96 protein-coding genes, 1 tRNA gene and 1 pseudogene (2 of these 98 only partly in view) are annotated in these 115,343 nt (G+C 61.1%); 61 read left to right on the top strand and 37 right to left on the bottom strand.

Going from position 1 to position 115,343, the window contains the following annotated elements:
• The 20 genes from AC0IYN_RS09690 to AC0IYN_RS09595 all read left to right on the top strand — a co-directional run.
• Window positions 1-1,290, top strand: partial view of a glycosyltransferase family 39 protein gene (locus tag AC0IYN_RS09690; protein ID WP_457266875.1) — the 3' portion only. The gene continues 315 nt to the left of window position 1, outside the view; only the last 1,290 of its 1,605 coding nucleotides appear in the window; the start codon falls outside the window, past its left edge; it ends in the stop codon at window positions 1,288-1,290.
• Between the two features lie 35 nt (window positions 1,291-1,325).
• Window positions 1,326-1,571: a DUF2789 domain-containing protein gene (locus tag AC0IYN_RS09685; RefSeq protein WP_457238399.1), complete on the top strand. Its 246-nt coding sequence runs from the start codon at window positions 1,326-1,328 to the stop codon at window positions 1,569-1,571.
• Between the two features lie 101 nt (window positions 1,572-1,672).
• Window positions 1,673-3,145 carry a Fic family protein gene (locus tag AC0IYN_RS09680; protein ID WP_471841217.1) on the top strand — a complete coding sequence of 491 codons (1,473 nt, stop codon included), beginning with the start codon at window positions 1,673-1,675 and terminating at the stop codon, window positions 3,143-3,145.
• Window positions 3,146-3,482: 337 nt separating this feature from the next.
• Window positions 3,483-3,893 carry a MarR family winged helix-turn-helix transcriptional regulator gene (locus tag AC0IYN_RS09675; RefSeq protein ID WP_028615224.1) on the top strand — a complete coding sequence of 137 codons (411 nt, stop codon included), beginning with the start codon at window positions 3,483-3,485 and terminating at the stop codon, window positions 3,891-3,893.
• Window positions 3,890-5,968 (top strand): FUSC family protein, encoded by a 2,079-nt coding sequence (locus AC0IYN_RS09670; protein ID WP_406597240.1) that lies wholly within the window; start codon window positions 3,890-3,892, stop codon window positions 5,966-5,968. Before AC0IYN_RS09675 ends, AC0IYN_RS09670 begins: the two co-directional genes overlap by 4 nt.
• Window positions 5,965-6,174 carry a DUF1656 domain-containing protein gene (locus tag AC0IYN_RS09665; protein ID WP_010214247.1) on the top strand — a complete coding sequence of 70 codons (210 nt, stop codon included), beginning with the start codon at window positions 5,965-5,967 and terminating at the stop codon, window positions 6,172-6,174. Before AC0IYN_RS09670 ends, AC0IYN_RS09665 begins: the two co-directional genes overlap by 4 nt.
• Window positions 6,171-7,061 (top strand): efflux RND transporter periplasmic adaptor subunit, encoded by an 891-nt coding sequence (locus AC0IYN_RS09660; RefSeq protein ID WP_099491531.1) that lies wholly within the window; start codon window positions 6,171-6,173, stop codon window positions 7,059-7,061. The genes AC0IYN_RS09665 and AC0IYN_RS09660 overlap by 4 nt, the downstream gene beginning before the upstream one ends.
• Window positions 7,058-8,500 (top strand): efflux transporter outer membrane subunit, encoded by a 1,443-nt coding sequence (locus AC0IYN_RS09655; RefSeq protein WP_457238400.1) that lies wholly within the window; start codon window positions 7,058-7,060, stop codon window positions 8,498-8,500. Before AC0IYN_RS09660 ends, AC0IYN_RS09655 begins: the two co-directional genes overlap by 4 nt.
• A gap of 81 nt (window positions 8,501-8,581) precedes the next feature.
• On the top strand, window positions 8,582-9,214 hold the full coding sequence (locus AC0IYN_RS09650) for an NADH:ubiquinone oxidoreductase subunit N (protein WP_078046299.1): 633 nt from the start codon (window positions 8,582-8,584) through the stop codon (window positions 9,212-9,214).
• Between the two features lie 146 nt (window positions 9,215-9,360).
• Entirely contained in the window at window positions 9,361-10,857 is a 1,497-nt protein-coding gene (locus AC0IYN_RS09645) for a YdgA family protein (protein ID WP_099491529.1), read from the top strand.
• 300 nt (window positions 10,858-11,157) lie between these two features.
• Window positions 11,158-13,638, top strand: a complete 2,481-nt coding sequence (gene pgaA, locus AC0IYN_RS09640; protein ID WP_457238401.1) for a poly-beta-1,6 N-acetyl-D-glucosamine export porin PgaA — start codon at window positions 11,158-11,160, stop codon at window positions 13,636-13,638.
• Between the two features lie 12 nt (window positions 13,639-13,650).
• Window positions 13,651-15,648, top strand: a complete 1,998-nt coding sequence (gene pgaB, locus AC0IYN_RS09635; protein WP_457238402.1) for a poly-beta-1,6-N-acetyl-D-glucosamine N-deacetylase PgaB — start codon at window positions 13,651-13,653, stop codon at window positions 15,646-15,648.
• A gap of 2 nt (window positions 15,649-15,650) precedes the next feature.
• Entirely contained in the window at window positions 15,651-16,991 is a 1,341-nt protein-coding gene (pgaC, locus tag AC0IYN_RS09630; RefSeq protein WP_471841210.1) for a poly-beta-1,6-N-acetyl-D-glucosamine synthase, read from the top strand.
• A 2-nt stretch (window positions 16,992-16,993) separates the two neighbouring features.
• Window positions 16,994-17,476, top strand: coding sequence for a poly-beta-1,6-N-acetyl-D-glucosamine biosynthesis protein PgaD (gene pgaD / locus AC0IYN_RS09625; protein ID WP_078046304.1), 483 nt, complete (start codon window positions 16,994-16,996; stop codon window positions 17,474-17,476).
• Between the two features lie 366 nt (window positions 17,477-17,842).
• Complete coding sequence (locus AC0IYN_RS09620; RefSeq protein WP_471841209.1) at window positions 17,843-19,567, top strand: ShlB/FhaC/HecB family hemolysin secretion/activation protein; 1,725 nt, start codon at window positions 17,843-17,845, stop codon at window positions 19,565-19,567.
• 30 nt (window positions 19,568-19,597) lie between these two features.
• Entirely contained in the window at window positions 19,598-28,153 is an 8,556-nt protein-coding gene (locus tag AC0IYN_RS09615; RefSeq protein ID WP_471841208.1) for a hemagglutinin repeat-containing protein, read from the top strand.
• On the top strand, window positions 28,143-28,592 hold the full coding sequence (locus tag AC0IYN_RS09610; RefSeq protein WP_406597247.1) for an Imm6 family immunity protein: 450 nt from the start codon (window positions 28,143-28,145) through the stop codon (window positions 28,590-28,592). The genes AC0IYN_RS09615 and AC0IYN_RS09610 overlap by 11 nt, the downstream gene beginning before the upstream one ends.
• 511 nt (window positions 28,593-29,103) lie before the next feature.
• On the top strand, window positions 29,104-29,922 hold the full coding sequence (locus AC0IYN_RS09605) for a hypothetical protein (protein ID WP_406597248.1): 819 nt from the start codon (window positions 29,104-29,106) through the stop codon (window positions 29,920-29,922).
• Between the two features lie 88 nt (window positions 29,923-30,010).
• Window positions 30,011-30,799 (top strand): signal peptidase I, encoded by a 789-nt coding sequence (gene lepB / locus AC0IYN_RS09600; RefSeq protein ID WP_457238405.1) that lies wholly within the window; start codon window positions 30,011-30,013, stop codon window positions 30,797-30,799.
• A 107-nt stretch (window positions 30,800-30,906) separates the two neighbouring features.
• A complete protein-coding gene (locus AC0IYN_RS09595; RefSeq protein ID WP_406597250.1) occupies window positions 30,907-31,539 on the top strand; it encodes a hypothetical protein in 633 nt (210 codons plus the stop codon).
• A 63-nt stretch (window positions 31,540-31,602) separates the two neighbouring features.
• On the opposite strand, the gene AC0IYN_RS09590 is transcribed toward AC0IYN_RS09595, so the two are convergent.
• Both AC0IYN_RS09590 and AC0IYN_RS09585 read right to left on the bottom strand, forming a co-directional pair.
• Window positions 31,603-32,190 carry a hypothetical protein gene (locus tag AC0IYN_RS09590; RefSeq protein ID WP_406597251.1) on the bottom strand — a complete coding sequence of 196 codons (588 nt, stop codon included), beginning with the start codon at window positions 32,188-32,190 and terminating at the stop codon, window positions 31,603-31,605.
• Window positions 32,191-32,206: 16 nt separating this feature from the next.
• On the bottom strand, window positions 32,207-32,818 hold the full coding sequence (locus AC0IYN_RS09585; protein WP_406597252.1) for a hypothetical protein: 612 nt from the start codon (window positions 32,816-32,818) through the stop codon (window positions 32,207-32,209).
• A 270-nt stretch (window positions 32,819-33,088) separates the two neighbouring features.
• Here AC0IYN_RS09585 and AC0IYN_RS09580 point away from each other — a divergent pair, with 270 nt between their 5' ends.
• From AC0IYN_RS09580 to AC0IYN_RS09550, 7 genes are all read left to right on the top strand, one after another.
• A complete protein-coding gene (locus tag AC0IYN_RS09580) occupies window positions 33,089-33,670 on the top strand; it encodes a hypothetical protein (RefSeq protein WP_406597253.1) in 582 nt (193 codons plus the stop codon).
• A gap of 38 nt (window positions 33,671-33,708) precedes the next feature.
• Entirely contained in the window at window positions 33,709-34,389 is a 681-nt protein-coding gene (locus AC0IYN_RS09575) for a CsgG/HfaB family protein (protein WP_078046324.1), read from the top strand.
• A 29-nt stretch (window positions 34,390-34,418) separates the two neighbouring features.
• Window positions 34,419-34,781 (top strand): DUF4810 domain-containing protein, encoded by a 363-nt coding sequence (locus tag AC0IYN_RS09570; protein ID WP_078046325.1) that lies wholly within the window; start codon window positions 34,419-34,421, stop codon window positions 34,779-34,781.
• The gene (locus AC0IYN_RS09565) at window positions 34,778-35,428 is read left to right on the top strand and encodes a DUF799 domain-containing protein (RefSeq protein ID WP_078046326.1); all 651 of its coding nucleotides are present in this window, start codon (window positions 34,778-34,780) and stop codon (window positions 35,426-35,428) included. The genes AC0IYN_RS09570 and AC0IYN_RS09565 overlap by 4 nt, the downstream gene beginning before the upstream one ends.
• A gap of 112 nt (window positions 35,429-35,540) precedes the next feature.
• Complete coding sequence (locus AC0IYN_RS09560; RefSeq protein ID WP_457238406.1) at window positions 35,541-37,181, top strand: vWA domain-containing protein; 1,641 nt, start codon at window positions 35,541-35,543, stop codon at window positions 37,179-37,181.
• 151 nt (window positions 37,182-37,332) lie between these two features.
• Window positions 37,333-37,905, top strand: a complete 573-nt coding sequence (locus AC0IYN_RS09555) for an RNA polymerase sigma factor (protein ID WP_406597300.1) — start codon at window positions 37,333-37,335, stop codon at window positions 37,903-37,905.
• On the top strand, window positions 37,902-38,495 hold the full coding sequence (locus tag AC0IYN_RS09550; protein WP_406597255.1) for a hypothetical protein: 594 nt from the start codon (window positions 37,902-37,904) through the stop codon (window positions 38,493-38,495). The genes AC0IYN_RS09555 and AC0IYN_RS09550 overlap by 4 nt, the downstream gene beginning before the upstream one ends.
• Window positions 38,496-38,578: 83 nt before the next feature.
• Here the strand turns inward: AC0IYN_RS09550 and AC0IYN_RS09545 are convergent, their stop codons facing one another.
• Together AC0IYN_RS09545 and AC0IYN_RS09540 are read right to left on the bottom strand one after the other, a co-directional pair.
• Window positions 38,579-39,646 (bottom strand): terpene synthase family protein, encoded by a 1,068-nt coding sequence (locus AC0IYN_RS09545; protein ID WP_406597256.1) that lies wholly within the window; start codon window positions 39,644-39,646, stop codon window positions 38,579-38,581.
• Window positions 39,647-39,813: 167 nt separating this feature from the next.
• Window positions 39,814-39,890: transfer RNA gene (locus AC0IYN_RS09540), tRNA-Arg, on the bottom strand.
• A gap of 371 nt (window positions 39,891-40,261) precedes the next feature.
• On the opposite strand from AC0IYN_RS09540, the gene gabD reads away from it, so the two are divergent.
• From gabD to AC0IYN_RS09525, 3 genes are all read left to right on the top strand, one after another.
• On the top strand, window positions 40,262-41,704 hold the full coding sequence (gene gabD / locus AC0IYN_RS09535) for an NADP-dependent succinate-semialdehyde dehydrogenase (protein ID WP_092248696.1): 1,443 nt from the start codon (window positions 40,262-40,264) through the stop codon (window positions 41,702-41,704).
• 181 nt (window positions 41,705-41,885) lie between these two features.
• Entirely contained in the window at window positions 41,886-43,163 is a 1,278-nt protein-coding gene (gene gabT, locus AC0IYN_RS09530; RefSeq protein ID WP_025855478.1) for a 4-aminobutyrate--2-oxoglutarate transaminase, read from the top strand.
• 139 nt (window positions 43,164-43,302) lie between these two features.
• Entirely contained in the window at window positions 43,303-44,511 is a 1,209-nt protein-coding gene (locus AC0IYN_RS09525) for an HDOD domain-containing protein (RefSeq protein WP_457247883.1), read from the top strand.
• Window positions 44,512-44,612: 101 nt separating this feature from the next.
• On the opposite strand, the gene AC0IYN_RS09520 is transcribed toward AC0IYN_RS09525, so the two are convergent.
• Together AC0IYN_RS09520 and desA are read right to left on the bottom strand one after the other, a co-directional pair.
• The gene (locus AC0IYN_RS09520) at window positions 44,613-45,614 is read right to left on the bottom strand and encodes a sensor domain-containing diguanylate cyclase (protein ID WP_457238420.1); all 1,002 of its coding nucleotides are present in this window, start codon (window positions 45,612-45,614) and stop codon (window positions 44,613-44,615) included.
• 188 nt (window positions 45,615-45,802) lie between these two features.
• Window positions 45,803-46,987, bottom strand: coding sequence for a delta-9 fatty acid desaturase DesA (gene desA, locus AC0IYN_RS09515; protein WP_078046342.1), 1,185 nt, complete (start codon window positions 46,985-46,987; stop codon window positions 45,803-45,805).
• Between the two features lie 165 nt (window positions 46,988-47,152).
• On the opposite strand from desA, the gene dibA reads away from it, so the two are divergent.
• The 6 genes from dibA (at window position 47,153) to AC0IYN_RS09485 (ending at window position 53,469) form a co-directional block, all read left to right on the top strand.
• Window positions 47,153-49,063, top strand: coding sequence for a phosphodiesterase DibA (gene dibA / locus AC0IYN_RS09510; RefSeq protein WP_406597259.1), 1,911 nt, complete (start codon window positions 47,153-47,155; stop codon window positions 49,061-49,063).
• 295 nt (window positions 49,064-49,358) lie between these two features.
• Window positions 49,359-49,541 (top strand): sulfur starvation response protein OscA, encoded by a 183-nt coding sequence (oscA, locus tag AC0IYN_RS09505; RefSeq protein WP_003170956.1) that lies wholly within the window; start codon window positions 49,359-49,361, stop codon window positions 49,539-49,541.
• A gap of 74 nt (window positions 49,542-49,615) precedes the next feature.
• The gene (locus AC0IYN_RS09500; protein ID WP_028615255.1) at window positions 49,616-50,626 is read left to right on the top strand and encodes a sulfate ABC transporter substrate-binding protein; all 1,011 of its coding nucleotides are present in this window, start codon (window positions 49,616-49,618) and stop codon (window positions 50,624-50,626) included.
• A gap of 154 nt (window positions 50,627-50,780) precedes the next feature.
• Entirely contained in the window at window positions 50,781-51,599 is an 819-nt protein-coding gene (gene cysT, locus AC0IYN_RS09495) for a sulfate ABC transporter permease subunit CysT (protein ID WP_012721625.1), read from the top strand.
• 13 nt (window positions 51,600-51,612) lie between these two features.
• Window positions 51,613-52,485, top strand: a complete 873-nt coding sequence (gene cysW / locus AC0IYN_RS09490) for a sulfate ABC transporter permease subunit CysW (protein WP_010214166.1) — start codon at window positions 51,613-51,615, stop codon at window positions 52,483-52,485.
• 3 nt (window positions 52,486-52,488) lie between these two features.
• Complete coding sequence (locus tag AC0IYN_RS09485; protein ID WP_028615256.1) at window positions 52,489-53,469, top strand: sulfate/molybdate ABC transporter ATP-binding protein; 981 nt, start codon at window positions 52,489-52,491, stop codon at window positions 53,467-53,469.
• 132 nt (window positions 53,470-53,601) lie between these two features.
• Here AC0IYN_RS09485 and AC0IYN_RS09480 read toward each other — a convergent pair whose 3' ends face one another.
• Entirely contained in the window at window positions 53,602-54,126 is a 525-nt protein-coding gene (locus AC0IYN_RS09480; protein WP_457249091.1) for an Mpo1 family 2-hydroxy fatty acid dioxygenase, read from the bottom strand.
• Window positions 54,127-54,209: 83 nt separating this feature from the next.
• On the opposite strand from AC0IYN_RS09480, the gene AC0IYN_RS09475 reads away from it, so the two are divergent.
• Window positions 54,210-54,899, top strand: a complete 690-nt coding sequence (locus AC0IYN_RS09475) for a Crp/Fnr family transcriptional regulator (RefSeq protein ID WP_071489768.1) — start codon at window positions 54,210-54,212, stop codon at window positions 54,897-54,899.
• On the opposite strand, the gene uraH is transcribed toward AC0IYN_RS09475, so the two are convergent.
• Both uraH and AC0IYN_RS09465 read right to left on the bottom strand, forming a co-directional pair.
• Entirely contained in the window at window positions 54,896-55,306 is a 411-nt protein-coding gene (uraH, locus tag AC0IYN_RS09470; RefSeq protein WP_028615259.1) for a hydroxyisourate hydrolase, read from the bottom strand. The two genes, AC0IYN_RS09475 and uraH, sit on opposite strands and share 4 nt — an antisense overlap.
• 10 nt (window positions 55,307-55,316) lie before the next feature.
• Window positions 55,317-55,790 carry a GlcG/HbpS family heme-binding protein gene (locus AC0IYN_RS09465; protein ID WP_058424845.1) on the bottom strand — a complete coding sequence of 158 codons (474 nt, stop codon included), beginning with the start codon at window positions 55,788-55,790 and terminating at the stop codon, window positions 55,317-55,319.
• A 98-nt stretch (window positions 55,791-55,888) separates the two neighbouring features.
• Here AC0IYN_RS09465 and AC0IYN_RS09460 point away from each other — a divergent pair, with 98 nt between their 5' ends.
• Window positions 55,889-56,254: a response regulator gene (locus AC0IYN_RS09460; protein ID WP_177111780.1), complete on the top strand. Its 366-nt coding sequence runs from the start codon at window positions 55,889-55,891 to the stop codon at window positions 56,252-56,254.
• 127 nt (window positions 56,255-56,381) lie between these two features.
• Here AC0IYN_RS09460 and AC0IYN_RS09455 read toward each other — a convergent pair whose 3' ends face one another.
• Window positions 56,382-57,386: an AraC family transcriptional regulator gene (locus AC0IYN_RS09455; protein WP_471841185.1), complete on the bottom strand. Its 1,005-nt coding sequence runs from the start codon at window positions 57,384-57,386 to the stop codon at window positions 56,382-56,384.
• Window positions 57,387-57,487: 101 nt separating this feature from the next.
• Between AC0IYN_RS09455 and AC0IYN_RS09450 the strand changes: the two genes are divergently transcribed.
• On the top strand, window positions 57,488-58,582 hold the full coding sequence (locus tag AC0IYN_RS09450; protein WP_457238425.1) for a fatty acid desaturase: 1,095 nt from the start codon (window positions 57,488-57,490) through the stop codon (window positions 58,580-58,582).
• Here the strand turns inward: AC0IYN_RS09450 and AC0IYN_RS09445 are convergent.
• The 3 genes from AC0IYN_RS09445 to AC0IYN_RS09435 all read right to left on the bottom strand — a co-directional run bounded on the left by AC0IYN_RS09445 (window position 58,473) and on the right by AC0IYN_RS09435 (window position 61,123).
• A complete protein-coding gene (locus AC0IYN_RS09445; RefSeq protein WP_457238426.1) occupies window positions 58,473-59,408 on the bottom strand; it encodes a LysR family transcriptional regulator in 936 nt (311 codons plus the stop codon). The two genes, AC0IYN_RS09450 and AC0IYN_RS09445, sit on opposite strands and share 110 nt — an antisense overlap.
• Before the next feature lie 97 nt (window positions 59,409-59,505).
• A complete protein-coding gene (locus AC0IYN_RS09440; protein WP_471841181.1) occupies window positions 59,506-60,675 on the bottom strand; it encodes a CynX/NimT family MFS transporter in 1,170 nt (389 codons plus the stop codon).
• Window positions 60,662-61,123 (bottom strand): nucleoside deaminase, encoded by a 462-nt coding sequence (locus AC0IYN_RS09435; RefSeq protein WP_406597266.1) that lies wholly within the window; start codon window positions 61,121-61,123, stop codon window positions 60,662-60,664. The genes AC0IYN_RS09440 and AC0IYN_RS09435 overlap by 14 nt, the downstream gene beginning before the upstream one ends.
• Window positions 61,124-61,229: 106 nt before the next feature.
• Here AC0IYN_RS09435 and AC0IYN_RS09430 point away from each other — a divergent pair, with 106 nt between their 5' ends.
• The 11 genes from AC0IYN_RS09430 to AC0IYN_RS09380 all read left to right on the top strand — a co-directional run bounded on the left by AC0IYN_RS09430 (window position 61,230) and on the right by AC0IYN_RS09380 (window position 70,489).
• The gene (locus AC0IYN_RS09430; RefSeq protein WP_457238427.1) at window positions 61,230-62,081 is read left to right on the top strand and encodes a LysR family transcriptional regulator; all 852 of its coding nucleotides are present in this window, start codon (window positions 61,230-61,232) and stop codon (window positions 62,079-62,081) included.
• A gap of 240 nt (window positions 62,082-62,321) precedes the next feature.
• Window positions 62,322-63,140: an energy transducer TonB gene (locus AC0IYN_RS09425; RefSeq protein WP_406597268.1), complete on the top strand. Its 819-nt coding sequence runs from the start codon at window positions 62,322-62,324 to the stop codon at window positions 63,138-63,140.
• A 51-nt stretch (window positions 63,141-63,191) separates the two neighbouring features.
• Window positions 63,192-63,914, top strand: coding sequence for a MotA/TolQ/ExbB proton channel family protein (locus AC0IYN_RS09420; RefSeq protein ID WP_406597301.1), 723 nt, complete (start codon window positions 63,192-63,194; stop codon window positions 63,912-63,914).
• 1 nt (window position 63,915) lies between these two features.
• A complete protein-coding gene (locus AC0IYN_RS09415) occupies window positions 63,916-64,317 on the top strand; it encodes an ExbD/TolR family protein (RefSeq protein ID WP_010565408.1) in 402 nt (133 codons plus the stop codon).
• A 287-nt stretch (window positions 64,318-64,604) separates the two neighbouring features.
• Window positions 64,605-65,186, top strand: coding sequence for an alpha/beta hydrolase (locus AC0IYN_RS09410; protein ID WP_406597269.1), 582 nt, complete (start codon window positions 64,605-64,607; stop codon window positions 65,184-65,186).
• 49 nt (window positions 65,187-65,235) lie between these two features.
• The gene (locus AC0IYN_RS09405; protein WP_406597270.1) at window positions 65,236-66,162 is read left to right on the top strand and encodes a sigma 54-interacting transcriptional regulator; all 927 of its coding nucleotides are present in this window, start codon (window positions 65,236-65,238) and stop codon (window positions 66,160-66,162) included.
• Between the two features lie 127 nt (window positions 66,163-66,289).
• The gene (locus tag AC0IYN_RS09400) at window positions 66,290-67,072 is read left to right on the top strand and encodes a MetQ/NlpA family ABC transporter substrate-binding protein (RefSeq protein ID WP_028615272.1); all 783 of its coding nucleotides are present in this window, start codon (window positions 66,290-66,292) and stop codon (window positions 67,070-67,072) included.
• A 493-nt stretch (window positions 67,073-67,565) separates the two neighbouring features.
• Window positions 67,566-68,231 (top strand): amino acid ABC transporter permease, encoded by a 666-nt coding sequence (locus AC0IYN_RS09395; protein WP_003187615.1) that lies wholly within the window; start codon window positions 67,566-67,568, stop codon window positions 68,229-68,231.
• The gene (locus AC0IYN_RS09390) at window positions 68,212-68,871 is read left to right on the top strand and encodes an amino acid ABC transporter permease (protein WP_016975004.1); all 660 of its coding nucleotides are present in this window, start codon (window positions 68,212-68,214) and stop codon (window positions 68,869-68,871) included. The genes AC0IYN_RS09395 and AC0IYN_RS09390 overlap by 20 nt, the downstream gene beginning before the upstream one ends.
• On the top strand, window positions 68,868-69,644 hold the full coding sequence (locus tag AC0IYN_RS09385) for an amino acid ABC transporter ATP-binding protein (RefSeq protein ID WP_471841175.1): 777 nt from the start codon (window positions 68,868-68,870) through the stop codon (window positions 69,642-69,644). Before AC0IYN_RS09390 ends, AC0IYN_RS09385 begins: the two co-directional genes overlap by 4 nt.
• Window positions 69,641-70,489, top strand: coding sequence for a transporter substrate-binding domain-containing protein (locus AC0IYN_RS09380; RefSeq protein WP_071493188.1), 849 nt, complete (start codon window positions 69,641-69,643; stop codon window positions 70,487-70,489). Before AC0IYN_RS09385 ends, AC0IYN_RS09380 begins: the two co-directional genes overlap by 4 nt.
• A gap of 90 nt (window positions 70,490-70,579) precedes the next feature.
• Here AC0IYN_RS09380 and AC0IYN_RS09375 read toward each other — a convergent pair whose 3' ends face one another.
• Window positions 70,580-71,740, bottom strand: a complete 1,161-nt coding sequence (locus AC0IYN_RS09375) for an AAA family ATPase (RefSeq protein WP_471841173.1) — start codon at window positions 71,738-71,740, stop codon at window positions 70,580-70,582.
• Between the two features lie 121 nt (window positions 71,741-71,861).
• On the opposite strand from AC0IYN_RS09375, the gene AC0IYN_RS09370 reads away from it, so the two are divergent.
• The 4 genes from AC0IYN_RS09370 to AC0IYN_RS09355 all read left to right on the top strand — a co-directional run bounded on the left by AC0IYN_RS09370 (window position 71,862) and on the right by AC0IYN_RS09355 (window position 79,426).
• Window positions 71,862-72,944, top strand: a complete 1,083-nt coding sequence (locus AC0IYN_RS09370; RefSeq protein WP_471841171.1) for an efflux RND transporter periplasmic adaptor subunit — start codon at window positions 71,862-71,864, stop codon at window positions 72,942-72,944.
• Window positions 72,941-74,011, top strand: coding sequence for an efflux RND transporter periplasmic adaptor subunit (locus tag AC0IYN_RS09365; protein WP_471841170.1), 1,071 nt, complete (start codon window positions 72,941-72,943; stop codon window positions 74,009-74,011). Before AC0IYN_RS09370 ends, AC0IYN_RS09365 begins: the two co-directional genes overlap by 4 nt.
• Window positions 74,008-77,073 (top strand): efflux RND transporter permease subunit, encoded by a 3,066-nt coding sequence (locus tag AC0IYN_RS09360; RefSeq protein ID WP_457248926.1) that lies wholly within the window; start codon window positions 74,008-74,010, stop codon window positions 77,071-77,073. The genes AC0IYN_RS09365 and AC0IYN_RS09360 overlap by 4 nt, the downstream gene beginning before the upstream one ends.
• 175 nt (window positions 77,074-77,248) lie before the next feature.
• Window positions 77,249-79,426, top strand: a complete 2,178-nt coding sequence (locus AC0IYN_RS09355) for a glycoside hydrolase (RefSeq protein WP_471841168.1) — start codon at window positions 77,249-77,251, stop codon at window positions 79,424-79,426.
• A 164-nt stretch (window positions 79,427-79,590) separates the two neighbouring features.
• Here the strand turns inward: AC0IYN_RS09355 and AC0IYN_RS09350 are convergent, their stop codons facing one another.
• The 12 genes from AC0IYN_RS09350 to AC0IYN_RS09295 all read right to left on the bottom strand — a co-directional run bounded on the left by AC0IYN_RS09350 (window position 79,591) and on the right by AC0IYN_RS09295 (window position 91,561).
• Window positions 79,591-80,217: a class I SAM-dependent methyltransferase gene (locus AC0IYN_RS09350; protein ID WP_406597279.1), complete on the bottom strand. Its 627-nt coding sequence runs from the start codon at window positions 80,215-80,217 to the stop codon at window positions 79,591-79,593.
• Window positions 80,218-80,257: 40 nt separating this feature from the next.
• On the bottom strand, window positions 80,258-80,902 hold the full coding sequence (locus AC0IYN_RS09345; protein WP_016974994.1) for a methionine ABC transporter permease: 645 nt from the start codon (window positions 80,900-80,902) through the stop codon (window positions 80,258-80,260).
• Window positions 80,892-82,007 (bottom strand): methionine ABC transporter ATP-binding protein, encoded by a 1,116-nt coding sequence (locus tag AC0IYN_RS09340; RefSeq protein ID WP_457238288.1) that lies wholly within the window; start codon window positions 82,005-82,007, stop codon window positions 80,892-80,894. Before AC0IYN_RS09340 ends, AC0IYN_RS09345 begins: the two co-directional genes overlap by 11 nt.
• Window positions 82,004-82,819 carry a MetQ/NlpA family ABC transporter substrate-binding protein gene (locus AC0IYN_RS09335; RefSeq protein WP_471841164.1) on the bottom strand — a complete coding sequence of 272 codons (816 nt, stop codon included), beginning with the start codon at window positions 82,817-82,819 and terminating at the stop codon, window positions 82,004-82,006. The genes AC0IYN_RS09340 and AC0IYN_RS09335 overlap by 4 nt, the downstream gene beginning before the upstream one ends.
• Before the next feature lie 121 nt (window positions 82,820-82,940).
• Complete coding sequence (locus AC0IYN_RS09330) at window positions 82,941-84,293, bottom strand: LLM class flavin-dependent oxidoreductase (protein ID WP_457238289.1); 1,353 nt, start codon at window positions 84,291-84,293, stop codon at window positions 82,941-82,943.
• Window positions 84,293-85,486, bottom strand: coding sequence for an SfnB family sulfur acquisition oxidoreductase (locus tag AC0IYN_RS09325; RefSeq protein WP_406597283.1), 1,194 nt, complete (start codon window positions 85,484-85,486; stop codon window positions 84,293-84,295). Before AC0IYN_RS09325 ends, AC0IYN_RS09330 begins: the two co-directional genes overlap by 1 nt.
• A gap of 24 nt (window positions 85,487-85,510) precedes the next feature.
• Window positions 85,511-86,752 (bottom strand): SfnB family sulfur acquisition oxidoreductase, encoded by a 1,242-nt coding sequence (locus AC0IYN_RS09320; protein WP_406597284.1) that lies wholly within the window; start codon window positions 86,750-86,752, stop codon window positions 85,511-85,513.
• 187 nt (window positions 86,753-86,939) lie between these two features.
• Complete coding sequence (locus AC0IYN_RS09315) at window positions 86,940-87,704, bottom strand: hypothetical protein (RefSeq protein ID WP_406597285.1); 765 nt, start codon at window positions 87,702-87,704, stop codon at window positions 86,940-86,942.
• A gap of 370 nt (window positions 87,705-88,074) precedes the next feature.
• Window positions 88,075-88,821: an L-cystine ABC transporter ATP-binding protein TcyN gene (tcyN, locus tag AC0IYN_RS09310; RefSeq protein ID WP_406597286.1), complete on the bottom strand. Its 747-nt coding sequence runs from the start codon at window positions 88,819-88,821 to the stop codon at window positions 88,075-88,077.
• A 3-nt stretch (window positions 88,822-88,824) separates the two neighbouring features.
• Window positions 88,825-89,490: a cystine ABC transporter permease gene (gene tcyL / locus AC0IYN_RS09305; protein WP_010214112.1), complete on the bottom strand. Its 666-nt coding sequence runs from the start codon at window positions 89,488-89,490 to the stop codon at window positions 88,825-88,827.
• Entirely contained in the window at window positions 89,490-90,284 is a 795-nt protein-coding gene (tcyJ, locus tag AC0IYN_RS09300; RefSeq protein WP_406597287.1) for a cystine ABC transporter substrate-binding protein, read from the bottom strand. Before tcyJ ends, tcyL begins: the two co-directional genes overlap by 1 nt.
• Window positions 90,285-90,565: 281 nt before the next feature.
• Entirely contained in the window at window positions 90,566-91,561 is a 996-nt protein-coding gene (locus AC0IYN_RS09295) for a D-cysteine desulfhydrase (RefSeq protein WP_406597288.1), read from the bottom strand.
• A 166-nt stretch (window positions 91,562-91,727) separates the two neighbouring features.
• On the opposite strand from AC0IYN_RS09295, the gene epsC reads away from it, so the two are divergent.
• Entirely contained in the window at window positions 91,728-92,654 is a 927-nt protein-coding gene (gene epsC, locus AC0IYN_RS09290) for a serine O-acetyltransferase EpsC (RefSeq protein WP_078046371.1), read from the top strand.
• A gap of 10 nt (window positions 92,655-92,664) precedes the next feature.
• Here epsC and AC0IYN_RS09285 read toward each other — a convergent pair whose 3' ends face one another.
• Window positions 92,665-97,785 carry a dermonecrotic toxin domain-containing protein gene (locus AC0IYN_RS09285; RefSeq protein WP_471841162.1) on the bottom strand — a complete coding sequence of 1,707 codons (5,121 nt, stop codon included), beginning with the start codon at window positions 97,783-97,785 and terminating at the stop codon, window positions 92,665-92,667.
• A gap of 365 nt (window positions 97,786-98,150) precedes the next feature.
• On the opposite strand from AC0IYN_RS09285, the gene betT reads away from it, so the two are divergent.
• The 4 genes and pseudogenes from betT (at window position 98,151) to mgrA (ending at window position 102,876) form a co-directional block, all read left to right on the top strand.
• Window positions 98,151-100,112 carry a choline transporter BetT gene (gene betT, locus AC0IYN_RS09280; protein WP_406597302.1) on the top strand — a complete coding sequence of 654 codons (1,962 nt, stop codon included), beginning with the start codon at window positions 98,151-98,153 and terminating at the stop codon, window positions 100,110-100,112.
• Window positions 100,113-100,147: 35 nt separating this feature from the next.
• Window positions 100,148-100,240, top strand: a pseudogene (locus tag AC0IYN_RS09275) (LysR family transcriptional regulator); the annotation flags it as partial.
• A gap of 161 nt (window positions 100,241-100,401) precedes the next feature.
• Complete coding sequence (locus tag AC0IYN_RS09270) at window positions 100,402-101,730, top strand: OprD family outer membrane porin (RefSeq protein ID WP_457238329.1); 1,329 nt, start codon at window positions 100,402-100,404, stop codon at window positions 101,728-101,730.
• A 108-nt stretch (window positions 101,731-101,838) separates the two neighbouring features.
• On the top strand, window positions 101,839-102,876 hold the full coding sequence (gene mgrA / locus AC0IYN_RS09265; protein WP_457238294.1) for an L-glyceraldehyde 3-phosphate reductase: 1,038 nt from the start codon (window positions 101,839-101,841) through the stop codon (window positions 102,874-102,876).
• A gap of 132 nt (window positions 102,877-103,008) precedes the next feature.
• Here mgrA and tauD read toward each other — a convergent pair whose 3' ends face one another.
• The 7 genes from tauD to AC0IYN_RS09230 form a co-directional block, all read right to left on the bottom strand.
• Window positions 103,009-103,845, bottom strand: a complete 837-nt coding sequence (gene tauD, locus AC0IYN_RS09260) for a taurine dioxygenase (protein ID WP_457238295.1) — start codon at window positions 103,843-103,845, stop codon at window positions 103,009-103,011.
• Between the two features lie 11 nt (window positions 103,846-103,856).
• Window positions 103,857-104,693: a taurine ABC transporter permease TauC gene (gene tauC, locus AC0IYN_RS09255; RefSeq protein ID WP_471841159.1), complete on the bottom strand. Its 837-nt coding sequence runs from the start codon at window positions 104,691-104,693 to the stop codon at window positions 103,857-103,859.
• Window positions 104,690-105,469 carry a taurine ABC transporter ATP-binding subunit gene (tauB, locus tag AC0IYN_RS09250; RefSeq protein WP_078046377.1) on the bottom strand — a complete coding sequence of 260 codons (780 nt, stop codon included), beginning with the start codon at window positions 105,467-105,469 and terminating at the stop codon, window positions 104,690-104,692. Before tauB ends, tauC begins: the two co-directional genes overlap by 4 nt.
• A gap of 16 nt (window positions 105,470-105,485) precedes the next feature.
• Window positions 105,486-106,463 carry a taurine ABC transporter substrate-binding protein gene (gene tauA / locus AC0IYN_RS09245; protein WP_471841158.1) on the bottom strand — a complete coding sequence of 326 codons (978 nt, stop codon included), beginning with the start codon at window positions 106,461-106,463 and terminating at the stop codon, window positions 105,486-105,488.
• 243 nt (window positions 106,464-106,706) lie between these two features.
• The gene (gene gshA / locus AC0IYN_RS09240; RefSeq protein ID WP_406597293.1) at window positions 106,707-108,290 is read right to left on the bottom strand and encodes a glutamate--cysteine ligase; all 1,584 of its coding nucleotides are present in this window, start codon (window positions 108,288-108,290) and stop codon (window positions 106,707-106,709) included.
• 214 nt (window positions 108,291-108,504) lie between these two features.
• A complete protein-coding gene (locus AC0IYN_RS09235; protein WP_406597294.1) occupies window positions 108,505-108,888 on the bottom strand; it encodes a PaaI family thioesterase in 384 nt (127 codons plus the stop codon).
• Window positions 108,888-111,212, bottom strand: coding sequence for a Tex family protein (locus AC0IYN_RS09230; RefSeq protein WP_457248514.1), 2,325 nt, complete (start codon window positions 111,210-111,212; stop codon window positions 108,888-108,890). Before AC0IYN_RS09230 ends, AC0IYN_RS09235 begins: the two co-directional genes overlap by 1 nt.
• A gap of 357 nt (window positions 111,213-111,569) precedes the next feature.
• On the opposite strand from AC0IYN_RS09230, the gene ompR reads away from it, so the two are divergent.
• Both ompR and AC0IYN_RS09220 read left to right on the top strand, forming a co-directional pair.
• Entirely contained in the window at window positions 111,570-112,310 is a 741-nt protein-coding gene (gene ompR / locus AC0IYN_RS09225) for an osmolarity response regulator transcription factor OmpR (protein WP_016979041.1), read from the top strand.
• 117 nt (window positions 112,311-112,427) lie between these two features.
• Window positions 112,428-113,741 carry an ATP-binding protein gene (locus AC0IYN_RS09220; protein ID WP_021491614.1) on the top strand — a complete coding sequence of 438 codons (1,314 nt, stop codon included), beginning with the start codon at window positions 112,428-112,430 and terminating at the stop codon, window positions 113,739-113,741.
• Window positions 113,742-113,917: 176 nt separating this feature from the next.
• On the opposite strand, the gene rimK is transcribed toward AC0IYN_RS09220, so the two are convergent.
• The 3 genes in view from rimK to rimA are tightly spaced (at most 13 nt apart) and all read right to left on the bottom strand, a layout consistent with a single transcriptional unit that may run on beyond the window.
• The gene (gene rimK, locus AC0IYN_RS09215; protein ID WP_025855543.1) at window positions 113,918-114,823 is read right to left on the bottom strand and encodes a 30S ribosomal protein S6--L-glutamate ligase; all 906 of its coding nucleotides are present in this window, start codon (window positions 114,821-114,823) and stop codon (window positions 113,918-113,920) included.
• The gene (rimB, locus tag AC0IYN_RS09210; RefSeq protein WP_078046383.1) at window positions 114,820-115,302 is read right to left on the bottom strand and encodes a retropepsin-like aspartic endopeptidase RimB; all 483 of its coding nucleotides are present in this window, start codon (window positions 115,300-115,302) and stop codon (window positions 114,820-114,822) included. The genes rimK and rimB overlap by 4 nt, the downstream gene beginning before the upstream one ends.
• A 13-nt stretch (window positions 115,303-115,315) precedes the next feature.
• Window positions 115,316-115,343 carry the final stretch of a S6 modification regulatory phosphodiesterase RimA gene (rimA, locus tag AC0IYN_RS09205; protein WP_406597296.1) on the bottom strand. The gene runs 752 nt beyond the window's last position, so the window shows 28 of its 780 coding nt (coding positions 753-780); its start codon lies off the right edge, out of view; the stop codon is at window positions 115,316-115,318.

The raw sequence follows: 115,343 nt of genomic DNA, 5'->3' as shown, positions 1-115,343 counted from the left end.
ATGAGCGCCATTCCCGGTGTGGTCGCCGTGGGCCTGGGCATCTGGCTGACCCGGCAGCTCTCCACTCGAAGGGCGGCGGTGCTGGCGGGAATTCTGCTGGCTTTGTTGCCGACGGCGGTGCGCTACAGCCAGGAAGTGCGGATGTATTCGCTGCTCGGCGTATGGCTGCTGGGCGCCACGCTGGCGCTGGTGTACTGGGTGCGCCAACCCGAGCGCACGCGCTATCTGGCGGCGTATGTTGTGTTGATGACGGCCGGTTTCTACACCCATTACTTCACTGCACTGTGCGTGTTGGTGCATTGGGCTTACCTGGGTGTGCTGTGTGGCACGGCGCCGCGAGGCCAGCGCCTGATCACGCGCCCGGCCTGGTGGGTGGCCAACGCTGCGATTGTGCTGGTGTACCTGCCGTGGCTACCGAACCTGCTGGACCTGGTGCAGCATGTCGAACAGCTCAAGGTTGGGGGCGACATCGGTTGGGAGGACCCGGTCAGCCTGTTCTCCCTGCCGTCGATGATCTGGCAGTTCGTGCTGCAGGATGAAGGCGTCGGCTTCTGGGCGCCGCTGTTCTGGCTGTTTCCACTGCTGCTGGTGGCGGTGGTTGTCATTACTGCCTGGCATGACCGCGAGCGCCACCGACCGGCCAGCCTGATGGTGCTGTTCTTTCTGCTGCCATTGCTGCTGGTCTACGGCGTGTCGTTTGTTTCCCCGGTGTTTATCGAGCGTTACCTGACGGTGTACGCCCTGGGCTTGCCGATTCTGCTGGCGATGGCCGTTGATCGTCTGCCGTCGCGGTTTGCACTGCTGGGAGCGGCATTGTTTGTGCTGTTCGTCGGCGTCGAGCTGGTGGGGTTGAAGAACAATTTCACCGTGGATGAGCACGACCAATTCAACGTGCCGGTGGAGTTCGTCAACCGCAACTATCAGGAAGACGACCGCATCGTCCTCAGCGACATGATGTGGTACCTCAGCTACGTGTATTACGACCAGACCGACGCCCAACTGCAGCTCTACACCCCGCCCAAACCCGATGGCACGCCCACGCGGCCGAATGCCTACGGCTTCGGCACCCTGGTGGACCAGGACGGCGGACGCATCTACCTCGACCGCCTGTCGGCACTGCCCGCCGAAACCCGTCGCGTGTGGCTGATCAGCAGCAACGAGGCACCGGACGATTTCGCCCCGCTCCCCGAAGGCTGGCGCGAACTCAGTCGCCAGGATGGCGGCGGCGCGCGGGCGCGGTTGTTCGTGCTGTGCAACGTGCCGTCGGCACAACCCGAGGGCTGCCGCTAGACTGGGTGAATGCTTTTTTCTATCAGGAGCCCATCATGGAATCGCCCGTGCATAGCTTGCCGTCACTGTTCAAACAGCTGGGTCTGCCGGATGACCCGGTGGGTATCGAAAAGTTTGTGGCGGTTCATTCGCCGCTCAAGCCGGAGCTGAAACTGGCGGATGCGTTTTTCTGGACGGATAGCCAGAGGGCGTTTTTGCGCGAGGAGATTCTGGAGGATGCGGATTGGGCTGAGGTGGTGGATGAGCTGAATTTGATGTTGCGGGGTGGGCGAGGGGTGTAAAAAAAACTTTGCTGAAACACGATAATGTAAAAAAAAATGGTGAGAGGTAAAAAAAACTGGGCTTTAATCGCTCAAGTGAATTTTTTCTGGGGAAGCTCACCTTGGCGACAGTCGGATATGCCCATCTCTGCGAATCGCTGGATTTAAAGGTCATCCCGCCTCACCGCGTCGCGATGATTAAACCCGTGACCAGAATCACTTTGATCGGCAACTGCCTGGCGGTTCCGCATGCCGTCGCACCTGCGCAAGATGCCCTGTTTGAGCACGTGCTGTTCGCACTCAAGCATGAGGGTGTGAATCTCGCCATACTTGCCCAGGTTTTTGAACGTCTTGGTCCGGAGCCATTTTTGGCGGGTTTGGCGGAATCCCCCCATGGCGCCTTTATCCGTAAAGCTTGTTATTTGTGGGAAGGATTTACCGGGCGCGCGCTTGATTACGCACTACCTGTTCGGGGGCGTGTAGTTGCCTTGTTTGATCCCGAGCGCTATGTGACTGGCCCAAGCATCCGCAACAGTCGTTGGCGAATTGATTTTAATGGCCTGGGCTCTCTGCATTACTGCGCGACTGTGGAGAGAACGCCTGAGTTAGAGACGTTGTTGGCGCTTGATGTGTTGGGTCGCGCCAGATCTTTCATGGCAACCCTGCCTCCAGAAATGATGGACCGCGCGATCCAGTGGGCCTATCTCCACGAAACCCGCGATTCATTTGCTATCGAAAAAGAACAGCCCAGTGAAGAAAAATCCCGACGCTTTGTCCAGCTTTTACGCCAAGCCCACGAAGGGCGACTGCTGACAGAGGACTACTTGGTCGATCTGCAAAACAGCACCGTCTCCAACCCGTTCGACAAAGCCGTCGCATTCCGTCATGAACAGAACCACCTGCACAACGGCCTGCGTGGTGCAGCGGGTGTCAGCTATGTACCACCTGCTGCGGCGCTCTGTCAGGACCTGATGGAAGAATTAATGGCGTTCGCGAACCAGCCTGTGAGAGCGGTTGATCCATTGGTGGCGGCTGCCGTCACTGCTTTCGGCTTTGTGTTCCTGCATCCGTTCATGGACGGTAATGGGCGCCTGTCTCGCTTCCTGATCCACCAAACACTCTGCCACTACGGCGCGCTGGAGAACGGACTGCTGCTGCCTGTTTCCGTCGCGATGAAGCACGAAGAGGCGGCCTATCTGGAGGCGCTCAAGGCGTTCTCCCAACCCACGCGGGAATTCTGGAGCGTGACTTGGCTGGATGGCGATGAAATGGCCTTCGAGTTCATCGGCCACCCGTCGATTTACCGCTACTGGGACGCCACCCGCTGTGTCGAATTCACCCTGCAAATGGCTCGACGCGCATTGGAAGTGGAACTGCGTGAAGAAACCGAATTCCTCGACCGCTACGACCGCGTGATCAAGGCCGTGAACCAGCGTTATGACGTGCGCGGCAGTGATCTGTCGAAGCTGGTGATGATGTGCCTGGATAACGAGGGCAAGGTTTCGAAGCATCGGCGCAAGCAGTTTCAGTACAGCGTGGCTGAGGAGGTGTTCGAGTTTATCGAGGAGGAGACCCTGAGGTTAATCGGGGAGTAATAGGGCGCTTGGACATGTTGGGCGAAATCCAACACCGCCTGGACGGCCAGGCGAACAGCAGTCCTGAAACCTGAATTGATCGAACTATGGGAGCTGGCTGCTTGCGATTGCGAAGTGCCAGTCGGCCTCTATCTCGACTGGACGACAACCTCGCAGGCATTTTGCAGCGTCAGAAAATGCTGCATTCGCCCCCAAACCCGCTTTACTTACCCCTACCACCACCCATCCGCTAAATTGTTTCAAAACTTGACGCATTTGGATCCATCCACCATATTGATAGTTAGCAAACTAACTGTATGCGAACTATCCAGTGCCTCAATCCCTCGAACAACTCCAGATGAACCTCAGCAGCAGCATGGTGGTGGGCGCCCGTAACTGGCGCAAAATCTGCCAGACCACGCTGGTGAGCTACGGCATCTCCGAAGCCTGCGCCGTGCCGTTGTTGATGATCGGCCGCTTGGGCGACGGCGTGCATCAGGTCAAGGTGGCCCAGGCGTCGGGGATGGAAAGCCCGTCGCTGGTGCGCTTGCTCGACCGGCTCTGTACCGACGGCTATGTGTGCCGCACCGAGGACGTTCACGACCGCCGCGCCAAGGCCCTGAGCCTCACCGAGCGTGGCCGCGAGCTGGTGCAAGCGGTGGAGGTGCAATTGGTGCGCTTGCGCAAGGAAGTGCTGGCAGACATGACCCCAGGTGATATGGAAGCCGCGCTGCGGGTGCTGCGCGCTTTCGAGGCGGCGTCGCTTTGAACGGATTTTTTACCGGTTTCCCGCCTGCCCGTGATTGGTTCTATGGGGTCCGTACCTTCGCAGCGTCGATGATCGCGTTGTATATCGCCATGCTCATGCAAATGCCGCGTCCGTATTGGGCGATGGCGACGGTGTATATCGTCTCCAGCCCGTTTGTCGGCCCTACCAGTTCCAAAGCGCTGTACCGAGCCATCGGCACCTTCATGGGGGCGGCGGCGGCCGTTCTTTTTGTGCCGATGTTTGTGCAGTCGCCTTATATGCTGGTGGTGGTGATTGCCTTGTGGACGGGCACCCTGCTGTTCCTCTCCATGCACCTGCGCACGGCCAACAACTACGCCCTGATGCTCGCCGGCTACACCTTGCCGTTGATCGCCCTGCCGGTGGTGGATAACCCCCTGGCGGTGTGGGATGTGGCAGAGGCGCGTACCGAAGAAATCTTTCTCGGTATCGCCGTGGCAGCAGTGGTGGGCGCAATGTTCTGGCCGCGCCGCCTGATGCCGGTGTTTGATGGTTCGGTGGCCAAGTGGTTTGCCGACGCTCAGGTCTACAGCCAGCGTTTCCTCACGCGCAATGTAGAGCCCGACGAAATCAGCACGCTGCGCGGCGGTATGGTCGCCACCTTCAACACCCTCGAATTGATGATCGGCCAGTTGCCCCACGAAGGCGCGCGGCCGCAGACGGTGCGCAACACCAAGGAATTGCGCGGGCGCATGATCCACCTGCTGCCGGTGATCGATGCCCTGGATGATGCGGTGTACGCCATCGAACACCGCGCCCCGGAATTTGCAGATCAGCTCAAGCCGTTGCTGGAGGCCGCCAACGCCTGGCTGGAAAGCACCACCGAAACAGCCCCACTTGAACGCTGGCGCGTGCTGCGTGACCAGGTTGACGCGGCTCAGCCCCAGGGCGAAGCGCTGGATGACCGTCACACGTTGCTGTTCTCCAATGCGCTCTATCGTCTCGCAGAGTGGATCGACCTGTGGCAAGACTGCCGCAGCCTGCAAGCCGCCATCCAGTGCGAGAGCCAGGACACCTGGCGCGCCGTGTATCGCCACTGGCGCCTGGGCCGGCTGACGCCGTTCCTCGACCGTGGGCTGATGTTCTACTCGGCGTTCTCCACCGTCACTGCGATCATCGTCGCCTCGGTGCTGTGGATCCTGCTCGGCTGGACCGACGGCGGCAGCGCGGTGATCCTGGCCGCCGTCGCCTGCAGCTTTTTCGCCTCGATGGATGACCCGGCGCCACAGATCTATCGGTTCTTTTTCTGGACCGCCATGTCGGTGCTGTTCGCCAGTCTTTACCTGTTTTTGGTGCTGCCCAACCTGCATGACTTCCCGATGCTGGTGCTGGCGTTCGCCGTGCCGTTTATCTGCATCGGCACGCTCACCGTGCAGCCGCGTTTCTACCTGGGCATGTTGCTGACGCTGGTGAACACCTCGTCGTTCATCAGCATCCAGGGCGCCTATGACGCTGACTTCCTCAACTTCGCCAACGTCAACCTGGCGGGGCCGGTGGGCTTGCTGTTTGCCTTTGTGTGGACGCTGATCGCGCGGCCCTTCGGCGCCGAATTGGCGGCCAAGCGCCTGACCCGTTTCAGCTGGCGCGACATCGTCAGCCTCACCGAGCCCGCGACCCTGGCCGAACACCGGCACATGGCCGCGCAAATGCTCGACCGCCTGATGCAGCACCTGCCGCGCCTGGCCCTGATCAACCAGGACACCGGCACCGCCCTGCGCGATTTGCGCGTGGCGCTGAACCTGCTCGACCTGCTGGCGTACTCGCCGCGCATCCTCGGGGTACCACGGGTGTTGCTCAACCAGGTGGTGGAAGGCGTGGGCGGCTATTTCAAGGCGTGCCTCAAGGCCGGTGAACGCTTGCCTGCACCGAGCGGTCTGCTGATGACCCTGGACCGCGCGCGCCGCGCCCTTAACGGCCAGGGCCTGCAAGACGAAGACGACACCCGCCTGCATCTTTTGCATGCGCTGGCGGGCTTGCGCCTGTCACTGCTGCCGGGCGTGGAATTTATTGGCGGCACCGAGATGGAAGCGCCGCTGCCTGATGGAGCGCCTTTATGATCGGTGATCTGGATATCAGCGGGGTGTTCCTGCCCACGCTGCTGGTGCTGATGGGCATTACGTACGTGTTGTTCCTGGTGGTGCACGGGTTGTTGACCCGGCTCCACTTCTATCGCCTGGTCTGGCACCGGGCATTGTTCAATGTGGGGCTCTACGCGCTGTTGCTGGGCGCGGTGGACTCACTCAGTCGATACCTGATGACATGAAAAAACCTTTTTTGACCATCGGCCGTGTAGTCCTCACGCTGTTGATCGTGACGTTTGCGGTCGTCGTGGTGTGGCGCATGGTCATGTACTACATGTTTGCCCCCTGGACCCGTGACGGCCACATCCGTGCCGACATCGTGCAGATCGCCCCGGACGTGTCCGGTCTGATCCAGCGCGTTGACGTGCGCGACAACCAGTTGGTGACCAAGGGCCAAGTGCTCTTCGCCGTCGACCAGGACCGTTTCAAACTGGCCCTGCGCCAAGCCCAGGCCGCCGTGGCCGACCGCCAGGAAACCCTGGCCCAGGCCCAGCGCGAGTACAAGCGTAACCGTGGTCTCGGCAACCTGGTGCCCAGCGAGCAACTGGAAGAAAGCCAGTCCCGCGTCGCCCGTGCCCAGTCGGCCCTGGCCGAAGCCCAGGTGACGGTGGATTCCGCCCAACTGAACCTCGACCGCTCGGTGATCCGCAGCCCCGTGGACGGTTACGTCAACGACCGCGCGCCGCGCACCCAGGAATTCGTCACCGCCGGTCGCCCGGTGCTGTCGGTGGTGGACAGCAATTCCTTCCATATCGATGGTTATTTCGAAGAGACCAAGCTCGACGGCATCCACGTCGGTATGGGCGTGGACATCCGCGTGATTGGTGATAACGCCCGCCTGCGTGGCCATGTGCAGAGCATCGTCGCCGGTATCGAAGACCGCGACCGCAGCAGCGGCTCCAACCTGCTGCCCAACGTCAACCCGGCATTCAGCTGGGTGCGCCTGGCCCAGCGGATTCCGGTGCGTATTGCCTTTGATGATGTGCCGGCGGACTTCCGTATGATCGCCGGGCGCACTGCCACGGTGTCGATCATCGGCGACAAGGCCAAAGACGGAGACCAGCCATGAAGCCACTGCTGGCAACCGCTGCGCTGGGGTTGTTGCTGTCGGCCTGCCAGGTGGTGGGGCCGGATTACAAGTTGCCGGAAACGTCGGCCGTCAACCGTGGCGACGTGCAAGGGCCGCTCGCGGGCGAAGGCAATAACGTGGTGTCGGCGCCGGTGCCGGCGGACTGGTGGAAGCTCTATAAAGACCCGCGCCTGGACGAGCTGGTACGCCAGGCCATGGCCTCCAACACCGACTTGCGTGTGGCGGCCGCCAACCTGCAACGCGCGCGTTTCCAGACCCAGGAAGCGGAGTCCGCAGGCGGCTGGAGCGCCGGCGCCAAGGCAGAGGCCCAGCGCCTGCAAGAGTCGGGCGAAGCCTTTTTGCTGACAGAAAAAGTCCCAGTGGCCAATATTGGCAGCGCCAGCATCAGCACGTCCTACCAGTTCGACTTGTTCGGCACCCTGCAGCGCGGCATCGAAAGCGCCCAGGCCAGTGCCGACGCGGCCCAGGCGGCTGCCGACATCGCGCGCATCACCCTGGTGGCAGATGTGGTGCGCTCCTACACCCAGGTGTGCGCGGCCAACGAAGAACTGGCGATTGCCAACGAGTCCCTCGACCTGCAAGCCCAGAGCACCCAGCTCACCCAGCGCCTGCGCGACGCCGGGCGGGGTGACGAAACCCAGGTGACCCGTTCGCAGACCCAATACAAATCCTTGCGCGCCGACATGCCGCGCTACGAAGCGGCACGCCAGGCCGGGTTGTTCCGCTTGTCGATGCTGCTGGCCAAGCCGCTGGACCAACTGCCAGTGGGCACCGCCAGCTGCGCCGAGCTGCCACACATCGCCCAGTTGCTGCCGGTGGGCGACGGCGCGACCCTGCTCAAGCGTCGCCCGGATGTACGCCAGGCCGAACGCCAACTCGCCGCCGCGACTGCACGTATCGGCGTGGCCACCGGCGCGTTGTACCCGGACATCAGCATCGGCGCCACGGTGGGCACTGTCGGGATTCTCGAAGACCTGGGCACACCGGCGACCAACCGTTGGGGCTTTGGCCCGCTGATCAGTTGGTCGGTGCCGACCAACGGCGCCCGCGCCCGTATCCACGAAGCCGAGGCCGCGACCCAGGGCGCCCTGGCGCATTTCGACGGTGTGGTGCTCAACGCCATCCGCGAAACCCAGACCGGCCTCGCGCAATACACCGCGCAATTGCAACGCCGCGACGCCCTGGCCGAAGCGGGCGAGTCTGCCCGGGAAGCTGCAGACCAGACCCACCGCTTCTTCCAGGCGGGCCGAGCGTCGTTCCTGGCCGACCTGCAAGCCACCCGCACCTACACCGATGTGCGCGCGCAACTGGCAGCCGCCAACACCCAGGTTGCCATGAGCCAGATCGATCTGTTCCTGGCCCTGGGCGGTGGCTGGGAAAGCGGACGAACGCAAGCGTCACAGCCCGGCAAACCCTGAGCGAATAGCTATGCTTTGACAGGCGGATCGCCGTGACGATTCGCCTGACACTGCTCGCGTTTGCTCATGGGGATTCCAATAATGAAAAACCCTTATGCTCCCGCTTTCTGGTGCGTGTGTTTCGCACTGGTGTTGTTATCGGCTGCCTATTTCTACGGCGTCATGCTGGCTCACCAACTCGACAAGGCCATGGTGTTTCTCGACAGCGCCTGCCTGGTGATCGGCACCCTGTCCATCGGCGTTGTGGCCTGGGCCTCCTACCAGAATCAACGAGTGAAAAAAAAGCTCCTCGAACAAGGCAAGACCCGCGTGGCGATCTGGGACACCAAGGTCGCCTTGCGCCGGGTCGAGACCGTGTTCGACCGCTATTTCTGGGGCAGCTATTGGCAGCCGGGGCGTACGTTCCAGGAAGTCATGGGTGACCTCACCGGCACGCCCCTGGAAAAAAGCCTCGAAGTCCTGAAAAAGCAGTGCGTAGCCCTTGACCAGCAGGTCGCGGATGGTAGGCACTGGCTGAATAACGCGCGGGAATTGTCCGATGTGGCAACCCAGATGGCCCGCGAGCGCTACCAGTTGGATTTTTGTGACCCCAAGGCCGACACCCCCGGCAATGCCGTGATACACCGCGAGTTTGAGGTGTTGGTGTACACCTGGACGGCGCGGCTGAAGAGTTTTGACCACCAGTTGGATGAAATTGAGCTGGAGTATTCCTGAACTACTACTGAACTGATCCCTCTGAAAAGCTGGGCCGTTCGCGGCCGCCAGTGCTAATCTTCCCCCGTTTTCGGCGGGCTTGAGCCAATCCCCTCGGGGTTCAAGGAAGACAGCCCACTTCTCACAGGATTTGATCAGGTCACTTCATGAATAAGCCAGCAGTCGTTCTTTTGGGTTTTGTTGTCGCCGTCGGCGTCGTCAGTGCAGGCGGCGCCTGGTACACCGGCAAGCAGCTGGAGCCGGTGCTGCAGACGGCTGTGCAGGACGCCAACAAGGAACTGCAACGTTCCATGGCCGGTGTCGACGGCACCGTTGCCCTGGAGCTGGTGTCCCTGGACCGTGGCCTGTTCAGCAGTACCGCGCATTACCGCCTCAAGGGCCAGGGCTCGTTCTTCGGTGAACAGAACCCGAACCCCGAGCTGCTGATTGTCGACCATATCGAACACGGCCCGCTGCCGTTCTCGCGCCTGGTGTCGCTGAAGTGGCTGCCGGTCATGGCCACCAGTCACTATGCGCTGGAAAAGAACGCCACCACCGAAAAATGGTTTGCCGCCGCCAAAGACGTGTCGCCGCTCAAAGGCGTGGCCAATATCGGCTACAGCCGTTCGGTCACCGGCAACCTTGAATTGCTGCCGCTGGAATTCAAGGACGAGACCTCCTCGGTGAGCTTCTCGGGCCTGAACCTGGATTTTGACAGCACCGCCGAGGGCAAGAAGGTCAAGGTGGATGGCTATATGAACAGCCTGAAGCTGGACGTAGTCGACGCCAATGGCGCGCCGTTCAACGCCGAGTTCGCCGGCCTGACCGTCGCCAGCAACCTGGAGAAATCCACCTTCGGTTTCTACACCGGCCAGAACACCGTAGAGCTGAGTGACACCAAGCTCACCTTTGGTCCGCAGAAAGCCGTGCTGACCCTCAAGGGCTTCGAGCAGAAAGACTCCAGTGAGATCAACGACAACAACATGGCCGGCCGTGTCGACTACAAGATCGACGAGATCGGCTACCAGGGCAAACCCGTCGGCTCTGCTGCCATGGCCCTGAGCTTGAAAAACATCGATGTGCCGTCGGGCCTGGTCCTGACCAAGCTCTATCAGGACAAGATGCAGCCGGTGCAAGCCGCTGCCGCCGCTGGCCAACCGGTGCCGGAGCTGCAACTGACCGAAGCCGAGCAAACCCTGGCCGAAGCCAACGTCAACCAGTTGCTGGCCGCCAAGCCGCACCTGGCGCTGGAAAACCTGTCGCTGAAAACCACTCATGGTGAAAGCAAGTTCAACCTGGTGCTGGACCTGGCCAAGCCGACCTCCATGGAACTGCCGCCGGTTGAACTGGGCAAGCAAATGGTCTCGCTGCTGGACGCCAACCTGACCCTGTCCAAGCCGATGATCGCCGACGTTGCCGCCCTGCAAGCGCAGGTCGGTGGTGTGACCGACCCTAAAGCCATCGAGCAGCAATCCCAGATGGCCAGTGAAATGGTCAGCGGCATGGCCGTCGGCACGCAGTTGGCAACCCTGGTAGGCAGCGACGTGGTCTCCAAGCTGCACTACGCCAATAATGAAGTGACCTTCAACGGCCAGAAGATGACCGTCGAGCAGTTCATTGGCTTCGTGATGTCCAAAGTCGGTGCGGTAGGCGGCGCGCAGTAACTATTTAGCCATCACCCTGAAATAAAAAATGGGGGAGCGGGGTTGCCCGCGATAAGGGTCAAACAGTCGGCGCTCATGCCGGCTGGCAACCTGTTATCGCAGGCAAGTTCGCTCCCCCATTCGTTTTTCAGATTTGCCGGGCAATTCTGAACAATTGTTCTGACTTGTCCTTTTTCATACAGTCGTCGGGGATAGTTCCTACAGGAAAGCTAGGTCGGGTCACGAGACGCCGACGCCCTGATGCAAATCGCTCAGGACCACCTATCGTTACAGCTTTCCGTGTGTAAGGAAGCTCACGATATGCTGCGAAACATTCCACTCAGTGCCTCAGGCCGGTTACGGCTGCTCATCGGGGTAACCTTGTGCAGCCAGTTGCTGATGCCCACCTTTGCCATGGCCGACCCGGCCTATGACGCCCTGATCATCCAGGCGCGCAACGGCAACTTCACACCCGCCCTTACTCAATTGCGCCAGTTACCTGCCGAGCGCCAGACGCCAGGCCAGATCAGCGATCACCTGGTGATTGCCGGTTGGGCTGGCCAGGATGCCGAAGTGCTGAAGGTGTACGAGGCCCAGGGTCAGAACCGCAACCTGAGCGCCCAGGCGCTGGCCACGGTCGCGAAGACCTATCGCAACCAGAAGCAGTGGGCGCAGGCCGAGGCGGTCTATCGCAAGGCGCTGCTGCGTGAGCCGAACAATGTCGACCTGCAACTGGGTCTGGCCCTCACCCAGGCAGACGGCGGTAAAGCCAGCGAAGCGGTGCAACGCGCCCGCGCGCTGGTTGCCGCCAAGCCTGACGACCCCAACCGGCGCATGGCCCTCGGCTACGCGCTGACCCGCGCCGGATTGCAGTTCGACGCGCTGAATGAATTCGACCAGGCGTTTATCCGCGCCGGCGACAAACCGGAAGTGGCCCGCGAATACATCGTCGCCCTGCAAAAAGCCCGCTTGCCTGAGCCTGCGCTGCGCCTGTCGGCCCAGCGGCCAGGGCTTGTAGACCCTGTGACCCAACGTCGCCTGGAAGGCGACCTGGCTGCCGAGCGCGTGCGCATGGCCGAGTTCGCCACGCGTTCCGAGAAGGAACGCTATGTCATCGCTGACCGCGCGTTGCAGGGTTACGACCAACTCCTTGCCCGTTGGACCCCGGACCCTACCGCCCATGACGACGTGCTGACCTGGCGCATCGACCGCCTGGGCGCGCTCAAGGCCCGGGCGCGCACAGCGGACGTGATCCGCGAGTACGAAACCCTCAAGGCCGAAGGTGTGCAATTGCCCACCTACGCCGTGCGTTGGGTGGCGGCGTCCTATCTTGACCAGCGCCAGCCGGAAAAAGCCGAACCGTTATACCGCCAGGCGCTGAGTGCGCCCGACGCCGAACCCGATGACCGGGTCGAAGACACCACGGCGTTGTTCTACGCATTGCAGGAAAGCGACAAAGCCGACGATGCGCGCGAGGTCGCCAACACCCTGGCCAAAAGCCAAAACCCACGGGTTGAACTCAAGGGCTTGCCCGTTGGCAACCCCAGCGACGCATGGATGGACGCGCAGCAACTGTCTGCCCAGGCTGGCGTCTTTGGCGGCGACCTGCCAGGCAGCGAGGCCGGCCTGGAAGCGCTGGTGGCCAAGGCCCCAGGCAATGTCGGCTTGCGCCTGGCCCAGGCCGATATGTACCGCGCCCGCGACTTGCCACGGCGCGCCGAAGGCATTCTCAAGGAAACCGAAGCCCAGGCCCCGCGCGACATTGGCCTGGAAGTGAGCCAGGCCTACACCGCGATGGACTTGCAGGAGTGGCGCCAGCTCGACGTGCTGACCGATGACGTGGTCGCACGCAACCCGGATAACCGCCAGGTGCAGCGCCTCAGCCGCCTGCGCGATGTGCATGACATGGCCGAGCTACGGGTCGAGGCCTACACCGGCAAAAGCTTCGGCGGCGGCAACAATGGCGATGCAGGGGCAGTGTCGGGGAGCCGTGACTGGGGCATAGAAAGCCGTCTCTACACGCCACCCATCGACGAAGACTGGCGTCTGTTCGCCGGTGCCGGCTATGCCCGCGCCGATTTTGAAGAAGGTACCGGCCAGCACCGATGGCAGGTTGTCGGCGTCGAGCGGCGTACCCGCGACATGACCATTGAAGCCGAGGTCTCCAACCACTCCTACGGCGATGGCTCCAAACAAGGTGCCGCCGTGTCGATTGCCCGCGACATCAATGACAACTGGCAATACGGCGGCAGCCTGGGCTACCTCCTGTCCACCACGCCCCTGCGGGCGTTGAATGACGGTGTCACAGCCAACGGCGGTAGCGGTTTTATCCGCTGGCGCGCCAACGAAAGCCGTGAATGGAAGCTGACCCTCAGCCCCTCCCATTTCAGTGATGGCAACGACCGGTTCGAAGCCTTGCTCAGCGGCCGCGAAGGCCTCTACAGCTCGTCCAAAGTGCAAGTGGACCTGGGCCTCGAAGTGGGTGCCAGCCGCAACAGCAAGGAAGACACGGTCTACTTCAACCCGAAGTCGGACTTCACCGTGTTGCCTGTCCTCAATATCAACCATGTGCTCTATCACCGCTACGAGACCCAGTGGAGTCAGCAGTTCCAGGTCGGTGCGGGTACGTATAGCCAGCGGGATTATTCCACCGGTGGCATCGGTCTGGTGGGCTACGGCCAACGCTTTCGCTGGAACGATGTACTGGACGCCGGCGCCAACCTGAGCCTGATCAGCCGACCTTACGACGGTGATCGCGAACGCGATCTGCGCCTGCTCGTCGACCTCACTTACCGTTTCTAGAAGAGCCTGACCATGACCGTCCTCAGCCGATGCTTGTTGATTCTGGGCGTAATGCTGGCCAGTGCCTGTGCCCAGCAACCCGCGCCTTTCACTCCACCCGCCGAGCGGCCGACACCGGCCAACGAAGCGCCGTGGCCGAAAAACCATTTCCTGGGCATTGCCTACCACGACGTCGAGGATCGCGACCCCGATCAGGCGGTGGTGGCGGTGCGCACCGAACGTTTGATCGAGCAGTTGGCCTGGCTGCGCGAGAACGGCTACCAGGCGGTCAGCGTCGACCAGATCCTGGCCGCCCGCAACGGTGGGCCGGCGTTACCGCCCAAAGCCATCATGCTCAGCTTCGATGATGGTTATTCCAGTTTCTACACACGGGTGATGCCGATCCTGCGCGCCTACCACTGGCCAGCGTTGTTGGCGCCCGTGGGCTATTGGATCGATACGCCACTGAACAAACCGGTGGATTTCGCTGGCCAGCCACGGCCGCGTGGCGAATTCCTCACCTGGCAGCAGATCCGCGAAGTGTCCCAGTCAGGCCTGGTGGAAATCGCGGCGCACACCGATGCCAGCCACACCGGCATCCTCGCCAACCCCCAAGGCAACCTGGAGCCGGCGGCGACCTCGCTGCGCTTTGACCCGGCCACGGGGCGCTATGAAAGCCAGGCGCAGTTCGATGCACGGATGCGTGCCGATGTGGTGGCGATCTCCAACAAGATCCAAAAGGTCACCGGCAAGAAACCGCGTGTGTGGGTATGGCCGTACGGTGCAGCCAAGGGCACTTCACTGGCGATCGTCAGCGAGCAGGGCTATCAGATGGCCCTGACCCTGGAAGATGGCCTCGACAGCTCGAATGACTTGATGAACAGCCCACGCTTCCTGGTGGCCTCTGACCCGGACGGCGAGCACTTCGCCAACAGCATCGTCGCGGCGCAAGCCAAGGCACCGCTGCGCGTGTTGCACGTGGACCTGGATAACGTCTACGACCCGGACCCGGCCCAGCAGGCCCGCAACCTCGACCAGCTGGTGCAGAGGGTGGTCGACATGGGCGCAGGCACCGTGTTCCTGCAAGCGTTCGCCGATCCCAAGGGCGACGGCCTGGTGCATGAGCTGTACTTCCCCAACCGCCACTTGCCGGTACGTGCCGACTTGTTCAACCGCGTCTCCTGGCAATTGCACACCCGTGCCCATGCGGCGGTGTATGCCTGGATGCCGGTGCTCAGTTTCGCCCTCGACCCCAAGCTGCCACGCGTGACGCGCTGGGACCCGGAAACCGGCAAGGTCGGCCTCGACCCGGACCAATATAAGCGCCTGTCGCCGTTTGACCCGCAGGTGCGCAAGATCATCGGTGAGATCTACGAGGACCTGGCACGCAACAACGCCATCGACGGTGTGCTGTACCACGACGACGCCGTGTTCAACGACTTCGAAGATGCCAGCCCGGCCGCGCTCAAGGCGTATGCCGCCAACGGCCTGCCAAACACCATCGAGGCCCTGCGCGCCGACCCGGCCGTGATGCAACGCTGGACGCGCTTCAAGAGCCGCTACTTGATCGACTTCACCAACGAGCTGACCGCCAAGGTTCGCGCCATCGGTGGGCCGCAGGTGCAGACCGCGCGCAATATCTTCGCCGAGCCGATGCTCAATCCGGGCAGCGAAACCTGGTTTGCGCAGAACCTCGATGATTTCCTCCAGACCTATGACTGGACCGCACCCATGGCTATGCCGCTGATGGAAGGCCAGGAATACAAGACCTCCAACGCCTGGTTGGAGAAGCTGGTGGCAACGGTGAAATCGCGGCCTGGCGCGTTGGAACGCACGGTATTTGAACTGCAAGCCAAAGACTGGCGCACCAAAGAAGCGCCGGATATCAACGCCAAGCAAATGGCTGAATGGATGGGTGTGCTCAAGCGCCAGGGTGTCACGAGTTTTGGTTACTACCCGGACAACTTCCTGGAAAACTCCCCGGACCTGAAGACTGTGCGTCCGGCCCTTTCCAACCAATGGAACCCTTGACCATGTTCGACAGAATCCTGGCTTTATTCGTGCTGGCATTGGTATTGGGCGTGCCCCTGGGCCTGATCTTCCTGGTCACCGGGCAGTTCCTGATGGACTTCGTGTTCTTCTACCCGCTGTTCATGTCGGCGTTGTGGATCGCAGGCGGCCTGTATTTCTGGCTGCACTGGGAGCGCCATTGGCCATGGGAAGAAGACACTCCGGCCCCCACCTTGGCCGGCAACCCGCTGATCTCGATCATCATCCCTTGCTACAACGAAGGCGATAACGCTGCCGATACCATCCACGCGGCGCTGGGTCAGATGTACCCGAACATAGAAGTGATTGCGGTGAACGACGGCTCCAAGGACAACACCGCCGCCGTACTCGACGCCCTGGCACTGGAGAACCCGCGCCTGCGCGTACTGCACCTGGCGCAGAACCAAGGCAAGGCCGTGGCCTTGCGCATGGGCGCAGTTGCCGCGCGCAGCGAGTACCTGGTGTGCATCGACGGCGACGCGTTGCTGGATAAAAACGCGGCGGCCTACATGGTCGCGCCGATGCTCGATAACCCGCGCCTGGGCGCCGTGACCGGCAACCCGCGCATTCGTACACGCTCGACTTTGATCGGCCGCGTGCAGGTGGGTGAGTTCTCGTCGATCATCGGTTTGATCAAGCGCACGCAGCGGGTGTTCGGCCGGATCTTCACGGTGTCGGGTGTGGTGGTAGCGTTCCGTAAAAAGGCGCTCGACCGCATCGACTACTGGAGCACCGACATGATCACCGAGGACATCGATGTCAGTTGGAAGCTGCAGCTCGATCACTGGAGCATCTTTTACGAGCCACGCGCCCTGTGCTGGATCCTGATGCCCGAGACTGTCGGCGGCCTGTGGAAACAGCGCCTGCGTTGGGCCCAGGGCGGTGCTGAAGTGCTGTTCAAAAATATCCGTGGCATCTGGCAATGGCGCCATCGCTACCTGTGGCCGCTGTTGTTCGAATACTGCCTGTCCACCGGTTGGGCGTTTACCTTCCTGTTGTCGGTGATCTTCTACGTGCTTGGCAAGTTCATGGTGTTGCCACCGGCGATCGCGGTGGACTCCCTGGTCCCGCCAGCGTTTACCGGCCTGGTGCTGGCGATGGTGTGCCTGTTGCAGTTTGCGGTGAGCATCATCATCGACCGCCGCTACGAGAAAGACCTGTGGAAGACCCTGTTCTGGACCGTGTGGTACCCGATGGTGTTCTGGCTGGTCAGCCTGTTCACCACCCTGGTCAGTTTTCCCAAGGTGCTGTTCAACCAGCATCAGAAGCGTGCGCGCTGGGTCAGCCCTGATCGCGGCATCAAACCTACTGAAGAGGAGGCGTGATCATGAAACTGGTCAGAACTCGCCAACGTACGGTGATGTGGATCATCGATGTGCTGTTGACCCTGATGGCCTGGGCCGGGTTGATCTGGCTGCTGGCGCGCGGGATAAGCTCGATGCTGGAAACCCACGGTGGACCGCGGATCGAGGCGCCGATTTTTGCAGCCCTCAACACCCTGCAGATCTACCTGTGGATCGCCCTGTTCAACGCCGTGATCCTGATCAGCTGGGCGCGCTACCAGCAGCGCCGAGGCCGCAAGTTTGCCCAGCGCCGGGCCGAGGCCAAGGCCCTGACCGACCAGAACCTGAATGAAAGTTTCAGCCTGGGCGAAGGGGACTTGGAGCAGCTGCGTCGTCCGGGTGTGCTGGTGATCCATAACGACGAGGACGGCGGTGTTGCCGAAGTGAAATCCCACGTATCCCGTGATGTGGAGAAGCCTGGGCTGACCCTGGTGCCGGGCAAGGACCAGAATAAAGACGCCAGCTAGGTAAAGGCTGGAAGGGTCGTTCCCATGCAAGGTGGGAACGATCTCGTTTAATCCCGACAAATGGGATCCAATTCACAAAACCGCCGCGAACTTTTCTGCACTTTCCGGTACTAACTTATCTCGGCAAGAACTTGATGGCCAACTAATGGCAATTTATAAGTTCTCCGACGAATCGCGATCAATAGTGCTGCCGCTTGTCGGAATAATAGATCCGATTACAAGTTGCATGACCTTTTGATTATATTAAGTCGTTATCAATCAATGGCTTGTGGTGAAAACTAGTACGAGCGTCTAACTAACTCGGCTTTTTGAGTGGGTACAAGTTCGATGTTAGTTTGCCCGCCGTTGATTTTCGATGGATCGAACATGTCTTTGTTATTGCCACGGACCCGGTACCTGCTGTGCACTTTCCTGCTCGCTTATTTGAGCCTGAACAGCGCCATGGCCGCCCCTACGCCTGGGGATCAGGACCTGATCCGCGACCGGCAGAACCGCCTTCTCGAAGAGCAGCGCCGGCGCCTGGAAGAGCTTCAGGACCTGCCCGGCAAAGACACCAAGCCCCAGGCCCCGGCGCTGCCGGCGGATACCCGTTGCTTTCCCATCCAGGACATCGAACTCAAGGGCGCCGACAGCCTGTCCGCCGCCGACCGCATGCAGCTGCTCAAACCCTATATCGGCCAATGCCTTGGCGTCGCGCAGCTCAATCAGTTGCTCAAGGTCATCACCGACTACTACATCACCAAGGGCCGCGTCACCAGCCGTGCCTATCTGCCGCAACAGGACCTCTCCAGCGGCCACCTGCAGGTGCTGGTGGTGGAAGGCAAGCTCGAAGGCTTGAAGGGCGCGCAGGGCAGCAGCGTGACGGATCGCGAGCTGGCGATGGCGTTTCCCGGCAAGGTGGGGGAGGCGCTGAACCTGCGGGAAGTCGAGCAACTGGTCGACCAGCTCAGCCGTTTGCCGTCCAAGCAGGCGCAGATAGAACTCACGCCGGGCAGCCAGATTGGCGGCAGCGAAGTACTGGTCAAGAACACCCCGCAAAAACCCTGGCGTGCGAGTCTGTCGCGCAACAACGATGGCCAGAAAAGCACCGGCGAACAGCAATGGGGCGCGGGCCTGGAATGGGACAGCCCTTTGGGCCTGGCCGATCAACTGATAGTGCGCGGCGGCCACGACGCCATCAGCGACCATCAGAAAACCTCGAAAAACAGCATGCTCTACTACAACCTGCCGTGGGGTTGGTGGAACTTCAGTTACACCTACAGCGAGAGCGACTACCGCACCCCGGGCGAAGTCGATGACTTCAAGTACAAGCAATGGGGCGACAGCCAGAACCACCAATTGCGTGCCGAACGCGTGGTGCACCGTGATGACGTGAGCAAAACGTCGGTCAACGTCGGGCTGTCCCACCTGCGTACCAATAACTACATCAACGACACTCGCCTGGACGTCAGCAGCAACCGCCTCAGTGAGTTCCAAGTGGGCATCAGCCACGGGCGGCGTATCGCCAGTGCCTTCGTCAACCTGGATGTGGGTATGCAGAACGGCATTGGCGCCTTTGATGCCCAGAGCAATAGCCAGTTTCGTGATGGCTTCGGCAACCTGACGGCCACCACGAACTACCGCAAATACACCGCCACCGCCAGCTACCTGCAGCCGTTCACGCTGTGGGGCGAATCGTTCAGTTTCACCAGCCTGGCCACCGGGCAGCGCAGTGAAGACGTGCTGTATGCGCCGCAACGCATGAGCCTGGGCGGGTCGTACTCGGTGCGTGGTTTCAAGGACCAGCAATTGACCGGCGACAGCGGTGGCTACTGGCGCAACGACCTGCGCTGGACCCGCCCCGTGAACATCGGCTGGCTGCGCCCGGCCTTCCTGGAGTATGGCGCCAGCGTCGGTTACGACCAGGGCGTGATCCGCAATGACCGTTACAACGACACCCAGCACGGCCGGGTGTCGAGCAACTCCGTGGAGTTGTTCGCCCGTGGCAAATACGTCAGCTCCAGCGTGACCTTTGCCCACTCCCTGGAGCGACCTGGCGTGGTGACCGAGCGCGAAGCGCCGATCTATTTCCGCCTGGATTTCTACCTGTAATTCAACGCCCGCTGCCTTGAGATTTTGAATATGGATGTTCGTCCTGCTTCTGCCCTGAAAAGCCTGTCCCAGCGTGGGCTGGCATTGATCCTGGCCAACGCGCTGTTCTGGCAGCCATTGCTGGCGAGCGCCGAAGGCATCGTGGTCAGCGGCCCGGGCACCACGGTGGGCCAGGCAGGCAACGGCGTGCCGGTGGTGAACATCGCCACGCCCAATGGCAGCGGCTTGTCCCACAACCAATTCAAGGACTACAACGTCGGCCCCAATGGCGTGATCCTCAACAACGCCACGGGGATGGTGCAGAACACCCAACTGGGCGGGATCATCGTTGGCAACCCGAACCTCAAGGGCGGCGCGGCGAATGTCATCCTCAACGAAGTCAACGGCGGCAGCCCCAGCCAGTTGCGTGGCTACACCGAAGTGGCGGGGCAGTCGGCCAAAGTTATCGTGGCCAACCCCTACGGCATCAGCTGCAACGGCTGTGGGTTTATCAACACGCCCAACGTCACCCTGACCACCGGCAAACCCGTGATCGACAAAGTCGGCCGCCTGGACCATTACCAGGTCGACGGCGGTGCAGTCACCATCGACGGCAAGGGGCTGAACGCCAGCAACGTCGACCGCTTCGAGATCATCACCCGTTCGGCCAAGATCAACGCACAGATCAACGCGCGCGAACTCACCGTGATTGCCGGGCGCAATGACGTCGATGCACAAAGCCTGAAAACCACCGTACGCGCCGATGACGGCAGCGCCAAGCCGGAGCTGGCGATCGACTCGTCGGCGCTTGGCGGCATGTACGCCGGCGCCATCAAGCTGGTGGGCACCGAAGCCGGCGTGGGCGTGAAGCTCGACGGTACGCTGGCCGCCAGTGGCGGCGATATCCAACTCGATGCCAACGGCCACCTGAGCATGGCGCAGGCGGCTGCCAGCGGCGCGGTGGACATCAAGGCCGCCAGCCTCGACGCCCAAGGGCCGGTCTATGCCGGCACCACGCTCAAAGCCAACACCAAGGGCGAGTTGAAGAACCGCAAGAGCCTGGCTGCGCGCGACAGCATCACCCTGGCCAGCAACGGCCAGCTGACCAACAGCGGCATCATCGAAGCCGGGGTCAACGCCGACAACACCCGCAACGCTGGAGGTGACGTCACGCTCGACAGCCAGCACATCACTAACACCGGCCGGGTGATTGCCAACCGCGCCCTCACCGCCAATGTTGCGCAAAGCCTGGATAACCAGGGCGGCACCGTCAGTGCCAAGCAGGCGTTGAACATCACCGCCACTGGCATCGACAACCGCAACAAAGGCCAACTGCTCAGCGACGGTGTGCAAACCCTCAATGTCAGCGGCCTGCTGGACAACAGCCAGGGCGGCATCATTGACAGCACGGGCGCCTTCACCCTGCACGGCAACCGCCTGGACAACAGCGCCGGTAATCTCACCGGGGCCAGCGCCATCACCCTGGATTTGCTCGGCGACCTGATCAACCGCAATGGCAAGCTGGCGAGTGTCGGCCCGTTGCTGATCCAACGTGCCGCCCACGTGGACAACCAGGGCGGCAAGCTCGCCAGCCAGGGGCTGTTGACCCTGTTCGCCAGTAGTGTTGATAACCAGAATAACGGCACCCTGGCCGCCAACGACGGCTTGAGCCTGACCGCCACGGGCCGGGTGCAAAACGGCGGCAATGGCTTGATCCACAGTGAGAAGGCCGGCCTGACGATCACTGCCGGCACCCTGGATAACAGCGGTGGACGCATCGCCGCCAAAGCCGGTGATGCGCTGATCGACGCCACTGACTTCAACAACGGCAGCGGCAACCTGTTCGCCCGTGATCGAATCGGCCTCAGCGGCTTGAATGTGGATAACGGTGGGGAGATCGCGGCCAACCAGGTTGATTTGAAACTGCTCGGCACCCTGACCAACCGTGGCTTGATCGAAAGCGCCACGACCCTCAACGTGGACACCGCCAACCTGGCCAACAGCGGCCAGATGCGCGCCTTGGGCACCGCCGGGAAAACCCGCTACGCCATTGGTGGCTTGCTCAATAACAGCGGCAGCCTGGACACCGCCAACGACCAGTTGAGCCTCGCCGCCGGCACCTTCCAGAACACGGGCGGCAAGGTACTGCACGTGGGCACGGGCGTCCTCGACCTCCGCGGCATCAGCCTCGACGACGTCGGCGGTAGCCTGATCACCAACGGCGACCTGACCCTCGACAAAGCCAACTGGACCAACAGCACCGCGATCCAGGCCGGGCGCCTGACCGTCAATGTCGACACCCTGCAACAGACCGCCACCGGCAAGCTGCTCGGCACCCGTGCGCTGGTCGGTAAAGGCCAGGACTGGACGTTAGGCGGCACTGTCGCCAGCCAGGGCAGCCTGGACCTGTCGGTGGGCAACCTGCTCAATGATCACGGCTTGATCTTCAGCGGCGGCGACATGAACCTGCGCGTTGATCGCCTCAAGAACCTCGCCGCCAATATCTACGCCATGGGCAACCTGCGGGTTGATCGCGATGGCCAGGGCGGGCTGGCCACCAGCATCATCAACAGCTCGGGGACGATCGAAAGTGAGCGCAACCTGACGCTGGCGGCCAGTACGATCCAGAATATTCGCACCGTGCTCAGTACCGAGTCAGGCATCTACAGCGCCGCTATCACACCCGTAGCCTGTATCGAGGGCGTGACCGGCGGTGACTGTGACGGCGGCAAGCAAAACCGCCCCTTCCAGATTACCCAGCGCGAACACTTCATCGTCAAGGACGCCTCAGCCGCTTCCAGCATTAACGCCGGCGGCAATATGTTGCTGACAGGTGGGGAGTTGCTCAACAGCAGCAGTAGCATCGCGGCTGGCGGTAACATGAGCGTGCGCGTCAACCAACTGACCAACGTCGGCCTGGTGACTCATGACACCCAGTACGACCGCGTGTTCATGTCTGACCGCGAGCGCAAGCCGGAGGGCTGGTACCTCTATGCCGTGAACTTCACCGATCAGTATTCTGTCGACGGAACAAAGTACAACGCCAACAACCTTGGTGGTCTGGAAGGAGGCATGGCCACGTTCATCGGCGCTATGCAGAAAGAGCTGAAGGACCTGCGCAAGACCACCGAGCTGGCGCCCACCGACCAAAGCTACGCCGCCGTCATCCAGGCCGGTGGCGCTGTGGAGGTAGTGGCCCAAGCGGGCATCGATAACAGCGTGGTACGCGGCGGCTACACCTACGTGGGCAGCGGCGCCAACACCCAGGCGCCGGGCTACTCGACCCAGGTCAGCCTCAACCCGCAACTGCCGCCGGACATCGCCCAGCAGCAGGTCAACCCACTCGGCCTGCCGGGCTTCGACCTGCCCACCGGCGAGAACGGGCTGTTCCACCTCAACGACGGCAAGGGCGTGAACGGCCTGCCCACCAGCCAGTTCGCGGCTAACCCGCATAAGTACCTGATCGAAACCAACCCACTGCTCACCGACATGCGCCAGTTCATGAGCTCGGACTACATGCTGAGCAAGCTCGGCTACGACCCCGACACGGCACAGCGTCGCCTTGGCGATGGGTTCTATGAGCAGCGCCTGATCCAGCAAGCCGTGCTCGCCCGTACCGGCCAGCGTTTCATCGACGGCCAGACCAGCGACGCCGACCTGTTCAAGCACCTGATGGACAACGCCATCGGCAGCAAAAGCGCGCTGAACCTGTCGGTGGGCGTGAGCCTCACCGCCGAACAAGTTGCGGCCCTGACCCATGACATTGTGTGGCTGGAAAACGCCACCGTCGCCGGACAACAAGTGCTGGTGCCGGTGCTGTACCTCGCCCAGGCCGGCAACCGCCTGGCGCCCGATGGCGCATTGATTTCCGGCAGCGACGTCAACCTGATCACCGGCAGCAACCTCAATAACGCCGGCACCCTGCGCGCCACCGGCAGCCTTCTGGCCAACGTCGGCGGCAACCTCACCAACAGTGGCTTGATGCAAGCAGGCGGGCGTCTGGACTTGCTCAGCGGCAACAACCTGAGCAACCGCGCTGGCGGCGTGATTAACGGGGGCGACGTCAACCTCGTAGCCGGTGCCGAGTTGCTCAATGAGCGCAGTGTGACCACTCACGAAAGCGCGAGCGCCTACCGCACCGAACGCAGCGATTTCGCCGACAGCGCGGCGCGTATCGAGTCCGCTAACGCACTGGCACTGAAAGCCGGCGGCAATATCAACAACGTCGGGGGCGCGCTCAAAAGTGGCGCCGATACCACCGCTCAAGCAGGCGGTGACGTCAATATCACGGCTGCGCAAACCCTCGACAGCGGCGCCATCGGCACTCGCTCAAACTACAAAACCATCGCCCAACAAGGCTCTGTGGTCGATGCCGGTCGCGACCTTCATGTGGTTGCTGGTCGCGACATCAGCGCCATCGCCAGCCAGGTTGAAGCCAGGCGCGATATCAACCTGGTCGCCACCCGTGACTTCAACGCCATCGCGGCGGCCAACGAGCAGCATTCGTCGTTCAATTCGAAAAAAGTCAAACGCATCGAGGACCACGTCCAGCAAGTATCCAGTGTGATCAAGGCGGGCGGCGACGCCAGCGTGAGCGCCGGGCAAGACCTGCAACTGGTGGCCAGCCAGGTCAATGCCGGCAACGAAGCGTACCTGGTGTCCGGTAAAAACCTGAGCTTGCGCGCCGCTGAGGATCAGGACTACAGCTTCTACAGCAAGACCAAGAAGACTTCCCAGGGCAAGAAATTCCGCCTGGACGAAACCGACGCCGTGAACAACGTCGGCAGCCTGGTCAGTGCGGGGACGAACAGCACCGTCGTAGCCGGCGCAGACCTGTTGCTGGCTGGCAGCGCCGTCACCGCCGAAAAAGGCGCGACGCAATTGGTCGCGGGTCAGGACGTGAACATCCTGGCGGTGAGCAATTCTGACAGCGCCCGCCATGAGCGCAAGGAGAGCAAAAGCAGTTGGGGCGGGCTCAAGGCGAGCAAAGTCCAGGACAAGGTCGACGAAAAACGCACCACCGCCGTGGGCAGCATGGTCTCCGGCGAAACCGTCACCGTCGTGGCCAAACGCGATGCCACAGTCACCGGTTCGTCCCTGGTCAGCACTGGCGACCTTGCCGTGCAAGCCGGGCGTGACCTGACCATCGACGCGGCGCAAAACACCTTCGCCCGCACCGACATGCACAAGGAAAAAAACCGCGACCTCACCGGGGTGTTGACCGGCAACAAGCTCGGTCTGGATGACATGACCGGCAACCAGAAGCTGTACATCAACAGCTCGAAGCACAACGGCACGGCCAATGAGATGACCTTGACCGGCAGCACTATCGGCTCGAGTGCGGGGAACGTGTCGTTGACGGCGGGGCGTGAGCTGGCGGTCGTTGCCAGTGATCTGGTGAGTACCAAGAACATGGAGCTGAGTGGCGCCAATGTCACCGTTACCTCCGGTATGGAAACCGCCAGCCAGACCAGCAAGGACAGTTCCAAGAGCCTGGCGGTAGGGCGGGTGATCGCGGGCTCGGTGGTGGACACCGCCGCCAGCATGCGCGACGCCGTCAAAGCGGCCCGTAGTGCTGATGACCCACGACTCAAGGCAGTCAAAATCGCCCAGGCGGCCCTCGCCGCGTACAACCTGAACGGCCAGGCCTCGGATGCCAATGCGCAAAGCTCCGGCTTTAAAAACAAAACCGGCGGCACGCCCGGCAACGGTTCGCTGATCAAGATCGGTACTGAACTGGCTAATAATCGCAGCAAGAACAGCAGCGAATACAACAGCGTCACCGCCAAGCAGAGCACGCTCAACGCAGGGCAAGACTTGTCGATCGTTGCCACGGGCGCTGCGACGGGAACTCAGGGTGATATCCAGATCACTGGCAGCAGCTTGAGAGCCGCCAACACCTTGTTGTTAGCCAAAAACGATGTGTTGATGCAAAGCGCACAAAACACCACCGACCGCAAAAACGAAGGGTCGAAAAATAAAACCGCTATTGGTGCCAGCTTCAATATTGGCGAGCAAAACGGCTTCACCCTCGACCTCGGTGCGCAGGGTGCCAGGAACAATGGCAACGGTAGCTCCGTCACTCAGGTCAACAGCACCCTGGATACAGGCAGCCTGTTGTTGCAAAGCGGTGGCGATACCACCCTGAAAGGCGCCCAGGTTCGTGCGGACCGCATCAAGGCAGATATTGGCGGCAACCTCAATATCATCTCCCTCCAGGACACCGAGTCGTCGCGCAGCAAGCAGAGCAGCGCAGGCTTCGGCGCGAGTATCTGCATCCCGCCGTTCTGCTATGGCTCTACCGTAGCGGGCTCGGCGAACCTTGCCGCCGCCAATATGAACAGCGACTACAAGGGCGTGACCGACCAGAGCGGTTTGTATGCGGGCACGGGCGGCTACGACATCAATGTCGGCAAGAGCACCACCCTGCAAGGCGCGGTGATTGCCAGTGAAGCGTCAGCTGATGAGAACCGGCTCAGCACTGACCGCCTGATCTTCAGCGACATCAAGAATGTCAGCGAAATCAAAAGTCAGTCTGCCGGTATTTCGGTGTCGTCCAGCAGCACCAGCGGTGCCTCGATGGGCGGCAGCATCCCGATAGCGCTCAAGGAAAAAGACCATAGCTACACCCGTAGCGCGGTCAGCAAAGGCACGATTGTGGTTCGCAATGCCGATGGCGCCAATGACCTGGTGGGGTTGAATCGCGACACCGCCAATGCCAATCAGAAACTTGACCGGCCAGATGAGAAGGCCATGCAGGAACGTATCGACCTGATCCAAAGCTCGGCGCAGTTGGCCAGTGGGGTGATCAGTGCGGTAGGCAGGGCGAAGGCCGATGAGGCCAAGAAGCTTGGGCAGGCGGCGAAGGAACAAGCAGACGCAGGCGCGCCTAGTGCTGCTGATACCGCCCGTGCCGCTGATCTGGCTTATTCGGAAGCCAAGCGGTGGCAGTTCGGCGGCGACAAGAAAATGATGGCCGATATCGCGACGGGACTGATCGCCGCGGGCCTTGGTGGCGCGCCCGTCGGTACGACAGTCGGTATCGTTGCCAATACAGCTTCCAGCGAGATCTTCAAGCGCGTGGGTGATTACGCCGAGGCGCAGTCCCTCAACCCGAAATCGGACGCGGCCACTCGAGCCGCATGGGCTGAAGGTGGAGCAGCACGTGTCATGTTGCACGCGTTGGCAGGGGCGGCCATTGGGTTGTCCAGCGGCAACGTACAGAGTGGCGCGTTGGGGGCCGGTGCTTCTGCTGCGTTGATGCCCTCGATTGCAAAGGCGCTTGAGAACAGCAAATTATCTGAGGCCAGTCAGGACAACATAGCAGCGTTGGTTGCCACCGGGATCGGCGCTGGAGCAGGCGCCGGGAATGGCACCGGCGGCGCTGCTGTCGGTAGCGGGACCGGTTACGGCGTCGAAGTATTCAATCGACAGCTTCACCTGACCCAGGAGGTGCCGCTACTCAAGAAGAAAGCTGAAGAGTTAGAGAAAACCAGGCTCAAGCCGAAATCGGATGCCTCGTGGGAAGACTTGCTGCGTATGGCAGCAGGATCAAAGGTCGATGCCGTCGAAAACGCCCGTTTAGACGCACTGGAAAAGAACTGGGGCAACGACCCGACGCGGGATTGGCTGGATCGTGATTTGGTGATTGCCAGAGGCGCGATTCAAGAATTGGCTGATCAGAAGATTCCATTAACGTGGAAAGACGGTACCCCAATTATTGCCAATGGCTCTGCGGTGTATGCGTTCAATTCGACCAAAGAGCAGTTTGTAGACACAAGCCTGTTTAATGGTCTGGGCAAAGGCCTTTATGGCGAATTGCCCTTGGCTGACAAATGGGCTCAGTACGGTCGGGAGCAGGCAGATGCTCATGCGACGGAAATCATTAACGTCTCGACCAACGACTTGGCTTCAAAAGACGCGATGTCGAGGCTGTTGGTACTCGCCAGGAAATCGGCTGAACCGGTCACGGTGGTGGACGATACATTGCTCTCCCTCACCGGTTTACGTGTGGGAGCGAAGGTCTCGGAGATCGTTGCCGTTGCCTTGGCGAAACGGAGATTGGCGAAGGAGGAGTCGGGCGAGTTTTTCGCCCTCGCGACAAAAGATGATCTGGATATCGCCAGGGCCAAATACAACTTGCCAGATGGGAATACCATTGGCGTCGCACGTACTGATATTCCTGGACTTGAAACGCAAGTGATCGAAGGCCTTTCACCGGTACTGCGTAAAAATGCCGGTTTGCCAAGTCTTGACGAGTTGTATGGCGAGTCTAGGCTGATTAAATCACCGTATAACAACCCACTGTTCACGCGTCACGCGGAGGAAGACCTGTTCAATAATGTGGCGGGCAAGATCGATAAAAGTGGGCTGACGTCTGCCCAGTTGGACGGACGTGTACTGGATGTAAAAATTTCCAATGCCAGTGGTATTTGTAATAAGTGCAGTGCCGGGCTGGTGAATAATACGAATTTGAACGGCGTTGTTAAACAGTTCAGCGAGCGTTATCCTACTGTGCTCTTGAGGGTGACGGCGCAAGACGGACTGGCGATGCCGAATCGTCTTACTGTACTGGTTAAAGGTGGGAAGATCGTCAATGGACAATAAGCAAGTATTGGCTCTCGTCAATGATCTGCCATGGACTCAGAAGGCGACTATTTTTCTTCGGGTTATTGATCACGTATTGAATAGCTTTTCTACGCAGGTGGCGACGCAAGAGAAATGCCGTGAGGCTGTAAAGTTGTGTTGGTCATGGCTGCAAGACCACAGTGTAGAGCCTGATCGGCTGGCCTACTACTTGGACTCGGAAGAGATGCAAGACGGCCCCTTGGCCGAGCATCTTTTTGTCGAGGGCAGCTTAGAACAGGACAGTTTGATTTTGGTGTTATTGGTAGTTGGTTTTTTCGCACACGAGGCTTATAAGCAAGCAGGACGTTCGAAAGAAATGTCCGCGGCTATAACTGAAGCGGACGAAGGTGCTGCCGAGTACATTGTTGATTATATTGCCAGGGTCGGGTTGGTCGATAAGCTAAGTACTTATTTGTGAGGAGGGGTAGAGACCCGTCCGGCTTGTCTATTTGAGAAAAATGGAGAAAAAGGGAAAGATTTTTTAATACTTACCGGTCAGGGCCAAGCCTAAATAAATCCGTCCCTTTTTTTAGGGAGTTTATAACCATTTCAACAATGACCGTGGCGGTTACAACCCGGTCAAAGAAATATTCAATGAGATTCCTTGCGGGTATGGGCCAGCGGCCAGAACCCCAGTCAGCAAATACTCGAAGATGCGTTCAGCGCGGTGAACAGTCGCTTTGTTAAGTCTGCCCGTGAGGCAGGTCAGGAAATTGCCCAAGTTCACCATTGGAACTTCGGCAAGACAGATTTCCCAACGCAGATCGTTGACCCTCGCCATCTTGTGCCCGTACCTTCGCGCGAGGCTCATCAACTGATACACCAACAAACGAGCGCGACCTCTAACATCTGGGTGGGGCCTATTTCTCCGTTGCACCGAATAGAGATCCCCGAATGGTCGACGCCCCTGGCGCCAAAACGGTGAAGGCATGAACGTTAAAACAGCATTGGAAGCGCTGGGGTTACCCCACGCGCTGGTGGCCTGCGCCGATGGAAGCATCGACCCGCCCATTTGCACGCTGCAGGCCCCTGCCGAGTGGTATGGGTTTCCACCTGCGCTGATCCCGATATGGAGTGACGGATCTCGGCCTACCTATATTGGGTACTGGAAGCACTGGTTTGTTGATCGTGAACCCACCTTCGTAAAAATGTACGTTGGCAGCGACCGAATGACCGTCGAGATCGCCCGCACGCCTGAGCAACTGATGGCCGTGCTCGCCATGATGTCGATGAGTCTTGAGGAGGGTGTCACGCCCGAACTTGAGCAGTTCGCCAACGCGGTGGGGCTTGATTGCCTGGACGCATTGGATGCGCAGTCGTTGAAAAGTGGCGACGACCCCAAAGGCTTTGCCAACGTCGAACCGTTCAAGACGTTGACGCCACTGGCCAGTATTGCTGACGGCGCAACACGTTACACCGGAAACTTCCCGAACCCGTCCGACCCAACCCCTGATTGGTGGAAAAGCAGCTGCTATTTTGAAGTTGTCGACCAGCACATGCCGGTGCCCAAAGGCGTGGAACTGCCCGCGTGGTTTGATCCTGAACGCGAGAAAAAGCCGTTGTTCGAGGCTTATATGCAAGCGGGGCGCCTTGACTGCGCATGGCTGACCTTGAATTCCACTGGCTGGTCCATCGCCGATGCACGCCAGGCACTGGTGGCGTTGCAGGCTCGGGCCGGTGATGAACGCTTTGATAACGTTGTCGACTATTGGTTGTCCATTGCGGATCTGGATGCCGGAGGCTATTGAACTTGGCTGATTCGTAGCGGTTAAAGGTTACGTGCAATGGCGAGCCACGCAGTAACATGCGCGCCCGATGGCCTTATCAAGGATGATCATGAAACCTGTAAAACTCTCCCTCCAAGCCTTCCTCATGTCCTGCCTGGTAGCCGGCTGGGGCCTGGTGTACGTCGATCGCATCAAGTGGGGCATCCGCGTCGCGGCACTCTTGTACACCGGTATCATCCTGATGGGCCTCTGCGGGGTGATCGCAACACCGGTCGGGTTGTATGTGCTGTTGGGCTTTATCATCGCGGTGAAGCTGGCGTCGGCGGTTGCGTCCGCCGTTTTGGCACGCCGCTACACAGGCGCGCTGGATGTACCGCGTAAACGGTTCCACGCGCTCTACGTTGGCGTGCTGATCGTGATCACCTTGATTCTGCTGACCGTGCTTCGGGCGCCGTTGCTGGGCTTCAATACGTACTTCGTGCCGACAGGCTCGATGGCTCCCACAGTGTCGGTTGGCGATTACATCGTGTCCGACCTCAAGGCCGGTGCGCCCAAGGTCGGCTACATCGTGGTGTACCGCTGGAATGGCACCGAGGCGATCAAGCGCGTGGCGGGCATCGGCGGCGATACCTTGGCCATCGTGAACGGCGAGTTGATCCGCAACGGCGAAAACCTCGGCTTCTTCCACGCACCGGCAGACCGGGTCAAAGGCGCTGAGTCATTGACGCTGGCACCGGTAAAGGTCGAACCGGGTCACGTTTACCTGCTGGGTGACAATCGCTACAACAGCAACGACAGCCGCTTCATGGGCCAAGTCCCGGTTGCAGAGGTGGTGGGCAAGGTCACCGGGATCTGGTTCTCGAATGATCGCGCACGTATCGGGACGTTATTCCCGTGAGCCTTCAGACGCTCGGTCAAGTACACGGGCACGATTGAGAAAGAGTGTGAGCCCATCGGCGCCCGCTCAAGACAGACACAAACACCTTGAACCAGGAACAACACCGCATGGACGTCAACAACACCGCTAAACGCCCGACGATTCTGGCCAGTATCGGCCGACGCCGGGCCGCGCTCATCCTCCTTTGCCTGGCGACACTCGCAGGTTGCCAGGGTGTTCCCTACCGAGGCGCCGAAGATCAGGCGCGGATCAACACCGACTTGAAACTGGGGGCGACACCTTCCCAGTTCATTCCCTTGCGTTGGGCTTACTCGGACTATGGCATTCAATCCGGTACCCAGACAAAGGATGCGGTTGCCGTGGTGCAGCCGGGCCGGGTCACGCTGGTGGGGTATGAGGGCGGGCACTATGTGAGCCAGGCCAGCTTCCCGGTGGCGTCGGTGGACTGTGCCTACATCTTCGAAAGCGAGGGCAGTGACAGGCCGGTGTGGCTGCTGCAAAAAGAGCGCTTCGTGTTCCTTTCGCCGAGCGACCATCGTGGCAATGGCGACATGGCCAGGCGCGTGCAACTGGTCAAGGAACTGGGCAATAGCGGTTTCAAATTGCAGCGCGATGCCCAGGGCCCGGCCTACCGCCCGACCGGGAAGTCGGAGCGCAAGTTGGTGCTCAATACCGTCGTTGGTCATCACATGGAAGAGGTCGCCGAGAACCAGGCTTACAACGTGTGCCGGCCTCAGTGACCCTTTGAATAGCCTGTGTGGCAAAATCGTTTGCCACACAGAACGGCGTGCGCCCGTGCCGGTTTACAGCAACTTGCGTTGTACTGCTTCGTCCAGTGTGCTGCGCGTCAACGTCTCGACCACTTCCCGCGTATCGGTCTGGAACGGCAGGCCCACGATCAGCACCAGATGCACCCAGGTGCGCACCGACTCACTCTTTTTGACCCGGCCCAGCTCCTTGCCGTCCTTGTCCTTGAACACGGTTTCAAGGGTAAAAATGTTTTTCGCGGTAGTGGGGATCACGAAGAATGTGAAGCCGGTAATGAACGCCGAAACCGGGCTGTATTCTTCATTGTTGTGCAGTGTGGCCTCCACATAGAGGTCCGAGTCGGCCTTGTCGGTGCTGACCCGCGAAAAGCGGTTGGACTGTTGGAAGGTGTCGGCCACAGCCTTTTCCCACAGCACTACCGGGGCGCCGACTGCCGCGTTGCCCGGGCCGCCGTTGACATGGTTTTGCGCCGTGGTGCGCACGTACGCCGTAGGTTTTTGCGCCGGGGCGTTAGCGGTCGGTGGCCAGGTCTGTACCGCTGGCAGTTCGTGTTGCGAGTAGGACACGCAGCCGGTCAGCAGGACCGCCGCGAGTACCAGGCTGTGTTTGATCAATCCTTTCATGTGTTGCTCCTTGAAACTAAGGTTTCGCCAGTTTGGCGGTGGCGGTGTCGAGCAATTGCGCGATCAGTTTGGTCAGTTGCTGGCCGCCCATCGAAGGCGCCCAATACTGGCCGCTGTAAAGCCCGACGTTGTGTTCGAACGTGATCGACTCCTTTGCCGACGCCAGTTCCTTGCCGTCGCGATCGACGATGACCAAGTCGCCAGCCACGTCAAAACTGTCCACGTAGATCGGGCCGTTGACCCAGATCCAAATGGTCAGCGTCAGCAACGCGCCGGGGACGTAGGCCGGGTGCGGGGCGCGATGGCCCTTGAGGGAAGTCATGTTGAATTTGAGCGTGACGTCGTGCTCACCCAGGCGTACCGGGTACTCGGTGACCTGCTTGAAATAACCCGCCGTGCGCACGTATTGGTTGATCTGGGCCGTCAATGAGCGGCTGATAGCCGTCTTGTTGGCTTCGTTGACGTCGGCGGCATTCACCGTCACATCGGCGACTTGTGCACTGCGCGCGCTGCTGGTGGAAACCGGATGGAGCGGGGCGCCGATGGGGCCGGTGACGGTGTAGGAGACACAGCCGGTCATCGACAGCGCGGCAAGGAGCACCGTCGCCCGTAGGAGGGTTTTCGACACGTAATATCCCTATAAAAGAACGAACTAAGCCACTGTCTCGTCCTTTACGGGCATAACTTGAGCACGCAATTTTATTTATCAGGATGAGGCAAAGCGCCATCATTGTTTTTGTTTGGCACACAACGTCTTAGAGACTGACGCCACGGGCTTATGCGCCCGCGCCAGTAAAACGGCGCCATCCGTGCGCCAAAACAACTTGAGAACGGCTTTCAACTCCGTAAAATGCCGCGATTGTTTAAAGCACGATACTTTTCAGGGACGAATTCAGACATGCGTGTGTTTGTCGTATTTCTCACGGCCTGCCTCATGGCGGGCTGTGCCTCCAAGCCGGATTACTACATCTCCCCGGTGCCGGTGACCATTCCCAAGACGGCTACCTATTGGCTCGACAACTTCGATGTTGAGGTCAGGGGTAAAAACGAGCGCTTCTTGCCGGATGACAAAGTCCGCCAGCAACTGGGCGTCGACCTGATCGATCGCCTGCTCAAGGCCAAGCGTTACGCTACCAGCAAGGCATCCGCTGACTACATCCTGGATATGGACGTGATCTACGCCCGGCGTATTCAGGACACCCAGGGCGGTTTGGTCAGCCCGCTTATCGAAGACAACAAGTACCTGGTCGGTGTGGACTTCAACTACAAAGTCACCGTCAGGAAAGGCGATGCCGAAGTCCTGCACTTCGCCCAGGCGCGCGAAGGTTTGATGCCTGCCGGTGCGGTTGGTCATTGGCAGAACCTCAAGACGGTCGGCGGGATTCTCACCCGCAGTGGCAACGCCAACGTAGAGCCGTTCTACACCGGTCTGTTGAGCCGCTTTATCGTCGATGATTTACGCAACATTCCGTCCCGCTAGTTCATTTGCAGAACAAACTTTCACTCCAGGAGCACCCCGTGAAAACACTGTCCAAAATCCTGCTGTCCGGCCTCACCGCCGCAGCGCTGCTGACCGTGGCCGGTTGCGCCACGGAGAGCAACCGCGCAATGCCGGTGGAACAAGTCGCCAGCGCCCACGTCGCCTACTCCGGCGTGCGTGTGCCGATTGCCGTGGGCAAGTTCGACAACCGCTCCAGCTACATGCGCGGCATTTTCTCCGACGGCGTTGACCGCCTCGGTGGCCAGGCCAAGACCATCCTGATCACGCACCTGCAGCAGACCAACCGCTTCAGCGTGCTGGACCGCGACAACATGGGCGAAATCTCCCAGGAAGCCGCGATCAAAGGCACCGTGCAGAAACTCAAGGGTGCTGACTACGTCGTGACCGGCGATGTGACCGAGTTCGGCCGCAAGGAAACCGGCGACCGCCAGCTGTTTGGCATTCTCGGCCGTGGCAAGACCCAGGTGGCCTACGCCAAAGTCGCGCTGAACATCGTCAACATCAGCACGTCCGAAGTGGTGTATTCCACCCAGGGCGCCGGTGAATACGCGCTGTCCAACCGTGAAGTGGTCGGCTTCGGCGGCACCGCCAGCTACGACTCCACCCTCAATGGCAAGGTCCTGGACCTGGCCATGCGCGAAGCCATCAACCGCCTCGTCGACGGCATCAACGCCGGCGCCTGGAACCCGCGCAACTGATCAGCAGCACCTCAAGGAGCAGTACAAGGATGAGCAAGGCAGTCAAGTTGGCGCTGATGCTGACAGCAGTCGCAGCGGTCGCCGGGTGCCATACGGCGCCTCAACCCCTGTATCAGTGGGAAAGCTACCAGCCGCAGGTTTACGAATACTTCAAGGGCGAGCCCAAGGAAGCGCAGGTCGAGGCACTGGAGCGGGATCTGCAGAAGATCAATGCCAGCGGCCGCAAGGCCCCGCCGGGCTACCACGCCCACCTGGGCATGCTGTACCTGAGCATGGGCAAGGATGACCAGATGGTGCAGGAGTTCCGCACTGAGAAGGCGCTGTTCCCTGAGTCTGCTGCGTACATGGACTTTTTGCTGAAAAACGCCAAGACCGGAGTCGCCACTAAATGAGCCTGTTGAAACTCACCGGCGCCTTGCTGGCCCTGGCCTTGCTCGGCGGTTGCGCAGCCCCCAAGACCATTGATTACACGGCCTACAAACAGGCACGACCGAAGTCGATCCTGGTATTGCCGCCACTCAATGAATCGCCGGAAGTGCAGGCGTCCTACAGCATGGTCTCGCAAGTGACCTACCCATTGGCGGAAGCCGGCTACTATGTGTTGCCGATTGCCCTGGTGGACGAAACCTTCCGCCAGAACGGTCTCACCACCGCCAACGATATCCAGGCCGTACCGCCGACCAAGCTGCACGACATCTTTGGGGCGGACGCGGCGCTGTACATCACCGTCACCGAGTACGGCACCAAGTACATGCTGATCTCCAGCGACACTTCCGTGACGGCCTCGGCCAAACTGGTGGACCTGCGCACCGGCACCACCCTGTGGACCGGCTCGGCGCGTGCTTCCAGCGAGGAAGGCAACAACAACGGTGGCGGTCTCGTCGGCATGCTGATCACGGCGGCGGTCAAGCAGGTGATCAACAGCTCCACCGATGCGGCGCACCCGATCGCCGGTATCACCAGTGCGCGCCTGCTGTCGCCGGGGCAGCGTGCAGGGATCCTGTACGGTCCGCGTAACCCGAAGTACGGTACGGACTGATTGAGCGGCTCGACGGGGCAGGTTTTTCTGTCCCGTCGAACGGTTTAACCCGAACAGCCTGCACCCTGCGTCTGACCTTGTGAACGGATCATTCATTCACGAGGTTCAGCCCATGTCCCGTCCTCTGCTCTTCCTGCGTCCTGCTGCCCAGGGCTTTGCCGTTACCTTGCTGGTGGCGCTGGCCGGTTGCGGGCTGTCTTCTTCCCGTGATGCAGCCAAGCCTGCCGAAGCGGCGCCTGTCGCCGAGCTGCAAAGCGTTCCCGTGCAAGGCGCGCTGGTTAAGCGCATGCCCATGCCGGCGCCCATGAGTGCGAAAATGATGATGCAGGACTCGGCGGCGATGGAATACCGCAGCGAACCCCGCGAACAATACGAAAACCTGCCGGATAACCCGGTGCATCGCGTGGCCGAAACGCCGGTGTCCACCTTCAGCGTCGATGTCGACACCGGCAGCTACGCCAACGTCAGACGTTTCCTCAACCAAGGCAGCCTGCCACCCGAAGGCGCTGTGCGACTCGAGGAAATGGTTAACTATTTCCCCTACAGCTACGCGCTGCCCACTGACGGCTCGCCCTTTGGCATAACCACCGAAGTGGCCGCCACACCTTGGAACCCGCACACCCAGTTGCTGCGCATCGGCATCAAGGCGTCCGACCGCGCCGTGGCCCAACTGGCGCCGGCCAACCTGGTGTTCCTGGTGGATGTGTCGGGCTCCATGGACCGTCGCGAAGGCCTGCCGCTGGTGAAAAGCACGCTGAAATTGCTGGTGGATCAACTGCGTGAACAGGACCGTGTTTCGCTGGTGGTCTATGCCGGTGAATCCCGGGTGGTGCTCAAGCCCACTTCCGGTCGCGACAAGGTGAAGATCCGCAACGCCATCGACCAGCTCACCGCTGGCGGCTCGACGGCGGGTGCATCCGGCATCGAGCTGGCCTACCAGATGGCGCGCGAAGCCTTTATCGACAAGGGTATCAACCGCATCCTGCTGGCCACCGACGGTGACTTCAACGTGGGTATCAGTGACTTCGACAGCCTCAAGCAAATGGCGGTTGAACAGCGCAAAAGTGGCGTATCCCTCACCACCCTGGGTTTTGGTGTGGATAACTATAACGAACACCTGATGGAGCAATTGGCCGACGCCGGTGATGGCAACTACGCCTACATCGACAACCTGCGCGAGGCGCGCAAGGTGCTGGTTGATCAACTCAGCTCGACCCTGGCGGTGGTGGCGCGCGATGTGAAATTGCAGGTGGAATTCAACCCGGCGCGGGTCAGCGAATATCGCCTGCTGGGCTATGAAAACCGCGCCCTGAAGCGTGAGGATTTCAACAACGACAAGGTCGACGCTGGTGAAATTGGCGCAGGGCATACAGTCACAGCGCTGTACGAAATTGTGCCCAAAGGCGAGAAGGGCTGGCTGGAGCCTTTGCGGTACGGCGCTGCGCCTGTGGCCGGGGACACATCCGCTGAGCTGGCGATGCTGCGTGTGCGCTACAAGCCTGCGGCGGGTGGTGACAGTCAGCTGATCGAGCGGCCCATCAGTCATGAGTCCACCAACGCCAGCGATGACCTGCGCTTCGCGGCAGCCGTGGCTGCTTTCGCCCAACAGCTCAAGGGCGATGGCCGCTACACTGGCAGCATGAGCCTGCAGGACACCGCTGCACTGGCCCGCTCGGCCCGAGGCAATGACCCGTTCGGCTTGCGTAACGAGTTCGTGCAACTGGTGGAGCTGGCCCAAAGCCTCAAACACTGAATTTGCCGGCAGCGTCGATCCAATGTGGGAGCTGGCTTGCCTGCGATAGCATCAATGCGGTGTGACTGAAACACCGAAGCGTCTGCATCGCGGGCAAGCCCGGCTCCCACAGGAATGTGCATTGATCCATCGAAAGGAGTTCGCCACCTACATGGCCGTACCCGATGATTCACCCAGCGACGAAGCGCTGCTGGCCCGCTACCGAACCGGCGACAGTGCCGCGTTCGAAGCCCTGTACGCCCGGCATCGCCAGGGCTTGTACCGATTCCTCGTGTCCTTGAGCAACAAGGCCGAACTGGCCGAGGAAATCTACCAGGAGACCTGGCTCAGCCTGATCCGCAGCGCCACCCAGCCACAAGGCCGGGCGAGTTTTCGTACATGGTTGTTCCAGATCGCCCGCAACCGCCTGATCGATTACTGGCGCAAGCACGGCATCCACAACCCGCTGCACGACAGCTACGACGAGCAACTGCACGGCCAGGCCGACGACAGCGCCGGCCCCGAGCAGCAACTGAGCCTCAGCCGCGACCAGGCGCGACTCGACGCCGCGCTGCAAGACCTGCCCGAAGACCAGCGCGAAGTCTTCCTGCTGCGCCTGCACGGCGACCTCGAAGTGCCGCAAATCGCCGCTCTCACCGGCGCTCCGCTGGAAACCGTCAAAAGCCGCCTGCGTTACGCCCAGCAGAAACTGCGCCGCCTGCTGGCCGAGGAGATACCCGCATGACCGACTCCCGCCACACCCCGGACTCCGACGACGTGCTGCTCCAGCACATGCGTCAACACAGCACCGGCGAGCCGCCCGCGTCCCTCGATGCTTTCATCCTCGCCACCGCCCGCCGCGAAGCCCCGGCGCCGCAGCCGAGCCTGTGGCAACGTTGGCTGCAGGCCTGCCAACGGCCGCGCTGGCAGATGGCATTCGCCACGGTTGCAGGCTTGGCACTCATGATCGGCGTGGTAATGCGCTCACCTGTACCGCAACCTGAAATATCCACCGCGACCTTCTCTGCGCTGCATGAGCAAGCCGCCCCTGCCGCTGCGCCACCGATGTCCGCGCCGGCGCCCGTGGCCCGACTGGCTGTAGCCCCCAAGGCTGAGAGCGCGCAAGTCATGGGCTCGATGGCGGATGAGTCGAGCGCCAAGCTCAGCAAGCGCGCGCCGGTGGTGTTGCCGGGGTTGGAGGAGGGGTTGCAGGAGATTGTGAGCCTGCGTGAGGCTGGGGAAACCAAGGCGGCGGATGAAAAGCTGTTGGAGTTGTACAAGCGCTTTCCAAAAGAGAATTTGCCATCGCGCTTGGAGGCTTTGCAAAAGCGCTAATAGGGTTGGGTACAACTGTAAGGCTGGCGAGCATTCGTCAGTCTTACAGTTGCTTGCAGGGCTGCTATCGAGGGCTAATGGCCTCAGCGTCGAGTCAATGTGAACCGGAGCAGTTTTCCCTGGGTGACAGCTGCTTGGCGAAGATATCGGTCGGCGCGCGTGTGGTAGAAGCCGAAACCCGTTTCCATGTATCGAACATAGTCGAAATATGCTTGTAACCTCTGTTTAACGTTACCTTCTACCTGCTCCAGCAGCTTTTCTGTGAGCTCGTCGAACACTTCGATGCTATCGTCATGAATATCGAGGATTGCACGGCAAGCATTCATTACGGAGCAGCCAGAATCTCGTTGATACCGAAGCACCATATTCGTTTCTATTTCATTCTTCAGAAAGTCTTTATGGATACTGGCGAGGTCGTTCTGCAGCCCTTGCAGTACAGCTGAACGCCAAGCCAACTGCTGATATTCATGTCTAGCGGTAATCTCTTCACCTAGCTCGATACCACTACACGCTTCTAGGTAAACGATACATGGCTTCGCGCCAATTGACATGGTGCGCATGTAAAACGCTTCTTCAAAAGTTCGATTATCTGAGGAGGCGCTGTTACGTACTCTCACTTCGGCGATTGCGTAAGAGGCGTATTCACGCATCGCTTTCACCCAGCGCTGTCGAAGCGCGATGCTGCCGCCCATGCACTCGATACCGTCTCCGATCTGACGCCAAGCAGTGCGATAAGGAGTATCCGGGACTGCGTTCTCCGCGCCTGCCATCGCATTAAAATCAGCCTCTAGTGCCGCGATGTCCGTAGTTGACTCGGCGACTTCGTCGTCCCACAGCAGCCACATGGTGAGATACTGCGTAAAGAGAAGAGCGGCGTCATACCCTAGCGTCGAGCATGGGCAGCCACCATACACCCGGGGCAGCATGGCCCGTACGACTGCTGTCTGTGCCGAGTCTTGTAATAGTCCAAGATCGCGCATCCATTCTATCGTTTGCTCCTCAATCTCCTCTGCGCGCGCAACCTGTTCACGTGGGGCGAACCAGGCTTTAGGATATTGCAGTTCCAACTGATGCACCCCTGTGTGTGCTGGAACGTTTGCCACCTCCACGACTTCTAGCAAGGGGGTGAGACTTGCAGGATTTATATTCATCACAGTTTCTCCTGGAAGAGAAAAAGCTGCCCATCAGGTGGTGCTGATTTGAATCTAGGGTAGTTTTGGGGTTAACGCGAGCGCGTGCGGGCCCGGAAAAGACGAACGGCGGGTAACGCCCACAAAAAAGCCCCAGGCCTTTCGACCTGGGGCTTTTTCATCATGTCTGGTGCACCCGGCGGGATTCGAACCCACGACCCCTGCCTTCGGAGGGCAGTACTCTATCCAGCTGAGCTACGGATGCTTGTGCGGGCGACATCATACCCATGTCGACCTTGGGCGTCCATGCTGGTCTTTGGCCGTTTATACGTAGGAATTGGCCCCGCAGAGGCCCTGCGCCGGGTGCCGGTGATCGATGTGCTGGAACCTGGCTTAAACACGCTGATCAGAAAGTTTCGGCAAATGCGCCGTTTTCGTTCTTTTTTTCGAACAGACTATTGCCCTGTACCCCCATTGATCCTAGGATTCGTTTGAGATTTCAAACGCTCTGTCTCCCGTGCGCTGTTTATTCAATCCCGCGCGCTGGGGCTGATTTCCCTGACGGCAGCCCACAAGGCGCCTTTCAACAACTCTAATTCGCTCCGCGTGCGCGCGGTGCTGTTAAGGAAAGCCGACATGCAGCTCAAAGATACCCAGTTGTTCCGCCAGCAAGCCTTTATCGATGGCGCTTGGGTCGATGCGGACAACGGTCAGACCATCAAGGTCAACAACCCGGCCACGGGTGAGATTCTCGGCACCGTGCCGAAGATGGGCGCCGCTGAAACCCGCCGCGCCATCGAAGCGGCCGACAAGGCGCTGCCGGCCTGGCGTGCCCTGACCGCCAAGGAGCGCGCCAACAAGCTGCGCCGCTGGTTCGAACTGCTGATCGAGAACCAGGAAGACCTCGGTCGCCTGATGACACTCGAGCAAGGCAAGCCGCTGGCCGAAGCCAAGGGCGAGATCGTCTACGCCGCGTCCTTTATCGAATGGTTCGCTGAAGAAGCCAAGCGCATCTACGGCGACGTGATCCCGGGCCACCAGCCCGACAAGCGCCTGATCGTGATCAAGCAGCCGATCGGCGTGACCGCTGCGATTACCCCGTGGAACTTCCCGGCCGCGATGATCACCCGTAAAGCCGGGCCGGCCCTGGCCGCCGGTTGCACCATGGTGATCAAGCCAGCTTCGCAAACACCGTTCTCGGCCCTGGCCCTGGTTGAGCTGGCGCACCGTGCCGGTATTCCCAAAGGCGTGCTGAGCGTGGTCACCGGCAGCGCCGGCGACATCGGCGGCGAGCTGACCAGCAACCCGATCGTGCGCAAATTGTCCTTCACCGGCTCGACCGAAATCGGTCGCCAGTTGATGGCCGAATGCGCCAAGGACATCAAGAAAGTCTCCCTGGAATTGGGCGGCAACGCGCCGTTCATCGTGTTCGACGACGCCGACCTGGATAAGGCCGTCGAAGGTGCGATCATCTCCAAGTACCGCAACAACGGCCAGACCTGCGTCTGTGCCAACCGCTTGTACATCCAGGATTCGGTGTACGACGCGTTCGCGGAAAAACTCAAAGTGGCCGTGGCCAAGCTCAAGATCGGCAACGGTCTGGAAGAGGGCACCACCACCGGTCCGCTGATCGACGAAAAAGCCGTCGCCAAGGTCCAGGAGCACATTGCTGATGCGCTGAGCAAAGGCGCCAAGCTGTTGGCCGGTGGCAAGGTGATGGAAGGCAATTTCTTCGAGCCGACTATTCTGGTCGACGTGCCGAAAAACGCTGCGGTGGCGAAAGAAGAAACCTTCGGCCCATTGGCGCCGCTGTTCCGCTTCAAAGACGAAGCCGAAGTGATCGCGATGTCCAACGACACCGAGTTCGGCCTGGCTTCCTACTTCTATGCCCGTGACCTGGGCCGTGTGTTCCGTGTGGCCGAAGCCCTGGAATACGGCATGGTCGGCGTCAACACCGGGTTGATCTCCAATGAAGTGGCGCCGTTTGGCGGCATCAAGGCCTCGGGCCTGGGCCGTGAAGGCTCCAAGTACGGGATCGAGGATTACCTGGAAATCAAATACCTCTGCCTGGGCATCTAAGCTCAGCAAGAGATCGCAGCAAACGCAGAGGGCACGAGAGCGCTGACCCTTTGCGTGTTTCACCCGTAATTCGTAGTGGCCGGGGAAGCTGTGGCAGTCGATCATCGCATGCTGCCGTAGTTGCCTCCCCGCCACGTATTCCTTGGACCACGCCACCCGATGAGTGGCGAATGAGGACTTTATGAGCAAGACCAACGCATCCCTGATGAAACGCCGCGAAGCCGCTGTACCGCGCGGTGTTGGCCAGATTCACCCGATCTTCGCCGAATCCGCGAAGAACGCCACCGTGACCGACGTTGAAGGTCGCGAGTTCATCGATTTCGCCGGCGGTATCGCCGTGCTGAACACCGGCCACGTGCACCCGAAAATCATCGCGGCCGTGACCGAGCAACTGAACAAGTTGACCCACACCTGCTTCCAGGTCCTGGCCTACGAGCCTTACGTGGAACTGTGCGAGAAAGTGAACGCCAAGGTCCCAGGTGATTTCGCCAAGAAAACCCTGCTGGTCACCACCGGTTCCGAAGCCGTTGAAAACGCCGTGAAAATCGCCCGTGCCGCGACTGGCCGCGCCGGCGTGATCGCGTTCACCGGTGCCTACCACGGCCGTACCATGATGACCCTGGGTCTCACCGGTAAAGTCGTGCCTTACTCGGCCGGCATGGGCTTGATGCCAGGCGGCGTGTTCCGCGCGCTGTACCCGAACGAACTGCACGGTGTGAGCGTGGACGACTCGATCGCCAGCATCGAACGCATCTTCAAGAACGATGCCGAGCCGCGCGATATTGCCGCGATCATCATCGAGCCGGTGCAGGGCGAAGGCGGTTTCTACGTCGCGCCTAAAGCCTTCATGAAGCGCCTGCGCGAGCTGTGTGACAAGCACGGCATCCTGCTGATCGCCGACGAAGTGCAAACCGGTGCCGGCCGTACCGGTACCTTCTTTGCCATGGAACAGATGGGCGTTGCCGCCGACCTGACCACCTTCGCCAAATCCATCGCTGGCGGCTTCCCGCTGGCCGGTGTGTGTGGCAAGGCGGAATACATGGACGCCATCGCCCCAGGCGGCCTGGGCGGCACCTACGCCGGTAGCCCGATCGCTTGCGCGGCCGCGCTGGCGGTGATGGAAGTGTTCGAAGAAGAACACCTGCTGGACCGCTGCAAAGCTGTCGGCGAGCGTCTGGTTACCGGGCTCAAAGCCATCCAGGCCAAGTACCCGGTGATTGGCGAAGTGCGTGCCCTGGGCGCGATGATCGCGGTCGAGCTGTTCGAAGATGGCGACAGCCACAAGCCAAACGCTGCTGCCGTTGCCTCCGTGGTGGCCAAGGCGCGTGACAAGGGCCTGATCCTGCTGTCCTGCGGCACCTACGGCAACGTGTTGCGCGTACTGGTCCCGCTGACCTCGCCGGACGAGCAGTTGGACAAAGGCCTGGCGATCATCGAAGAGTGCTTCTCCGAGCTGTAAGCGGATGCTGACCTGATCGACAGAAAAAACCCGCTTCGGCGGGTTTTTTTGTGCCTATTGCCGCACATTCAGGCCTTGTTCATTGTACGTAGGCCCCTCCATTGTCTAAGGTTGCAGCATTGCCGAGGGAGCGTGCTGGATGACTGCTGTTGATTTACCCGCTGTACCCCGCGTATTGATTGCCGAGGCGGACCCTTGGTCGCGGGATCTGCTCAAGCAAGTGCTGTTGAATGTGCGCTGCGATGCGCGGCTGGATGTGTGTGCCGACGGGCAGCACGCGGCGACATTACTGCGAGAAAAAGCCTACGACCTGATCCTGGCGGATTGGGAGCTGCCGGGCATCGATGGGCTGAGCCTGCTGCGCAACGTGCGCCAGAAGCGTCGCTCGCCCGCGCTGCCGTTCATCCTGCTCAGCAGCCGCAATGACAGCGCCAGCGTGCGCGAAGCCCTGCCCCTGGCGCCCACGGCGTACCTGACCAAACCCCTGAACATGGAAGGCCTGACGCAGCGCCTGCAAGACCTGTTGCTCAACGAAGGTGAGAACGTTTACTGCGAGATCCCACCGCTGGCGCCCGGCATAACCTTGCCGGTGTTCCTGGAGCGCCGCCGCGAGGCCTCCGATGGCGCGCCATTGCGGGTGGATGTAAAAGCCGCCGTGCAACACAGCCTCGGGCCAGAAGGCCTGGACCTCACGCGCCTGGAAGACCAAGTGCGCATGGACCCACAAATCACCGCCGTGCTCATCGCCGCCGCCAACAGTGCCGGTCATCACGGCACACCCGTGCAAACCCTGCACGCTGCCCTGCACAAGCTGGTGCCGGGGCAGAGCATGAACCTGATCCTGGGGTTGGCGCTCAAGCACAACGTGGTATTGGGCGATCCGGCCCTGGTGGCCTACGCCGAGCGCCACTGGCAGTTGTCCCAGGACACCGCCGACTACGCCCGGCGCCTGGCGCGCATGCTGGAGCTGGACCACGAACGCTGCTACAGCGCCGGTATCCTCCATCGGCTGGGTGACCTGGCGCTGCTGCGCTGCCTGGAAGACTGGCGCCAGGGCGGCGGCGCGCTGGACGACGAAGCGATTGGCGAGTCCCTCTACACCTTTGGCGCCGCCTATGGTTCGGCACTGCGCGCGCGTTGGCGCTTGCCGCATGAGTTGCGCCAGTTGATTGCGGCGATTTACTCGTTGGAGGGCGGGGTCTATGCGCGGGATGCGCTGGTGGTGAACCTGGCGGCGCAAATGGCGCGTTTGACTGAGCATGAAGGTTTGGAAGAGCTGGCCAGGGGCAAGACGGCGCGACTGCTCAAGGTCGGCTTGGCGGAACTGACGCGGATCCGCAAGACCTGAAGTCCACACCGAACCCCTGTAGGAGCTGGCTTGCCAGCGATAGCGGTGGAGGCCGACACACCGCCATCGCTGGCAAGCCAGGTCCTATAGGGTGATCGGTGTTAGCCCGCTATGACACGGTTCTTGCCCAGGCGCTTGGCCTCGTACATGGCGGCATCGGCGCGGGCGAACAGGCTGTCCAGGGTCGAATCTGCCTCGGTGAGGCTGGCCAGGCCTTGGCTAATGGTCACGCTGAACGCCTGGCCCTCGTAGCTGAAACTCAGCGCCTGAATCTCCTTGCCCAACCGTTCGGCCACCTGCAAAGCCATCTCCGGGCCGCAGCCGGGCAGCACGGCTGCGAACTCTTCGCCACCTATGCGCCCAAACAGGTCGCCCCGGCGCAATACCCCGCGTCCGCTCTCGGCGATACGCCGCAACACCTGATCGCCTTCCAAGTGGCCGTAGGTGTCGTTGACGTCCTTGAAGTCATCGATGTCCAGCAACAGGAAGGACAGCGGCGCGCCTTGGGCACAGGCGCTGTCGAAGGCCTGGTTGGCGCACTCGAAGAAGTGCCGGCGATTGCTGCTCTGGGTCAGCACGTCGGTGGTTGCGAGACGATGCAGCTCCAGCTCCATTTGTTTCTTTTCGGTGATGTCCTCGGCCATGCCTACCACTATCAGCGGTTCGCCAGGCTCCACCTGCTGGTTGATGTAGCACTTGTCGCTCAACCAACGGATCTGCCCGTCGGCGGTGATGATGCGGTACTCGCGGTCTTCCACGGCGCCCTGTTCCAGCACGCGGGCCAGGCTGTGTTCGGCGTAGTCGAGGTCTTCGGGGTGAATGCTGTTGCGCCATTCCCGATGGTCGGCCAGCAGCAGTCCGGCGGAACGTCCGAAAACGCGTTCATAGGCCGGGCTCACGTACAGCACGCGGCGTGTTTCCCAGTCGATGGCCCACAGCACGGCATTCACGCTGACCAGCATTGAGCTCAGCAGCTGCTCACGCTCGCTCAATCGCTCGACTTCACCCTGGGCATGCATCAGCGCCAGCAGGGTCGCCGCCGCGGCTGGGCGGGGAGGCTCAGTCGTAGGAGCGTCGATCAAGGAGGACTTTTCGTGAACCATCGGCACAACTCTCTCTGGGCGCGCCGCAGGATTTAGCAGCGGTCACTACAAGGGGCCACCATGATGGCGAAGTGTTCATTGAGAGAGGCGAATTGCAGTGAAGTTCCGTCAACAGGACCGATTGCCGGTGTCCGAGAAATGACGCCAAAAAGCTGGTAGGCGGGAGGGAAGCCCCTCCCGCCGCACTGTCAGACTGCCGCAGGACGCAGCGAATAGGTCTTCAGTTGGTGGGCAAAATCCCGCAGGGACTGGATGCCGCTGGCCTCGGCTTCATGCACCCATTCCTTGATGGCTGCCAGCATATCGTGGCCATTTGAACTGGTCTTGAGCCAGATCTGCTGCAGCGCCAGGCGCTTTTCATAGATCACTTTCAAGGCCTGGCTGTGTTCCAGCATGCTCTGGATGCGCAGGTGGTGGCGGTCGTCCAGCAGGCTGGTTTCTCGCGACAGCAGGCGCTTGGCGCGGTGGAATTGGTGGCGAACCGAGTGATCGACCTTTTCCAGCTCCTGCTTGACCAGCGGACCGATCACCAACTTGCGGTACTGCGCCATGATCTGGAAGCGGTTGTTGAGGATCGCCATGGCGGTGTCCATGTCCAGGCTGCCCTTGCCTTCCACGCGGTGGGCGATCGGCGCGACGCGCTGCACCTTGGCCAGGCGCAGGAAACTGAACACCTTGATCCAGGCCCAGCCCAGGTCGAACTCCCACTTTTTCACCGACAGCTTGGCGGAATTGGGGTAGGTGTGATGGTTGTTATGCAGCTCTTCGCCGCCAACGATGATGCCCCACGGCACCAGGTTGGTCGCCGCGTCACGGCATTCGAAGTTGCGATAACCCACGGCATGCCCCAGGCCGTTGATCACACCGGCGGCCCAGAACGGAATCCACATCATCTGGATCGCCCAGATGGTGATGCCGATGGTGCCGAACAGCATCAGGTCGATCACGCCCATGATCGCCACGCCCAGCAATGGGTACGGGGTGTAGATCTTGCGTTCGATCCAGTCGTCCGGGCAGTTCTTGCCGTAGATGCGCAGGGTCTCGGGGTTTTCGGCCTCGGCGCGGTACAGCTCGGCGCCTTTGCGCATTACGGTGGACAGGCCCTTGATGACCGGGCTGTGCGGGTCGTCGACGGTTTCGCACTTGGCGTGGTGCTTGCGGTGGATGGCGGTCCACTCGCGGGTGTTCTGCGCCGTGGTCAGCCACAGCCAGAAGCGGAAGAAGTGTTTCAGGCCGGCATTGAGCTCCAGGGAGCGATGGGCTGAATAACGATGCAGATAGACCGTGACCGCAACGATGGTCACGTGGGTCATCAACAGAGTGACCGCCACCAGTTGCCAGGCTGACAGGTCAAGAAAACCGTTGTACCACATAGGCTGTATGGCCCTCAGATAAAGAAAAGAACAGCTCACGCATTATCACTAAGCCTACAGAGAAAACCAGCCGCCCTTTCAGATAGGAGTGACTGGATGTTTCTTATTCTATAATCCGCAGCCTTTGTAGGGCGATTCTGTTTTTTGGTAAGGATTACTAACCATATGCTGTTTTCATACCGAGGTGCCCTGCGTGCGGGGCTGGTATACCTGTTGGTTTCCGTTCTGTGGATAGGGGTTACTCATCAGGTATTGATCGAGTTTCTCGATAACCCGAGTGAGTTGAACCACTGGCTGCAGGTGCGCGGCTACGTGTGGGTGGCCCTCAGCGCGTTGGCGATTTACCTGCTATGCGCCCGATTTGCGCGTGCCAACCAGCTGCAGCAACCGCTGAAGGAAAACCGCGAACGCCTACGCCAGGCCGCCGCCGTGTTCGATTGCACCCGCGAAGGCGTACTGGTGACCGACGCGCAGGGGCTGATCGTGCACGTGAACCGGGCCTTCATGGAGATCACCGGCTACTGCCGCGAAGACGTCATGGGCCAGCAGCCCAGCCTGTTCAAGTCCGGTCGCCATTCGTCGAATTTCTACCAGCAGATGTTCCAGAGCCTGGAGCGCACCGGCGAATGGAGCGGTGAAATCTGGAATCGACGCAAAAGCGGCGAGATTTATCCACAGTGGCAAACCATTCGCGTGATCCACGATGACCAAGGCAAGGTCAGCCACTATGTCGCAGTGTTTTCCGACATCAGCGCCATCAAGGACTCCGAGCACGAACTGGCCCACCTCGCGCATCACGACCCACTGACCGACCTGCCCAACCGCCTGCTGTTCACCGACCGCGCCGAGCAGGCGCTGGCCTCGGCGCAAATCCACAAGCGGGGCTGCGCCTTGCTGTTGCTGGACTTGGACCACTTCAAGATCATCAACGACAGCCTCGGCCATAACGTCGGCGACCAGTTGCTCAAGGTGGTGGGCGAGCGGCTCAAGGCGCTGTTCGGCCCAGGCGTGACCCTGGCGCGCCTGGGTGGGGATGAATTCGCCGTGCTGGCGGAAAGTTGTCCACAGGTGGCACAAGCCGCCGGCCTGGCGCAACGCATGCTGGATGCGATGAAACAGCCGTTCATCTTTGATGGTCATCAGCTGTTTATCAGCGCCAGTATTGGTATCAGCCTGTTCCCCAATGATGCCCTCAGCGCCGAGCAGTTGCTGCGCAACGCCGACTCCGCGCTGTTTAAGGCCAAGAGCGCTGGCCGCGAAGGCTATGCCTTGTACACCGAAGAACTCACCGCCCATGCGCAGAACCGCGTGGAAATCGCTGGCGAGCTGCGCCGTGCCCTGGAGCAGCAGGAACTCTGCGTCTATTACCAACCCGTGCACGACCTGCACAACAGCCGCCTTATAGGCGTCGAAGCGCTGGTGCGCTGGCAGCACCCGGAGCGTGGCCTGGTGCCGCCTGGGGAATTTATCCCGATCGCCGAGCGCACCGGGCTGATTGCCGAGATTGATGCCTGGGTGATGGACCAGGCCTGCCGACAGATGTGTGATTGGCTGGCACAGGGCGTGCCGCTGAGTTTTATCGCCATCAATGTGTCCAGCCGTCTGTTTGCCCGGCGCGAGCTGTATGAGCAGGTGGCCCAGGTGCTGCATAACACCGGTCTGGATCCGGCGTTCCTGGAGCTGGAAGTCACCGAAAGCGCCGTGATGGATGATCCGGAAGTGGCGCTGGAACAACTGCATCGCCTGCGCGAACTGGGCCTGCGCCTGGCGATTGATGATTTTGGTACCGGTTACTCGTCGTTGTTGCGCCTCAAGCGCCTGCCGGTGCAGAAGCTCAAGATCGACCAGGGCTTTGTTGCCGGTTTGCCCTGGGACGAAGACGACGCGGCCATTGTGCGCGTGGTGATCGCCCTCGCTAAAAGCATGGGCATGCAGGTGCATGCCGAGGGGATCGAGCAGGTTGAACAGGCGCGGTTTCTGTTGGATCAGGACTGCGATATGGGGCAGGGGTATTGGTTTGGCAGGCCGATGCCGGTCCACGAAATTGATTGGTCACGAGCCCCCGTTATCCGCTAACCGCAGTGCAAAACCTGTAGGAGCCGGCTTGCCGGCGATGAGGCCCGAACGACCCGCGCACGCTTCAAGTTCTATCGCCGGCAAGCCGGCTCCTACAGGACTGTGCGGTTATTTTGAAAGGGGTTTGACGCGAAACCCGCACGCAACCCCACGTCCCACCAGAAAATTCTTTCTGGTTATATAAACATTCTTAAATAGTATTTTTAAGAATATCCGCGCTTATCTACTATCGCCCTCACGCCGCAAGCAGTGCCGCCACTGCAAGGCACGCACTATTCATTTCAGGAGCGAGACCATGAGCGCATCTCTACGTAGCGTCGACGGCCAGGACGAAGCAGCCATTTTGCGTGAGATCCAGAGCGCGTTGCGCGATCTGCGGTTTGGCGCGGTGGAAATCACTGTGCATAACGCGCAAGTGGTACAGATTGAACGCAAAGAGAAATTCCGTCTGCAGAACCCGGGTAACAAACCGAGCTAAGCAAGAACGGCGATTCGCATGCTAGACCCGCAACTATAAGAAAAAGCCAACACCCCAGAATTTCAGGAGCTTCTATGTCGTCGATTCGCCGTTATGCCCTGGCCGCCCTGGCCAGCGCCGTGTTTGCAGGTTCCGCGGTTGCCAAGGACTACGAGTTGCTCAACGTCTCGTACGACCCTACCCGTGAGCTGTACCAGGACTACAACGCTGAGTTCACCAACTTCTGGAAACAGTCCCACCCAGGCGACAACGTCAAGATCCAGCAATCCCACGGCGGTTCGGGCAAACAAGGCCGTGCGGTGATCGACGGCCTGCGCGCCGACGTGGTCACCCTGGCCCTGGCCGGTGACATCGACGAAATCGCCAAGCTGGGCAAGACCCTCCCCGAAAACTGGCAGACCCGCCTGCCGGACGCCAGCACCCCGTACACCTCGACCATCGTGTTCCTGGTGCGCAAGGGCAACCCTAAAGGCATCAAGGATTGGGGCGACCTGATCAAGAAAGACGTGTCCGTGATTACCCCGAACCCGAAAACCTCCGGCGGCGCCCGCTGGAACTTCCTTGCCGCCTGGGCCTACGGCCTGAAAACCGGTGGCAGCGAAGCCAAGGCCCAGGAATACGTGAAAGAGCTGTTCAAGCACGTGCCTGTGCTGGACACCGGTGCCCGCGGTTCGACCATCACCTTCGTCAACAACGGTCAGGGTGACGTGTTGCTGGCGTGGGAAAACGAAGCCTTCCTGGCCCTGAAAGAAGACGGCGGCGCCGACAAGTTCGATATCGTCGTGCCTTCCCTGTCGATCCTCGCCGAGCCGCCAGTGGCTGTGGTCGACAAGAACGCCGAGAAAAAGGGCAACACCGAAATCGCCACCGAATACCTGAAACACCTGTACAGCCCGGCTGGCCAGGAGATTGCGGCGAAGAACTTCTACCGCCCACGCGATGCCAAAGTGGCCGCCAAATACGCCCAGCAGTTCCCGAAACTGGACCTGGTGACTATCGACAAAGACTTCGGCGGCTGGAAAACTGCCCAACCGAAATTCTTTAACGACGGCGGCGTGTTCGATCAGATTTACACCGCGCAGTAAACGCATGCCCCTGTAGGAGCTGGCTTGCCAGCGATGAGGCCAGAGAGAACACTGTAAGCCTCAAGGGCCCCATCGCCGGCAAGCCGGCTCCTACAATTAGAGCCCGCATTCACCTGCGGGTTTTGTGTGTCAGTTCCCTTAACCAAGGACTCTTATGTCGCGTCGTATCTCCCCCGTCATACCCGGCTTCGGGCTGACGCTGGGCTACACCGTGGTGTACCTCAGCCTGATCGTACTCATCCCCCTTGCGGCGATGTTTGTACACGCCGCTCAACTCACCTGGGATCAGTTCTGGAACATCATCTCCGCACCGCGCGTGCTGGCGGCGTTGCAACTGAGCTTCAGCACCGCGCTGTACGCCGCGCTGATCAACGGCGTGATCGGCACGCTGCTGGCCTGGGTGCTGGTGCGCTACACCTTCCCCGGCCGCAAGATCATCGACGCGATGATCGACCTGCCGTTCGCCCTGCCCACCGCCGTTGCCGGTATCGCGTTGACCGCGCTGTACACGCCTAACGGCCTGGTCGGCCAGTTCGCCGCCGACCTGGGCTTCAAGATCGCCTACACCCCGCTGGGTATCACCCTGGCGCTGACCTTCGTCACCCTGCCGTTCGTGGTGCGCACGGTGCAGCCGGTACTGGCCGATATCCCCCGGGAAGTCGAAGAAGCCGCCGCGTGCCTGGGTGCCAAGCCGTTGCAGGTGTTCCGCTACATCCTTGTGCCTGCGTTGCTGCCGGCCTGGCTGACCGGCTTCGCCCTGGCGTTCGCGCGTGGCGTCGGTGAATACGGTTCGGTGATTTTCATTGCCGGCAACATGCCGATGAAAACCGAGATCCTGCCGCTGCTGATCATGGTCAAGCTCGACCAGTACGACTACCGCGGCGCCACGTCCATCGGCGTTCTGATGCTGGTGGTTTCCTTTGTCCTGCTGCTGCTGATCAACTTGTTGCAGCGGCGCATCGAACGTCCATAAGGAGGCGCGGAACATGTCCCAATCGTCTATTTCCGCCGCGTCCTCGGCCAACGCCGCCCGGCGTGGCAGCGCTGCGTCCCGACGCATCCTGATCGGCCTCGGCTGGCTGGTGTTCGCACTGTTCCTGCTGTTGCCGCTGTTTATCGTGGTGACCCAGGGCCTGAAAAACGGCCTCGGCGCGTTCTTCACCGCGATCCTCGAACCCGATGCGCTGTCGGCGTTGAAACTCACGGTGATCGCCGTGGTGATTTCGGTGCCGCTCAACCTGGTGTTCGGCGTCAGCGCCGCGTGGTGCGTGAGCAAGTACTCGTTCCGTGGCAAAAGCATCCTGGTGACGCTGATCGATTTGCCATTCTCGGTGTCGCCGGTGATCGCCGGCCTGGTCTATGTGCTGATGTTCGGCGCCCAGGGCTTTTTTGGGCCGTGGCTGCAGGACCATGACATCCAGATCGTGTTCGCCTTGCCGGGCATCGTGCTGGCGACCATCTTCGTGACCGTACCTTTCGTGGCCCGCGAACTGATCCCGCTGATGCAGGAGCAGGGCACCCAGGAAGAAGAGGCTGCGCGCCTGCTGGGTGCCAATGGCTGGCAGATGTTCTGGCATGTGACCGTGCCGAACATCAAATGGGGCCTGATCTACGGCGTGGTGCTGTGTACCGCACGGGCCATGGGTGAGTTCGGCGCGGTGTCGGTGGTGTCCGGCCACATTCGCGGCGTAACCAACACCCTGCCGCTGCACGTCGAGATTCTCTACAACGAATACAACCACGTTGCCGCGTTTGCGGTGGCGAGTCTGCTGCTGATCCTGGCGCTCTTCATCCTGCTGCTCAAGCAGTGGAGCGAGAACCGTATTAACCGCCTGCGCGCCGGTGCGGCTGAGGAATAAGTCATGTCGATCGAAGTCCGTAATGTCAGCAAGAACTTCAACGCCTTCAAGGCCCTGAACAGCATCAACCTGGACATCCAGAGTGGCGAGCTGGTGGCGTTGCTTGGCCCGTCCGGCTGCGGCAAGACCACCTTGCTGCGCATCATCGCCGGCCTGGAAACCCCGGATGACGGCAGCATCGTGTTCCACGGTGAAGACGTGTCCGGCCACGACGTGCGTGATCGCAATGTCGGCTTTGTATTCCAGCACTACGCGCTGTTCCGCCACATGACCGTGTTCGACAACGTGGCGTTCGGCCTGCGCATGAAACCGAAGAACCAGCGCCCGAACGAAAGCCAGATCGCGGTCAAGGTGCATGAGCTGTTGAACATGGTGCAGCTGGATTGGTTGTCGGATCGCTACCCGGAGCAGTTGTCCGGTGGCCAGCGCCAACGTATCGCCCTGGCCCGTGCCCTGGCGGTGGAGCCCAAAGTGCTGCTGCTGGACGAACCCTTCGGCGCCCTCGACGCCAAGGTGCGTAAAGAACTGCGCCGCTGGCTGGCACGCCTGCACGAAGACATCAACCTGACCTCGGTGTTCGTGACCCACGACCAGGAAGAGGCTATGGAAGTTGCCGACCGTATCGTGGTGATGAACAAGGGTGTGATCGAGCAGATCGGTTCACCGGGCGATGTATACGAGAACCCGGCCAGCGATTTCGTTTATCACTTCCTGGGTGATTCGAACCGCCTGCACCTGGGTGAAGACAAGCACGTGCTGTTCCGCCCACACGAAGTGTCGCTGTCACGGCATGAGCTGGAAGACCATCACGCGGCTGAAGTGCGTGATATTCGCCCGCTGGGCGCGACCACGCGTGTGACCTTGAAGGTCGAAGGCCAGAGCGAATTGATCGAAGCCGAAGTGGTGAAAGACCACGACAGCCTGACCGGCCTGGCGCGCGGCGAGACGCTGTTCTTCAAACCCAAGGTCTGGCAAAAAGCCTGAGCCTAAAACACCGCAAAACCCTTGTGGGAGCCGGGCTTGCCCGCGATGGCGGACTTTCAGTCGACAATGATGTTGGCTGGTCCACCGTCATCGCGGGCAAGCCCGGCTCCCACAGTGGATCTTCATTAATATTCAGATCGTGGCGCGTTTTCCTCTAACGGCCACCGGACCCGAACGCTCCTCGATCTGTTGCTTGAGGTCATGGCGCAGCCCCAGCAGAAACGCCAACTCCGCCACCACAAACAACGGCCCCACGATCAGCCCCGACACGTCGTCCACAAACGCCGGCTTCTTGCCTTCGTAGTAATGCCCGACGAACTGAATCACCCAACCCACCACAAACATCCCAATGCCGCTGCTGAGCCACACCAACGTGCTCTGCGCCGCCAGCACATGCCCGGCCCATACCGACAAGCCCATCAGCAGCGTCATCAACACACCCAGCGCCAGTTCCAGGCGTAGGTAAAACCACGCCGACAGCAGTGCGACGATCGCCGCTGGTGAAATCCACACCCCACCGATCGCCCATTCCGGGCGCGACAGCAGCACGGCCACCGCAACAACAATCAGTGGAATGCCGACAAAGTGGCTGGCGATATTGCGCGGGTCGCGGTGGTAGGCAGCGTATTGACTGAGATGGTCGACGAGGCTTTTCATTGTTATTCCTCCTGTAGGATGTTTAATCATCTCCCGTCAGCCGGCGACTGACTGTCAACTGGGCGACAATCTCTGGAGTTCTCATGATTGCGGCAACCTGGCATGCCCGATTGGCCACCGGCCAGTGGTTCAGCCACCTGCCTGTACCGCTACAGGATAGTTTGCTGGCGGCGGCTCGGCTGCGTCAGCTGACGGCGGGGCAGTACCTGTTCCGGCGCGGTGACCCGCCCTGTGGGGTGTATGCGGTATTGGAGGGGGCGGTGCGGGTCAGCGCGGTCAATGCGCAGGGCAAGGAAGCTATTCTGAGCCTGGTTGAAACGCCTTACTGGTTCGGCGAGATCTGCCTGTTCGACGGTTTGCCGCGTACCCACGACGCCTTGTCGGTTGGGCCGTGCACACTGTTGCAGGTACCGCAATCGGCGATGCTCGAGATTCTTGACCAAAGCCCGGCTTATTGGCGCGACATGGCGTTGTTGATGAGCCAGAAGTTGCGCCTGTCGCTGATCAATATCGAACAGATGAGCCTGATGCCGGCGTCGACACGTATCGCTCACCGGCTGCTGATGATTGCCGGCGGGTACGGCGAGATAGAGCATTCCCGTCGCGTCCTGCAACTGCCCCAGGAAGATCTGGCCGCGATGCTGAGCCTGTCGCGCCAGACCACCAACAGTTTGCTCAAGGCGTTAGAGCAGCAGGAGATCATCAAGCTGAGTTACGGCGCGATTGAAGTGCTCGACCTGCCGCGCTTGCGGCAGGCCGCGGGGGCTGGCTAGGAACCGCGATACGTCGAAAAGCCGTAGGGGCTAAGCAGCAGCGGGATGTGGTAGTGCTGGTCGGCCTGCTTGACCTCGAATATCACCGGGACTTCCGGGAAAAACGTCTCGCGATTGGCTTTCTTGTAGTAGTCACCGGTCTTGAACACCACGCGATACTCGCCCGGCTTCATGGCTTGGTTGGCCGGGAACAGTTCGGCGATGCGCCCCTGCTGGTTGGTGACACCTTCGGACAGCGACTGCCAGTGATCGCCTACGTGTTGCTCCAGGGTGACGCTGACACCGGCAGACGGCAGGCCGTTTTCCAGGTTCAGCACATGCACGCTCAGCGGGTTGCCGGCCGCCAGGGCCAGGCTGCTCAAGCCGCTCAGGCTGAGGGCGGCGAGGGTCATAGTCAGGGTTTTCATCGAGGTTTCCTCAAGGGGTGATTGTCAGGCCTAGTTGATTGGCCGCCTTTACCGCGCACGCGTCGTCCTGCTCGGCACCGCCGGCACCGGCAATGCCAAGCGCGCCTACCAATTCAGTGTCGGCGAACAGCGGCACGCCGCCCCCGAGCAACAGCAATTCGGACAAGCTGTTAAGGTTGGCGGCCTCGGGGTTGTTGCGCGCACGCTCGGCAAACAACCGAGTGGGGGTTTTAGTCGACAACGCCGTGTACGCTTTGCGTTGGCTGGCGATGCTGTTGTGCGGACCTACGCCGTCGGCCCGCAGGCTCAGCAATGGATTGCCGCCCCGGTCGAGTACGGTAAGTGCCGCCGTGCACTGCGCCAGGCTGGCGTCTGCCAGTTGGCGTGCGGTGTGCAAATCCAGGTCGGCGTGGCGTGGCAGCGGTGGTGCTGCCAGGACGCTGGCGCTGATGGCGAAGCTCAAGAACAAGGCATTGCGGTACATGGGAACGGCTCCAGAAAGCAGGCCGCTACCTTAGCCAGCGGTCTCGGTCAAAAGCCGAACAATTCGATTACAGGTTTGTAATGAACCAAGAGGTAGGCATGCAGGTGTTGTTAGTGGAAGACCAGCCGAAATTGGCGCAACTCATGGCCCAGGGCTTGAGTGAGGCCGGCTTCGCAGTGGAAGTCGCAGCCAATGGCATGGCAGCTCAGCGGTTTGTGGAAAGCACTGACTATGACTTGGTGATCCTGGATGTCATGTTGCCGGGTTTGAATGCCTGGAAGTTGCAGCAGGCGATTCGCAAGAAGGGCGAGACGCCGGTGTTGTTCTTGACGACTCCGGAAGGGATCGAGGACCGTCTGCGCGGGTTGGAACTGCATGAGGATGATTACTTGCTCAAGCCGTTTGAAGCCAAGGCCTTGGTGGCTCGGGTGAAGAAGTTGTTGCGGCGTGACCGTGGGCGCTGATTGATCCGGCATCTTCAATACCTGGACCACCGCCATCGCAGGCAAGCCAGCTCCCACATTTGGAATGCATTCCCTGTAGGAGCCGGGCTTGCCCGCGATGGGGCCATCACGAACACCGCAAATCCACCTACCGCAACCCATCCCTGAACTGCCCCGGCGTCATCCCCGTCCAGCGCTTGAATGCACGGTTGAAACTGCTGGTGTCGGCAAACCCAAGCAAATGGCTGATCTCGGCCAATGAGCATTGCGGATCCCGCAAATGCAGCAACGCCAAATTCTCCCGGCACTCATTGAGCAACGCATCAAACCGGCAGCCTTCATCCGCCAGATGGCGTTGCAGGCTGCGCAGGCTCAGGTGCAGCGCCTGCGCAACCCGCTCGGCGCTGGGTTCGCCGTCGGGCAACTGCGCTTCGATCACCCGGCGGACCTTGCGCTCCCAGGTCAGCGGTTGCAGTTGGGCGAGGGTACGCTTGAGCACGGTTTCGTTGTGCTCGGCCAGTTCGGGGTTGGCGTCGTCCAGGTGGCTGTCGAAATCTTGCGCGGCGAACTCCAGGCGGTCTTCCTCAGCGCCGAAAAACACCGGCGCGCGAAACGCCGTGTGCCATGGCTTGGGATCGGCCGGTTCCGGCCTTCGCAGGTACACCGCCAGCGGCGCGTATTCGCGCCCCAGGCGATTGCGACAGGTACGCACATAGATCGCCGCAAACGCATCGATGGCCTCGAACGCTGGCGCTGGGTTTCCCGGTAGTTGCAGCAAGCGGAACCGATAGCGTTCGCCGTCGCCGCTCAGCTCCAGGCTCAAGGCATCGCTGACCACCTGGTGATACCGCACGATGCGCTCGAACACTTCCCGCAAGCTGCCACTGGCCACCAGCGCATACCCCAACGCATGAAACGTGGTGGGGCTGACAAACCGCGACACCCGCAAGCCAATCGCCGGATCACCGCTGGCCTGCACTGCCAGTTCCCACAAGCGCGTGGTGGCCGACAGCGGGTAACGCGCATTCGGGTCGTCCATCTGCAGTGGGTCGAGCCCGGCTTGCACGCACAGCGCGGCGCTGTCGAGGCCCAGGGCGTCGAGCTGCTTGCGCAGGGCGCGGGTCCAGCTGGCAAGGGAAGTGGGTTCGGTCATGGCGATTGGCGCTTGCGGTCAACAGGTTGGCGTCCGGGGCTAGCATCCTGGGGCATTGCTTGGGGCAGGATGTGAGCATCAATAAGCAAGAGGATGGAAGCATGGACGGTACTTCTGCAAGTCCCCAGCAGATGAACGCGCAACAGCGTTCGGCGCATATCCGTGAAGTAGTGCTGGCCGAAGGCGTGCGCCTGCGCCAGCAACACCCTTGGCTGCTGCATCAGGACGCGCTGGGCGCAGGCATCCTGGCGTTTGCGCTGCTCGGCATGCTGGGCTCGGCGGCGCTCTACATCACCGGGCACATGGCCTGGTGGGTATGCCTGCTGCTCAACGCGTTCCTGGCGTCATTGACCCACGAGCTGGAACACGACCTGATCCACAGCATGTACTTTCGCAAGCAGCGCCTGCCCCACAACCTGATGATGGGCCTGGTGTGGCTGGCGCGGCCCAGCACCATCAACCCATGGGTACGCCGGCACCTGCACCTCAACCATCACAAGGTTTCCGGCACTGAGACCGACATGGAGGAGCGCGCCATTACCAACGGCGAGCCCTGGGGTTTTGCGCGCTTGCTGATGGTCGGCGACAACGTCATGTCGGCCTTCATCCGCATCCTGCGGGCCAAGACCTGGAAGCACAAACTGAGCATCCTCAAGCGCTCGCTGCTGGTGTACGCACCGTTGGCGTTGCTGCATTGGGGGGCGTGGTATGTGTTCCTCGGCTTTCATGCCGCCAATGGCGTCGCCAGCCTGCTGGGTGCGCCCGTCGAGTGGTCAGCCGGCACCCTGCAGATGATGCAGGTGATCGATATCGCCGCCGTGGTGATCATCGGCCCCAATGTGCTGCGCACCTTTTGCCTGCACTTCGTCAGCTCGAACATGCACTACTACGGCGATGTGGAACTGGGCAACGCGATCCAGCAGACCCAGGTATTGAACCCGTGGTGGTTGTGGCCGTTGCAGGCGTTCTGCTTCAACTTCGGCAGCACCCACGGCATCCACCATTTCGTGGTGAAGGAGCCGTTCTACATCCGCCAGATGACCGCCAAGGTGGCACACAAGGTCATGGCCGAGATGGGCGTGCGCTTCAATGATTTCGGGACGTTTGCGCGGGCCAATCGGCTTGGGTTTCCACCGCCTGCAGGGTTTCGATCAGCGCCTTCGCCGCAGGCGACAAGCGCACCCCAGCGCGGCTGATCACGCCGCAGCGGTTGCTCAGGCTGTCCAGGGCGTGAGGCAGGTTGCGCCAGTGCAGCACCTGCAGTTCGCCACGGGCGAAGGCGTCGACGAACGCTTCTTCGGCGCCCAGGCCAATGGCGTCGGATTGCCGCACGATAGTGGCCAGCGCAGCAAACTGCTCAAGCTCGATGGCGGGGGCAAAGTCGATGCGCCCGCTAAGGTTGGCCAGCAGTTTGCGAATGCCGGGTGCGATCAGTGGCGTCGCCAGCGGGTAGCCGAACAGGTCGTTGGTGGACAGGCTGTCCTTGGCCAGCAGCGGGTGCCCCGCGCGGCAGAAAAACACGCTGCGCCGGGGTGTCAGGGCCTGGGTCTGAAAGTTAGGGTCGGCCTCGAAGTGCCGCACATCGGCAATAAAGAATTCGATTTCTTCACGGTTCAGGCTGCGCCCAAGTTTTTCCCAGTTATCCACCTGCAAGGCGGTGCGCACCTTGGGGTAGGTGGAGATAAAGCGCGCCATGGCCTGGGGCACCAGGTTCACCGACGCCACGGCATCGCTGCCCAAACGTACTTCGCCGGCATCGAGTTTGGTCATGCGCGTGACTTCATGGCTCAGCAATGCGGCGCCTTGCACCAGGCTCAAGGCGTGTTGCAGGACCACTTGGCCTTCCGGCGTGGGGCGCAGGTCTTTATTGGCGCGGTCCACCAGCACGCAGCCAAACTCTTGCTCCAGGCCCTGGATGCTGCGGCTGAACGCCGGCTGCGTGATACCCATGGCGTCCGCCGCGCGCACAAAACTGCGGTGCTCGTTGAGCGCGATGAAGTAGCGCAGTTGGCGAAGGTCCATGGTGTGCCCGGCATCCTGTAGGGGAACCGGGATTTTAAGGGCGATGCTTATTCCGTCAATGAAGCATGTTTGTTTTATTTAGATCTTAAATGCATATCTATAGAGCCGGCGCCGTGCGATAGGTGGCGGGGCTGAACACCCGTGTCACCACCAGCATCGCGACCGCCGTCACCGTCAGCACCGCCCAGGCACTGACGAAACTGCCGGTGAGTTCGCGCAGCCAACCGGTCAGCCATGGCGAAATTGCATTGATCAAAAAGCCCACGCCTTGCACGAACGCCGCCAGTTGCCCGGCTTGGCGCGGGTCGCGGTGGTGGTCGAGGGTCAGCAGCAGGCTCAGGGCGAAACACGCGCCCAGGCCGAAGCCGCACAGCGCCACCCACAGGTGGGGAAACTGCAGCGGCGCGATCAATAGGCCGAGGTAGCCAATGGTCTGGGCCAGCAGGCTGATCCACAGCAATGGCCGGCGGTCGACTCCGCGCTGCGCCAACACCGGCATCAACAGCGCGGCGATCACTTGGAAGATGGTCATGAACGCCAGCAATGAACCGCTGGGCAACACGTCCCAACCCAGTTGCTGATAGTAAGCCGGCAGCCACGCCACCATGCTCATGTAGCCGCAATTGACCAGGCCGAAGTACAGCGCCAGCAGCCAGGCGCGGCGATTGCGCAGGCCCTGGAAGGCAGGCGCCACCTGGAGGTTTTTGGCTGCGCCCAGCGGCAACCAGGCCCACAGCAGCAACGCCGCCAACGCCGGCAACAGCCACACGCCGAGCCCGGCCTGCCATTGCTGGAAGTGGCTGGCCGCCACCGGGCTGAGCAGCGCCGCCAGGCCGCCGCCGGCCATCAATGACGCGGAATACACGCCCATCGCCACCGGCACGCGGTGATGGAATTCACGCTTGATCATCGCCGGCACCAACGCCTGGATCAGCGCCACGCCGGCACCGCCAAGCAATGCCGTCACCAACAATGTCGACCCCTGGCCCATCAGCCAGCGGGCCAGGCACGCCAACAGGATCATCACCAGGCCCAGGGCGATGCCGCGTCGCTCACCCAGTTGCGCTTCCACGCGCACGCCTACCAGCGCCACCAGGCCCATGCACACCACCGGCAAACTGGTGAGCAGGGCGCTGCTCTGGAAACTGAGGCCGGTGGCCTGGCGGATCTCGCCGAGCAGCGGGCTGATGGAGCTGAGGATGGGGCGCAGGTTCAAGCCCAGGACCACCAGCAGGCCCCAGCCAGCGAGGGACTTATTCTGGGGCATGCAGGGTTTTCCATTCGCGATACAGGGCTGTCATGGCGGCGTCGGGCAGGTGCTGGATCGGCAAGCGCTGTTCGCCCACGGGCAAGCCCACTTGTTGCCCGAGCGCCGCCGTCGACAAGCCAAACGGCTCGGCCATGGCATTGCTGGCGGCAAACACCACTCGCTCCACACCGCACAGGTACATGGCGCTCAGGCACATGGGGCAGGGCTGGCCGCTGGCATAGATCACACAGCCGTCCAGGCGCGCGCCGAGCTGCTGGCTTGCTGCGCGGATTGCCAGCAGTTCGGCGTGGGCGGTGGGGTCTTGGGTCAAGTGGATTTCATTCACGGCCTCCACCAGCACTTCGCCGTTGCGCGTCAACACGGCGCCAAAGGGCCGGCCACCGCTGGCGACGTTGGCCTGGGCCAATCGGATGGCGCGTTGCAGGTGCGGTTGATCGTCGGTCATGGGAACCCCTCTGGGCAGGATGGAGGGTGAAGTATGGGCAGCCGCCGAGGTATTCTGAAATTAAATATAACCATGCCAACCAGTGGCAAATGGAATGGTGAGCGTCATGTTCGATCCCGTGTTGTTGCGCAGTTTTGTCGCCGTGGTGGATTGCGGCAATTTCACCCGTGCCGCCGAGCGCCTGCACCTGACCCAGTCCACCGTCAGCCAGCAGATCCGTCGGCTTGAAGACGCGGTAGCGTGCCAGTTACTGGACCGCGATCAGCGCCGGGTGGTGGCGACCGCTGAGGGCGAGCGCCTGCTGGCCTATGCGCGGCGCATCCTCGCGCTGCATGAAGAAGCCGCCGATGTGTTGATCAACCAGCAGAGCGACGGTGTGCTGCGCCTCGGTGTGCCGGAGGACTTTGCCGCCGAGCGCCTGATGCCGCTGCTTTCGTCGTTTGTGCAGGCCTATCCCCGGGTGCGCCTGGAAGTCACCAGCGGCCTTGGTCCCGAGTTGCAGCGCCAGTACCGCAGCGGTGAGTTCGACGTATTGCTGGTCAAGCAGATGGGTGACAGCGATGACTGCCAGGCCTCGTGGCCGGAGCCGTTGTGCTGGGTCGACAGCCGCAGCACGCCGTCGTTGGGGCGCGACCCATTGCCGTTGGTGGCATTTCCGGTGGGCGGCCTGTATCGCAATGAAATGCTGCAACACCTGGAAGTGGCCGGCTGGCGCTGGCGCATTGGTTATTCCAGCGCGAGCCTGGCCAGCGTGTGTTCCGCAGTGGCGGCGGGGCTGGGTATCAGTTTGTTGCCCCGTCGAGTCGTGCAGGACGGGCATGTCGTGCTCGGTTCGGACAGCGGTTTGCCGAAGGTCCAAGGCGTGCGGTTGGCGTTGTACGGCCGCACTGGCTTGGGCGCGGCGGGGCAGAGCCTGCAACGACAACTGCTCGATTTGTGCGCAAACAGCCCTGCCTGACCCATGCCTTTACTGAATATTTTTTATGCCTCAAAGGCATTCAAAAATGGCGACTCGCCGCCAAGCCACGCAGGACGTGGGTTTGCCATTTCAGGATGTTTCATTTATTCATTTTAGATCTATCTATAACTTTAAAGATTACTTTAAGAGATAAGCGTCTGGCCCCGATGATTCAGCCCTCGACGGCCTCCCATGCAGGCCTGTCGGTTTTTTTGTTTCAAAACCGTAGGGAGTGAATCAATGGGCAATGTCCAGACCGCCGCCAGTGCACACGAGGCGCAATGGCGCCAGGCACCGGGTGGTGAGTTGGTCGACCTTGGCCGGCCGCACCGCGCGCCGTTGGGGCAACTGCGCACGCAGAAAACGCCGAAGCGTTTCTCCAGCCGTCGCGAAGGGATCCTGCTCGGTCTGCTGGTGCTGGCCCTGCACGGAGCGGTGATTTACTGGGTGAGCCAGAAGCCGACGCCGGTGCTGCCGATCGTGCCGCCGGAAATCCCACCGATGACCATCGAATTTTCGCAGCCGGCACCGCCGGTGGTGGAACCGCCACCGCCTGTGCCGCCGCCACCACCGCCACCTGTGGTCGAGCCACCGCCGCCGGTCGTGGATGAGTTGGCCGCCAAGCCAGCCCCACCCAAACCGATTCCAAAGCCCAAGCCGAAGCCGGTTCCAAAGCCTGAGCCCAAGCCTGCACCGAAGCCGGTCGAGCAACCGCCTGCGCCACCCACGCCAGCCCCACCGGCCCCCGCGCCCGTTGCTCCGCCTGCGCCTGCGCCGGTAACGCCTGCTTCGGCCAACGCCGCGTACCTGAAGAACCCGGCGCCGGAGTACCCGTCACTGGCCCAGCGTCGCGGTTGGGAAGGCACGGTGTTGTTGCGGGTGCATGTACTGGCCAGCGGCAAGCCGGGCGAGATCCAGGTCCAGAAAAGCAGCGGTCGCCAGCAACTCGATGACGCCGCGCTGACCGCCGTGAAGCGTTGGAGCTTCGTGCCGGCCAAGCAGGGCGATGTGGCCCAAGACGGCTGGGTCAGCGTCCCGATCGATTTCAAGATTCACTAACTATTCGGCTGCGGTGTGTTGAGCACGCCGCGACCTGCACAGAGGGAAAACATCATGGCATTAGCATCTCCACTTGAATCCATCGAAAGCGCGGTGATCTGGCTGCTGGTGGTCTTTTCGGTCGCCACCTGGGGCCTGGCCCTGCTCAAGGGCGTGCAGTTCGGTCGCCTCAAGGCCCAGGATCGCAAGTTCCACAAACAGTTCTGGGCGGCGTCGAGTCTCGACTCGGCTGCCGAGCTGGCCGAAACCCAGCCAGGCGCGGCTGCCCGTGTGGCCCAGGCCGGTTATGCCGCGATCCAGGTGGGTGACACCCCGCACGCCGCTGACCTGAGCCAGGCGATCAACCACCAGGACCGCCTCGAACGTGCCCTGCGCCAGCAAATCGTGCGGGAGCGCCGTTCCCTGGAGACCGGCCTGGCCGTGGTCGCCAGTATCGGCAGCACCTCGCCGTTTATCGGCCTGTTCGGCACCGTGTGGGGGATCATGGAAGCGCTCAAGGGCATCAGCGCCGCCGGTTCCGCCAGCCTCGAAACCGTGGCCGGCCCGATCGGTGCGGCACTGGTAGCCACCGGCGTGGGTATCGCCGTCGCGGTGCCTGCGGTGCTGGTCTACAACTATTTCCTGCGTCGCCTGAAGCTGACGGCTGCGGACCTGGACGACTTTGCCCACGACTTCTACAGCCTGGCGCAGAAAAATTCGTTCCGCGTGCTGCTGCACCCGGCCCTGACCAAGCATGCGCCCGGCAACGCGCAGAAAGTGAAGGAGGCGTCCTGAGATGGCCTTTTCCACGCAAGACAGCGATGAGGTGCTGAGCGAGATCAACGTCACGCCGCTGGTGGACGTGATGCTGGTGCTGCTGGTGGTGTTTATCGTCACCGCGCCGCTGCTGACCAACGCGATCCCGATCAACCTGCCCAAGACCGAGGCGGTCGCGCCGGTGGAGCAGAAGGACCCGCTGGTGGTGAGCATCGACGGCGCCGGCAAACTGTTTATCAACAAGGACGAAATCCAGCCGGACCTGCTGGAGTTCAACCTGCAGGCGGCCAAGGCCAAGGACCCCGATGTGCGGGTGCAACTGCAGGCTGACGATGGAGTGAACTACGGCGAAGTGGCGCGAGCCATGGCGTCTATCGAGCGCGCGGGCATCACCAAGTTGTCGGTGATTACCGCACGTTAGTTGCAAATGCCTCGACAATTTTTTGGCCGTCTCCTTGGCAGGGTGCGGCCTTTTTTTTTACCTGCGTTTTCTGCCGCCTACCGATCCCTGTAGGAGCTGGCTTGCCAGCGATAGCGGTCTTCCAGTGGCCTATGGATTGGCTGATACGCCGCTATCGCCGGCAAGCCGGATCCTACAGTTTGGGGATGAGATTTTGGTTATTAATAAATAGCTTCTTATTCCTTAACGAATATAACACCCGTCCCTATACTGTTCAGCAACGTTAAACGCTGCAGGAGGGCACACCCATGCACAGCGAGTCGATTCGTTATCTGATCGTGCCGGGCTGGCAAGGATCGCCAGAAGATCATTGGCAAAGTCACTGGCAGAACAGCCTGCCCAATAGCGCCCGCGTAGAGCAGGCCGACTGGCTGACCCCGCGTCGCGAAGACTGGGTCGCCGCGCTGGCCGAGGCCATTGCGGCCGACAGCACGCCGGTTATCCTGATCGCCCACAGCCTGGGCTGCATCACCGTGGCGCACTGGGCGGCCACTGCACCGGTGCAGTTCCTGCGCCAGGTACGCGGTGCGTTGCTGGTGGCGCCGGCTGATGTCGAGCGTCCTGCTTGCTCTCCGGCATTGCGTAATTTCGCGCCGATCCCGACCGATCTGTTGCCGTTTCCCAGCCAGGTGGTCAGTTCCGATAACGACAGTGCCGTCAGCGCCCCTCGAGCCCTGGAGCTGGCGCGCTATTGGGGTGCCGAAGCCGGCATTCTGTCCGGCGCCGGGCATATCAATGTGAAGTCTGGCCACCAGCGCTGGGAGCAGGGCTTTGCTTACCTCTACCGCTTGCAAAGCCGCCTCGAGCATCACGCCCGGCGCACCGCCTGAATATTTTTAAACGCCCCGTCCCTCAGTGGATTTGGGGCGGGAGCCTGCCATGAGTCTGCATGAAACCTACGGCCAGCCACTGCTGACCTTTCCCGACGCGGAAAAAAGCCCGCTGAGTATCCGCGCCAAGGCGCTGGTGTTTGTCGATCCCCGTTCGCGGCAATTGCGCGAAGACCTCGAAAGCCTCGCGCCGCGCGCCTTGCCCGTATTGATTCGTGGCGAAACCGGTAGTGGTAAAGAGCTGCTGGCGCGGCACATCCACCGTGGCAGCGACCGCACAGGCTTGTTTGTCTCGGTCAATTGCGGTGCGATCAGCCCGACCTATGCCGATGCGGAATTATTCGGTTACGCCGCCGGTGCCCACAGTGGCGCGGCCAGCAGCCGGGCAGGGTGGTTCGGATCGGCGAATGGCGGCACCTTGTACCTGGATGAGATTGGCGACCTGCCGCTGCCGATCCAGGTGAAGCTGTTGGCTGCCCTGGAAAACCACGAAGTCACTCGCGTCGGCGCCCATCAGCCCAGCCCGGTGGATGTGCGCCTGGTCGCCGCCACCAGCATTGACCTAGCCCAGGCCGTGGCAGCCGGCAAGTTCCATGAGCGCTTGTTTCACTACTTGAGCGAAGGGCGGCTGGACTTGCCAGCACTGCGCGAACGCGTGGGTGACATCCTGTCCCTGGCCGAGTACTTCCTGGGTATCTACAGCCAGCGTCTGGACCTGCCGGTGCCGCTGATCAGTGACGCCGCCCAGCGCGTGCTGGAACTCCACAGCTGGCCGGGCAATACCCGTGAGCTGGAAAACGTCATTCACTTCGCGTTGCTGGTGAGCAGCGGCGACGAGATCCTGCCCGAGCATTTGAACCTGCCGGTCGCAGGTTCGCCGTTGGAACAGGTGCAGCGCATTTTCCAGAGTGCCAGCCCGGCCGAGCAGGAAACGCTGCGCAAATTCCTACATGAACAAAATGGAATATCAACGTGAATAAAAGATATTGTTCGGGAATAAAAAATCTAGGTATTGTCCCTTCCACGCCGCGATAGCACTTCGCTGGCACACCTCATAAAAAACGGTCGTCAGAGACGCCCCGGAATTTCGATAAGGACACTGCATGAAAAAGGTTCTGTTGTTTACCGCACTGGCGGCTGCCCTGACTGCAAGCTTCGCCCAGGCCAACGAGAAACTGGTGGTGGCCGCCACCCCGATCCCGCACGCCGAGATCCTCGAACTGGTCAAGCCGACCCTCGCCAAAGAAGGCGTGGACCTGGAAATCAAAGTCTTCACCGACTACGTACAACCTAACGTGCAGGTGGCTGAGAAGCGCCTTGACGCCAACTACTTCCAGACCCTGCCGTACCTGGAAAACTTCAACAAGGGCAAGGGCACCAACCTGGTCACCGTAGTCGGTGTGCACGTTGAACCCTTCGGCGGCTACTCGAAAAAGATCAAGAACATTTCTGAGCTCAAAGATGGCGCCACCGTGGCCATCCCGAACGAAGGCTCCAACAGCGGCCGCGCCCTGTTGCTGCTGCAGAAAGCCGGTGTAATCACCCTGAAAGACCCGACCAACGCCCTGGCCACGCCAAAAGACATCAAGGACAACCCCAAGCACCTGAAATTCAAGGAGCTGGAATCGGCCCTGCTGCCACGCGTGCTGGACCAGGTTGACCTGGACCTGATCAACACCAACTACGCCCTGGAAGCTGGCCTCAACCCAGCCAAGGACGCGCTGATCATTGAAGACGCCAAGTCGCCCTACGTGAACTTCCTGGTGGCTCGTCCGGACAACAAGGACAGCGATGCTATCCAGAAACTGTCCAAGGCCCTGACCAGCCCGGAAGTCAAAGCCTTCATCGAGAAGAAGTACAACGGCGCGGTAGTGCCTGCGTTCTGATGTAGACAAAACCCCCTTCAAGGTTTGAACGCCGACGGCTACTACAGCGTCGGCGTTTTTTTATGCTCGGCATTGGAATGCGGTTAAAACTGTGGGAGCTGGCTTGCCTGCGATGGCGGTTTGTCAGCTAATGGCGTGCTGGCTGATCCACCGCTATCGCAGGCAAGCCAGCTCCCACATTTGTCGGCGGTGTATTTTAGAGAGCGCGGCTATTGATTGCCCGGCGCAGCGCCACCAACCATTTCACCAGCTCCTGCGGATCAATCGGTTTCACTTCTTTCATGGTTCGATCCCTCGAATCTCAGACCCCTCAACCATAGCTGTCACCCGCCAAACCCGCGAATCCGGCGGTTATCTTTTTGGGTGATATCAATATGCTATTTGGGTATTTAAATTTTACTTTTTATACCTTTAAAGTTTGCGCTACCCGGCGTTACCCACGTCGGATCGGATTGCGCTCGCTGCATTACCCTTGCGGCGTCATGGACTCAAGATGACCTTTGATTTCGCTTTTATCCTCAGCACCCTGCCGGCGTTTCTCAAGGCCGTGGGGGTGACGCTGCAAGTAGGCCTGATCGCCATTGCCACCTCCCTGCTGGTAGCGCTGATCAACGCGGCGCTGCTGGTGTTTCGTACACCGTACCTGTCGCGCCTGGTGGCGCTGTATGTGGAGCTGGCGCGCAACACGCCGCTGCTGATCCAACTGTTTTTCGTGTACTTCGCGCTGCCGGCCCTGGGTTTCAATATCTCCGGGTTCTGGGCGGCGATCATCACCATGACCTTCCTTGGCGGCGCCTACCTCACCGAGGTGCTGCGCGCGGGTGTGGAAGCGGTGCCGCTGGCGCAGATCGAGTCGGGCAAGTCCATCGGCTTGTCCGACTGGCAGCTGCTGCGCCATGTGATCCTGCCCCAGGCCGGCATCCTCAGCCTGCCGGCGCTGTTCGCCAACTTCATCTTCCTGCTCAAGGAGACCACCGTGGTTTCCGCCGTGGCGGTGCCAGAGATTCTCTACACCACCAAGAGCTACATCGCCCTCTACTACAAGACCTACGAAATGCTCGCCGTGCTGACGCTGATCTGCGTGTTGCTGTTCTTGCCGCTGTCGCTGTTGCTCAGCCGCCTGGAAAGGAGGCTCCAGCATGGCCAGTTCGGGTCTTGAGTTGTTGTGGGTGTCGTTGCCGCAACTGGGCAAGGGCGCTGCGCAAACCCTGTCGATCTCGTTCTTGAGCATCGCGTTCAGCACCATCGGCGGCGTGTTGTATGGCGTGCTGCGCACGTTGAACAACCGGTTGATCAACGCGGTGCTGCGGGTGTACCTGGAGCTGTTCCGCGCGATCCCGGTGCTGGTGTGGTTGTACCTGCTGTTTTTCGGGCTGCCGATTTTCTTCGGCCTGAGCATTCCGAGTTTCTGGTGCGCGGTGCTGGTGCTGTCACTGTGGGGCGCCAGCGAGGTGGGCGAAGTGGTGCGCGGCGCGTTGCATTCGCTGCCACGCGGGCAACGTGAAGCGGGGTTGTCGATTGGCCTTTCGGACCCGCAGCTCTACGGCTACGTGCTGCTGCCCCAAGCCCTGAAACGCATGACGCCGCCGACCATCAACGTCTACACACGCATCATCAAGACCAGCTCCCTGGCGGTGCTGATCGGCGTGGTGGACGTGATCAAGGTCGGCCAGCAAATCATCGAACGCACCTATGAGTCTGTATTGATCTACGGCGTGCTGTTCCTGTTTTTCTTCTTTATCTGCTACCCGTTGTCGGCCGCCTCCAAGGTGCTGGAACGGCGCTGGGCCCAAGCATGAGTGCATTGATCGAGTTCCAGGGTTTCAACAAATTCTTCGGCGAGGCGCAGGTGCTCAAGGGCATCGACCTGAGCGTGCAAAGTGGCGAAGCGGTGGTGATCCTCGGCCCCAGCGGCTGCGGCAAAAGCACCTTGCTGCGTTGCCTCAATGGGCTGGAAGTCGCGCACAGCGGCAGCCTGCGTTTCGCCGGCAAGGAGCTTCTGGACAAAAGCACCGACTGGCGCCAGGTGCGCCAGGACGTGGGCATGGTGTTCCAGAGCTACCATTTGTTCCCGCACATGAGCGTGCTCGACAACATCCTGCTCGGCCCCTTGAAGGTACAAAAACGCGACCCCCGCGAAGCCCGTGAACAGGCAGAAAAACTGCTCAACCGTGTAGGCCTTGCCGACAAACGCGACGCCTTCCCGCGTCAGCTATCCGGTGGACAGCAGCAACGCATCGCCATCGTCCGTTCACTGTGCATGAACCCCCAGGTCATGCTGTTTGACGAAGTCACCGCTGCCCTCGACCCGGAGATGGTCAAGGAAGTGCTGGAAGTGATTCAGGGCCTGGCCCGCGATGGCATGACCTTGCTGATCGTTACCCACGAAATGGCTTTCGCCCGCGCCGTCGCCGACCGCGTGGTGTTCATGGAGGCCGGTCGCATCCTCGAACAAAACACCCCCGAGGCATTCTTTACGAACCCGCAAACCGCACGCGCGCAGCAGTTCCTGGAGAAGTTCTCCTTTGTTTCAACACTGCCCAAGAAAACCAAGGAATTGGAGCTGATATGAAAAAGTTACTGCTGCCACTGTTTGCCGTCGCTCTGCTGGCCGGCTGCGATAAAAAGGCCGAAGAGCCTGTAAAACCTGCCGCTGTCAGTTACATCGATAAGATCAAGGCGCGTGACAAACTGATCGTCGGTGTCTTCACCGACAAACCGCCGTTTGGTTTTGTGAACGAAGCTGGCCGTTACGTAGGCTTCGATACCGACATCGGTCGCCAATTCGCCAAAGACCTGTTGGGCGATGAAAACAAGGTCGAGTTCGTTGCCGTCGAGCCGGCCAGCCGTATTCCGTTCCTGCAAAGCGATAAGGTCGACCTGATCCTCGCCAACATGACCGTGACCCCGGAACGCAAGGAAGCAGTCGACTTCACCAACCCCAACCTGAAAGTCGCGGTGCAGGCCCTGGTACCAAACGACAGCGCGGTAAAAAGCCTGGATGACCTGGCCACTCGCACCACCATCGTCACCACCGGCACCACCGCCGATATCTGGCTGACCAAGAACCACCCGGACTGGAAACTGCTCAAGTTCGAGAAAAACTCCGAGTCGTTGCAGGCGTTGTCTGCCGGCCGTGGTGATGCCTATGCCCAGGACAACCTTGTGCTGTTCAGCTGGGCCAAGCAGAACCCAGGCTACCGTGTGCTGGAAGAAAAGCTGGGTGATGAAGCGCCGATTGCACCCGCGGTGAAGAAGGGCAACATCGAACTGCGCGACTGGGTGAATGCCGAGCTGGCCAAGTTGGGCGAGGAGAAATTCCTGCTCAAGCTGTACGACCAGTATGTGCGTAAAGAGCTGAGCGATGACACCAAGCCGGAAAGTGTGATTGTTGAAGGCGGGAAGTGGCAGGGCTGATTCAGCTATCGCCGGCAAGCCGGCTCCTACAGGTCACCGTAGTCCTTGTAGGAGCCGGCTTGCCGGCGATGAGGCCCTCCCAGTCACTGGCTATTGCGGCCAATGCCACGCCGGCGCGTCCAGAATCCCCTGGCCCACAATCTGGGTTTCCCCCAACACCTTCTCCAACACAATCGAATTGCACCCCTCATCCTGCTGCAACGCCGCAATCAAGCGGCTGGCATGGGACACCACCCACACCTGGCACTGTTGGGATGCCTGGATGATCAAGCGCGCCAACGCCGGTAGCAGGTCCGGGTGCAGGCTGGTCTCCGGTTCGTTCAGTACCATCATGGTCGGTGGGCGAGGTGTGAGCAGCGCTGCGATCAGCAGTAGGTAGCGCAAGGTGCCGTCCGACAATTCCGCCGCTGACAGTGGCCGCAGCAAGCCCTCCTGGTAGAACTCAATCGCAAAGCGCCCGCCCTGCAAGGGCTCGATGTTCAGACGTGCGCCGGGGAATGCGTCGCTGATCGCTCGCTGCAGTGCCTCCGGGTCGCCAATCTCCCGAATCGTCTGCAACGCCGCCGCCAGGTCGCGCCCGTCGTGATGTAACACCGGCGTGCGCGTACCCAACTGAGGCTGGCGCACGGGGGAATCCACATCACTGCGAAAGTGATCATAAAAGCGCCAGCCCCGAATGCTTTCGCGCAGGATCAACACTTCCGGCGAGCCGCGTAGGCTGCCGACCTGGTCGAACAGGCTGTGGTAGTTGGGCGTGTGCTGGGCCAGTACATCCCAGTTGCGACCGTCGCGGGCGCGCACCATCGGCCCGGAGCGTTGCACCAGCAGGCTGGCCGGGCGGTAGAGATGGCCGGCCCAGATGCATTCCTTTTTGATCTCGGGGTCCAGGGAGAAATAGCTGATGCCCGGCGAGGGCAGTCCCATGGAGATGGCGTAGCTGAAGTCTTCCCCCGCGAATCCAAGCCGCAGGCGTTTGACGTCGTTGCGCGTGGTGGCTTGAATCGGCACGTCACCCTCACGCATGCGTTTGCTGAGGGTCTCCGGCCCGGCCCAGAAGGTGGAATCCAGGCCGCCCTCGCGTGCCAAGGCATTGATCACGCCACCTTGCGCTGTTTCCGCCAGTAGGCGCAGGGCACGGTATAGGTTGGATTTGCCGCTGCCATTGGGCCCGGTCACCAGGTTCAGTCGGTCCAGGGGCACCACCAATTTGTTGATCGAGCGGTAATTGGCCACCGCGAGGGTCTTGAGCATGGGCATTCTGTCAGCGTGGGAACCATTGGAGTATGGGAGCCTCCATGCAGATAAGGAACCCTCAACTAAGCTCACAGTCGCATACACACTGGCAAGTCGGCATCACGCAAAAGGAGCCTGCATGGGCGGTCGTATTTCCACCTTTATTCTATGCCTTGGCCTACTGGCGCTGTTGAGCGGCTGTAGCGAGGACAACGCCGAACCGAAGCAGCATTCACGGGTGTTTGTGCAGACCGTGCAGTCGGCGGACTTTGCCGCGGCGGTCACGCTCACCGGCGATATCCAGGCTCGGGTGCAAACCGATCTGTCCTTTCGCGTGGGCGGCAAGATCATCCAGCGCATGGTGGACGTGGGCGACCGTGTGACCGCCAAGCAAGTGCTGGCCAAGCTCGACCCCAAGGACCTGCAGACCAATGTCGACTCCGCCCAGGCCCAGGTCGTGGCCGAGCAGGCGCGGGTCAAGCAGACCGCCGCCGCCTTCGTGCGCCAGGAAAAACTCTTGCCCAAGGGCTACACCAGCCGCAGCGAATACGATTCCGCCCAGGCCGCGCTGCGTAGCAGCCAAAGCGCGCTGGCCGCCGCCCAGGCCCAACTGGCCAATGCCCGCGAGCAACTCGGCTACACCTCGCTGATCGCCGGCGCACCGGGTGTAATCACCGCGCGCCAGGCCGAGGTGGGCCAGGTGGTGCAGGCCACCGTGCCGATTTTCAGCCTGGCCCGCGATGGCGAGCGCGACGCGGTGTTCAATGTGTATGAATCCCTGCTGGTAGAGCCGCCGCCGGACGCGCCGATCACCGTCAGCCTGCTGGATAACCCGAGCATCAAGGTCCAGGGCAAAGTGCGAGAGGTCACGCCTGCCGTGGCCGCCAATACCGGCACCGTGCAGGTGAAAATCGCCCTGCAAGCGCTGCCCAAAGGCATGGAGCTGGGCTCGGTGGTAAGCGCCACCGCCAATGGCCCGGCCAAGGCCAGTATCGAATTGCCCTGGGCTGCGCTGACGAAAGACCTCAGCGAGCCCGCCGTTTGGCTGATCGACGGCGACGGCAAGGCGCAATTGCACAAAGTCACCGTGGCGCACTACCTCACCGGCAAAGTCATCATTGGCGACGGCCTCAAAGGTGGCGAAAAAGTCGTGGTGGCCGGCGGGCAATTGCTGCACCCCGGCATGCTGGTCGAGATCGCCCAGCAAGGAGCCCAACCATGAAGCGCCTGACGGGGATACTCGCCGCCAGCCTGTTGCTGGTGGCCTGCTCCAAGGAAGAACCGCCGCCCGAGCCTGTGCGTCCGGTGCTGTCCATGGAAGTGACGTCCGAAGACCAGGAAAACCTTGGCCGCTTCGCTGGCACCATCCAGGCCCGCTACGAGAGTAACCTGGGCTTTCGCGTGCCTGGTCGCATTGCCCGGCGCGCCGTGGACGTGGCCGCCGAGGTGGAGAAAGGCGCCTTGCTCGCCGTCCTCGATCCCACCGACCAGCAGAACCAATTGCGCTCGGCCCAGGGCGACCTGGCTCGCGTGCAGGCGCAATACATCAACGCCCAGGCCAACGCCCGTCGCCAGCAGGAGCTGTTCAACCGTGGCGTTGGCGCCCAGGCCCAGCTGGATATTGCCCAGACCGACCTGAAGACCACCCAGGCGTCCCTCGACCAGGCCCAGGCCTCGGTCAATCAAGCCAAGGACCAACTCAACTACGCCGAACTGCGCACCGACCACGCCGGCATCGTCACCGCCTGGAATGCCGAGGCCGGCCAGGTGGTCAGCGCCGGCCAGCAAGTGGTGACCCTGGCCCGCCCGGATATCAAGGAAGCGGTGATCGATCTGCCGGCCGGCCTTGCCGAGCGCCTGCCGCCAGACGTGGTGTTCCTGGTCGCCGGGCAGCTCGACCCCAGTGTGCACACCACCGCCATCGTGCGCGAGATCGAACCCCAGGCCCAAAGCGCCACGCGCACCCGCCGAGCACGCCTGACCCTGGCCGAAACACCGCCCGCGTTCCGCCTGGGCACGGCGATCAGCGTGACCTTGAGCACCGCCATTGCGCCACGCATCGAACTGCCCTTGAGCGCCTTGCAGGAGGTCGATGGCAAGACCCGGATCTGGCTGCTCGATACCCAGAACCAGACCGTGCAACCGCGCGACGTCAGCGTGATCAGCCGTGACGCCAACAGCGCCTTGCTCAGTGGCGGCGTCAAACCCGGCGAACGCATCGTCACCGCTGGCGTGAACAGCCTGAAACCCGGGCAAAAAGTCAAAATCGACGAGGACAGCCCGCGATGAAAGGGAGCTTCAACTTATCCGACTGGGCCCTCAAGCATCAGTCCTTCGTCTGGTACCTGATGTTCGTCGCGCTGCTGATGGGCGTGTTCTCCTACATGAACCTGGGCCGCGAGGAAGACCCTTCGTTCACCATCAAGACCATGGTGATCCAGACCCGCTGGCCGGGTGCGACCCAGGAAGAAACCCTCAAGCAGGTCACCGACCGCATCGAGAAAAAACTCGAAGAGCTGGACTCCCTCGACTACGTGAAAAGCTACACGCGGCCGGGCGAGTCCACGGTGTTCGTGTTCCTCAAGGACACCACCAGTGCCAAGGCCATCCCGGAGATCTGGTACCAGGTACGCAAGAAGATCGACGACATTCGCGGCACCTTCCCCCAGGGTTTGCAGGGGCCGTCGTTCAACGATGAGTTCGGTGACGTGTTCGGCTCGGTGTATGCCTTTACTGGCGACGGCCTGTCGATGCGCCAGTTGCGCGACTACGTGGAGCAGGTGCGCGCCGAGATCCGTTCGGTGCCGGGGTTGGGCAAGGTCGAGATGATCGGCCAACAGGACGAAGTGATTTACCTGAATTTCTCCACGCGCAAACTGGCCGCCCTGGGCATTGACCAACGCCAGGTCGTGCAAAGCCTGCAATCGCAGAATGCGGTGACGCCGGCCGGGGTGATCGAGGCCGGGCCGGAGCGCATTTCGGTGCGCACGTCGGGGCAGTTCGCCTCGGAAAAGGACTTGGCCAACGTCAACCTGCGGCTCAACGACCGGTTCTATCGGCTGGCGGACATTGCCGAGATCAGCCGTGGCTACGTGGACCCGGCGCGCCCGATGTTCCGCTTCAACGGCAAGCCGGCGATCGGCCTGGCGATTGCCATGCAGAAGGGCGGCAATATCCAGTCGTTCGGCAAGGCCTTGCACACGCGCATGGACGAACTGACCGCCGACCTGCCGGTGGGCGTCGGCGTGCACAAGGTGTCCGACCAGGCAGAAGTGGTGGAAGAGGCCGTCGGCGGCTTTACCAGTGCGCTGTTCGAAGCGGTGATCATCGTGCTGGTGGTGAGCTTCATCAGCCTGGGCATGCGTGCCGGGTTGGTGGTGGCGTGTTCGATTCCGTTGGTGCTGGCGCTGGTGTTCGTGTTCATGGAATACAGCGGCATCACCATGCAGCGGGTGTCGTTGGGCGCGTTGATCATCGCCCTCGGCCTGTTGGTGGATGATGCGATGATCACCGTCGAAATGATGATCACGCGCCTGGAAAAAGGCGAAACCAAGGAGCAGGCGGCGACCTACGCCTACACCTCAACGGCGTTCCCGATGCTCACCGGTACCCTGGTGACGGTCGCCGGTTTTGTGCCGATCGGCCTCAACGCCAGTTCGGCGGGCGAATACACCTTCACCCTGTTTGCGGTGATTGCCGTGGCGATGCTGGTGTCGTGGGTGGTGGCGGTGCTGTTTGCGCCGGTGATTGGTGTGCATATCCTCAGCGCCAAAGTGAAGCCTCACGATGCCGAGCCGGGGCGGATTGGCCGCGCCTTCAATGGCGGCATGCTGTGGGCCATGCGCAACCGCTGGTGGGCGATCGGCATTACCGTGGCGCTGTTTGTGGCGTCGGTGTTCTCCATGCAGTTCGTGCAGAACCAGTTCTTCCCGTCATCGGACCGCCCGGAAATCCTGGTTGACCTGAACCTGCCGCAAAACGCCTCGATCAACGAGACCCGCAAGGCCGTCGACCGTCTGGAAGCGATCATCAAGGACGACCCGGACATCGCGCGCTGGAGCACCTACATCGGCCAGGGCGCGATCCGTTTCTACCTGCCCCTCGACCAGCAACTGGAAAACCCCTACTACGCGCAGTTGGTGATCGTGAGCAAGGGCCTGGAAGAACGTGGCGAGTTGATCGCGCGTTTGCAAAAGCGCCTGCGCGATGACTTCGTGGGCATCGGCAGCTACGTGCAGCCGCTGGAGATGGGCCCGCCGGTGGGTAGGCCGATTCAGTATCGCGTGTCGGGCAAAGACACCGACCAGGTGCGCAAACACGCCATCGAACTGGCGACCCTGCTGGACCAAAACACCCACCTGGGCGAGATCATCTACGACTGGAACGAGCCGGGCAAAGTGCTGCGCATCGACATCGCCCAGGACAAGGCGCGGCAACTGGGGCTGTCGTCGGAAGACGTGGCGCAGTTGATGAACAGCGTGGTCAGCGGTGCCTCGGTGACTCAGGTACACGACGATATCTACCTGATCAACGTGGTCGGCCGTGCCGAAGATGCCGAGCGCGGTACGCCGGAAACCTTGCAGAACCTGCAGATCGTCACGCCCAACGGCACTTCTATTCCGCTGCTGGCGTTCGCCACGGTGCGCTATGAACTGGAGCAGCCTTTAGTGTGGCGTCGCGACCGTAAACCGACGATCACCATCAAGGCGTCGGTGCGTGACGAGATGCAGCCGACGGACCTGGTTAAACAGCTCAAGCCGGAAATCGATAAGTTCAGCGCCGGCTTGCCGGTGGGCTACAAGGTCGCCACCGGCGGCACCGTGGAAGAAAGCGGCAAGGCCCAGGGCCCGATTGCCAGTGTGGTGCCGCTGATGCTGTTCCTGATGGCGACCTTCCTGATGATCCAACTGCACAGCGTGCAGAAGATGTTCCTGGTGGCCAGCGTGGCGCCGCTCGGCTTGATTGGCGTGGTGCTGGCGCTGATCCCCACGGGCACGCCCATGGGCTTTGTGGCGATCTTGGGGATCCTGGCGCTGATCGGCATCATCATCCGTAACTCGGTGATCCTGGTGACGCAGATTCATGAATACGAGGTGGCAGGCTATACGCCGTGGGATGCGGTGGTGGAAGCCACCGAGCATCGGCGCCGGCCGATCCTGCTGACGGCGGCGGCGGCGAGCCTGGGCATGATCCCCATCGCCCGTGAGGTGTTCTGGGGGCCGATGGCCTACGCGATGATCGGCGGGATCATTATCGCCACCTTGTTGACGCTGTTGTTCCTGCCGGCGCTTTACGTGGCCTGGTACAAAATCCGCGAGCCCAAGCAGGGGCAGCAGGAAGAACGCAGTTAAAAATGTGGAGGCTTGCTGTGGTGATCAGGTGCTCTCGCCACAGCAAGCTCTTTCCCACAGCGTGATGCTCATTGACCTTTTGTACCGTGGGAAACGTCTGGAGGTGATACGCGTTGCCCCCGCCAGTCCTAGAGTGTTCTACCCTCCCGACTTCACCTCGTTCGGGTCCAATCCCATGCGCTACCTGCGTTCTGTTTCGTTACTCTGCGGTCTGTTCCTTTCGCCGCTGACGTTCGCCACCGTTCTGGAAAACGCCCTGTGGCGGGTCGAGCTCGACCCGGCAACCCTGGCCCTCCGCGTTACGCCCAACGGCCAACCGGCGGTACAAGCTTCCAGCGGCGTCGTGGCCCGTACCGTCAGCCAACTTGAACACCACCCTCAGCAAGCGAGCTGGCAATGGGATGACGGCGCCTTCCGGGTAAGCGCCAGCCTTGAGCAACGCGACCTGCTGCTGTCCATCACGGCGCGGGAAGCGGGTGAGCTGCCGATCCTCATGCAACCGGCGAGTGCCCTGGGCCAGGGGCTGATGTGGCCGTTGGCCGAGGGGCATTACGTGCCCACGGGAAATGCCGAGTGGAAGGGTTTCCTGCTGGAACAAGGGGATTTAAACACCACTCAGGACCTCAGCTTGCCCCTGTGGGGGCTGGACCACGGGCGCTTCACCTTGAACTGGTTGCTGACCAACCCCTACAACAATCGCCTGCACTGGCAGGCTGGTATGGCACTGTCAGTGGCCCATGAATTCACGGCCCTCGACCCGGCCACACCCATGACCCTGCTGTTGCACCTGGGGGATGCCGATCCGTTGGCCGGCGCCAAGCGCTACCGCCAATGGTTGGTAGCGCAGGGCCGTTATGAAACGTTGGCCGACAAACTGCGAAACACGCCCGAAGCCGAGAAGCTGCTGGGCGCCAGTCATGTCTACCTGTGGGGCAATGACTTGCTGGCGCCCGAGGATGTGCGCGATTGGCCGCTGTTGCGCACGCGCTTGCGCGGGCATGCACTCCAGGGCTTGTTTGACAAGGAGTCCGCCAAGCTCCTGGCGCAGGGTGCCGCCTTGAATCGCTATGAGCAGACGGTCGTGCTCCGGGGCCTGAACGCCGCGATCAACAAAAAGGCTCGGCAGAGCTGGCAGGTAGAAGAACCCGACATGACCCGGCTCGCCGCGCGCTATGGCGAGCTGCGTAGCGAACTGGCCGTGGACTTTGCCGGGGCCCTGAGCGATACCCCTGCACATTGGGGCAGCCAGGTGATCCAGTCACTGCGCAGCTCAGGCCTGCCGCGCTTGCTGCTGACCCTGGGCGAAGGCTGGGAAGGCGGCCTCTGGCACCCCGAGGCGATTCGGGCCGGGGTCGACGCGGGCTTCTTGATGGCCCCTTACGACTCCTATGAAACCGCGCTGTCCGCCACGGAAAACCCGGATTGGACCACCGCTCACCTGGGCGGCAGGGCGTACCGCGAGTGCGCGATTGTGCTGAAGGACGGCAAGCTGAAAACCGGTTTCCAGCAGTCCGGCCACTACACCGACCCACGTTGCGTGCGGCCTCTGTTGGAGGCTCGCGTAAAGGCTATCCAGGCCAAGGCGGGCTTCAACGCCTGGTTCCTCGATGCCTACGCCACCAGCATGGTGTTCGACAGCTACCGTGACGGCGCCCGGATGATCCAGGCACAGAACGCCGAAGGCAACATCGACGCTTCGCGCTGGCTCAATACCGCGCTCAAGTTGCCCGCCGGTTCCGAAGACGGCAACGCGATCACCGCCGAAGGCATTCTGTTCGCCCATGGCATGCAGACGCCCGTGATTGGCTGGGGAGATCACGCGATGGCCCAGGACAAGCAGTCGCCTTATTACGTAGGTAATTGGTATCCGCCGGAGCAACCCGCCGTGTTCTTCAAGTCGGTGCCGTTGAAGGAGCCTTATCGTACGGTGCATTTCGAACCGACCCTGCGCCTGCCGCTGTACCAGGCGGTGTTCCACGGTTCGGTGATCACCACGCATCACTGGCTGTTCGACAGCTTGAAGCTGAGCAATGTGCAGGCTGAGAACGAGTTGACGCAGTTGCTCTACAACGTGCCGCCGCTGTATCACGTGAGTGCGTCGACGCTCAAGCAGCGGCTGCCGTTGATACAGCGTCAGGACCGGGTTTTCCGGCCATTGCATCAACGGTTGGCCACCCAGGCGATGACGGGTTTTCGTTGGTTGACGGCGGATAGGCAGGTGCAGGAAACCACCTTTGCCGATGGGACGCGGTTGGTGGCGAATTTTTCTTCAGCGGAAAAAGAAGGGTATGCGGGGTATAGCCTCACGGTGCTCGATGTGGGGGGGAGCGCTTTGGTGTATCAAGTGAAATAGCAATCGCCGGTACGGCGCTCGACCTCTGGCCAGGGAGCTTGCTCCCGCCAGCGGCCTGACAAACGTCCGCTCCCTAGCTGTAACCCCGCGATCTAACTGTAGGAGCTGGCTTGCCAGCGATGGCGGCGGTGCGGTGTACATATCCGTTATTCAGGTAACGGCGGCTAAAGCTTGCGCCACACACTGGCCAACCAAGGTTGCTGCGCCCGAGGCAAGCCTGCGGGGCGATAGTAATGCTCCAGCTCTACAAATCCTGCCTGCGTCAGCAGCGCCTGCCAGGCCTCCAGGTCGTGATACGACCCATACCGAGGTCCATTCCAGCCTTCCTGGTTTTCACCCCGGGGGTTGGAGCTGAATAGGACGCCGCCCGGCTTCAATGCGCCTTGCATCTGCTTGAGCACACGGGGAAGTTCCTGTTTGGGAATATGAAACAGCACCGCATTGGCAAAAATGCCGTCGAAGCGTTCGGCAGGCAGGTCCAGCTTCAGGAAGTCCTGCTGCATCACTTCACAGCCACTGTCTTCCCGCGCCATCTGCGCGAACCGCTCCGAGCCGTCCAGCCCCACGGCGATATGCCCCATGCGGGTAAAAGTCTGCAAGTCGCGCCCCGGCCCGCAGCCGAAATCCAGCACGGTGAACGGCGCGGTGCCCTGGATATGCCGCAGCAGCGCGTCGATGTTCTGGCTTACATCGTGGTCGCGGGTGCCTTCGCGAAAGTCCTCGGCCACTGCGTTGTAATGGCCGAGGGTGGTGGCGGTGATGGTGTTGAGGTCGTCGGGCTTGAGGGTCATGACGGGGAATACCGGGCGTCTTCGATGGCCCGACTATACCTCACCTCTTGTTGAGAACCCGAGCCAGGCGATCACCGCCCAACTGAATCACCGCCACAAGGATCACCAGCAGCACAATCACGGTGAGCATGATCTGCGTATCAAAACGCTGGTAGCCGTAGCGGTAGGCAATGTCGCCCAGGCCGCCCGCGCCAATCGCGCCGGCCATGGCCGACGAGTTGATCATGGTCACCAGGGTGATGGTGAACCCGCCGACAATCCCCGGCAGCGCTTCCGGCAACAGCACGTGCCAGATGATGTGCCACCGGCGGCAGCCCATGGCTTGTGCCGCTTCGATCAGGCCGTGGTCGACCTCGCGCAGGCTCACCTCGGCAATGCGCGCAAAAAACGGTGTGGCGGCGATGGTCAGCGGCACCACGGCGGCCCATACGCCGTAGGTGGTGCCCACGATCAGCCGCGTGAATGGGATCAACGCCACCATCAGGATCAGGAACGGAATCGAGCGGAACAGATTGACGAACGCCCCCAGTACGCGGTTCAACGCCGGTGCCTGGTAGATGCCGCCTTTGTCGCTGGTGACCAGAAACACCGCCAGCGGGATGCCCACCAGCAACGCAATCAACGATGACACGCCGACCATCAACAAGGTGTCGATGGCGCCCTGCACTAAACGATCAAACCACATAGCCCAGCACCTCCACCTGTTGTGCCCAATTGCCGGCGCGGTTGCGCAGTTCTTCTGCGTTGTGAGGCGAGCCATTCACCGCCAGCAGCAGTTGACCGAGGGCATGCCCCTGGATGCGTTCCACGCCGCCTTGCAGCAAGCGCACGCGACCGCCGAGGGCGCTGAACAGCGCGGCCAGGTCCGGCTCGTCGGTATCACTGCCGGTGAATTGCAGCCGCAGCACTATCGCCGCGTCGAGGGTCGCCGGTTTGGCCTGCAAGCGGCTGTGCAACTCGTCCGGCAGCCCATGTTGCAGCGGTGCCAGCAGGGTCTTGCTGACCTCATGCTGCGGGTTGCCGAACACTTGCCACACCGGGCCCTGCTCGACGACACGCCCATGCTCCAGCACCACCACGCGGTCGCAGATTTCGCGGATCACCGCCATTTCATGGGTGATCAATACGATGGTCAGGCCCAGGCGCTGGTTGATCTCGCGCAGCAGGCCGAGGATCGATTGGGTGGTCTCCGGGTCGAGGGCCGACGTGGCCTCGTCGCACAGCAAAATCTGTGGGTCGTGTACCAGCGAACGGGCGATGCCCACGCGCTGTTTCTGCCCACCGGACAGTTGCGCCGGGTAGGACGTGTGCTTGTCTTGCAGCCCCACCAGCTCCAGCAGCTCGCGCACCTTCTGCTCGCGCTGGGGCTTGGGAACGCCCGCCACTTTCAGCGGCAACTCGACGTTCTGCCACACCGTCTTGGCTGACATCAGGTTGAAGTGCTGGAAGATCATGCCGATGCGCCGACGCAGCGCCACCAAGTGGTCTTCGTCGAAGTCACCGATGTCGACCTGATCGATCAACACCCGCCCGCTGCTGGGTTGTTCCAGGCGGTTGATGGTGCGGATCAGCGACGACTTGCCGGCGCCGCTGCGGCCAATGATGCCGAACACTTCACCGCGCTGGATCGCCAGGTCGATGCCCTGCAAGGCGTGCACAGTGCCGTCGTAGGTCTTGCCCAGGTTGATAAAGCGCACGTGGGCACGGTTCAGGTCAGGGTGCAGTTCTGTCTGCTCGGCGTCCCTGGGCGGCAAGCCCAGGTCGCGCAGTTGAGAGTGGGCGGCGGTCATTTTTTATCTTCCCAGCCGACCTGGTAGAGCTTGCCCAGGGATTTATCCAACGCAGCGCGGACTACGGGCGAATGCTGGTAGATGTCGACGAACTTGATCACGCGCGGGTCGGTCTTGCTCTTGGGCTGGATCACGAACTGGATCACGTACTCCGGGTGGTCGAGGCCGTCGAACAGCAGTGCCGACTCGGCATCGAAGGTCTTGGACAGGCGGATATACGCCGGGTAGCCCTGCACCAGATCGGCGTCGTCATAGGCGCGTACCAGTTGCACGGCCTCGACTTGCAGGATCTTGATCTTCTTTGGATTGGAAACGATGTCCTCTTCGGTGGCCTTGTAGCCCACGCCTGGCTTGAGGGTGATCAGCCCGGCCTTTGCCAGCAATTGCAGGCCGCGACCGCTGTTGATCGGGTCGTTGGCAATCGCCACGCTGGCGCCTTCGGGCAGGTCGCTGATGCTCTTGTACTTCTTCGAATACAGGCCGACATTGTTGATGATGCCCGGCGCGTATGGCACCAGGTCAAAGCCGGCGGCGGCCTTGGCGTTTTCCAGGAACGGGATGTGCTGGAAGTAGTTCACGTCGATATCGCCAGCGGCCAGGCTGACGTTGGGCGCGATCCAGTCGGTGAACTCCACCAGCTCGACCTTCAGGCCTTGCTTGCCCGCTTCGGCCACCGCGGCTTCCAGGGGAATGGCGAAGGCGGCGGTGGTGCCGATTTTCAACGGTGCATCAGCGGCGAACACCGCCGAGCTGAACAGTCCGAAAGCCAGGGCCAGTGCTTTGACTGGGTGGGTGAGGAGCGTGTTTTTCATAATGGTTTTCCAGTCATAAGGTGTCGTTGTTAATAACGCGATCAACTGTGGGAGCCGGCTTGCCGGCGATAGCGGTCTGTCTGATCTACCGCCTTCGCCGGCAAGCCGGCGCCTACTGGGGTCAGTGGCGGTAGGTGGATCCGGTGTGGCGTTCGGGCAGGCGAGCCGTGGCGTGGAAGACTTTTTCCCTCAACGTGCCGGTCTCATAGGCGGTCTTGTACGAGCCACGGCGCTGCAACTCCGGCACCACCAGGTCGATAAAGTCCACGTAGCTTTCGGGCGTGACGATGCGCGTGAGGTTGAAGCCATCCAGGCCGGTTTCGCTGATCCAGGATTCCAGCTCGTCGGCGACCTGTTCGGGCGAGCCGACCAGGGTGATATAGCGGCCGCCGAGGGCGTGCTGTTCCAGCAATTTGCGCCGGGTCCAGTCGTTGTTCTGCAGGTTCTTGGTGGCCGACTGGATCGCGTTGCTCTTCACGTACTGGATCGGTTCGTCCAGTTCGTACTGGGCAAAATCGATGGCGGTGGACGCCGAGAAATGCGCCACGCCGGCTTCCGGGCTGGCATAGCTCAGGTATTCGGCGTGCTTGGCCCAGGCAAGCGCCTCGGTGGCGCCCACGATCACGTTGAGGCCCATGAACACCTTGATGTCATCCGGATGGCGCCCGGCCTCGACCGCACTGGCACGCACCTTGTCGACTTGGACCTTGGTCGCCGCCTTGTTCTGCCCGCTGATGAATACACATTCGGCGTGCCGCCCGGCGAACAGCAAGCCGCGGTCCGAACTGCCAGCCTGGAACAGCACCGGTGTGCGTTGCGGCGAGGGTTCGCACAGGTGATAACCCTCCACCTGGTAGAACTCGCCGTGGTGCTCGACCTTGTGCACCTTGCCCGGCTGCGCGTACACCCGCGCCTGCGGGTCGTTGAGCACCGCACCGTCTTCCCAGCTGCCTTCCCAGAGTTTGTAGAGCACCTCCAGGTATTCATCGGCCTGGTCGTAACGGCGGTCATGTTCGACCTGCTCGGTAAGGCCCATGGCCTTGGCAGCGCTGTCGAGGTAGCCGGTGACGATGTTCCAACCCACCCGGCCACGGCTGAGGTGGTCCAGCGTGGACATGCGCCGGGCGAACAGATACGGCGGCTCGTAGGTGAGGTTGGCAGTGAGGCCGAAACCGAGATTCCGGGTGACCGCCGCCATGGCCGAAACCAGCAGCAGCGGGTCATTCACCGGCAGTTGGATCGACTCCTTGAGCGGCACATCGACCGAGTTCTGGTACACGTCGTAGACGCCGACGATATCGGCGATGAACAGGCCATCGAACAGGCCGCGCTCCAGGGTTTGCGCCAGGTCGGTCCAGTATTCGATCGTCTTGTACTGGGTGGACGTGTCCCGCGGGTGGGTCCACAGTCCGTGGTTGATATGCCCGATGCAGTTCATGTTGAAGGCATTGAGCAGGATTTTCTTCTTCGCCATCAGATGGTCCCCCGCAGCGGTGGGTTTTCATCGTTGAGGTAGTAATTGCCTACTGCGTGATACTTCCAGCGCACCGGGTCGTGCAGGGTGTGCACGCGGGCGTTGCGCCAGTGACGGTCGAGGCCGTGCTCGGCCAGGGTCGCCTGGCTGCCGGCGAGTTCGAACAAGGTGCTGCCGGCGGCCAGGGAGATTTCGGTGCTCAAGGCGCGCACTTCGGCGACGGCAATCGAGGCAGCCGCCACCGTCTCGGCATTGCTGTCGGCCTGGGCGCGGTCGAGGAATTCGCCGGAGCGTTCCAGCAGCGCTTCGGCGGCGTGCAGGCGGATGCTCAGGTGGCCGAAGCTTTTCAGGGTCAGCGGGTCTTCGGTGGCCTTGTCGTTGCCGGCGTCGATCCATGGGCGGGTCTTGGTGCGCACGAAGTGCAGCGCATCTTCGAAGGCCGCGCGGGCGATACCGGTGTCGATGGCGGCGTGAAGAATCTGCGCCAGGGGGCCGACCGTGGTCGGGCGCTCGAAAGCGCTCTGGAACGGGATCACGTCTTGCGCCGCGACCCACACGTTGTCGAACACCACCGAACCGCTGCCGGTGGTGCGCTGGCCGAAGCCGCTCCAGTCATCGATCACGCTCAGGCCTTCGCTGTCGCGCGGGACAAAGGCGAGGTGCTGCACGCCATGTTCATCCACCACCGAGGTGGGGATACGCTGGGCGTAGATCGCACCGGTGGAATAGAACTTGCGGCCGCTGATACGGAAACCGTCACCGTCGCGGGTGATTTTGGTGACGCGGTCATGGGCGGTCTTGGTGCCCAGTTCCGCCAGGGCGTTGCCGAAACGCTGGCCGGCCAATACTTCGGCGTACAGGCGCTGTTGTTGCGCCGGGCTGCCGTTCACACGCAGCACTTCCAGGGCATAGAAATGGTTTTGCGGGATCTGGCCCAGGGACGCATCCGCCTGGGCGATCAGGGCGATGACCTTGGCCAGGGTGACGTTGGAAACGCCCGCGCCGCCGAATTCCTTGGGTACGCTGATGCCCCACAGGCCGGAGCGCGAGAACACGTCCAGTTCGGGCAAGGGCAGGCGGCGCTCGCGGTCACGCTGGGCGCTGTCGCGGCGGAAGTCTTCGGCCAGGTCGCTGGCGACAATAAGGGCTTGTTCGTCGCTGGTAATGACCGCGACGGGGTGAGAGAAAGTCATGATGTTCTCCAGAGGTCTGGTCGGTCAGATCCAGGAATGGCGAGCCGGCAAGGTACCGTTCAATCGATAGGCGCCGATGGCGTGATACTTCCAGCGCACCGGGTCGTGCAGGGTGTGCACGCGGGCGTTGCGCCAATGACGGTCGAGGTTGAATTCGGCAAGGGTGGCGCGGCTGCCGGCCAGTTCGAAGAGCTTTTCGCTGACCAGCAGCGACACTTCGGTGGTCAGTACCTTGGCCTCGGCCACCGCAATGGATGCGCGCGCAGCGGATTGCGCGGTGATCGGCGCGGCGCTGACCTGGTCCAGCACCTGGCCGGCCTTGCGCAGCAGGGCTTCGGCGGCGTGCAGTTCGATCTTCAGCTTGCCGATGTCGGCGATTACATACAGGTCATCGCTGGCGCGTTCGACCTTGGCGTCGATCCATGGGCGCGAGCGCTCACGCACGAAGGCGATGGTGTCATCCAGCGCGCCACGGGCGATGCCGGCGTCGATGGCCGCCTGGATCAGCTGCGAGACGGCGCCCTGGATAGTCGGGTTTTCGCCGATGCGCCAGTTCTCAACTACCAGCTCCGCGTCCACCGGCACCTGGTCCAGCAGCACGGTGCCGCTGGCGGTGGTGCGCTGGCCGAAGCCCGACCAATCGTCAACGATGCGCAGGCCTTCGGTGCCACGACGCACGAACGCCATGACTTGCTTGCCGTCATCGTTCAGGGCCTTCACGGCCACCCAGTGGGCAAACAATGCGCCGGTGGAATAGAACTTCTGGCCGCTGATCACATAGCCGTCACCCTCGGCGGTGATGCGCGCCTTGAGTTCCAGGGTGTTCTTGGTGCCGCGTTCCGGGCCGCCATTGCCGATGCGCCAGCCGTCGAGGACGCTCTGGAACAGCTGCTTTTTCTGGCGTTCGGTGGCGGCGCCCTGCAACAGGTGCAGGATGCCGAAATGATTTTGCGGGATCTGCCCGAGGGCCGGGTCTGCCGCGCTGATGATTGCGAACACGTCGGCCAGGGTCACGAACGACACCTGCGGCCCGCCGTACTCACGGGGAATGGAAATACTGCCCAGCCCACTGCGGGTGAATTGCTCGATCTGCGCCCACGGCAGCTTGCGTTGCCGGTCGCGTTTGGCGGCTTGCAGGCGTGCAGCCTGGGCCAACTCATGGGCCGCCTTCAGCGCCTCTGCATCGTTGCGCAGCACGGCGGCCGGCAACAGCAGGGGAGCGACATCCAGATCACTCTGGGGGGGTGTTAGAGCCAAGTTAGACATCAGCGCCGCTCCTTGGCTGCACGTAATGCCCTGGCGTTACGCACCGGGGTAATTCTGACCATACCGACCTCGCATTCAATGAAATAAAAACAGAAGAATCAGGAATGTCCGGTGGTCCGGTGTATATACCCTAAGCGTGTTAAATATTTAAATAAACTAACTTTTGGGAATATGCATAGAAGGTCTGTCACCCCGGTTCGCAAGGTGAACCGATAGGGCGTGGCTGATAGATCAGCGCCGTCCCGGCGGGCCGGGACTCTGCCTCACTGGCGATGCGCAGGGTGCGGGCGGGCGCCCAGCGTGAATTGTTGCCGACGCGGTCAAGAATGCAGTACGTCACTTCCAGCCGACAGTCGTCTCCCGCTTCGATAATCAGCGTCGAAGGCACCCATACCTGTACCGCCAGGCCGACTTCCCTGGCCCGGATTTTCGGCAGATCCAGGCGCACATCGCCCCAGCGCAAGGTGATGGCATCGCCGGTGGTCATGTGCAGGTAGGGCTCGATGGTCAGGGGAATACCGCGCCGCACCTGGCTGGCGTTGACGCCGTAGCGGCGGATGGTGTCGGGCAGGCCCACGGGGGCGAGGTTCTGGTTTTCGTCACAGCAAAGGGGCGAGGGCTGGCCGCCTGGGCAAAGGGTCTTTACACGCACTCGCGTCACGGCGGAGCGAGCAGGGGTGTGGCCGACTTGCATGACTTGGTAATGCACCTGCGTCGGCCCCTCCAGTACAAAACTCTCTGGTACCCGCAGGTGAGTGAACTCGCCGATCTTGCCGCTGGTGATCCGACGTGAAGCGGCGAAACAGTTGTTCCAGAACAGCTCGATCAGGTCGCCTTCATCCATGCCGGGATACGGTGGGATGTCGACCTGCAAGTGCGCAGCGGCCAGGGCATTGATGCCATTGCCGACGGCCTGGGGCAGTGTCGGGGCAGTGAGCAGGGGGTGCGTCATAAGTAATCTCCTTGATGCAGCCAGCAGCAATCGCTCCGGACCTTTGGCGCAGGTGCGCGCGGTGGGCCGAACGAAACGATTCAGTGAATAGCCGGGATAGGATCCAATCCTCTGGGTGCTAGATAAGAGGGTTGGCCGAGGGGCGTCAATGGCGGCAAAGGGCTAAACGGCGGTGTTGGCGTGATTCAGAAGGGTCTGACTGAGGCGGGGATATTCAGGCGGGTGTGGTCGGGTGTTTTTCAGGTTGGAATGAGGACTTCGTGTAGGAACAGGCTTGTGTGCGCGCTGGCTTGCCTGCGAAGGCGTCGCCACGGTGAGACAGGTCACCGAGGTGGCTGCGTCGCAGGCAGGCCAGCACCCACACAAAGCCTCAGTGGGCGAGGAATTTACTCAGGAACTGCTTGGTACGCTCTTCCTTAGGGTTGGCGAACAGTGCCTTGGCTTCGCCTTGTTCCACGATCACGCCCTTGTCGAAAAAGATCACCCGATTGGCCACATCGCGGGCGAAGCTCATCTCGTGGGTGACGATGACCATGGTGCGGTTTTCCTCGGCGAGGCTGCGAATGGTTGCCAGCACTTCGCCCACCAACTCCGGGTCAAGGGCCGAGGTAGGTTCGTCGAACAGAATCACCTCCGGCTCCATGGCCAGCGCCCGGGCAATGGCCACGCGCTGCTGTTGGCCACCGGACAGGCGCCGTGGGTAGGCGTCTTCCTTGCCCGCCAGGCCGACCCTGGCCAGCAGCTTGCGCCCCAGCGCGACAGCGGCCTCGTGGGGCATCTTCTTGACCACGGTGGGGCCTTCGATGACGTTTTCCAGCGCGGTGCGATGGGGGAACAGGTTGAAGCTCTGGAACACAAAACCCACGTGCTGGCGCAGGCGCCGCACCTGGCTCTGTTGCTGGTTGATCGGCTTGCTGGTGTCGATCTCGATGTCGCCCACCTTGATGCGCCCGCTGGTGGGTTGTTCGAGGAAATTCAGGCAGCGCAGGAAGGTGGTCTTGCCGGAACCGCTGGGGCCGATGATGGCGATGACTTCGCCTTCCTTGACCTCAAGGTCGATGCCGTTGAGCACCACCTGACCCTTGAATTGTTTGGTCAGTTTTTCAACCACGATCATGCTTCAGGACTCCAGGTCATGCCGGTTGACCCGGTCTTCCAGACGATTCTGCAAATGCGCCAGGATGCTCGCCAAAATCCAGTAGATCAGGGCTGCGGACAGGTACATGGTGAAGATTTCGAAGGTCCGCGCAGACACCAGTTGGGCCTGGCGGAACAGCTCGGGCACCTGGATGGTGGCGGCCAGCGCCGTGTCCTTGACCAGCGAAATGAAGCTGTTGCCCAGTGGCGGCAGGGCTGTGCGCATCGCCTGCGGCAGGATGGCCCGGCGCAGGGTCTGCGCACGGGTCATGCCGATACTGGCGGCGGCTTCCCACTGGCCACGCTCGATGGAGCCGATGGCGGCGCGCAGGATTTCACAGGCGTAGGCGGCCATGTTCAGCGAAAAGCCGATCATGGCCGCCGGGATCGGATCCAGCTCGATGCCCACTTGCGGCAAGCCGTAGTAGATCAGGAACAGCTGTACCAGCAAGGGCGTGCCGCGAAAGAACGACACATAGACTCGGGCGAGCCAGCTCACCAGCTTGAAGCGCGACAGGCGCATCAAGGCCAGGCCGAAGCCCAGCAGCAAGCCGAAAAACATCCCGCCGAGGCTGAGGATCACCGTGTAATACGCGCCCTTGAGCAGAAAGGGCGCGGAGTCCAGCGCGAGTTGGAAACCTGCTTCCATTATTGAGTGACGTCAGCGTTGAAGTACTTCTCGGACAGCTTCTTCAAAGTGCCGTCGGCGCGCAGTGTGTCGAGGGCCTTGTTCACAGCAGCCAGCAGTTCAGGCTCGCCTTTGCGCAGGGCAATACCGGCTTCCTGACGGGAGAAGGCAGCACCTGCAGCAGCGGTGTCCTTGGCTTTCTTGGCATATTCCAGGGCGGCCAGGCGGTCAATCAGAATGGCGTCGACACGGCCGATGCGCAGGTCCTGGAACTTGGTTGGGTCATCGTTATAGGTTTTGACGATGGCCTTCGGTTGGTTTTCCTTGAGCCATTGTTCGTAGTTGGTGCCCAGGCCCACACCGATTTTCTTGCCAGCCAGGTCGTCGGCAGTCTTGATGGTGTCGACGTTTTTCGCCAGGGTCAGCGCCTGGATACCGGAGACGGTGTAAGGCGTGGAAAAGTCGTATTTTTGCTTGCGTGCATCGGAGATGGTCACTTGGTTGACCACGGCGTCCAGACGCTTGGATTCCAGGGCCGCGAGGATGCCGTCCCATGGCGTAGCTTGCAGCTTGACCTTCACGCCCAGCTCCTTGGCCAGTGCTTCGGACAGCTCCACCTCGAAACCGGTGAGCTTGCCGCTTTCATCGACAAAGCTGAACGGTGGGTAGGTGCCTTCCAGGCCGATCTTGATCTCGCCTGCTTTCTTGATGTTATCCAGCTGCTCGCCAGCCACTGCCTGGCCGAGCAGGCCAGCCCCGAGTGCCAGGCCCAAAGTGCCAACCAACAATGTGCGACGAAATACAGAAATAGTCATGAAGAGCCCCTGTGTTTTTATGGTGAGCGAAGCAGGTGACGCAGTAGTCGTATCCTGCCTTAAAGCGCGTAGCGCGTCTTCGCCTACGGCGCGACTATAAAGCGGGTTTTTAAGACTTGAAAATAATATAAATATAAATTGTTATTCGATTATTGAATATACGACCTATTTAATGTGGGAGCTGGCTTGCCTGCGATAGCGGTGCAAAGGTCAGCACATCTGTAACTGACAGACCGCCATCGCAGGCAAGCCAGCTCCCACATTTTTTAGTCCGCTTTTATTCAATTGAATACCGAGTTGTAGGCAAATAACGCTGGCGCCCCGCCGGTATGCAGGAAAATGATCGGGCCGTCCTCAAACCGCTGGCGTCCGATACCGTCCAGCAACCCCGCCATGGCCTTGCCAGTGTAGACCGGGTCCAACAGCAGGCCTTCCTGGCTCGCCAGTAACTTGACCGCAGAGAGCGTGCCGGCGTTCGGTTCGCCGTAGCGCGGGCCGAAATATTCGTCCCACAGGATCACGTTGAAGGCTTGGGGAACATCCACACCCAGCAATTCGGCGGTGCGCTCGGCCAGGCCCTGCACTTTCGGGCGTTGGGCTTCGTCGGTTCGCGACACGGTCACGCCAATCACCGGCAGGTTCGGCAACACTTCGCTCAAGGCCAGGGCCAGTCCACTGTGGGTCCCCGCGCTGCCGGACGCCAGCACTACGGCGGAAAACGCGATGCCGCTGGCTTCGATCTGCGCCGCCAGCTCTAGCCCGGCGCGCACGTAACCCAGGGCGCCCAGGGCGTTGGAGCCGCCAATAGGCACCAGGTATGGTTTCTTGCCGTTGCTGCGCAGGCGGTCGGCGAGGGCGTTGAGCTGGTCGTCGACGTTGTCGAGGTTTTCCACCAATTCCACTTTGGCATCGAACAGCTCCAGCAGCAGGCGGTTGCCGTTGCCCAGGTAGTTCAGGTCGTCGGTGCCGGTGGGGTTCTCGAGCAGAGCGACGCAGCCCAGGCCGAGTTTGGCGGCCAGCGCAGCGGTCTGGCGCACGTGGTTGGATTGAATCGCGCCGGCGGTCACCAGGGTATCGGCGCCCTGGGCGATCGCGTCGGCGGCGAGGTATTCGAGCTTGCGCAGCTTGTTGCCGCCCATGGCCAGCGGCGTGGTGTCGTCACGTTTTACGTAGATGTCCCTGCCCGACCAGGCCGACAGCCGCTCGAGTTTTTCCAACGCAGTGGCGCCGCCCAACAGTTCCAGGCGGTTAAAACGGTCGAGCTGTTGTTTGATCATGGCTACGCACGGTTGCTAAGTGATGGGGCGACTATAGGCAGGCACTTTTCATCGGGCAACCGCCAATCGCTTATTCCGGATGGTTCTTGATATCACACCATTGGTTCTTAAGGGCGGCCAGGGTGCATACCGTAAAGTGAGCGCCATTACGTCAGGAGTGAATACCGTGAGTGAGCGTTCCAGTCATTGGCAATTACAGACCATCGTCAGCCAGTTGCGCGGCGCCCGGGACCAGTGGCGAACGCGCAATGGGCGATTGAGTGGCGAGCATGGCGGCCGCGAGTTGCCCTCGCGCGAAGCCGTGGCGCAGATCCTGGAGTCGCTGTGCGGCGCGCTGTTCCCCATGCGCCTGGGGCCGGTGGACCTGCGAGAAGAAAGCGAAGATTTCTACGTCGGCCACACCCTGGATGTGGCGCTCAATGCGTTGCTCGCCCAGGCCCGCCTGGAGTTGCGTTATGCCGCGCGCCAAGGCGGCCAGGATGACAGTGCTGTCGACGCCCACGCTATCCGACTGATCCAGGATTTCGCCCTGGCCCTGCCGTCCCTGCGCAGCCTGTTGGACACCGACGTGCTGGCCGCCTACCACGGCGACCCCGCCGCTCGCAGCGTGGATGAAGTGCTGCTGTGCTACCCCGGGATCCTGGCGGTGATTCACCACCGCCTGGCGCACCACCTGTACCGCGCCGGTTTGCCGTTGTTGGCGCGCATCAGTGCCGAGATCGCCCACTCGGCCACGGGGATCGATATCCACCCCGGTGCGCAAATCGGCCCGAGCTTCTTTATCGACCACGGGACCGGGGTGGTGATCGGTGAAACCGCGATCATCGGCGAGCGGGTGCGCATCTACCAGGCCGTGACCCTGGGTGCCAAACGCTTCCCGGCGGATGAGGACGGGCAGTTGCAGAAGGGCCACCCGCGTCACCCGATTGTCGAGGACGATGTGGTGATCTACGCCGGCGCAACCATCCTGGGGCGCATCACCATCGGCAAGGGCTCGACCATTGGCGGCAACGTCTGGCTGACGCGCAGCGTGCCGGCGGGGGCGAACATCACCCAGGCGAATTTGCAGCACGATGATGGGACACAGAAGTAAGTGTTTTGAGTCAGTCGTCGAGCCGACTCAGTGACAGGCGGGTCTGCTCGCGCAGCCATTCCTTACGGCGCTCTGCCAGGTCGTTGTAGACCTGGTTATAAAGCGCTTCGGACATGACCTGGTCGGGGATGACCCGGTCCTCTATTTGCAACTCTTCTACTATTTTTTTCAGTTCCAGGCGCCTTTGTGCTTTTTGGTCGTCGCTCAGATCCTGGGCTTGGGCAAACGCTTTTTGCTCGCTGTCCAAGTCGTCGAAGAGTATCAACCGTTGGTTGGCGCTCTCTTCATTTGCCGCATAGTCTTGCGGGTAGCGATCCTTAAGAAGGTTTTCCCAATACGGCTCTTTCAGCATTTCGTCCACTAACCCGTCGCCTTCACTCAGTGCCTGCACGGCGGCGAGTGCATGGGTGATACTTTCTTCAGGCACGTTGGCTGTGTCGCGATACACCATATTGTCGCTGATCCAGGGCAGCTTGAGCCTGCGAGACAAGCGCGTCTGGTAGGCCAGGTAAACGCCCACTTCATCAACCGTGCCGGGTTGGCCGTCGACCATCTGGCTGTTAAATCGCAGACCCTGCCCGCCTTGATTGACAGGTTTGATACGGTTGGCAATGTCCGAGCGGATAACATCGTTCAACAGTTTGAGCCTTGCGGCGCCCCTGGCCAGTACCACTAGCTCGCCTTCCCGTTCGGCGAGCGTTTTGCTGTAACGTTCCGCGCCACGGGCGGTCACCTTGATCCCCATTTCGGTGAAAATCTGACTACCTGCATCAGGGCACAATCCTGGAAAAGTGGACATGCGAAATAGTGTGTCACGCAGCACTTGGTCGTCATGCATGCTCGACAACATGTACCGCACCTGGGAAGTCAAAATGGGGGTGTTCTGTGCGTAGCGCAGTTCATCCTCCGGGTCTTCGAAAAACTCCGGTGGCTCCAACTTTTTGATGACTTCGAAAAAGCCCTGCGAGCCGTGTTCTTTCTCCAGGTCGTCCCATATTTCGTTGTACTTCTCTTGGTTTTCGTCGCTTAACTCGTCAACCCAGAAGTCGGAGTTTCCCTTAGGGGGGTAGGTGCGATGAGGGTCGATCCCGAAATCGGTTTTATACTCGTCCCAGAGATCTCTTGCTGTTGCGTCCAGGGTTAAACGGTCCAGTCGAGCATAAACAACGATAAACGCCTCGTCGGAATGCCTGGCGACCTCGGGAATCGTGGTGATGGGGTTGCCTTGAAGCTGCAGGGTAAACAGCGCGTCTCGGTCCTGCGCGAAGAGCCCTGCTGGCCATTCGCTGATCCCGGTATTGGATAAATCCAGCTCTATCAGATCGGGCATCTTGCTGATATCCGGAACTCGGCCCAGCGGGTTTTTCGCAAGGTCCAACCGACGCAGCCGCGTCAGGTTGCTCAGTTGTTCGACGCTCGCTGGGTTCAAGACAAGCGTGTTGTCGCTCAGGTACAGCTCTTTGAGCAACTTCATATCTGCAATGGCGGGAGGTAGGCTTTCCAGGCTGTTAAAAGACAGGTCCAGCTCTTGCAGATTGGGAAAGTGTCGTAAAAAATCAGCGTGTCTCGTAGAGAAGTTGCATTCACTCACTACCAGATTTGTGACCCGCTCCAGATTGATGGGCAGCGAGGGTAAATCGTCCGGTAATAGAATTTCACTGAGGTCCAGTGTGACTGACCTGTCTTGCGAGCCAGAGGTGTCGTACAGTTTTGTATAGCCCTCGCGCCAGACATTCTTCAGTTGCTCGGCAAAGCGGGTTCTGAACTCTCGTGTGATCGCTTCCAGCCGACTGCCGGCCTCCCCCTTGGTAGGGGAACTGATGTACGCCGCCATCGCCGTGTCAAGGGCTTTTCCTTCCGTTTCTGCGTGCTCCAGTTGCTGCAATACTTCTGGACTTTCGGCCAACCGGGCAAAGTGTTTTACCCCGTGCTCGGACATGTGTGGGAGCAAATGCTTGATGCGCCCCTGCAACGTAACGGGCGTGACCTCTACCCCGCGAAGGGTGCTGGTGTTTCCACCTCCCAACAGTCTGAGTGTTTCAGGTTCGGCGCGCGCCCGGATCGGCGGCTCGGTCATGGTCAGGCGGCGTTGCGAAGGGGCTGTGGTTTTCTCGATCAACCAGGCGCGCAATCGGTCGGCATCGAGAAAGCGCTTGTCCGCAGGCAGTGCCTGGAAGATTGCACTGTAGAAGTCGGTCGGCCCTTGGATCAGTTTGTCTTGAGCGTCGAATAATCGGTATTGCCCATTTCGGTTGCGTACCAGTATCCGAAGGGTTGCGGCATCCTCTGCACCCACCTGAGTGCGCAGGTCGCCTGTCGGGGTTCTCTCGCGGACTAAAATGCGCAGGTTCGCCAGCCCGTCGGAATGAAGCCTCAGCGTGTTGAGTATCAGGCTTTCAGCCTGCGCCGAGGGGGCATCTCCTTTAAGGATCTGTTCGAACATGCGCGAGCTGGTGGTCTCGAAATTCAGTTCCCGGGCCTGGTTTTGCACGTCCAGAGGCAGACGCTTTTCTTCGCTCATGATGCGCAGGTGGCGACGACGAGTATGGGCGAGCAGGCGCTGGGCGACGCTCAGAGGCAAATCGGGGTAACGAGTGCGAAGCAATTGGACATCAGGGGCATCGCTGACCTCCTGCCGGGCGTAGAGGCTGTGGCAGAGGGTTTCACTCTGCCCTTCTATGTACGCAGCCAGTCGCTCGCGCAACGCTTGTTCGCGTTCTTCTTCGGGTAGCAACTCGCCCAGCAGAGCGGTGATTTGCTGCTCATCAAGGAAACCTACGACTTTGTCTGGCAACTTGCCTGACATCACATCGGCAATGCTGAGGAGCAATGCATCGTTGCCAAGTGCGGTTGCATTGCCATAACGCCTTGGGGTCCCTGAAAGGTCGGAACGTGGATACACCAGCAGGGCTTTGTTTTTGGGCCAGCCCTCAAGCTCGGTGACCATTTGTTCGAACCAGTCAGACGAGGGGTCAAGGGACCGCCCTGTGCGAATGTTGTCAACGCTGGTGGTTATCTGTTTTTCGTGATTAAAGCGTTTCAGGGTGTCGGCCAGCAGCGGGGGTGTCGGTTCGTTGTTGATATACATGTGGCGAATTGCCCCAAAATCAACGCCGCTGATGAGACGAATCTGTTCAAGTTCGCCAGCGCTCAGGTTGGCCGTATGTGGGCCGAGACGGCGCAACAACCGTGTGTTGCTCCACATTCGTGGTTGCTCGCCTTGAATCACACAGGCACCACTGCCGTTCAGCGAGGCAGAAGGGGTATAGGCTTCTGCGCGCTTGGGGTGAGCAACGCGGAAGGCTTGAGTGGTGGGGTCCTGCGTTATCTCATAGTGGTTGTTCTCGACCTTCGCTATCTGCTTGCCCTGGTGGTGGTACAAGCCATTGTCTGCAGGCGAGCTGTCCTTAGGCAGGCGCGTGCTTTTGTGCTGGTAAGGCTTCAGGTCGGGGTTCCATAAACGGGTTTCGCCGGAACGCAATTGCACCCGTTGAAGTTGGTCCGTGAACGATGACAGTTTGACTTTGGCGACCTCTGCGATCTCTCCCCCTTTTACGAATAAAAGGAACTGGATCACGCTTTCTGCGACCGATAAGACATGCTCCCACCCCAGGGTCTGCAGGCCCTCGGCCCAGTCCACTATGCCTTCGAAAACGTCATCGAGTATTTGATAGGCGGTGTAGGCCAACATCAGTTCACCCAAAAAGGGCACGAATGGCGTGATGACCTGAAGGGCTGCGTTGAGAATGTCCGAGAACATTTTTTCCAGGTTGTCCCACCATGCCCAGCGGGCCATGCGGTCGGCGTAGTGGGTGGAAATTGCAATTTGCCGGGCATCACTGATCAGTTTGTTGAGCTTGACCCGGTACAGATAGTGCCAGAGGCTGTTCTGGTTGGGGTCAGCGTCACGATTTTGCGAGTCATCCCGAATGGCCACGATGCGAAACCGCAGGTTGGGCGTCTCAATCGGGTCTGCACGCCAGTTGGGGCGGCCGTCATTCGGGGCTCTTTCGTGGAAGCGTACCTTGGAGAGCAGCGCATTGAGCTGGCTGAAGAATGCGCCGCGTTGCTCATGGGCGACGAATTGGCTGAAGAACTGCTGGTAGCTGATCCGCGGCGAACCTGCTTTAGGAACCCGGTCACGCAACTGGCTGGTCAGCTCCTTGAGGAACTCATGCGAGTAAGCATATTCCTTGAGGGGGTGGGCAGGGTCCTCGGGAATGTAGACCAGCATTCTGCGAGGGCCAGCGTCCGTTGGCTTGGGCGCAATAACGAATATTCCGGTCAGGCGCGTATCCAGCAGATCCAGGGTATACAGGTCGAGCGACTGTCCGCCCAGTTGCAGGGGGCCCTCTTTTTGGAGCAGGCCTTGAATGAGTGCGAAGCTGTCCTCGGCGATGTCCTTCCTGGCCAATGCCATATGGGCGGCGCTGGCTAAGCCGGCCTTCATGTTCTCGATGACTTTTTTTCGCAGGGACCTGGCAACCGAGGCACTCTTGTAGCCGAGCGCTACCTCGATGTGCCGTAGATACTGGCCGCCGATATCCAAGTCTCGGCACAGGGCCTTGAAGGTGTTGGCAGTCAACGTTTGCCCGGTCACCTGGTGGGTGAATCTCAACGTTTCGCGTTGTCCTCGTTCGTCCTCCTGGGACAGGAATGTGTAGTCGACGAAGGTTTCCGAGGCCGAAAAATTGTGCAAGGCGGCTTCCAGCAGGGTCGTGGTGCGGGTGGTCACGCCAGGCTGCGTGTTGATTGACCACCACGGCAGTTTGACGGGGGCATAGAGGCGCAGTGAGGTCTGCTGTACATCGATATCGCCGTATTGGCGCAGCGCGTTTTTCAATAGGGGCTCGGCGAAAGCGTTGATGCTGCTCAGGTTTTCGAGCTGTTGATCTACCGCGTTCTGGGTGGACCAATGGGTTTCCATGGCCTGCTTGAAGGGCAGGCGCTGTGCCGCGGCGGCTGCATGACGGTGCTGTTCTGCAATGGCTGGGCGGTGTTGCTTCAAGGCTGTCCGGCGATTTGGCGACGTCTTGAGTAACCAATCGGGCAGTTGCTGTTTGACGAACTCAAAATGAGTCGGTTTAAGTTCCTTCAAAACCAGTGAATGGCTCTTCGGCGTTGCAGACATGATGGGATGACCTCGGAAAGTTTGGGTCATTCAATTGTGTGGAGTTCGTGCGCGATCAGACGGCAAATATTGCTTTGAAGTCGATGAGCGCTCCTGTGCGTTCGTGTTGAACGTTTGTCGCCCCCATCCGTCATACCCTTCCTTGAGCTAGTGTAGGAATTACCTACCATTCAGCCCTGCGATTAGTCCCAGGCCACCTTCCTATGTTTAACTTGAATGTTCGTTCAAGTTAAACCGGTGGTTCGCTGCCCGCTCACAACAGGAGGCTTACCTTTGCTGAGTCCGTTATTGACAGCCACATTCCCTACCCTCGGGGTGCATCGTTCATGAGTGCATCGTCCACCCCATCCAGCGGCCTGGTGCGCATGAATGCGCCCGTTTTCTACTTTGCCGCGAGCTTCATCCTGCTCTTCGGCATCACGGTCATCGCTATTCCGCAACAGGCTGGCGCCTGGCTGCTGGCGGCGCAAAACTGGGCGGCCAATACGGTCGGCTGGTACTACATGCTGGCGATGACCCTGTATCTGGTCTTCGTGGTGGTCACCGCGCTATCGGGCTACGGCAAGATAAAACTCGGTGCCGACCACGACGAGCCCGAATTCAGTTACTTGTCCTGGGCTGGCATGCTGTTCGCCGCCGGGATCAGCATCACGCTGTTCTTCTTCTGCGTGTCCGAGCCGCTGACGCACTTGGTGCAACCGCCCCAGGGCGCGCCAATGAACGCCGACGCTGCGCGCCAGGCCATGCAGATTCTGTTTCTGCACTGGGGCCTGCATGGCTGGGGTGTGTTTGCCTTTGTCGGCATGGCCCTGGCGTACTTCGCCTACCGGCATAACCTGCCGCTGGCGCTGCGTTCGGCGCTGTACCCGCTGATCGGCAAGCGTATCAACGGTCCCATCGGTTATGCGGTGGATGGTTTCGGCATCATCGCTACAGTGTTCGGCCTCGGCGCGGACATGGGCTTTGGCGTTTTGCACCTCAACTCCGGGCTTGATTACCTGTTTGGCATCGCCCACACCCAGTGGATCCAGGTCGGCCTGATCACCCTGATGATGGGCGCCGCGATCCTGGTCGCCGTGGCCGGCGTCGACAAGGGCGTGCGGGTGATGTCCGACATCAACATGCTGCTGGCCTGTGCCCTGTTGTTGTTCGTGCTGTTCGCAGGTCCCACCCAGCATTTGCTCAACACCTTGATCCAGAACATCGGTGACTACCTGGGCGCCTTGCCGACCAAGAGTTTCGATGTGTACGCCTACGATAAACCGAGCGACTGGCTGGGTGGTTGGACGGTGTTCTACTGGGCCTGGTGGATCGCATGGTCGCCGTTCGTGGGCCTGTTCATCGCGCGTATTTCCCGTGGCCGCACCATCCGTGAGTTCGTGTTCGGCGTGCTGCTGATCCCGTTGGGCTTCACCTTGGCGTGGATGTCGATCTTCGGCAATAGCGCCATCGACCAGGTACTCAACCACGGGCTGACCGCGCTCGGCCAGTCGGCCATTGATGACCCGTCGATGAGCCTCTACCTGCTGCTGGAAACCTACCCGTGGAGCAAGACCGTCATCGCGGTCACGGTGTTTATCAGCTTTGTGTTCTTCGTCACCTCCGCCGACTCCGGCACCGTCGTACTGTCGACCCTGTCGTCCAAGGGCGGCAACGCCGACGAAGACGGGCCGAAATGGCTGCGGGTGTTCTGGGGCGCGATGACCGCGCTGGTCACCAGTGCCTTGTTGTTTGCCGGCAGTATCGACTCGCTCAAGTCAGCGGTGGTGCTGACCTCGTTGCCGTTCTCGATGATCTTGCTGCTGATGATGTGGGGGCTGCACAAGGCCTTCTACCTCGAATCGCAGAAACAGATCGCCCAGCTGCATTCGCTGGCGCCGGTGTCGGGCTCCCGCAAGGGCACTGGCGGTTGGCGTCAGCGCTTGAGCCAGGCGGTGCATTTCCCGTCACGCGACGAGGTGTACCGTTTCCTTGAGACCACGGTGCGCCCGGCGATCGAAGAAGTGACGGCGGTGTTTGTCGAAAAAGGCCTTAGCGTCGTCACCCAGCCCGACCCGTCCAACGACAGCGTCAGCCTGGAAATCGGCCACGGCGAAGAGCATCCATTCGTTTACCAGGTGCAGATGCGCGGCTATTTCACACCGTCATTTGCACGCGGTGGCATGGGTTCCAAGCAGCTCAACAACCGTCGCTACTACCGGGCGGAAGTGCATTTGAGCGAGGGCAGCCAGGACTACGATCTGGTCGGCTACACCAAGGAACAGATCATCAACGACATCCTCGACCAGTACGAGCGGCACCTGCAGTTCCTGCATTTGGTGCGCTGAGGTTCAGGCCCCACCAGCTCCGACACCAGGGGCTGGTGTCGGTGCTTTACCCGCACAGCCGACACCTGTCGCCTAGGGTGCGCGTGTTCGTCGACGGGCTCGCCGAAATCTTCGTAAATGCCCGCTAAGCCGCGTAGTAGAAGGGTTTCTTAAATTTAATTTCATCCGTCCACGCCGCTGTTTGACGCGGAACTGTCATCTGGCCACTGCGTAATTGTGTGAAGCGTTTGACGCTTTCATTTCAGAACAGTGACGGAGACCGGTACCAATGAAGACGTTATTAAGCCCCATGGTGGGTGCCGCCATGGCGAGCTTTATGCTGTCCGCCCATGCCGATTTTATCGATGACAGCCATGCCGATGTGACCCTGCTCAATCGCTATCTCAACCAGCAGGGGCGTGACGTGGTGAACAGCAACGCCAAGGCCCACAGCATTCGCGATTGGGGCCAGGGTTTCGAGCTCAACTTCAAGTCCGGCTACACCGAGGGGCCAGTGGGTTTTGGCCTGGACCTGCAGGCGTTCTACGGGTTGAAGCTGGACTCGGGTGGCGACCTCAACGACAAGGATCACCAGGGCCGCTACCCCGGCAGCATGTTCCCGCTGGACAACGGCAAATCCGCCGACCAGTTCGGCGTGTTGAGCCCGACGTTCAAGATGCGCTTTGCCAAGGATGAGCTGCGTGTCGGCACGCTCTACGGCAACAACCCGATACTCGCCAACACCGACGGGCGTCTGTACCAGCAGACCAATACCGGTGTGCAACTGGTGTCCAAGGACCTCAGCGACTTCACCTTCACCGGCGGCGATATCTTCAAGACCAAGATCCGCAACGAAACCGGCGACCAGGGCATGATCACCGCCGGCGGCACCAGAGAAAGCGATCGTTTCCTGTTCGGTGGTGCGGATTACACCGGCATTCAGAACACCACGGTCAGCCTGTGGTATTCCAACCTTGAGGACTACTACCAGCAGTTCTTCCTCGGCGCCAAACGCCACGACGCGTTGTCCGTGGGCGCCATCGACACCGACGTGCGCGTGTTCCGCAGCCTGGGTGTGGGCGGCAACGCCGATGGCGACAAAGACTTCGCAGCGGCCGGCCTCTATGGCGACGGTGCGGGCAAGGGTCGCATCAACCAGACCACCGCCAGCTTGCTTGAGAGCTACAGCCTGGACGGCCATACCGTCGGCCTGGGGATCCAGAAGAACAGCGGCGACAGCGACTTCCCTTACCTGGATTCCGGCCTGAACAGCGGCGACAACCGCCAGGGCCCCGGTTCAGGTGCCGACACCCCGGCGCTGACCAACATGCAGTTGAATAAATTTCAACACGCCGGTGAGCGCACTTGGCTTGCGCAGTACAAGTATGACTTCGGTAAGCTTGGCCTCACGGGCCTGACGTTCTCAGCCGCCTATGCCCACGGCGATGACATCCGTACGGCGCAAGGCACTACCAGCGAATGGGAGCGTAACGTCGCCGTGGCTTATCAAGTGCCCACCGGCACCCTCAAAGGCCTGGGTGTGACGTGGAAAAACGCCCATGCCAGCCCCGACATCAGCGGTGCCACCGTGCAAGATGAAAACCGCTTCTATGTGAGTTATGTCGTTCCACTCTGGTAGGTAATTGCTGTAGAACGGAACGGCAGACTTAAGCGATTCAGCTGGTTAAAAGGCCTGGGAATAACCTTATTCCCAGGCCTTATTTGCCAACGTCCAAGAGAGGATTCGATGACTTACATTGCTGCCGAAAACCGCTATGAATCTATTCCGTACCGCCGTGTAGGCCGCAGTGGGTTGGTGCTGCCTGCACTGTCCCTGGGCCTGTGGCACAACTTTGGCGACAGCACCCCGATCGACACCCAGCGCGCCCTGCTGCGCACCGCGTTCGACCTGGGCATCAACCACTTCGACCTGGCCAACAACTACGGCCCGCCCTACGGCAGCGCCGAGATCAACTTCGGCCGTTTACTGCGCGAAGACTTCAAGCACTATCGCGACGAACTGATTATCTCCAGCAAGGCGGGCTGGGACATGTGGCCCGGTCCTTACGGCCAGGGCGGCGGCTCGCGCAAGTACGTGCTGGCGAGCCTCGACCAGAGCCTGCAACGCCTGGGCGTCGACTACGTGGACATCTTCTATTCCCACCGTTTTGACGCCGACACTCCTCTGGAAGAAACCGCCAGCGCCCTCGCCACTGCCGTGCAACAAGGCAAGGCGTTGTACATCGGCATCTCGTCCTACTCGGGCGTGAAAACCCGCGAAATCGCCGCGCTGCTCCAAGAGTGGAAAGTACCGCTGCTGATCCACCAACCGGCCTACAACCTGCTCAACCGCTGGGTGGAAAAAGACCTGCTGGACACCACCGAAGAACTCGGCGCCGGCGTGATCGCGTTCACCCCGCTGGCCCAGGGCCTGCTGACCGACAAGTACCTCAACGGTGTACCGGCGGATGCGCGAGTGAATCGTCCGGGCGGTGGTTCGTTGCAGGCCAAGCACCTGTCCGAAGCCAACATCGCCCACGTGCGCGCGCTCAATGAAATCGCCCAGCGTCGTGGTCAGAGCCTGGCGCAATTGGCGTTGGCCTGGACCCTGCGTGATCCACGGGTGACCAGCGCGCTGATCGGTGCGAGCCGGCCGGAGCAGATTATCGAGAACGTTGGTGCGTTGAAGAACTTGAGCTTTAGCGTGGAAGAACTGGCGGAGATCGATCGGTTTGCCCAGGAAGGCGGGATCAACCTATGGGAAAAGCCGTCTACTGCTGAGTAACCTGGCGTAGCCCGGTCACTGTGGGAGCCGGGCTTGCCCGCGATAGCGGTGTGTCAGCTAATGAATCTGTTGCTGACTCACCGCCATCGCAGGCAAGCCAGCTCCCACAGTGATTTTCAGTGTGTTTGAGAGCTAGAACGGCACATCCCCCAGAATCGTTGCGCGATGCATCACCCGCCGCTGCGGCCGGTAGTCGTCCACCGCGTAGTGCTGCGTTACGCGGTTATCCCAGAACGCCACATCGTTTTCCTGCCAGCACCAGCGGATCGTGAACTCCGGGCGTGTCGCGTGGGCGAACAAGAGCTTCAGGATCGCTTCACTCTCCGCCGGTTCAAGTTCATTGATCTTGGTGGTAAACCCATCACTGACAAACAGCGACTTGCGCCCACTTACCGGATGCGTACGCACCACCGGGTGCGACAGCGGTGGGTTTTTCCTGCGAGTCTCTTCCCAGCGCGCCAGGTCTTCAGCGGTGTTGCCAAAGCGCTCCAGCGGGAAGGATTTGGTGAAGTCGTGAGTCGCCGTCAGCCCATCGAGCAAGCGCTTCAACGGCTCGGACAACGCCTCATACGCCGCAATGCCACTGGCCCACAGGGTATCGCCGCCAAACGCCGGCAGCAGCTTGGCGCTGAGCACCGCGCCGAGCGCCGGGGTGGGCAGGAAGGTCACGTCGGTGTGCCACACGGCGTTGTCACGCACGTCGGTGACGGCGGTGTCGAGGATCAACACTTCAGGCTGTTCCGGCACGTTGGGGTAGATCGGGTGAATGTGCAGGTCACCGAAATTCGCCGCGAAGCGCGCCTGTTGTTGCGGGTTGATGTCTTGGTCGCGGAAGAACAGCACCGAATGGGTGAGCAACGCCTGTTCGATGGCGTCGCGTTGTTCGAGGTTCAGCGGCTGCGTGATATCGATGCCACTGATCTGGGCGCCCAGGGCAGTGCTTAATGGGGTAACGGTCAGGTTGCTCATGCTGTTCTCACTCAATGTGCCTGGCCATGCCACGGCACCCATTTACGCTGCAGGGCCCGCAAGCCCATTTCCATGGCGAAGGCGATCAGGGCGATGACCAGGATCCCCAGCACCACCACGTCGGTGACCAGAAACTGCGCCGCCGATTGCACCATGAAGCCCAAGCCGCTGGTGGCGGCGATCAGCTCGGCGGCGACTAACGTCGACCAGCCAACACCCAGCCCGATGCGCACGCCGGTGAGGATGTCGGGCAGGGCGCTCGGCAGGACCACATGGCGAATCAGCTGCGCGCGGGTGGCGCCCAGCGACTTCGCGGCGCGCAGCTTGGCCGGGTCGACCGTGCGCACGCCGGTGGCGGTGGCGATGGCTATCGGCGCGAAGATCGCCAGGTAAATCAGCAGCACCTTGGACAGCTCGCCAATGCCGCACCAGATCACGATCAGTGGCAGGTAGGCCAGCGGCGGGATCGGCCGGTAGAACTCGATCAGCGGGTCGAGCACACCCCGGGCAATACGATTGGAACCGATGGCAATCCCCACCGGCACGGCGGTCAGCACCGCAAAGACCAGGCCCAGGCCGATGCGGCTGAGGCTCGCGCCCAGGTGTTGCCACAGGGTGGAATCCATGTAGCCCGTGGTCGCCAGCAGCCAGCCTTTTTGCAGTACGGCGGACGGCGGTGGCAGGAACAGCGGTTCAATCAAACCGGTGGCGGTCACGGCCCACCAAATGACCAGCAAGGCGACCAGGGTCAGCACGCTGATCCAGCGGGTGCTCAAGCTGCGTCGCACCGGGACAACTGCGTGCGCCACCGGTTTGGTGGCGGTGGCGGGGAGTTCGTAGCTGCTCATGCGGACACCTGCCGTTGGGAGAACACTTTGCCCAGCACGTGTTCGCGGGTTTCGATAAAGCGCGGATCGGACTTGATCGCCCGCGCCGACTCACCGGCGGCGTAGCGTTGACCGAAGTCCAGGCTCAGGCGTTCGACGATCTGGCCGGGGTTGGGCGCCAGCAGGATCAGGTCGGTGGCGAGAAATACCGCCTCTTCGATGTCGTGGGTGATCAAAAACACCGGCTTGGCCGTGCGCCGCCAGACTTGCAGCAACAGCTCCTGCATCTGTTCGCGGGTGAAGGCATCGAGGGCGCCGAAGGGTTCGTCCATCAGCAGCACGCGAGGGTCGGCCGCCAGCGCGCGGGCCAGGCCTACGCGTTGCTTCTGCCCACCGGAAAGCTGCCAGATGCGGCGGCTGTCGAAACCGGCCAGGTCGACCAGCGCGAGCATTTCCCGGGCGCGCACTTCGCGTTGCGCCTTGGGCACGCCGGCCAGTTCCAGGCCGAAGCCGACGTTGGCCAGCACGTCCTGCCAGGGCAGCAGGGCGTCATCCTGGAATACCACGCCGCGCTCGGCGCTGGGGCCTTTGACCGGCACACCATCGAGGGTGATGCGCCCGGCAGACGGTTCGACAAAGCCGGCAATCAGGTTCAACAGCGAAGTCTTGCCACTGCCGGACGGGCCGAGGGCCACCAGCAATTGCTGGGGCCCCAGGTCGAGTGAAATGTCGGACAGTACCGGTTCTGTGGCGCCTGGGTACTGTGCGCTGATGCGCTCCAGCTGTAGCAAGGCCATCGCAATGAACTCCTGATCAGTTAGTAATGAACTTGGCGCTGACGTAAGGGGCGTAGTCCGGCAGCACGGCTTCGACCTTGCCTTGTTCCTTCAAGAACGTAGCGGTATCGGTCACGGCTTTGGTGGTCGGCGCGCCCAGCAGGGTCACCTGGTCAGCGGCCAACGGGTAGACGTTGCCTTGCAGCAGCAGGGGGATGTCGCTGGCCTTGGCGCCGGAGAGTTTCACCAGCTTGTCGACGTTGCCTTTGTCGGCGAGCCAGGCTTGTGGGTCTTTGCGGTAGGCGGCGTAGGCGTCCAGGGTGACTTTGGCGAACGCGGTGACGATTTCCGGGTGCTTCTCGGCGAAGTCCTTGCGCACGATCCAGGCATCGAAGGTCGGCGCGCCGAACTTGGCCAGTTCGCCGGAGGTGATCAGCACCTTGCCGTTCTCTTTGGCGACGCCCAGTGCTGGGTCCCACACGTAAGTCGCGTCGATATCACCACGCTTCCAGGCGGCAATGATCGCGGGTGGCGCGAGGTTGAGGACGGTCACTTTGGACGGGTCGATGTTCCAATGCTTCAGCGCGGCCAGCAGGCTGTAGTGCCCGGTGGACACAAACGGCACGGCAATTTTCTTGCCGATCAGGTCCTGCGGGCTGTTGATCCCCGAACCGTTACGCGCCACCAGGGCTTCGGCGCCGCCGATCTGGGTGGCAACGAGGAAGGTTTCCACTGGCACTTTGCGGGTGATCGCAGCGGTCAGCGGGCTGGAACCGAGGTAGCCGATCTGCACATCGCCGGACGCGATGGCGGCGATGATGTCGGCGCCATTGTCGAATTTGCGCCAGTCGATTTTGGCGTTGGTGGCTTTTTCATAGGCGCCGTCGGCCTGGGCGACTTTGGCCGGGTCCACGGTGGTCTGGTAAGCGATGGTCACATCCGCCGCCTGGGTAAACAGGCTGGCGCCGGCCAAGGACAATGCGGCCAAGAGGCGCAGAGGGGTAAGCAGTTTCAAGGGGAAGCTCCTCAATCAGGCGGCCGAGGGTCGGCGTGTGAGGAGACTAAATGATCTAAGAATCCGAAAATAAATAATATTTTCGAATTAGCTTATGAGAGGAAATGTGGAATTCGGTCCTCAGGCTGAGGAGAGCAACTGTGGGAGCTGGCTTGCCTGCGATGCAGACAACTCGGTATTCAGATAGACCGAGTTGATGCTTATCGCAGGCAAGCCAGCTCCCACAGGGGACCGCGTAAGGCTTTAGTTGCTGATGGCGAGGATGCTGGCCTGGTACGACCCAACAAACACATCGAAATCGCCCACTTCGTTCTGCTCCAACTCAGCTTGCTGCGCCAGCGAGGTCCGTGCCAGCTCCTCAAAGCGCGCCTGCTCTTCAGCCGGCAACGGCTCCTTACGGAAATGCTCGGCGTGCAACTGGCTCTGGTGCAGGGAGAACTGCGCAAAACTTTCCTTACGCTCGGCCATCGCCGCCAGCACCTGGGCCGAGGGTGTCAGGGACGGGTCCTTGACCTTGGCCATCTGAGCGTCCAGCGCCTGGCTATGCTCGGTAATTCCGTGGCTCTCATCCAGCAAGGCAGCCAGCGGTGCAATCTGTTCCAGCAGCTCGGCAGCCCATTCCTTCATGTCCACCGCCTGGCCTTGGCGCTGCAATTGCAGGCCTGGACGGCGGCCTTCCTTGACCACGCTGAGGAAGTTGGACGTGGCGTTGCCGCACTCGTTGTCGGCGAACAGCGGACTGTCATTCAGCGCGCAGTACAGCAGGAAGGCGTCGAGGAAACGCGATTCTGGCAGGTCGATACCCATCGGCAGGAACGGGTTGATGTCCAGGCAGCGCACTTCGATGTACTGGATGCCACGCGCCATCAGCGCCTGGATCGGCCGCTCGCCGGTGTAGGTCACCCGCTTGGGGCGGATGTTGGAGTAGTACTCGTTTTCGATCTGCAGGATGTTGGTGTTGAGCTGCACCCACTCACCATCCTTGTGGGTGCCGACTTCGACGTACGGCGCGTAGGGCGTTGCCACCGCTTCGCGCAGGCTGTCGGTGTAGCTGCTCAAGTCGTTGTAGCACGGCGTGAGGCCGGCCTGGGCGTTGCTCTGGTAACCCAGGTCGCTCATGCGCAGGCTGGTGGCGTACGGCAGGTACAGGGTGTCGGCGTCCAAGACTTCCAGTTGGTGCGAACGACCGCGCAGGAAGCCGGCGTCCAGCGCTGGGGAGGCACCAAACAGGTACATCAACAGCCAGCTGTAGCGACGGAAATTACGGATCAACGCGATATACGCGGTGGACTGGTAGTCGCGGTCGGTGCCGACGAAACCTTCAGTCTCCTTGAGCAATGGCCACAACGCTTCCGGCAGGGAAAAGTTGTAGTGGATGCCGGCGATGCATTGCATGGTCTTGCCGTAACGCAGGGCCAGGCCCTTGCGGTACACGTACTTGAGCTGGCCGATATTGGAGGTGCCGTAGTAGGCAATCGGAATATCTTCCTCGGCCGGCAACGGGCACGGCATCGAAGGGCTCCACAGGTATTCGCTGCCGAGCTTGGTGTAGGCAAAGCGGTGGATCTTGTCCAGGCTGCTCAGGGTATCGGCCGGGTTGGGCAGGGCGGGAGTGATGAACTCCAGCAGCGATTCCGAGTAGTCGGTGGTGATCTGTTCATGGGTCAACGCGGCGCCCAGGGCTTCCGGGTGGGGCGTTTGCGCCAGTCGACCCTCACTGGTGACACGCAGGCATTCGCGCTCGATGCCGTGCAAGCACTGCTCTAGCAGGGAGAGGTGTTCGCGCTTGCCGAGCAGGGCCAGGCGGCGGTTGAGAAGTTCGCTCAAGTTGGATTCCTTCACGCGTCAGTCGCCCCAATATGGGGGTGGGCAGGACGGTCTACAAGGGTGAAGTTGAAACTGGCGTTATCGCCTGGTTTTGAGTCGATTTGACCCGCCTTTAAAAAGCCTACTTCACTCCATGAATTGGGCTATAGCGTGGCAAGAAAATTCCGACGCTGTTGTCGCAGCGCCGAAATTAACTCAAATCGAGGGTGGGGAGCTATAGGACAGCGAAGGTGCCCTGTGCTTTTGCGACAAGTCTTTCTTCCTGGTACACGTCTGCCTCGACCACCAAGGTGCGGCGGCCCGCGTGAATCACCCGGCTGGTGCACAGCACGTCACCGTCAGACACGGCACGGATGTAGTTGATCTTGCACTCGATGGTCGCGCTCTGCTGGTCGAAACCATGGGAGCTGGAACAGGCCAGCCCCATCGTAATGTCCACCAGGCTGAAAATCGCCCCACCATGGAGCTTGCCCGCGCGGTTGCGCAGTTGCGGCTCCAGGGTCAGGGCCACCTCGGCAACGCCTTCCTCAAGGCGTTGCAGGCGGCAGCCGATCAGTTCGCTGAACGCGCTCTGGGTCAAGCCGGCCGGGATTTCCATCAACGTTTCTTCAACTGTTTGGCGTTGGCGAACAGCGAGGCCATGGCGTTGTTGCTTGGGGCTGCAGTGGCGGTTTCCTTGCGCGGTGCATTGTTTTGCGACTGGCGCGGCGCCGAGCCTGGGCGTGCGCCACGGGCACCGTCGATTTTCTCACCAGGGGTGTCGCTCATGCGCATCGACAGGCCGACGCGTTTGCGTGGGATGTCGACTTCCATGACCTTGACCTTGACCACGTCACCGGCTTTAACCGCTTCCCGTGGGTCCTTGATGAATTTCTCCGAAAGCGCAGAGATATGCACCAAACCGTCCTGATGCACGCCGATGTCCACAAACGCGCCGAAGTTGGTCACGTTGGTGACCACACCTTCCAGGATCATGCCCAGTTGCAGGTCCTTGAGGTCTTCGACACCGTCCTGGAACTCGGCGGTCTTGAACTCGGGACGTGGGTCGCGGCCAGGTTTTTCCAGCTCTTGCAGGATGTCGGTGATGGTCGGCACACCGAAGGTTTCGTCGGTGTACTTCTTGGGGTCCAGGCGCTTGAGAAACGCGGCGTCGCCGATCAGCGAGCGGATGTCGCGGTCAGTCTCGGCGGCGATGCGTTGCACCAACGGATAGGCTTCCGGGTGAACCGCCGAGGCGTCCAGCGGGTTATCGCCGTTCATCACGCGTAGGAAGCCGGCGGCTTGTTCGAAGGTTTTTTCACCCAGGCGTGCGACTTTTTTCAGCGCTGCACGGGTCTTGAACGCGCCGTTTTCGTCGCGGTGGCTGACAATGTTCTGCGCCAGGGTGGCGTTGAGGCCGGAAATACGCGCCAGCAAGGCGACGGAGGCGGTATTCACGTCGACGCCGACGGCGTTTACGCAGTCTTCCACGACCGCATCCAGGCCGCGTGCCAGTTTCAGCTGCGACACGTCGTGCTGGTACTGGCCGACGCCGATGGATTTAGGGTCGATCTTCACCAGTTCGGCCAGCGGGTCCTGCAGGCGGCGGGCGATGGACACCGCGCCACGGATCGACACGTCGAGGTCCGGGAACTCCTTGGACGCCAGTTCCGATGCCGAATACACCGAAGCACCGGCCTCGGAGACCATGACCTTGGTCATCTTCATGGCTGGGTACTTTTTGATCAGCTCGGCGGCCAGCTTGTCGGTCTCGCGGCTGGCGGTGCCGTTGCCGATGGCGATCAGGTCCACCGCGTGCTTGGCGCACAGGGCGGCGAGAATCGCCAGGGTCTGGTCCCATTTGTTGTGCGGCACATGCGGATACACAGTGGCGTGGTCCAGCAGCTTGCCGGTGGAGTCGACCACGGCAACCTTGCAGCCAGTGCGCAGGCCGGGGTCGAGGCCCAGGGTCGCGCGCGGGCCAGCCGGGGCGGCCAGCAGCAGGTCGTGCAGATTGTGGGCGAACACGTTGATCGCCTCGGTTTCGGCGCCGTCGCGCAACTCACCCAGCAGGTCGGTTTCCAGGTGGGTGTAGAGCTTGACCTTCCAGGTCCAGCGCACCACTTCACCCAGCCACTTGTCCGCAGGACGGTTCTGGTTCTGGATGCCGAATTGTTGACCGATCATGCCTTCGCAGGGGTGCATGGTGCCCGGCAACTCGTCACCGACCTTCAGCGCAGAGCTGAGAATGCCTTCGTTGCGACCACGGAAAATGGCCAGCGCGCGGTGGGACGGCATGCTCTTGAGCGGCTCGTCATGTTCGAAGTAATCGCGGAACTTGGCGCCTTCTTCCTCTTTGCCGGCGATGACGCGGGCGCTGAGAATGGCTTCCTGCTTCAAGTAGTTGCGCAGTTTTTCCAACAGGCTGGCGTCTTCGGCGAAGCGCTCCATGAGGATGTACTTGGCGCCTTCGAGGGCCGCCTTGACGTCGGCGACGCCTTTTTCGGCGTCGATGAAGCGTGCGGCTTCGGCTTCCGGGGTCAGCGAAGGGTCGTTGAACAAGCCGTCCGCCAGCTCGCCCAGGCCGGCTTCCAGGGCGATCTGGCCCTTGGTGCGGCGCTTCTGTTTGTACGGCAGGTAAAGGTCTTCGAGGCGGGTCTTGGTGTCGGCGAGCTTGATGTCGCGCTCGAGTTGCGGGGTCAACTTGCCTTGTTCCTCGATGCTGGCGAGGATGCTGATGCGCCGTTCGTCGAGTTCTCGCAGGTAGCGCAGGCGCTCTTCCAGGTGACGCAGTTGGGTGTCGTCGAGGCTGCCCGTCACTTCTTTACGGTAACGGGCGATGAAGGGCACCGTGGAGCCTTCATCCAGTAGAGCGACGGCCGCTTCGACCTGTTGTGGGCGTACACCGAGTTCCTCGGCGATGCGGCTGTTGATGCTGTCCATAAAACCACCTGAAATTCTGAAAAGCAGCTCGCAGGCCCGGAAAACAAGGCCTTGGGAGGCTGGTTGAGCGGCCCGACTGGCGCCGCTGCCTGGGTCAAGAGGCAGCCTATTGACCCTCGAAATCTAAAAAATCACGACACGCGGGTAAAAAAAGTCCCGGCAGCAAGCAGTAACGATCTGACGTTGCCCTGCACGGCGGCGGCGCATTATAACCAGCGTTCTGTCCTTGAGGGGGATTGCGCCAACGGTTGTAGGGCGCGGGTTCGCTGGCGGTAGAGGAAAAATCTGCTAACAATGCACACGGTGCGTATAACGGCAGCTAGGCCATAATGCGCGCCGAGATAAGAGGAGCATCCAATGAGCAGCACTGCACAAACTGCTGAAGGCGAAAAAATTCTCATCGTTGATGACGATCCGGGGCTGAGCAGCCTGCTGGAGCGTTTCTTCAACTCCAAGGGCTACCGTGCCCGCGCGGTGCCGAACACCGAGCAGATGGACCGCCTGCTGGGGCGTGAAGTATTCAACTTGGTCGTACTCGACCTGATGCTGCCCGGTGAAGACGGCCTGACCGCCTGCAAACGCCTGCGCGGCGCGAATAACCAGATTCCAATCATCATGCTCACCGCCAAGGGCGACGAGCTGAGCCGCATCAAGGGCCTCGAACTGGGCGCCGATGACTACCTGGCCAAGCCATTCAACCCTGACGAGTTGATGGCACGGGTCAAAGCCGTACTGCGTCGCCAGGCACCGCCAGTTCCGGGCGCGCCGGGCAGCGAAGACGAAAGCGTCACCTTTGGCGACTACGAGCTGTCGCTGGCGACCCGCGAGCTCAAGCGTGGCGATGAAGTGCACATGCTGACCACCGGCGAATTCGCCGTGCTCAAGGCGCTGGTGATGAACGCTCGCCAGCCGCTGACCCGCGACAAGCTGATGAACCTGGCCCGTGGCCGGGAATGGGATGCCCTGGAGCGTTCCATCGACGTGCAGATTTCCCGTCTGCGCCGGATGATCGAGCCGGATCCGTCCAAGCCGCGGTACATCCAGACGGTCTGGGGCGTGGGTTATGTGTTTGTGCCGGATGGCAATAAAACCAGTTGACCGATGATTTGCAGGGGCGGGACTCCCGGTGTTGGACTCCACGAGGGTCGACGGGAAGCCCGGCGTCTGCAATTCTGCGAGCGCCGCTCGTTCCTGCAAGGTGTCTAGCTGTCTTCTATGAAAACCCCGCTGTGGTTCCCGCAAAGTTTCTTCTCCCGCACCCTTTGGCTGGTGCTGATCGTCGTTCTGTTTTCCAAAGCCCTCACGCTGGTTTATCTGCTGATGAACGAGGACGTGCTGGTGGACCGGCAATACAGCCACGGTGTGGCCCTGACGCTGCGTGCCTATTGGGCGGCTGACCCCGAGAACCGTGAAAAAATCGCCAAGGCCGCCACGCTTGTACGCGTGGCGGGGGCGGGTGTGCCGGAGGGCGAGCAGCATTGGCCCTACAGTGAAATCTACCAGCGGCAGATGCAGGCCGAACTGGGTGAGGACACTGAGGTGCGGCTGCGCATGCATGTGTCGCCAGCATTGTGGGTGCGCGCACCAAGCCTGGGCGAAGATTGGCTGAAAGTGCCGCTGTATCCGCATCCGCTGCGCGGGCAGAAGATCTGGAACGTGTTGGGCTGGTTCCTGGCGATCGGGCTGCTTTCAACCGCATCGGCGTGGATTTTTGTGCGCCAGCTCAACCAGCCGCTCAAACGGCTTGTGTTTGCCGCCCGCCAACTGGGCCAGGGCCGTAGCGTGCGCCTGCCGGTCAGCGATACGCCCAGTGAGATGACCGAGGTGTACGGCGCGTTCAACCAGATGGCGGAGGACGTCGAACAGGCCGGCCGCGAGCGCGAGCTGATGCTGGCGGGGGTGTCCCACGACTTGCGTACCCCGTTGACGCGACTGCGCTTGTCGCTGGAGTTGATGGGCAATCACACCGACCTCACCGATGACATGGTCCGCGACATTGAGGACATGGACGCGATTCTCGACCAGTTCCTGGCGTTTATCCGCGATGGCCGCGATGAAGTGGTGGAAGAGGTCGACCTGACCGACCTGGTGCGAGAGGTGGTGGCGCCCTATAACCAGAACGGTGAACAGGTGCGCATGCGCCTGGAGCCGATCCAGCCGTTTGCGTTGCGTCGGGTTTCGATGAAGCGCCTGTTGAACAACCTGATCGGCAACGCGCTGCACCACGCCGGTTCCGATGTGGAAGTGGCTGCGTATGTGTCTGGCGACAGCGCTGCGCCTTATGTGGTGCTGAGCGTGATGGACCGTGGCGCAGGCATCGACCCGGATGAGTTGGAAGGCATCTTCAACCCCTTTACCCGTGGCGACCGTGCCCGGGGTGGCAAGGGGACCGGCCTGGGGTTGGCGATTGTGCGGCGGATTGCCTCGATGCATGGCGGCAATGTTGAGCTGCGTAATCGCGAAGAGGGTGGCCTTGAAGCGCGGGTACGCTTACCGCTTGGGCTGATGCTACCCCGAGACGCGGTCTAAGCAAGAACGTAGGCCATAACTAGGAGCGGGCTTGCTGTGGTGAGCGGGCTTGCCCCGCGCCGGACTGCGTAGCAGTCCCATTGGACCGGGGTGCCCCCCAGCGGGGGACAACCCCCCCCCACCACGGCAACCCCGCTCCCACATTGGCTTTTCGGTGTTTCAAACGCCGTGCTGTATCAGCCCTTGCCCTTGGTCCGGGTCATATTCGGCCCACCATTCTTCTCCAAATGCTGAATGATGATCCCCGCCACATCCTTGCCGGTGGTGGTCTCAATCCCTTCCAGGCCCGGCGATGAGTTCACCTCCATCACCAGCGGCCCATGGTTGGATCGCAGGATATCCACACCCGCTACGGCCAACCCCATCACCTTGGCCGCTCGCAATGCGGTCATGCGCTCTTCCGGGGTGATCTTGATCAGGCTGGCGCTGCCGCCACGGTGCAGGTTGGAGCGGAACTCCCCCGGCTTGGCCTGGCGCTTCATCGCCGCAATCACCTTGTCGCCCACCACGAAGCAGCGGATATCCGCCCCGCCGGCTTCCTTGATGTATTCCTGCACCATGATGTTTTGCTTGAGGCCCATGAATGCCTCGATCACGGACTCCGCCGCTGTTGCGGTTTCACACAGCACCACGCCGATACCCTGGGTGCCTTCCAGCACCTTGATCACCAGCGGTGCGCCATTGACCATGTCGATCAGGTCGGGGATATCGTCGGGGGAGTGGGCAAAGCCGGTCACGGGCAGGCCAATCCCGCGGCGCGACAACAGCTGCAGCGAGCGCAACTTGTCTCGCGAGCGCGCAATGGCGACCGATTCGTTAAGGGGAAACACTCCCATCATTTCAAACTGGCGCAACACGGCGCAGCCGTAGAACGTCACCGAAGCACCGATACGGGGGATCACCGCATCAAACCCCTCCAACGGCTTGCCCCGGTAGTGGATCTGCGGCTTGTGGCTGGCAATGTTCATATAGGCACGCAACGTGTCGATCACCACCATTTCGTGGCCACGTTCGGTGCCGGCCTCAACCAGGCGGCGGGTGGAATACAGACGCGGGTTTCGCGACAGCACAGCAATCTTCATGCAGCACCTGGGGCAGAAATAGTAGAGACCGGGAACACCGGCTTGTCTTGAACGTACTTGATGCCGGGATTGACCACCAACTGGCCGTCAATCAAGGCTTTGGAACCCAGCAACAAGCGGTAACGCATGGCTTTGCGGCAGGCCAGGGTGAATTCCACTCGCCATACCCGATCCCCCAGCGCCAGCGTGGTGCTGATGACGTAGCGCACCTGCGCATGGCCGTTGGAGCTCTTGATGGTTTTCATCGTCACCAGGGGCGCTTCGCAGCGACGGTGACGCAGTTGCACCACGCTGCCCAGGTGCGCAGTAAAACGCACCCACTGCTCACCGTCGCGCTCAAACGGCTCGATATCGGTGGCGTGCAGGCTTGAGGTGCTGGCGCCGGTGTCGATCTTTGCGCGCAGGCCTGCCACCCCTAGGTCGGGGAGTGCCACCCACTCACGCAGACCCACAACGGTCAAATGGTCAAATGTCTTCAATATGGGTAACCGATCAATTCGCCCAGGCCTGAGGGGAAACC

The organism is Pseudomonas sp. AC112, from assembly GCF_979253545.1.
Note: the sequence above shows the minus strand (reverse complement) of the source record. Positions and strands in the feature narration are given on the sequence as shown.

Bases quoted from the DNA above. Each gene is read 5' to 3' on its own strand.
- AC0IYN_RS09685 (WP_457238399.1), top strand. From the start codon at position 1,326: ATGGAATCGCCCGTGCATAGCTTGCCGTCACTGTTCAAACAGCTGGGT.
- AC0IYN_RS09675 (WP_028615224.1), top strand. From the start codon at position 3,483: ATGAACCTCAGCAGCAGCATGGTGGTGGGCGCCCGTAACTGGCGCAAA.
- AC0IYN_RS09665 (WP_010214247.1), top strand. From the start codon at position 5,965: ATGATCGGTGATCTGGATATCAGCGGGGTGTTCCTGCCCACGCTGCTG.
- AC0IYN_RS09660 (WP_099491531.1), top strand. From the start codon at position 6,171: ATGAAAAAACCTTTTTTGACCATCGGCCGTGTAGTCCTCACGCTGTTG.
- AC0IYN_RS09655 (WP_457238400.1), top strand. From the start codon at position 7,058: ATGAAGCCACTGCTGGCAACCGCTGCGCTGGGGTTGTTGCTGTCGGCC.
- AC0IYN_RS09650 (WP_078046299.1), top strand. From the start codon at position 8,582: ATGAAAAACCCTTATGCTCCCGCTTTCTGGTGCGTGTGTTTCGCACTG.
- AC0IYN_RS09645 (WP_099491529.1), top strand. From the start codon at position 9,361: ATGAATAAGCCAGCAGTCGTTCTTTTGGGTTTTGTTGTCGCCGTCGGC.
- pgaA (WP_457238401.1), top strand. From the start codon at position 11,158: ATGCTGCGAAACATTCCACTCAGTGCCTCAGGCCGGTTACGGCTGCTC.
- pgaB (WP_457238402.1), top strand. From the start codon at position 13,651: ATGACCGTCCTCAGCCGATGCTTGTTGATTCTGGGCGTAATGCTGGCC.
- pgaC (WP_471841210.1), top strand. From the start codon at position 15,651: ATGTTCGACAGAATCCTGGCTTTATTCGTGCTGGCATTGGTATTGGGC.
- pgaD (WP_078046304.1), top strand. From the start codon at position 16,994: ATGAAACTGGTCAGAACTCGCCAACGTACGGTGATGTGGATCATCGAT.
- AC0IYN_RS09620 (WP_471841209.1), top strand. From the start codon at position 17,843: ATGTCTTTGTTATTGCCACGGACCCGGTACCTGCTGTGCACTTTCCTG.
- AC0IYN_RS09615 (WP_471841208.1), top strand. From the start codon at position 19,598: ATGGATGTTCGTCCTGCTTCTGCCCTGAAAAGCCTGTCCCAGCGTGGG.
- AC0IYN_RS09610 (WP_406597247.1), top strand. From the start codon at position 28,143: ATGGACAATAAGCAAGTATTGGCTCTCGTCAATGATCTGCCATGGACT.
- AC0IYN_RS09605 (WP_406597248.1), top strand. From the start codon at position 29,104: ATGAACGTTAAAACAGCATTGGAAGCGCTGGGGTTACCCCACGCGCTG.
- lepB (WP_457238405.1), top strand. From the start codon at position 30,011: ATGAAACCTGTAAAACTCTCCCTCCAAGCCTTCCTCATGTCCTGCCTG.
- AC0IYN_RS09595 (WP_406597250.1), top strand. From the start codon at position 30,907: ATGGACGTCAACAACACCGCTAAACGCCCGACGATTCTGGCCAGTATC.
- AC0IYN_RS09590 (WP_406597251.1), bottom strand. From the start codon at position 32,190: ATGAAAGGATTGATCAAACACAGCCTGGTACTCGCGGCGGTCCTGCTG.
- AC0IYN_RS09580 (WP_406597253.1), top strand. From the start codon at position 33,089: ATGCGTGTGTTTGTCGTATTTCTCACGGCCTGCCTCATGGCGGGCTGT.
- AC0IYN_RS09570 (WP_078046325.1), top strand. From the start codon at position 34,419: ATGAGCAAGGCAGTCAAGTTGGCGCTGATGCTGACAGCAGTCGCAGCG.
- AC0IYN_RS09565 (WP_078046326.1), top strand. From the start codon at position 34,778: ATGAGCCTGTTGAAACTCACCGGCGCCTTGCTGGCCCTGGCCTTGCTC.
- AC0IYN_RS09560 (WP_457238406.1), top strand. From the start codon at position 35,541: ATGTCCCGTCCTCTGCTCTTCCTGCGTCCTGCTGCCCAGGGCTTTGCC.
- AC0IYN_RS09555 (WP_406597300.1), top strand. From the start codon at position 37,333: ATGGCCGTACCCGATGATTCACCCAGCGACGAAGCGCTGCTGGCCCGC.
- AC0IYN_RS09550 (WP_406597255.1), top strand. From the start codon at position 37,902: ATGACCGACTCCCGCCACACCCCGGACTCCGACGACGTGCTGCTCCAG.
- AC0IYN_RS09545 (WP_406597256.1), bottom strand. From the start codon at position 39,646: ATGAATATAAATCCTGCAAGTCTCACCCCCTTGCTAGAAGTCGTGGAG.
- gabD (WP_092248696.1), top strand. From the start codon at position 40,262: ATGCAGCTCAAAGATACCCAGTTGTTCCGCCAGCAAGCCTTTATCGAT.
- gabT (WP_025855478.1), top strand. From the start codon at position 41,886: ATGAGCAAGACCAACGCATCCCTGATGAAACGCCGCGAAGCCGCTGTA.
- AC0IYN_RS09525 (WP_457247883.1), top strand. From the start codon at position 43,303: ATGACTGCTGTTGATTTACCCGCTGTACCCCGCGTATTGATTGCCGAG.
- AC0IYN_RS09520 (WP_457238420.1), bottom strand. From the start codon at position 45,614: ATGGTTCACGAAAAGTCCTCCTTGATCGACGCTCCTACGACTGAGCCT.
- desA (WP_078046342.1), bottom strand. From the start codon at position 46,987: ATGTGGTACAACGGTTTTCTTGACCTGTCAGCCTGGCAACTGGTGGCG.
- dibA (WP_406597259.1), top strand. From the start codon at position 47,153: ATGCTGTTTTCATACCGAGGTGCCCTGCGTGCGGGGCTGGTATACCTG.
- oscA (WP_003170956.1), top strand. From the start codon at position 49,359: ATGAGCGCATCTCTACGTAGCGTCGACGGCCAGGACGAAGCAGCCATT.
- AC0IYN_RS09500 (WP_028615255.1), top strand. From the start codon at position 49,616: ATGTCGTCGATTCGCCGTTATGCCCTGGCCGCCCTGGCCAGCGCCGTG.
- cysT (WP_012721625.1), top strand. From the start codon at position 50,781: ATGTCGCGTCGTATCTCCCCCGTCATACCCGGCTTCGGGCTGACGCTG.
- cysW (WP_010214166.1), top strand. From the start codon at position 51,613: ATGTCCCAATCGTCTATTTCCGCCGCGTCCTCGGCCAACGCCGCCCGG.
- AC0IYN_RS09485 (WP_028615256.1), top strand. From the start codon at position 52,489: ATGTCGATCGAAGTCCGTAATGTCAGCAAGAACTTCAACGCCTTCAAG.
- AC0IYN_RS09480 (WP_457249091.1), bottom strand. From the start codon at position 54,126: ATGAAAAGCCTCGTCGACCATCTCAGTCAATACGCTGCCTACCACCGC.
- AC0IYN_RS09475 (WP_071489768.1), top strand. From the start codon at position 54,210: ATGATTGCGGCAACCTGGCATGCCCGATTGGCCACCGGCCAGTGGTTC.
- uraH (WP_028615259.1), bottom strand. From the start codon at position 55,306: ATGAAAACCCTGACTATGACCCTCGCCGCCCTCAGCCTGAGCGGCTTG.
- AC0IYN_RS09465 (WP_058424845.1), bottom strand. From the start codon at position 55,790: ATGTACCGCAATGCCTTGTTCTTGAGCTTCGCCATCAGCGCCAGCGTC.
- AC0IYN_RS09460 (WP_177111780.1), top strand. From the start codon at position 55,889: ATGCAGGTGTTGTTAGTGGAAGACCAGCCGAAATTGGCGCAACTCATG.
- AC0IYN_RS09455 (WP_471841185.1), bottom strand. From the start codon at position 57,386: ATGACCGAACCCACTTCCCTTGCCAGCTGGACCCGCGCCCTGCGCAAG.
- AC0IYN_RS09450 (WP_457238425.1), top strand. From the start codon at position 57,488: ATGGACGGTACTTCTGCAAGTCCCCAGCAGATGAACGCGCAACAGCGT.
- AC0IYN_RS09445 (WP_457238426.1), bottom strand. From the start codon at position 59,408: ATGGACCTTCGCCAACTGCGCTACTTCATCGCGCTCAACGAGCACCGC.
- AC0IYN_RS09440 (WP_471841181.1), bottom strand. From the start codon at position 60,675: ATGCCCCAGAATAAGTCCCTCGCTGGCTGGGGCCTGCTGGTGGTCCTG.
- AC0IYN_RS09435 (WP_406597266.1), bottom strand. From the start codon at position 61,123: ATGACCGACGATCAACCGCACCTGCAACGCGCCATCCGATTGGCCCAG.
- AC0IYN_RS09430 (WP_457238427.1), top strand. From the start codon at position 61,230: ATGTTCGATCCCGTGTTGTTGCGCAGTTTTGTCGCCGTGGTGGATTGC.
- AC0IYN_RS09425 (WP_406597268.1), top strand. From the start codon at position 62,322: ATGGGCAATGTCCAGACCGCCGCCAGTGCACACGAGGCGCAATGGCGC.
- AC0IYN_RS09415 (WP_010565408.1), top strand. From the start codon at position 63,916: ATGGCCTTTTCCACGCAAGACAGCGATGAGGTGCTGAGCGAGATCAAC.
- AC0IYN_RS09410 (WP_406597269.1), top strand. From the start codon at position 64,605: ATGCACAGCGAGTCGATTCGTTATCTGATCGTGCCGGGCTGGCAAGGA.
- AC0IYN_RS09405 (WP_406597270.1), top strand. From the start codon at position 65,236: ATGAGTCTGCATGAAACCTACGGCCAGCCACTGCTGACCTTTCCCGAC.
- AC0IYN_RS09400 (WP_028615272.1), top strand. From the start codon at position 66,290: ATGAAAAAGGTTCTGTTGTTTACCGCACTGGCGGCTGCCCTGACTGCA.
- AC0IYN_RS09395 (WP_003187615.1), top strand. From the start codon at position 67,566: ATGACCTTTGATTTCGCTTTTATCCTCAGCACCCTGCCGGCGTTTCTC.
- AC0IYN_RS09390 (WP_016975004.1), top strand. From the start codon at position 68,212: ATGGCCAGTTCGGGTCTTGAGTTGTTGTGGGTGTCGTTGCCGCAACTG.
- AC0IYN_RS09385 (WP_471841175.1), top strand. From the start codon at position 68,868: ATGAGTGCATTGATCGAGTTCCAGGGTTTCAACAAATTCTTCGGCGAG.
- AC0IYN_RS09380 (WP_071493188.1), top strand. From the start codon at position 69,641: ATGAAAAAGTTACTGCTGCCACTGTTTGCCGTCGCTCTGCTGGCCGGC.
- AC0IYN_RS09375 (WP_471841173.1), bottom strand. From the start codon at position 71,740: ATGCTCAAGACCCTCGCGGTGGCCAATTACCGCTCGATCAACAAATTG.
- AC0IYN_RS09370 (WP_471841171.1), top strand. From the start codon at position 71,862: ATGGGCGGTCGTATTTCCACCTTTATTCTATGCCTTGGCCTACTGGCG.
- AC0IYN_RS09365 (WP_471841170.1), top strand. From the start codon at position 72,941: ATGAAGCGCCTGACGGGGATACTCGCCGCCAGCCTGTTGCTGGTGGCC.
- AC0IYN_RS09360 (WP_457248926.1), top strand. From the start codon at position 74,008: ATGAAAGGGAGCTTCAACTTATCCGACTGGGCCCTCAAGCATCAGTCC.
- AC0IYN_RS09355 (WP_471841168.1), top strand. From the start codon at position 77,249: ATGCGCTACCTGCGTTCTGTTTCGTTACTCTGCGGTCTGTTCCTTTCG.
- AC0IYN_RS09350 (WP_406597279.1), bottom strand. From the start codon at position 80,217: ATGACCCTCAAGCCCGACGACCTCAACACCATCACCGCCACCACCCTC.
- AC0IYN_RS09345 (WP_016974994.1), bottom strand. From the start codon at position 80,902: ATGTGGTTTGATCGTTTAGTGCAGGGCGCCATCGACACCTTGTTGATG.
- AC0IYN_RS09340 (WP_457238288.1), bottom strand. From the start codon at position 82,007: ATGACCGCCGCCCACTCTCAACTGCGCGACCTGGGCTTGCCGCCCAGG.
- AC0IYN_RS09335 (WP_471841164.1), bottom strand. From the start codon at position 82,819: ATGAAAAACACGCTCCTCACCCACCCAGTCAAAGCACTGGCCCTGGCT.
- AC0IYN_RS09330 (WP_457238289.1), bottom strand. From the start codon at position 84,293: ATGGCGAAGAAGAAAATCCTGCTCAATGCCTTCAACATGAACTGCATC.
- AC0IYN_RS09325 (WP_406597283.1), bottom strand. From the start codon at position 85,486: ATGACTTTCTCTCACCCCGTCGCGGTCATTACCAGCGACGAACAAGCC.
- AC0IYN_RS09320 (WP_406597284.1), bottom strand. From the start codon at position 86,752: ATGTCTAACTTGGCTCTAACACCCCCCCAGAGTGATCTGGATGTCGCT.
- AC0IYN_RS09315 (WP_406597285.1), bottom strand. From the start codon at position 87,704: ATGACGCACCCCCTGCTCACTGCCCCGACACTGCCCCAGGCCGTCGGC.
- tcyN (WP_406597286.1), bottom strand. From the start codon at position 88,821: ATGATCGTGGTTGAAAAACTGACCAAACAATTCAAGGGTCAGGTGGTG.
- tcyL (WP_010214112.1), bottom strand. From the start codon at position 89,490: ATGGAAGCAGGTTTCCAACTCGCGCTGGACTCCGCGCCCTTTCTGCTC.
- tcyJ (WP_406597287.1), bottom strand. From the start codon at position 90,284: ATGACTATTTCTGTATTTCGTCGCACATTGTTGGTTGGCACTTTGGGC.
- AC0IYN_RS09295 (WP_406597288.1), bottom strand. From the start codon at position 91,561: ATGATCAAACAACAGCTCGACCGTTTTAACCGCCTGGAACTGTTGGGC.
- AC0IYN_RS09285 (WP_471841162.1), bottom strand. From the start codon at position 97,785: ATGTCTGCAACGCCGAAGAGCCATTCACTGGTTTTGAAGGAACTTAAA.
- betT (WP_406597302.1), top strand. From the start codon at position 98,151: ATGAATGCGCCCGTTTTCTACTTTGCCGCGAGCTTCATCCTGCTCTTC.
- AC0IYN_RS09270 (WP_457238329.1), top strand. From the start codon at position 100,402: ATGGTGGGTGCCGCCATGGCGAGCTTTATGCTGTCCGCCCATGCCGAT.
- mgrA (WP_457238294.1), top strand. From the start codon at position 101,839: ATGACTTACATTGCTGCCGAAAACCGCTATGAATCTATTCCGTACCGC.
- tauD (WP_457238295.1), bottom strand. From the start codon at position 103,845: ATGAGCAACCTGACCGTTACCCCATTAAGCACTGCCCTGGGCGCCCAG.
- tauC (WP_471841159.1), bottom strand. From the start codon at position 104,693: ATGAGCAGCTACGAACTCCCCGCCACCGCCACCAAACCGGTGGCGCAC.
- tauB (WP_078046377.1), bottom strand. From the start codon at position 105,469: ATGGCCTTGCTACAGCTGGAGCGCATCAGCGCACAGTACCCAGGCGCC.
- AC0IYN_RS09235 (WP_406597294.1), bottom strand. From the start codon at position 108,888: ATGGAAATCCCGGCCGGCTTGACCCAGAGCGCGTTCAGCGAACTGATC.
- AC0IYN_RS09230 (WP_457248514.1), bottom strand. From the start codon at position 111,212: ATGGACAGCATCAACAGCCGCATCGCCGAGGAACTCGGTGTACGCCCA.
- ompR (WP_016979041.1), top strand. From the start codon at position 111,570: ATGAGCAGCACTGCACAAACTGCTGAAGGCGAAAAAATTCTCATCGTT.
- AC0IYN_RS09220 (WP_021491614.1), top strand. From the start codon at position 112,428: ATGAAAACCCCGCTGTGGTTCCCGCAAAGTTTCTTCTCCCGCACCCTT.
- rimK (WP_025855543.1), bottom strand. From the start codon at position 114,823: ATGAAGATTGCTGTGCTGTCGCGAAACCCGCGTCTGTATTCCACCCGC.